Consider the following 90,791-nt stretch of genomic DNA (forward strand, 5'->3'; position numbering starts at 1 on the left):
CGGACAGGCCTAATACATAGATGCAACGGGGCGGCAGTTTTTTTAAAAGCGGGTAGACAGTGGGGGCGAGTCCATACATAGCAGCTGGCGAAGCCTGCGTTCGGTTCGGGCCGCGTTCGGACGTAGCAGTCGTGAAGTAAGGCTTTAAACCGCGTTGCGGCCTTCGCGAGCAAGCCCGCTCCCACACTGGATTTGCGGGCACCACAGATCCAGTGTGGGAGCGGGCTTGCTCGCGCAGGCGCCAGACCAAACATCATCAATCCCACTGCCCCCCCGATTCATGACTTGCGGTAAACATTGCTTTGCCGATCCAGCGGTTTTTCTCATGGGTGCGGACGCGGATACTCGTGCCCATTCCCACTGCAACCCTGGAGTCATTGATGTCTATTCCCGCATTCGGCCTTGGTACTTTTCGCTTGCAAGGCCAGGTGGTCATCGATTCGGTGAGCACTGGCCTGGAACTGGGCTATCGAGTCATCGATACCGCGCAAATCTACGAGAACGAAGCCGAGGTCGGCGAGGCCATTGCCGCCAGCGGCATCGCCCGTGACGAGTTGTTCATCACCAGCAAGATCTGGGTCGCCAACTTCGCCAGGGATCGCCTGATCGACAGCCTCAAGGAAAGCCTGCAAAAGCTGCAAACCGACTACCTGGACCTGACCCTGATCCATTGGCCGTCCCCGGAAGATCAGGTGCCGGTCGAGGAATTCATGGGCGCCCTGCTCGAAGCCAAACAACTGGGCCTGACCCGGCAGATCGGTGTGTCCAACTTCACCGTCGACCTGATGAAACAGGCGATCGCCGCGGTCGGCGCCGAACACATCGCGACCAACCAGATCGAATTGCATCCCTACCTGCAAAACCGCAAGGTCGTCGAATTCGCGCAGAGCCAGGGCATCCAGATCACCTCGTACATGACCCTCGCTTACGGCGAAGTGCTGAAAGACCCGGTGATCCAGCAGATCGCCGATCGCCTACAGGCGACGCCGGCACACGTCACGTTGGCCTGGGCCATGCAACTGGGTTACGCCGTGATCCCCTCGTCAACCAAACGCGCCAACCTCGCCAGCAACCTGAAAGCTTGCGCCATGACCTTGAGCGACGCCGACATGGCGCTGATCGCGGGTCTGGATCGTGGCCATCGACTGACCAGCCCCAAAGGCATCGCGCCCCAGTGGGATTAAGCGTCAGTCTCGCTTGAGGTTCTGATCCAGGCGTGCCATGGCGTGCTGCAATTGATCGACGGCCTCGTCGATCAACGCCGCGTGCCCCTCGGCGCAGGCACGTTCCAGATGTTCGCAGCACTCGATCAAACGTTTTGCACGAACCATTCGCGCACCACCCTTGATTCGGTGCGCCAGGTCTTGCAGCCGGTGACGATTGCCACTGACGTGCGCTGCAAGCAGATCATCGCGATCGTAGAGGTTGGTTACGGCCAGTTCGCGCAACAACTGATTGATCAGCGTCCGGTCTTCACCGACGTAGAGCTCCAGGCCGGTCAAGTCGATCTCGGACGTTGATTTTTCTGCAACCGGCGCTGGCGGCTCATTCACAAATCGGGACGCCAGCCAGGCACTCAAATCGGCCAGCCGGATCGGTTTGAACAGGCAGTCGTCCATGCCCGCTTCAAGGCACCGGATCTTTTCCTCCGGCTGCGCATTGGCGCTAAATCCAAGAATCAGCGTGGGTGGCAAGCCATGAGCGCGCTCTTCATCGCGTATCGCACCCGCCAATTCATAACCATTGACCACCGGCATGTTGCAATCAGTGATGACCAAATCGAGCTCATGCTCGCGCCACTGCGCAAGACCACGCTCGCCATCCTCAACCTCCAGCACCTGATGCCCCAGGTAACTCAGCTGCCGTGAGAGCAACAATCGATTGGCCGGGTAATCGTCGACCACCAGAATCCTCAGCAGCCGAGTGGCCACCTGCAATCCGCTATCGGCCCGCTCGCTGCAGGCCAACGGTTGCAACGCAATCAGATCAAGGCTGATGTCGACCTGCGTACCCAGTCCGAGGACGCTGTCGAGCTGCAATCGGCCGCCCATCATTTCGCACAGAGTACGGCTGATCACCAGTCCCAGGCCGGAGCCATTGTGGCCTGACTGCTGGCTGTTACCGGCCTGCACGAACGGGCTGAACAGTCGTTGCTGATCGACCACATTGACACCGATGCCGCTGTCCTCAATACGCACACTGACGGCCAGATGCCCCGACATACCGGGCTCTACTCGCAATGTCAGACTCACCTCACCTTCACGGGTGAACTTGATCGCGTTGCTCAGCAGATTGGACAGCACCTGCTTGAAGCGCGTGGGGTCGACTAACACGTCACGATCGCTGTGTTCGGCCAATTCGACCCGCCACTGCAAGTTCTTCTGCCGTGCCAGGCCTTCGAAAACCCGGCACACCGACTCCACCAGCGTGCGTAGATTGGCCCGCTCAGGGGTCAGCGACAAATGCCCGGATTCGATGCGGGCGATGTCCAGGATGTCACCGATCAACGCCAGCAATTGCTGCGCGGCATTGGATGCCACTTCGATGGCGGAGCGATCAGTGAAGCCCTCTTCCGCTCGCTTCAGCGCCAGTTCGAGCATGCCGATCAGGGCATTCATCGGTGTGCGGATTTCATGACTCATGGTCGCCAGAAAGGTGGTTTTGGCGCGGTTGGCATCGTCGGCGGCGTTCTTGGCATCCTGCAATTGCCCGAGCAGTTGTTGGCGTTGAGCTATCTGCCGACGCTGCCAGGCAATCCAGGCCAGTGCGAGCAACAGCAAAGCGCCCGCAGCGGCAAACGCCTGGAGAATGCCTTGGCGATGACGCAGCCAGTAGCTGTCATCGACCACCACATCATTGCTCCAGCGGGCTAACAGCTCATCCATCTCCCGGGGCGAAATGCTCAGCAGTGCCTTGTTCAGAATCGAGTGCAACTCCAGCGCACCACGGCTGGTGGCCAGAGCGATACGCGCCGGTTCATCACCCACGGTGCTGCTGATCCGCAGACGCTCGCGGTATTGCCGGGTGATCAGATACCGAGCCACGATCAATGAGCTGACGGCCCCGTCGGCCTGGCCCTTGATCACCCATTCCAGACCCTGCGCCGGACTCTGCACTTCGACCAGACGTACGTTGGGCGCCCGAGCGCGGATGAACCCGAGCAACGGATGACCGCGATAAATCGCCAGGCGTTTACCGGCCATGTCATCCAGGGTCCTGGGGCTTCCCGGGGTGGTCGCACTGACCAGTACAAACGGATTGTTCAAGTAGGCCCGAGTGAAACGCAGTTCGACTTCGCGATCGATACTGGGCGTGACCACCGGTAACAGGTCGATCTTGCCGTCCTTGAGTTGCTGGATCTGCTGATCGAGGGAGTTACCCCGCTGCACGTTGAAGGTCAAGCCGCTGCGCTGGCTGATCAGCGTCAGCAATTGCGCAGTCAACCCCCTGAGTTGTCCCTGGGCATCGTAGAAAGTCAGCGGGGCAAAGTTCTCGATGGCACCGACTTCCACCGTCGGATGTTGATCCAGCCAACGTTGTTCACTGGCGCTCAAACGTACTCGCTCTTGACCCGCCATGTTGGCTCTTCCGGCACTCCAGCGCTGCTCGATGGCCGTGCGCTCATCCATGGGAATCGTCGCAAGGGCTTTATCGACAATGCGCTTCAGACGAGGGTTGCCCCGGCTGAAGGCAAAGCCGAACGGATTGGCGTCCAGACCGGAAGGCCCCACCAGGCGTACGTTGCTGAGGTAGTTGTTATTGATGAGGTAATTGGCGCTGATGAAGTCCCCGAGGTACACATCATCCAGCCCGAACGCCACCGCCCCGATCGCGTCGAGTGCCGAGGGGTAGCGTTGCAAGCTCGCATCGGGATAGAAGGCTTCGACAGTCTGCGCCTGCAGATAGTCATCGACCATGGCGATGCGTTTGCCCGCGAGGTCGACAGGCATCCAGTCGTCCAGGCGGGTGACCAGCATCGGCTGATCTTCGGCATAGGCACTGGATCGGGTCAGCTCGGGGTCAGCCGTCTCGAAGTTGTTGGACGTGCCGAGCAGGTCCAGTTCATCGCGTTTGAGCGCATCCATGGCCGCCTCGCGCGTGCGATAACGAAGCACGTCGATTTTTACGTGCAGCAGTTGCCCCAACAGTGCGGCATAGTCTGCGGTGATGCCTTCCAGCTCATCAACGTTTCGCGTGATCTCGAACGGCGGGTAGTCCGCCCCTGACACCCCGAGGCGCAAGACTCGTTTGCCACGCAACCACTGCCAGTCCTTTTCATCCAGCTGGGCCTGATAACCCTCCACCGCTGAACGCCCCAGCACATGCAAAAGCTTTGGCTCATCGGCGGCCGTCACCGATGCTCCCAGTCCACAGAACAGCAACAGAGCCCACAAACAATCGCGCATGATCGGGCTCACTCAGATCAGATGATTACGCTTGGCAAAATCCCTCAGGTACACCGCCGATTCCACGTTGAGTTTTCCAACCAGACGGGTCTTGTAAGTGCTGACGGTCTTGTGACTCAAGTGCATGATTTCAGCGATCGCCTTGTTACTGATGCCCCGGGCCAGATGCTGAAAGATCGTCAGTTCCCGGTCGGAGAGTTTATCGATCAACTGTTTTTCACTCAGTTGCATCGAGTTCAGTGACACCGACGCCGAGGGTAGCTGGGCGAAATAGGTGTAACCGGCCATCACGGCTTGCACGGCCTTGTGCAAATGCTGCAAATCATTGGTCTTGGCGACATAAGCCGCGGCACCGGCGTGCATGCAACGATCCTGGTAAAACATGGGCTCCTGAGACGTAAAGACCAGTACTCGACAGGGCACCCCACTGGTCTTGATCCGCGCCAGCACATCCAACCCGTCGAGCGAGGGCATCACCAGATCCAGTACCACCAGATCAGGCTTGTGTTCGCGGATCTTCGGCAAGACCTCATTACCACTCGCCGCTTCGTAAATCTGCTGGAAACCCTCCTGCACCAGTATGATTTTGACTGCGGCGCGAACCACCGGATGATCGTCCACAATCAGCACTGACTTCATGGCAACTTCCTGTGCAAAAAAATATGACGATTGAGCAATCAATGCCCATGAGCCCGGCCCGGTTGAACGCACCGGCTGCGCAAAGACTTTTGCATGGAAAACCGGGCGCAACTACCTGACAGAAATGACAGTGCCGACGAACGGTAGACGAGGGTCGATGATCGCCATCAGCCGCGCAATGGACGCCAGATCAGGCAGCATTGCGTGGCTCACCTCAACCGTCTGTTGAACGCAGGCAGGAATGGGCGGTAGTTGCGCCAGCTGACCGTCATAGATCAAGGCGTGATGAACCTGTTGGTTATCAAGGAAAAAATCGAACAGGTTCAACGCCCCGCCCGCCAGCGAGGCATTGATGACCACCAGATCAAATGGCTCGCAACCGTATTCGACCAGGGTCAACAGCTCTTCAAGGCTGTGCACCGGTGCTATCCGGTAGTAGTCGAGTTGATTGAACAGTCGCTCGACCTTCATGCAGTGAAAATGCAACTCGTCGGCGATCAGGATACGTAAGGCTTTGTTCGACAACGTGGGCCCCCAGGAGAGTGTCAGATTCGTGAGGGCGCAAGGCTACGGAAGACCCGCCGAGCTTTCTGTAGGACTTTTCCTAAATGTGCACGCTTTATTGCCAGCCAAACCGGCGAATATAAAACCCTTTCACCGCCTGCGTCAGGCCCATGTACGCCAGCAGAATCACCGGCAGGAACACGAAGTACAGCGACGGCAGCGCCTGCAATTTGAAGTAGTGCGCCAGCGGTCCCATCGGCAGGAAGATGCCGACGGCCATGATGATTCCAGTCATCACCATCAGTGGCATCGCCGCGCGGCTTTGCAGGAACGGGATTTTCGGTGTGCGGATCATGTGCACGATCAGGGTCTGGGTCAGCAGCCCGACCACGAACCACCCGGACTGGAACAGGGTTTGATGGTCCGGGGTATTGGCGTCGAAGACGTACCACATCAAGGCAAACGTGGTGATGTCGAAGATCGAGCTGATCGGCCCGAAAAACAGCATGAAACGCCCGACGTCCGCCGGCTGCCAGCGTTGTGGTGTTTTCAGCATTTCTTCATCGACGTTATCGAACGGGATGGCGATCTGCGAAATGTCATAGAGCAGGTTCTGCACCAGCAGGTGCATCGGCAGCATCGGCAGGAACGGGATAAACGCACTGGCCACCAGCACCGAGAACACGTTGCCGAAGTTCGAACTGGCGGTCATTTTGATGTACTTGAGCATATTGGCGAAGGTCCGGCGCCCTTCCAGCACGCCCTCCTCCAGCACCATCAGGCTTTTCTCCAGCAGGATGATGTCCGCCGCTTCCTTGGCTATGTCCACGGCGCTGTCCACCGAAATGCCGATGTCGGCGGTGCGCAGCGCTGGCGCGTCGTTGATGCCGTCACCCATGAAACCGACCACATGGCCGTTGCCCTTGAGCAAACGCACGATGCGTTCCTTGTGCGACGGGGTGAGTTTGGCGAAAACGTTGGTGGTCTCCACCGCTACCGCCAGTTCGGCGTCGCTCATGCGCTCGATGTCGTTGCCCATCAGCAGGCCTTGCTGGTCCAGGCCGACTTCGCGGCAAATCTTCGCGGTCACCAGTTCGTTGTCGCCGGTCAGCACTTTCACGGCCACGCCGTGAGCGGCCAATGCTTTGAGGGCCGGCGCGGTGCTTTCCTTGGGTGGATCGAGAAAAGCCACGTAACCGATCAACGTCAGTTCCTGCTCATCCGCCAGGCTGTAGGTGTCGCGGCCCTCAATCATTGGCCGTGCGGCGACGGCGACGACACGAAGTCCTTCGGCGTTGAACGATGCGGTGACCTGACGAATCCGCGCCAGCAATTCATCGCTCAGTGCTTCATCGACCTCGCCGTGACGCACCCGCGTGCACACCGCCAGCACTTCTTCCACCGCGCCTTTGCAGATCAGCAGGTGCGAATGATCGCGCTCGGCGACCACCACCGACATCCGCCGGCGCGTGAAGTCGAACGGGATCTCGTCGACCTTGCGAAACGCGGTGCCGACTTTTAATTCACGGTGGATTTCCACGTGTTCCAGCACCGCCACGTCCAGCAGGTTTTTCAGGCCGGTCTGGTAGTAGCTGTTGAGGTAGGCCATTTCCAACACGTCATCGGAATCGTTGCCCCAGACATCGACATTGCGCGCCAGGAAGATTTTGTCCTGAGTCAGGGTGCCGGTCTTGTCGGTGCACAGCACGTCCATGGCGCCGAAGTTCTGGATCGCGTCGAGGCGTTTGACGATGACTTTTTTACGCGACAGGAACACCGCGCCCTTGGCCAGGGTCGAGGTGACGATCATCGGCAGCATTTCCGGGGTCAGGCCCACGGCAATCGACAGCGCGAACAGCAGCGCCTGGGTCCAGTCGCCCTTGGTGAAGCCGTTGATGAACAGCACCAGCGGCGCCATGACGAACATGAAGCGGATCAGCAACCAGCTGACTTTGTTGACCCCGGTCTGGAATGAGGTGGGTGCGCGATCGGTGGCGCCGACCCGCTGCGCCAGTGCACCGAAATAGGTGTTGTTGCCGGTGGTGAGAATCACCGCCATGGCCGTACCGGACACCACGTTGGTGCCCATGAACAGGATGTTGTCGAGGTCCAGCGGGTTGCGGGTGTCACTGTCCTGCTGACGGCGGAATTTTTCCACCGGCATCGATTCGCCGGTCATCGCGGCCTGGCTGACGAACAAATCCTTGGCGCCGAGCACCCGGCAATCGGCGGGAATCATGTCGCCGGCCGAGAGCACGATCAGGTCGCCTGGCACCAGTTGCTTGATCGGCAACTCGGTGCGCGCAGCATCCCGACGCAACACCGTGGCGGTGTTGCTCACCATCGCCTTGAGCGCGTCGGCGGCCTGGTTGGATTTGGTTTCCTGCCAGAAGCGCAGCAAGGTCGAGAGCACCACCATGGAGAAAATCACGATGGCGGCTTTCATGTCTTCGGTCAGCCAGGAGATGACCGCGAGCAAGGTCAGCAGCAGGTTGAACGGGTTTTTGTAGCAGTGCCACAAGTGGGTCCACCACGGCAGAGGCTGTTCGTGCTCGACTTCGTTGAGGCCGAATTGCACGCGCAGTGCATCGGCTTCGAGTTCGCTCAGGCCATCGGTGTGGCTGCCGAGGTTGTCCAGCAGTCGGCCGGTGTCGCTGTTGGCGGCGCTCACCAGGGTTTGCGCCAGGGTGGGAGGCACCTCGCGGCTGACCGTGGTGTCGGTGAAGTTTTCCAGCAGCGCCAGGCGACGGAAGTGTCGGGCGATGTGGCGGGTGCGCAGGAATCCGGCGAAGAATTCTTTGAGCAGGGTCAGGTTCATGGCAGTTCCCCCAGGGTCAGCCGGGAAACCGTCGAGCAGGCGTGTCGATACGCCGCGATGACGACACACAGTCGAACATCACGCACGGTTCAGCGTCGATGAGAGGGACGTCGGGACACGGACCAGGACTGGCCGCGATCGGGATGCCGCTGCTCGCTTTTCGGCGAGACAACGGCACAAAAAAGTTGCGCGTTATCTTGCCGGGAAGGTGCCGGTTATCGAAACCGGCCGACTACTGTCACTCGAACAAGTACCCACTGTGGGTCTCCGCTATTGATTGAAAACGCGCGAAGCTTACGCCCCGATTTCTGGAGAGTAAACGAAGGAAAGGCGTGTGGAGGGGGAATTGCGGGGTTCTTCAGGAAGGGTTCAGGATTCGGGATTTTTGCTGTACTTCAGGGCCTCTTCGCGAGCAAGTCGAATCGTCGCACCGCCGCTCCCACACTCGATCTGCGAACACAGGTCAAATGTGGGAGCGGCGGTGCGACGATTCGACTTGCTCGCGAAGACTGACTATCAGGCGCAAAGAATCTTAGCTGGCAGTCGCCAATAGCAGGTCCATCACCGACCGGCCATGCCCACGGTTCTTGCCATGGTCATACAACGAACCGGCAATCTCATCGGCGCGGATCGGCAGGATCGACAGCAAGGTGTCGCTCAAACCATGGCTTGCCTGGCAGAAGCCCTGCATATAAATGCCAGCCTTGCAGCGCTCGTCAGTGATCAGTTTGTAATTGCGATCAACCTCGAAATCCCCCAGGTATTGCTCCAGCGGCGCCAGCAGCTTGCGGTGCATCTGGCGCTCGTAACCGGTGGCCAATACCACGGCATCGTAATGACGGACCGTGACTTCACCCGTGGCGTTGTTGCGCACGGCCAACTCGATGCCGCGCTCGGTGGCGGTGGCTTTTTCGACGGTGGTCAGGGCGCGGAACGCATGGCGCGCGATGCCCGAGACTTTCTGGCGATAGAAGATGCCGTAGATGCGTTCGATCAGGTCGATGTCCACCACCGAATAGTTGGTGTTGTGGTACTCGTTGACCAGACGCTCGCGCTCGCTGCTCGCCTGCTGGAACACCAGATCAGTGAACTCCGGCGAGAACACTTCGTTGACGAAGGGGCTGTCGTCCGCCGGCTTCAGGGCCGAGCCACGCAGGATCATGTCCACCTGCACCGACGGGAAGCTGTCGTTCAAATCGATGAACGCTTCCGCCGCGCTTTGCCCGCCACCGATGATCGCAATGCTCATCGGCTGGTTGTTCACGCATGGCTGCTTGGCCATCTGCGCCAGATACTGGGAGTGGTGGAACACCCGGCTGTCACCCTTGAGCGCCTTGAACGCTTCGGGAATGCGCGGAGTACCGCCGGCACTGACCACCACCGAACGGGCGGTGCGAACGTGCTGCTGACCTTGAGTATCGCGCGAGATCACCCGCAGCGCTTCGACCTGCTGGTTGTGCAGCACCGGCTCGATGGTCAGCACTTCTTCACCGTAGCGGCTCTGCGCTTCAAATTGCCCGGCGACCCAGCGCAGGTAATCGTTGTACTCCATGCGGCACGGATAAAAGGTGCCCAGGTTGATGAAGTCCACCAGACGACCGTGGTGCTTGAGGTAATTGACGAAGGAGTACGGGCTGGTCGGGTTGCGCAGGGTCACCAGGTCCTTGAGGAAGGAGATCTGCAACTCACTCTGGGTCACCAGGGTGTTGCCGTGCCAGCGGTAGTCGGCCTGCTTGTCGAGAAACAGAACATCCAGTTCGCCCTGACTCGGCCCGCGCTCTTGCAGAGCGATGGCCAGCGCCAGGTTCGAAGGGCCGAAACCGACGCCGATCAGGTCGTGAACGATGGGCGATGCAATTGCCTGTGTCATTTCCAGTGTCCTCTGGATGAACCCCTCAACAAGGGGAATAAGCCTAAGTGACCTGATGCAGGACAGCAGGTCGTCTGTTGAGTAGGAACGAGGACAATGAAAAAAAATTTAACCGCTAATGATCAATGGGCGTCCCATTGCAGCATCCGCACACGGCAATGTTTCATTGCATTGACGATGTGCTTCTCCACCAGCGCGCGAGAAATACCGAGGTGTTCGGCGATCTCCGGATGCGACAGACCTTCGATCTTGCGCAGCAGGAAACTCTCGCGGCACAGCCGGGGTAATTCCGCCAATGCACGCTGGAGCATCTCCAGGCGTTGACCGTGATCGAGGCTGTGATGAGGGGATGGGGTGAAGTAGCGCTCTTCGTTGTCGAGCACTTCCAGCGATTCGACCTGACGCAGGGCATTGCGCCGATGGTCGTCGATCACCAGGTTGAGCGCGGTGCGATACAGGAACGCCCGAGGCTGCTCGATCGGCGTGTCGCTGGACCGCTCCAATACCCGCAGATAAGCGTCATGCACCACATCTTCGGCCACCTGACGGTTGCCCAGCTTGGCGTTCAAAAAACACACCAGCTCGCGATAGTAGTTTTCCAACATGACTCCCGGCCGCAGGGGTGCGGTTTCTGTCCTTGAGCCAGACCGGCGATCGCCGAAATAGGCAGTGGCACGATAGTGGCAGTTTGAGGCGCGTAATTTATAGTAATTCTCATATAGATTTAAAGTATTGCTTCACCTTGCCTCACAAATAGTCTGCACACAGCTTCACACTGCTTCACCTGTAGGAGCTGTCGAGTGAAACGAGGCTGCGATCTTTTGATCTTATTCTTAAAAAATCAAAGTCAAAAGATCGCAGCCTCGTTTCACTCGACAGCTCCTACACAGCTCCTACGGGTGTTACGCCGTATGTCCGAAGCTAAATTCCCCGCTACGTTCATCGTTTACAGGACAGCTCCCCGTCTCTGTCGCACGTTTTTGTGCACAGCCTGAACGACGGGCCGATATTCATTGGCCGGAACCCTGCATGAAACGTCCCCGACAGACCCGACGCGCCCTGCTTGTAGCACTTTGTCTGATCCCCGTTATCGCCGTCGCCGCCTGGCAGATCATCCCGCCCGGTCGAGACCAGTTCGCCACCGTGCAGGTCACCCGCGCCGACATCGAAAGCAGCGTCACGGCCTTGGGCACTCTGCAACCTCGACGTTATGTCGACGTCGGTGCCCAGGCGTCCGGGCAGATCCACAAGCTCCACGTGGAAGTCGGCGATGTGGTCAAGGAAGGCCAGTTGCTGGTGGAGATCGATCCGTCCACGCAACAGGCCAAACTCGACGCCGGGCGTTTCTCCATCGAAAACCTCAAGGCGCAGCTGCAGGAGCAACGGGCGCAGCACGACCTCGCCCGGCAGAAATTCCAGCGCCAGCAAAACCTCAAGGCCGGTGGCGCCACCCGCGAAGAAGACGTGCAGACCGCCGAAGCCGAACTGCGCGCCACCCAGGCCCGCATCGACATGTTCCAGGCGCAGATCCGTCAGGCCCAGGCCAGCCTGCGCAGCGACCAGGCGGAACTGGGTTACACCCGCATCTATGCGCCCATGAGCGGAACCGTCGTCGCACTCGACGCCCGTGAAGGCCAGACCCTCAACGCCCAGCAACAAACGCCACTGATTCTGCGCATCGCCAAGTTGTCGCCGATGACCGTCTGGGCCGAGGTGTCGGAAGCCGATATCGGTCACGTCAAACCCGGGATGACGGCCTGGTTCACCACCCTCAGCGGCGGCAACCGTCGCTGGAACAGCACCGTGCGGCAAATTTTGCCGGTGCCGCCCAAGCCGCTGGACCAGACCAGCCAGGGCGGCGGCAGCCCCGCCAGTTCGAGCAAAAGCGGCAGAGCTCGCGTGGTGCTGTACACCGTATTGCTGGACGTCGATAACGCCGACAACGCGTTGATGGCGGAAATGACCACCCAGGTCTTCTTCGTTTCGAATCAGGCGAAAAACACCCTGACTGCGCCTGTCGCGGCGTTGCAGGCCGGCATTGAAGCGAATATGCAAATTGCCCAGGTCGTGGCCAAAAATGGCCGCATTGAGCAGCGCGACGTGCGCACCGGCATCAGCGATCGCCTGCGGGTGCAGATCCTCGATGGCTTGCAGGAAGGCGATCACCTGTTGATCGGCCCGGCCGACAGGAGTGGCGGCTGAATGCTGACGCCCCTGATCGACCTGCAGGACATCCGCAAAGCCTACGGCGGCGGCGATTCACCGGAAGTTCACGTATTGCGCGGCATCGACCTGTCGATCCATGCCGGGGAATTCGTGGCGATCGTCGGTGCCTCCGGCTCCGGCAAGTCGACGCTGATGAACATCCTCGGTTGCCTCGACCGCCCGACCTCAGGCGAATACCGCTTCGCCGGGGAAAACGTCGCCACACTCGACAGCGACGAACTGGCTTGGCTGCGCCGCGAAGCATTCGGTTTTGTGTTCCAGGGTTATCACCTGATCCCATCCGGTTCGGCCCAGGAAAACGTCGAGATGCCGGCCATCTACGCAGGCTTGCCGGCCGCCGAACGCCACGCCCGCGCCGCCGCCCTGCTCGACCGCCTCGGCCTGGCCTCGCGCACCGGCAACCGTCCGCACCAGCTCTCCGGCGGCCAGCAACAACGGGTGTCCATCGCCCGCGCCTTGATGAACGGCGGCCATATCATCCTCGCCGATGAACCCACCGGCGCCCTCGACAGCTACAGCGGTGCCGAGGTCATGACCCTGCTCGACGAACTGGCGGGCCAGGGCCACGTGGTGATCCTCATCACCCACGACCGCGAAGTCGCGGCCCGGGCCAAACGCATCATCGAAATTCGCGACGGGCTGATCATCAGCGACAGCGCCCGCGACAATCCCGAAGCACAAACCTCGGCCAACCCTGGCGCGCTGCAAGCGGTGGATCTGCGCAAACGCCTGACCGAAGGCGCCGAAGCAACCGGCGCCTGGAAAGGCGAACTGGTCGATGCGGTGCAAGCCGCGTGGCGGGTGATGTGGATCAACCGTTTTCGTACCGCACTGACGCTGCTCGGGATCATCATCGGCGTCGCGTCGGTGGTGGTCATGCTGGCAGTGGGTGAAGGCAGCAAGCGTCAGGTGATGGCGCAAATGGGCGCGTTCGGCTCCAACATCATTTACCTCAGCGGCTCGTCGCCAAACCCGCGAACACCGCTGGGCATCGTCACCCTGGATGATGTCGCGGCGGTGGGAAGCCTGCCGCAAGTGACACGGATCATGCCGGTCAACGGCCAGGAGGCCGGGGTGCGCTTCGGCAACCTCGACCACTTGAGTTATGTCGGCGGCAACGACACCAACTTCCCGGCGATCTTCAACTGGCCGGTGGTAGAAGGCAGCTACTTCACCCAGGACGATGAACGCAACGCAGCAGCCGTCGCAGTCATCGGCCACAAGGTGCGGACCAAGTTGCTCAAGGACGTCGCTAACCCGATCGGCCAATACATCCTCATCGAGAACGTGCCATTCCAGGTGGTCGGCGTGCTCGCGGAAAAAGGCGCCGGTTCCGGCGACTCCGACAGCGACGACCGCATCGCCATCCCTTACTCCGCTGCGAGTGTGCGGTTGTTCGGCACCCACAATCCCGAATACGTAGCCATCGCCGCTGCCGATGCACGCAAGGTGAAAGAGACCGAAGTAGCCATCGAGCAATTGATGCTGCGTCTGCACAACGGCAAGAAGGATTTCGAGCTGACCAACAACGCCGCAATGATCCAGGCCGAAGCGCGCACACAAAATACGCTGTCGCTCATGCTCGGTTCGATTGCCGCGATCTCTCTGCTAGTTGGCGGGATCGGTGTGATGAACATCATGCTGATGACCGTGCGCGAACGCACTCGTGAGATCGGTATCCGCATGGCCACCGGCGCCCGACAGCGGGACATCCTGCGCCAGTTTCTCACCGAAGCGGTGATGCTTTCGGTGGTCGGCGGGCTTGCCGGGATCGCCCTGGCGCTGATCGTCGGCGGCGTGCTGATCCTCAGCGAAGTCGCCGTGGCGTTCTCCTTGATAGCGGTGCTCGGCGCCTTCGGCTGCGCCCTGGTCACCGGTGTTGTCTTCGGCTTCATGCCGGCCCGCAAAGCAGCCCGACTCGACCCGGTCACGGCCCTTACCAGTGAATGATCTCTCCATGAAGCCGCAACTCAGCCTGCTGACCCTCTGCCTGTTGCTCGGCGCCTGCGGCAGTCCCGCCCAGCGTCCGGACAGCGGCCTCCAGCCGCCCGCCGCCTGGCAATCGCCACACACTCAAAGCGCTACCCGCAGCCACCTGCAATGGTGGACGCAGTTCGGCAGCCCGGAGCTTGATCGCCTGATCGAACAGGCCCGGGTCGGCAGTTACGACCTGGCCGCTGCCATCGCTCGGGTGCGTCAAGCGCAAGCCGACACTGTGATTGCCGGCGGCTCGCTGCTGCCGGAGGTCAAGGCCGGCCTGAACGCCAATCGGCAGAAACTATTGCGCGGCAACAGCTACAGCCAGCTCGATGCCGACAGCGATAACAAGGCCGTCGATTACTTTAACGCCAACCTCAGCGCCACTTACGAAGTCGACTTCTGGGGCGGCCAACGCGCTTCCCGCGACAGTGTGCAATTCGGCTTGCAGGCCAGCGAATTCGATCAGGCGACGGTGGAGTTGACGCTGCTCAGCGGCGTCGCCAACAGCTACGCGCAAAGCGTGTCGTTGCGTGAGCAAAGTCGCATCGCCGAGCTGAATCTGGCGAACGCGCAGAATGTTTTGAAACTGGTGCAGACGCGTTTTGACGCAGGCTCGGCAACTGCCCTTGAACTGGCGCAGCAGAAGAGTCTGGTCGCCGCGCAACAACGACAATTGCCGCTGGTGCAGCAACAGGCTCAGGACGCACAGATCAGCCTCGCCGCCCTGCTCGGCCGGCCGGTGCAGGCATTGTCTTTGGGTCAGGAACGCTTTGATCAATTGTCATGGCCGACCATTGGCGCTGGGCTGCCCAGCGAACTGATCAGCCGACGCCCGGACATCGCCCGCGCCGAAGCGCAATTGGCCGCCGCACAAGCCGACGTCACCGTCGCCCGCGCGGCGATGCTACCGAAGGTCACGTTGAGCGCGGAACTCGGATCGGGCGCGGATCGCGCGGCGGACATGCTGCGCAATCCTTTCTACAACCTCACCGCCGGACTGCTTGCACCGGTCTTCAACAATGGTCGCCTGAGCGCCGAGCGCGACAAGGCCACGGCCCGCCAGGAGGAACTGCTGGAGACGTATCGTGGGGCGATCATCAATGGGTTCGCCGATGTGGAAAAAGCGTTGAACAGCATTCGCGGTCTGGACAAGCAGCGGCAGTGGCAAGGTGAAGAACTGAACCAGGCGCAGACGGCGTTCAACATTGCGCAAAGCCGTTATCAGGCCGGTGCCGAGGATTTGCTGACGGTGCTGGAGACACAGCGCACGCTGTATGCGGCGCAGGATCTGAATGTGCAACTGCGGTTGTCGCGGTTGCAGGCGAGTATTGCGTTGTACAAAGCGCTTGGCGGCGGGTGGCAGGTGTTGTAATGCGGCGTCTGTCAGGCCGCCTTCGCGAGCAAGCCCGCTCCCACATTGGACCGAGGTGCACACAGATCAAATGTGGGAGCGGCGGTGCGACGATTCGACTTGCTCGCGAAGAACGATAACTCGGTCTTCCGGCTTAACTGGTAATCGGTTTGGCCTTCAAATGCCGCGCATACCAAGGCCGCTGCGGCACCTTGCGGAACAGATCCGCCAGTTTCTTCTCGTCGTCACCAAAGGTAATCCGCAACGCCAGCTTCATGGTTTCCGGGTCCATCTCCACCGACTTGCCGGCCTGTAATCCCGGCGTGGTGGCGCAACCATGGGTGCTCGGGCCGAGCCACGGATCATCGATCTCGACCCAACGCCCAGGCGCAAACCAAGGCACGCCATTCACTTCCAGCCGACTGACCGCCCCCGGATGAAAACGCTCGTGCGCACGGAACCAGTCTTCCAGACGATCATCGATCCAGCCATGGAAATGCCAGAAAACCGGGTTCACGTGGGACGAAAACGGATCGCCGAGGAAGTCGTTTTCCGGCGCATACCAGCGTGCGGAAAAGTCCGCCGGATCCCGGGCAAACGGCACGGGTTGACCGTTGGACGGATCACGCGGCACCGAGGCCCAACGCATGTGCAGCCAGTCGTGTAGCCCCAATTCGACCTCTGAACCGAACTGACCCAGGGTCAATTTCGACAGGTAACGAGGGTCACGGTACTGCGATTCCCAGACCTGGAAATTGCTGTGGTAGGTCTCGGCGGTCTTGATGTCGCTGACCCATTGCGAGTACTCGGCATCGTCGTCGGCCAGCCAGGTCGGCGGCAGCGCGGTGCCATCGTGGTTGTCGAAATAACGGGCGAACCCGACCCGATCACGCGCCAGTTCCGGCTGTGGCAAGGGGAAGTGCGACCAGGACGGCAAGTCTTGCAGGGAGCGCGCCTTGCCGAGCATGTGCCGGTGCATGAAGAAGAAATCCACACCCGAGCCGTTACGATCCTTGCGCGCGCCACGGGCATCACGCTCCTTGTCTCGCGGGCCAGGCTGCCAGCCAATGCCGCGCAAAGCGCCGCGTTTGTCTTCGGACAGGGTGTGCCATTTGTCTCGGGAGGCATGCCAGAGCTGGTGAAACAGCCGATGTTCCGGAGACACCAGCCAAGCCAGCAGCGTCGGGTTGAGACCGCTGCGCTCGCGGGCTTCGGGGAACACCCGTTTGACGGCAATGAAGCGATTGTCCTGGGCCGTCAACATCAGCGGACGGTCCAGATTCAACACCCGACCACTGAGGGTGCCGCTGCCAGCATTGCCGAAACCGGCCCAGACTTCGTCCAGCAACAGGCTGAATTCGTAATCCGCTGTGCCGCTGGCGCTGAGCAGCCGCCAGCTCAATTGCGCCGGTTTAGCGACGGCCAGATCGCCGAGCACCCGGTAACGCGGCGCTTCGCTCGAACGCAAACGCTCGGCGGTGTCGAGGAACCCGCTCAAGCCGCGACCTTTGTGACCGATGTCGAGAAACACCTCCAGCCCGTCCCGTGGCAGGCCTTCAATGCCGGCATCATGACCTTCGAAACGAATCTGCCAGACACCGCGCAAGGTGTTCGCCAAGTGCTGGCCAGCGACATCCGCGACATCGAATGATGCTTCGCCGGGGGTGATCGTCGGATCCGGTTTCGTCCATTCACGATGCCCATAAAAAGCCGCAGGCACGGCGGCGCCGGTCAGCGCCAGGCCTGCCATGAACCATCGTCGAGAAATCGTCATTGCCCTACCTGTGTCAGCCATGAAGCAGGCTTTATCCAAGCTAGAACGTTTGTTGCCTCCAAAAATTTAAAAGCTTCGCGAGCAAGCCCGCTCCCACATTTGATCTATGTACACCTCGGTCCAATGTGGGAGCGGGCTTGCTCGCGAAGAGGCCATCAGCTCCACCCTAAATTTCCAACGGGATCACTCGTCCATCCCAGATAGCAAAGCCCTCCACACCGGGGCAACGAACCTGACTGAGATGAACATGACAAAACCACGTTCGAAAAAGGCTCTTTACATCGGCCTGCCGCTGGCCCTGGCAATCAGCGCCGGTGCAGGCTTTGCGGCCTGGGATTACTGGTTCAAGGACAATCCCGGTTACCCGGTCAAGGTGATGAAACAGGCCGATGAGCTGCACGAGCGAATCCTCTCCTTCGACAGCCACGTCACCGTCCCGCTGGACTTCGGCACCGCCGGCAATGAAGCCGACAAGGACGGCACCGGGCAGTTCGACCTGGTCAAGACCGGGCGTGGACGCCTGTCCGGTGCGGCCCTGACGATTTTCGGCTGGCCGGAAATCTGGAACGGCGCCAACGCCCCGCACCGCCCCACCGCTGGTTTCGTCGACGAAGCACGGTTCGAGCAGGAAACCCGCTACAAAATCATCAGCACACTGGTTCGCGACTTCCCTAATCAGGTTGCCATCGCCTACACCCCCGACGACTTCCGACGCCTGCATGGCGAAGGCAAGTTCGCGATCTTCATGAGCATGCTCAACGCCTATCCGCTGGGCAATGACCTGAACGCTCTGGACAAGTGGGCGGCGCGCGGCATGCGCATGTTCGGCTTCAGCTATGTGGGCAACAACGCCTGGGCTGATTCGTCCCGGCCGCTGCCGTTTTTCAACGATTCCCGCGACGCCCTCGGCGGCCTCTCGGAGATCGGCAAGCAGGCCGTGCACCGCCTCAACGACCTCGGCGTGATCATCGACGTCTCGCAGATGTCGACCAAGGCGCTGGAGCAAGTTGCCCAACTGAGCCGTGCACCGATGGTCGCGTCCCACTCGGCACCCCGAGGGTTGGTAGACATCCCGCGTAACCTCAGCGACCAGGAAATGCAGCTGATCAAGAACAGCGGCGGCGTGGTGCAGATTGTCGGTTTCCCGACCTACATCCGCCCGCTCAGCCAGACCACCCAGGACAAACTCAACGCCCTGCGCGCACGCTTCGACCTGCAACCGTTGCAAGGCCTGGAGATGGCACTGATGCCGGGGGACCCGGTGATCACCGTCTGGTCCGAACAACGTTTCGGCGAGTACGCCAGTCAGCTCTACGCCATCGTCGACGAGGAGCCCAAGGCCACGCTCAAGGACTACGGCGACGCGATCGACTACGCGGTGAAGAAAATCGGCATCGACCATGTCGGCATCAGTTCCGACTTCAACGACGGTGGCGGCCTGGACGGTTGGAAGGATGTCAGCGAGGCCCGCAACGTGACAGCCGAGCTGATCAGTCGCGGCTACGGCGAAGCCGATATCGCCAAGCTCTGGGGCGGCAACTTCCTGCGGGTCTGGGACCAGGTGCAGAAGTCCTCCAAGCCTGTGGCGAAAAACTGATTCTCTCTTTTGCAGAAGCGAACCGAGCTCATGACCAACCGTCGTTCATTCCTCAAACAGGCCGGCATTCTCGCGGCTGGCCTGCCCTTGGGCGCTGCCGTGAACCTGCCGGCGCTGGCTGCCAATCCGGCGCCGCTGCCGAAGGATAAATGGGCGCAACTGCGACAGATGTTCAATCAGGACCCGGACTACCTGCACTTCGCCAACTTTCTGGTGACCTCACACCCAAGGCCGGTGCGTGAAGCGATCGACATGCACCGCGCCAACCTCGACCGCAACCCCGGCCGGGCCATGGACTGGGACTTGGGAGAAACCGAAAAGCGCGAGCAGGAAGTGCGCGTCTGGGCCGGTCGCTACCTCAAGGCCAAGCCCGAGCAGATCGCCCTCACCGGCAGCACCACCGAAGGCCTTTCCCTGATCTACGGCGGCATCCATGTGCGCCCCGACCAGGAAATCCTCACCAGCGAACACGAACATTACGCAACGAACTATGCGCTGGGGTATCGCCAGCAAAAGGACGGGGTCAAGGTTCGCAAGCTCAAGCTGTTCGAGAACAGCCACAGCATTTCCGTGGATGAAGTGCTGGGCTCGATTGCCAAAGGCATTCGCCCCGAAACCCGAGTGCTCGGCATGACGTGGGTGCAATCGGGCAGTGGCGTGAAACTGCCGATCGGCGAGATTGGCAAACTGGTGGACGAACAGAATCGCAACCGCGAGGAAAAGGACCGCATCCTGTATGTGGTCGACGGCGTCCATGGCTTCGGCGTCGAGGACCTCGACTTCCCCGACATGCACTGCGATTTCTTCATTGCCGGCACGCACAAATGGATGTTCGGCCCGCGCGGTACCGGGATCATCTGCGCCCGTTCGACCGAGCTCAAGGACGTGACGCCGACCATTCCAACGTTCTCCGAAGCCACCACCTTCTCGACCCTCATGACCCCCGGTGGCTATCACAGCTTCGAACATCGCTGGGCCCTGAACGAAGCCTTCAAGCTGCACCTGGACCTGGGCAAGGCCGAGGTGCAGGCGCGCATCCACGCGCTCAATACCTATGCGAAAAACCGCTTGCTGGAGCACCCGCAGATCGAATTGGTGACGCCAATGAGCCCGGACCTGTCGGCCGGTTTTACCTTCTTCCGGGTCAAGGATCGCGACTGCGAAAAAGTCGCCGTCCAGCTGATGGAAAACCGCGTGGTCTGCGACTCGGTGGACCGCGACGTCGGCCCGGTGATCCGCATCGCCCCCGGCTTGCTCAACACCGAAAACGATATCGACCGTTTCATGGCCGCGTTGAGCATGAGCCTGTGATTTCCTTTAATCGAGATGATTCATGAACCGTGATCTGCTGACCCCGCCGCTCAAGGCACTCACACTGACAGCCCTCATGGCCGGCCTGCTGCCTGCTACCGCGCAAGCCGCGGCAACGGCGCAACCGGGCAAAGTGTTCAAGGACTGCCGGGACTGCCCGGAAATGGTCGTGCTGCCCGTCGGCACCTTCACCATGGGCACCCCCGATGACGAAGTCGGGCGCGAACCCGATGAAGGTCCGATGCACGAGGTGACCTTTGCCAAACCGTTCGCCATGAGCCGCTTCCAGGTCACCGCCGGTGAATGGGACAGCTACGTGCGCGAGAGTGGCGTGACCATTGCCAATGGCGACACCCGGCCGGGTCGCGAGTGCGTCGCCAGCAAGCCGCGTTATCCGCAAAGTCCGCGTCAGCCGGCGGTGTGCATGAACTTCGATGACGTGAAAAACTACGTCGCCTGGCTGTCGAAAAAAACCGGGCAGACGTACCGCATGGTCAGCGAGGCCCAACGCGAATATGCCGCGCGCGGTGGCAGCAAAGGGCCGTTCCCCTTCCCGTTCGATGAGGGCAAGGAATACAGCATCAGCAAACACGCCAACACCTATGGCCCTGCGGACGGTTACAGCTTCAGCTCGCCAGTGGGCAGCTACCCGCCGAATGCCTTCGGCCTGTACGACATGCACGGCAATGTTTACGAATGGGTCGAAGACTGCGAACACCCGGACTACGTCGGTGCGCCCACCGATGGCAGCGCCTGGGTCGAGCCCAAATGCGAAGCCGTGCGGATTCGCGGCAACGACTGGGGTGAAGCGCCGGTGTTCTCCCGCTCAGGCAACCGCAACAGCCAGTACCCGCAAGAGCGCGGCGACTGGATGGGATTTCGCATCGTGCGCGACCTATAAACCAGTTGGTGTCAGACGAACCGTGTAATCGTTCTTCGCGAGCAAGCCCGCTCCCACATTTGATTTCAGGCGTTCACCAATTTTGTGTTCGCTGGAGATCTAATGTGGGAGCGGGCTTGCTCGCGAAGGCGGACTTTCAGTCAACATCGCCATCCACTGACATGACGGCAATCATCAGATCACCGCCAGTCGGCGCCCTTCTAAATTAAGCCTTTCACCAGACGTTCTACTGGGTATCTGCCTTCACGACCCAAGGAACTGTCTTCCATGACCCAGCCTACCCGTGGCGCCATCGGCGAATTGTTCGCCCTGTTGAAACCCTTTCGGCTCATCGTCGCCGCGTCCATTTTCCTGGGCATGGTCGGCGGCCTGAGCGTCACGGTATTGCTGGCGACCATCAACAACGCCCTGCATTCGGACACCGGCCTGACCCAAGGCGTGGTCGCTCTGTTCGCCGGCCTGTGCCTGCTGGCGCTGGCCAGTTCGATCTGCTCGGACATCGGCACCAACTATGTCGGCCAGCACATCATCGCCAAGCTGCGTAAACAGTTGGGGGAAAAGGTCCTGTCGGCACCGATCGAACAGATCGAGCGCTATCGCAGCCACCGCCTGATCCCGGTGCTGACCCACGACGTCGACACCATCAGCGACTTCGCCTTCGCCTTCGCGCCGCTGGCCATTTCCGTCACCGTGACCCTGGGTTGCATGGGCTACCTGGCCATTCTGTCGTGGCCGATGTTCCTGATCATGGTCGCCGCCATCCTGATCGGCACGGCGATTCAGGCCTACGCCCAGAGCAAAGGGGTGCAGGGTTTCATGGCCGCCCGTGAGGCCGAAGATGAACTGCAAAAGCACTACAACGCGATTGCCGAAGGTGCCAAGGAACTGCGCATTCATCGCCCACGCCGCCAGCGCATGTTCGTCTCGGGCATCAAGGCTACGGCCGAGTTCATCTGCAACACCCAAGTGCGTTCCATCAACACTTTCGTGATCGCCAAGACCTTCGGCTCGATGCTGTTCTTCGTGGTCATCGGCCTGGCCCTCGCGCTGCAAACCTTTTGGCCGAGTGCCGATGAAACCGTGATGAGCGGCTTCGTGCTGGTGCTGCTTTATATGAAAGGCCCGCTGGAGCATTTGATCAGCACCTTGCCGATTGTCAGTCGCGCGCAGATCGCCTTCCGCCGCATCGCCGAACTGTCGGAGCAGTTTTCCACCCCGGAACCTCATCTGCTGCTCAGCGATAAAGGCAACGTCAAGCGAGCGGTGCACGAACTGAAACTGGCCGATGTGCGTTTCAGCTTCCCGGCGGTCGAAGGCGCTGCGCCCTTCCAGCTCGGGCCGGTGAACCTGACGATCAAGCAAGGCGACATCACCTTTATTGTCGGCGAGAACGGTTGCGGCAAGACCACGCTGATCAAGCTACTGCTGGGTCTGTACACACCTCAACAGGGAGAAATCCGCGTCAATGGCGAGGCGATCGACGCGCAGAACCGCGATGACTATCGCCAGCTGTTCACCACGATTTTTGCCGACTATTACCTGTTCGATGATGTGGTCCAGGGCGATACGCACATCCCCGAAGACGCCAACAAATACCTGCAACGGCTGGAGATCGCGCACAAGGTCAGCGTCAAGGACGGCAACTTCACCACCACCGACCTCTCCACCGGCCAGCGCAAACGCCTGGCCCTGGTCAATGCCTGGCTGGAGGAACGTCCGGTGCTGGTGTTCGATGAATGGGCGGCTGACCAGGACCCGACCTTCCGCCGGATCTTCTATACCGAGCTGCTGCCGGACCTTAAACGCCTGGGCAAGACCATCATCGTGATCTCCCACGATGACCGTTATTTCGACGTGGCGGACCAACTGGTGCGCATGGAAAGCGGACGGGTCGTCACCGAGCCCGCCCCCGCCTGAAACAGAAAACCGCGGTCTGTGTAGCAGCTGGCGAAGCCTGCGTTCGGCTGCGCAGCAGTCGCCATTTCGGCTCGCGTGGTCTTCCTGATGCACCGCGGATTCTGGTTTTACGACTGCTTCGCAGCCGAACGCAGGCTTCGCCAGCTGCTACATAGATCGCGTTGCGGCGGCCTTCAAGAGTTTTATTTCTCCGGTTTCTTTCCGGTTTTACGTTCGTGCTGCGTCTAATAATCATTCCTATTAACAAAAACTCTGCACAACACTTTTTCAGGAGCTCAGGTAAGTAATGCGACCTCAAACACCCCGCACACCTCTCGCGCTAGCCGTACAGCGCCCGACTTTGCATCGCACCCTGTTCACTAGCGTACTGCTGACCGCCACCTTGCTGGGGAGCTCGATGGCCAATGCGGCACCTGTAAAAGTGAACATTGCAGGTCAATCGCTTTCCAACGCGCTGACCGAACTGGGCATGCAGACCAATCTGCAAATCCTCTACAGCCCGGATCAGGTTGCCGGGATCAAGTCTCGCGCGGTGTCCGGTTCACTGGAACCGTCCGATGCCCTGAAGGCCCTGCTGCAAGGCACCGGCATCTCGTTCCAGATCAACGGCAACAGCGTCACCCTGGTGTCTGGCGGCGGCTCGAGCCTGCAACTGGGCGCGACCACCATTTCCGGCCAGGCCCTGGGCCTGACCACTGAAGACACCGGTTCCTACACCACCGGCGCCACCACCACCGCGACCAAACTGCCGCTGACCCTTCGCGAAACACCGCAATCGGTGACCGTGGTGACGCGTCAGCAAATGGACGATCGCGGCGCCAAGAGCGTCGGCGACGTATTGCGCAACACCCCTGGCGTCACGGCGCAGAAGTACGACAGTGACCGTACCGAGTTTTCCGCCCGTGGCTTCGCCATCACCAACTTTCAGTACGATGGCATCAACCTCCCGTACGACGGCGTTTACGGTGAGAACCCCAACAACAGCGACGACGCTGCCAGCCTCGATCGCGTCGAAGTGATCAAAGGCGCCACCGGCCTGATGACCGGCGCGGGCGACCCGTCCGCCACCGTCAACCTGGTGCGCAAGAAACCGACCAAGGAATTCAAGGCTTCGGTCAGTGCCACCGCCGGTTACTGGGACAACTACCGCACCGAAGGCGACATCTCCGGTTCGCTGAACGAGTCCGGCAGCGTGCGCGGCCGCTTCGTCGGCGCCCTCCAGGATAAAGGCTCGTACATCGACCACTACAGCCAGAAGAAAGACCTGTTCTACGGCATCCTCGAAGCCGACCTGACGGACGACACCCTGCTGACCCTCGGCGTCGACAAGTCCAGTGCCACCCCGCGCGGCAGCTCCTGGACCGGTAACGCGCCGTACTTCACCGACGGCGGCCGTACCGACTTCTCTCGCAGTTTCAACCCCGGCGCCGACTGGAGCCGTCGTGATTTCGACAGCGTCACCTACTTCTCGTCGCTGGAACAGGCACTGGCCAATGACTGGAAGTTCAAGGCCAGCTTCGACCAGAAAACCACCGATCACGATACCCAACTGGCCTCGGCCAGCGGGGGTTCTGCGGACCGCGCCACGGGCGAAGGCAATTTCCTTTACTGGGGTCGCTGGGAAGGTCATCGCGTGCAGAACACGGCTGACGTGAACGTCTCCGGACCGTTCACCCTGGGCGGTCGCGAGCACGAACTGGTGGCCGGCTTCATGGCGTCCCACTCGCGCCAGACCGGCGCAACGTACGACACCAGCGCCTTCGAACTGGTGCCGGGCAGCATCTATGACTGGAACGGTAGCCTGCCGAAACAGGAGTTCCCGAAAAACGGCAAGTACGACCGCACCCAGAGCCAGAACGGTCTTTACCTGGCCACGCGCCTGCGTCCGACCGACGACCTGTCGTTCATCCTCGGCAGCCGTCTGAGCACCTTCAAGTACAACGAGGATTACTCGTACTATCCGGGCGGCACCCTCACCGACACCCACGCCAGCTACAAGGAACACGGCGTTGTCACGCCTTACGCCGGTGTGGTCTATGACCTGAACGATACCTACTCGGTCTACGCCAGCTACACCAAGATCTACCAACCTCAGATCAACAAGGACATCAACGGTTCGACCCTGGCACCGGTCGAAGGCGACAGCTACGAAACCGGCCTGAAAGCGGCTTACTTCGAAGGCAAACTGAACGCCAGCCTGGCCTTCTTCCGCATTGAGCAGGACAACGTCGCTCAATCGATCGGCACCGATTTGAATACCGGCGACGGCATTTTCAAGGCCACCGACGGCGCCACCACTAATGGTGTGGAACTGGAACTGGCCGGCGAACTGGCTCAGGACTGGAACGTGTCTGCCGGCTACACCTACGCCCGCACCCGTGACAAGGACGAACAGCGCATCTTCGGTTTCCCGCTGGCCACCAGCAAACCGGAACACGTGATTCGTACGTTCACCACTTACCGTCTGCCCGGCGCGCTGGACCAGTTCACCGTCGGTGGCGGCATCAGCTGGCAGAGCGCTTTTTACGGCCAGAGCTACAGCCCCAACGTGGGCGGTGGCGAGGGCGGCAGCACCTCTCTCAAACAAGGCGGCTACACCCTCGTGGACCTGATGACCCGTTATCAGTACGACGAACACCTGAGCTTCACCGCCAATGCCAACAACGTCTTCGACAAGAGGTACCTGACCGGCCTGGGCAACTTCGGCACCACGTTCTACGGCGAGCCGCGTAACCTGCAGATCACTGCGAAATATGATTTCTGAGTGGCTGAGCTGAAATGAAAAATGCCCGTATCGCGAGATACGGGCATTTTTTTGGCTGTGAGATTTGTGTCGTCTGTGATGCCCTCATCGCGAGCAAGCTCGCTCCCACAGTGGATCTTGGTTAGATACAAAGCCTGCGTACGACCGAGATCAAATGTGGGAGCGAGCTTGCTCGCGATGGCGGCAGTCGCCCCATCAGAGATCCCACTGATCAAACACAAAAAACCCGGCAGTGATTACTCAAGTGGGTCGAGCTGATCCAGTGCCCGGTTCAAACACGCCGGCTCAAGCCATGTTTAAACGCGGTCATTCAAAGCCGCGAACGCACCCACCCCGCCACTTCCGAGTGAATCCCTTCCACTTCCCCCAACAACCCCGCCATGCGCAAAAAGTCATGGGTCATCCCAGGCTGTTCCAGCAACGTCACCTCATTCCCCGCCGCTCGCAGCCGATCCGCATACGCCAACCCTTCGTCATGCAACGGATCATGCCCGGCCAAATACACCAGAGCCGGCGCCACGCCTGACAAATCCTCCGCCAGCAACGGCGAGCAGCACCAATCTGCCAGATCCTCTGGCGTACGTCCGTAATGCGCATAGAACCAATCCAGCGTCGGCGTCTCCAGCAAATAACCCTCGGCGAAATCCCGATGCGACGCGCGCTTGGTGGTGGCATCCGCCACCGGGTACACCAACAATTGCGCCTTGGGTTTCAACGCCAGTTCCTCAGGTTCACGCACCGCCATGATCGACAACACCGTCGCCAGCGTCGCGCCCACGCTGTCACCGGCCACGGCCACCCGCGTTGCGTCCAGGCCATGTGCCGCGCCTTCACGCAACAGCCAGTTACCCGCATCGCAGGCATCCTGCACCGGCGTCGGGAACCGCCATTCCGGCGCCAGGCGATAATCCACCGTCAACAAGGCAAAACCACCTTGGGAAGCCAGCCGCCGACACAACGCATCATGGGAATCGAGACTGCCGACTACATAGCCGCCACCATGGAAATACAACACCACCGGTTGCAGCCCATCGACCGATTGCCCGTCGCGATACACCCTTGCCGACAGGCTGTGGCCATCTCGCGCAGCGATGGTGAAGTCCTCGCAGGCAACGCTGTCCAGCGGCACATCGAGAAACCCCGACGACGCTTCGAAATCGATCCGCGCCTGTTGCGGCGACTGTTCATGCATCGCGCGACTTTTGCCGGTCATCCGGCCGAACTCGGCGAGTTCTAGAAATGCTTCAAGTTCTGGCAAAACAGCCATGGGAAAATCCTTCACACAAATAGGTAAATAACCGGGCAATACACAATCTTGAAGCCAGCGAGAACCCTGTGGGAGCGGCGGTGCGGCGATCCGACTTGCTCGCGAAGAGGCCATCTCAGGTGACATTGATGTTGCCTGACACACCGCTTTCGCGAGCAAGCCCGCTCCCACAGGAGTTACGCGATAGCCGGCCTGCGTTCCAACAGGTCTTCAAGCTCATCGAGCAGCTCATCACCGCGCAGCAACTCGTAGTGCCCGCCCGCCAACAAGCGATCAACGCCGTGGCTACCGACCTGGGCCTCAAACACCCGACGTTCGTCGTCGCGCTCGGCCACCCACCAGCGATGCGCCTTAATCTGAATCGCCGGCAGTTGCTGATGCGCCAGCGCCAGTTGCTTGAGGCGTGAGCCAGTGGCGAAGATCTGCGTGAGTTCCCCCGCGCCCAACGCAGCTTGCTCATTGGAGCCGTGCATGGCCGCCTCGATCACCGCCGTGGAACCCTCTCGCTCATTCAAATCAGCGGCTTTTAGCGCAATCAGCGCCTGAGCCTCATCGGCCGGCAGACCGAGCACAAACTTCAGGAAGTCGCCCAGGTCCTCACGCCAGTCCCCCGCTTCTGCGGTGCCCGCTACGTAACTGTCGACCAGCCCGGCAAACGCGACCGTTTCACCCTGGGTTTCCAGTTCGTGAGCGACCAGTTGCGTCAACGCGCCACCCAGCGACCAGCCCAGCAAGTAATAAGGTCCCTTGGCCTGCTGACTGCGAATCCGTTGCGCATAGGCTTGAGCCATCGCCAGCAGCGACTCGTCCTGCCAGTGCGGATCAAGCAGCATCCGGCATTGCAGGCCGTACACCGTGCGCCGGCCTTCCAGTCGACGGGCCAGCGGTTCGTAGTCGAACACCGTGCCGAAACCGGCGTGCAGGCAGAACAGCGCCGGCACGTTCGGGATCCGCGCATTCAGCGCCAGCAACGGGTCCGGCGCTGCTGCAACTGGCTCGGCAGCCTGATAGCCACTGAGTTCGGCGATGCAGGGTTTCTGCATCAAATCCCGCAGCTTCAATTCAAAGCCCAATTGCGGCTGACTGCGCACCCGCGAGATGACTTTGAGCACCTGCAACGAGTCGCCGCCGAGTTCGAAAAAGTTGTCGTCGATGCCCACTTGCGGCGCGCCCAGTACCTCTTGCCAGATCGCGGTCAGCGCCGTTTCCAGTGCGTTGCGCGGTGCGCGATAACCGCCGAGCGCCCATTCCGGCGTAGGCAGTGCGCGGCGGTCGAGCTTGCCGTTGGCCGACAGCGGGAAACGCTCCAGCACCATGATTCGCGCCGGCACCATGTAATCCGGCAGTTGCGCTTGCAGTTCAGTCTTCAAGCGACGATCCAGCCCGACAGCACCGACCGCCACCACATAACCCACTAACTGCTTGCCGGTCGGCGTGTCGTGCACCACCACGGCGGCATCCTGCACCCCGGCGCAATCACGCAGACGGGCTTCGATTTCGCCCAGTTCGATGCGGAAACCACGGATCTTCACTTGATGGTCGAGACGCCCCAGGTAGTCGATCAACCCGCACTCGCGCTGGCGCACCAGGTCGCCGGTGCGGTACATGCGGCCACCGGCCTCGAACGGGTCCGGAATGAAACGCTCGGCACTCATGCCGGGACGCTGGTGATAACCGCGCGCCAGGCATTCGCCGCCCAGGTACAACTCGCCACTGACACCGACCGGCAACGGATTGAGGTCCGCATCCAGCACATACAAGCCACGCCCGGCCACACCACGACCAATCGGCGCATACGCCGCGTCGCAGGTTTCGCTGACCTCGGCACGCCACAACAGCGGCGTGACCACGGTTTCGGTCGGGCCGTAACCGTTGACCAGATGCTGCGGACGCAGGGCCCGTTTGACCTGTTCGAAACTCGCCTCCGGCACCGCATCACCGCCAAAGCAATACACCTCGACCGCCGGTGGATTGCCCAAACGTTCAGCCACCTCGGCCATCTGTTGCAGGTACGCCGGCGGGAAGCAGGCAACCGTGACGCCATGACGATGCAACACTTCCAGGGTTTGCTCCGGGGTCCACAAACTGTCATCACGAATCACCAGACTGCCGCCGGCCAACAGCACACTCAGCCAACGCTCCTGCGCACCGTCGAAGGCGAACGACATGAAGTGCAGCTCGCGGCTGCGCGGTGCCAGTTCGTAGAGTTCGATGATGCCGCGGCAATGCCGGGCAATCGGACCGCGCGCCACGGCCACGCCTTTCGGTTGGCCGGTGGAACCGGAGGTGTAAATCAGGTACGCGAGGTGCCCCGGCAGCGGTCGGGAAACCGGGCACGCGGCGTTGTCAGCAACGCTTAACTGATCGAGCAACAGCCTTGGCGGGCTATCAGCCAAGGTCAGTCGTTCGCCCAGATCACTGTCGCAAAGCAACAGGCTGGCCGCCGAATCGCTCAACATATAAGCCAGTCGCTCGGCCGGGTACGCCAGGTCCAAAGGCAAATAAGCCGCCCCTGCTTTCAACACCGCAAGGAACGCAACGATGGTGCGTTCGGAACGCGGCAACGCCACCGCCACCAGACTTTCCGGCCCGATGCCGCGATCGATCAGTTGCTGCGCCAGCCCATTGGCCTGCACCTCAAGCTGTGCATAACTGACTTCCCGATCCTCGCAGATCAAGGCGACTTTCTGCGGTTGCGTGCGCACGTACTGATTGAACGCGTGCAACAAATCGGCGTTATCGTCGGACACCTGCGGCAGACTCAAACGCGCTTCAGGCAAACCAATGTTGCCAAGCAGACGCATGGCATCCTCCGGCAACGCACGCAGCAACCCTTCAAGCCGCGCACGAATCCGCTCAACTTCCACTTCACTGAAGCGATCACGCAGGAACAGATACTCAACTTCCAGGCCTTCTTCATTGGCGCTGACCATCAAGTCCATCGGGAAGTTGGTCACCCCGCCACTGCCGACTTCGGCAAAGCGCAACTCACCTTCCTCGCCCCCTTTCAAGGCACGGTCCACCGGATGGTTTTCGAACACGATGATGCTGTCGAACAAGCCCTGACCACCCTGCCCGGCCCAGCGCTGAATGTCCGACAACGGCGTGTGCTCGTAGTCGCGCACCATCAGGTTGTAATCCTGCAAGTCGCGCAGCCACTCACCCAATGGCTGTTGCGGATCGAGGGTCTGGATCACCGGCAAGGTGTTGATGAACAGGCCGAGCATGTCCTGCGCGCCGGCCAACCCGGTCGGACGCCCCGCCACCGTGGCGCCGAACGCGACACTGCGTTGGCCGCTGTGACGTTGCAACAACAGCAGCCATGCGCCTTGCACCAGTGTGTTGAGGGTCACGCGCTGACGCTTGGCGAACGTGTGCAATTTGCGCGTCGCCTCGGCGTCGAGGTTGCTGTACATCACGCCATGGCCGGAGCCTGTCGCACCGGAAGCCTTGGCCAGAATGGTCGGTTCTTCGAGCAACGCCAGGCGCTCACGCCAGAAGCCTTCCGCCTGCGCACCGTCCTGTCGTTGCAGCCAGGCGATGTAGTCAGCGTAACGACCGGTCAGGGTCGGCAGGCTGTCATTGTGGTACAGGCGCAACATGTCGCCCAACAGGCGCGAAGCACTCCAGCCGTCCAGCAACAGGTGATGGTAGATCCAGATCATCTGGTAACGGTCATCACCCAGGCGCACCAAGATGAAACGCATCAGCGGCGGGCAGCTCAGGTCGAAGCCTTTGGCCTGTTCCGCAGCCGCCAGCTCGCCCAGCGCCTGTTCGGTGTCGGTGCGGTCACGCCAATCGAGTTCTTCGATCGGCAACTCGACATCAGCGAACACCGCTTGCAGCGGATCGGCCAAGCCATCGCGCCAGCGGAACGCCGCGCGCAGCACTTCATGACGCTCGACCAAGGTTTGCCAGGCCGCACGGAAACGCGGCACCTGCAAGCCGTCGACCGCCACGCTCAACTGGTTGACGTAGGGGTTCAGCTCCGGTGAATCGAGGCAATGGAACAGCATGCCTTGCTGCATCGGCGACAGCGGATACAAGTCTTGCAGCCCTTCATGGGCAGCGATATCGATGTGCGGCACCAGCGCAAACGCAGGGACTTTCGGTGCTTCAACCAACGCCGCTTCACGGCTGGTCGCCACCGCAGCGAGTGCCCGTATGGTCTGCTGCTCGAACAGTTGCTTCGGACTGAACACCAGCCCGCGCTGCCCGGCGCGACTCACCGCTTGCAGCGAGATGATCGAGTCACCGCCCAGCTCGAAGAAGTTCTCGGTGACGCCCACCGACTCCAACCCCAGCAGTTCCTGCCAGATCTCCACCAGCAACGCTTCGGCCAGCGACGCAGCGGCGACTTGATCGTGGTTCTGACGCGACGCTTCAGGCGCCGGCAGGCCTTGGCGATCAAGCTTGCCGTTCGGCGTCAGCGGCAACGCGGCCAGGCACATCAAATGCGCCGGCAGCATGTGCGCCGGCAGACGGCTGCGCAGGTGCAGGGTCAGCGCTTCACGCAAATCGTGCTCGTCGGCGAGCGGATCGCGGGGCACCACGTAGCCAACCAACTGGCGGCTCACCGGACCTTCGCGATCGATCACGAATGCTTCACGCACGCCTTCGTGTTCCAGCAGGCAGGCTTCGATTTCGCCGAGCTCGATACGGAAACCGCGAATCTTCACTTGCTGGTCGATACGGCCGAGGTACTCGACGACACCGTCAGCGCGGAACCGCGCGAGGTCGCCACTGCGATACAAACGCGCGCCCGGCACGAACGGATCCGGCACAAAGCGTTCAGCCGTCAGGTCCGGACGTTGATGGTAACCACGGGCGACGCCCTCGCCGCCCAGGTACAACTCGCCCGCCACGCCAACCGGCAACGGCTGCAAGCCGCCGTCCAGAATATAGGCGCTGCGGTTGCCGACTGGCCGGCCAATCGGCATGAACGCCGAGTCGAATTCGGTATCCGGATACGCCAGCCAGATCAACGGCGTGATCACCGTTTCGGTCGGGCCGTAGCCGTTGATCAGGCGCTTCGGTTGCAGCACCTGCTGGACTTCATCGAACGCGTGCTTGGCCATGCCTTCACCGCATGGGGTGTAGGAGCGGATCGGCAAATCGCGCCCCGCTTCGCCCATGAATTCGGCGATCTGCCCCAGATAGGTCGGGGTGAAGCAGGCGATGGTGATGCCGTGCTTTTCGATCTCGGCGCAGGTGCGCTCCACGCTCCACAACTCGTCGTCGCGGGGCATTACGGCCGAACCGAACACCAGTGGCGTCAACCAGCGCTCATGGGCGCCGTCGAAGCTGATCGAGGCAAATTGCAGCTCGCGATCGTCTGGGGTCATGCCGTACAACTCGCCGATCGACAGGCAATGCATGGCCAACGGACCGTGGGCCACGCTGACGCCTTTCGGCCGGCCGGTGGAGCCTGATGTGTAAATCAGGTACGCGAGGTTTTCGCCGCAGGTCAGGTTGACCGGGTTGGTTTCCGACATGTGCTCCAGCGGCTCGCGGTCGATTTCCAAGACTGATAGGCCTTCCGGCAAGGGCAGTTTTCCCCGCAGCCACGATTGGCTGATCAGCAGCGAAATGCCGCTGTCTTCCATCAGGTAGCGCAGGCGTTCGGCCGGGTACGCCGGGTCAAGCGGCACGTAGGCACCGCCGGCCTTGAGGATCGCCAGCAGGCCAACGATCATTTCCGGCGAACGCTGCATCGCCAGGCCGACCCGCACTTCCGGGCCGATGCCCAGTGCGCGCAAGCGATGGGCCAATTGGTTGGCGCGGCGGTTGAGTTGGTCGAAGCTCAATTCCAGGTCGTTGAAAATCAGCGCCGTGGCGTCCGGGCGAACAACGGCCTGGGCCTCGATCAATTGATGCACGCAGAGCGGGTTTTCCGACGCAGTGAATGCGGGGTTCCACTCCACTAACTGTTGCGCACGTTCCGGCGCGGTCAGCAGGTCCAGTTCACTCAATGCAGCCTGTGGTGCGGCGACCATCGCTGCCAGCAGCGCGGCCAAATGCTCGCTCATGCGGGCAATCGCCTCGCCGCTGAAGTGGGCGCACTGGTAGCTCCAGTTCAGGCTGAGTTGGCTTTCGGCAGTAGCCGCCAGCGTCAGCGGGAAGTTGGTGCGTTCGTGGTTCTGCGGGATCGAGAAGCTCAAACCGGCCGGCGCACCTTGTTGCAGCGCTTCGGCCACCGGGAAGTTTTCGAACACCAGCAGGCTGTCGAACAGCGGTTCACCGGCACGCCCGGCCCAACGCTGAATGTCGCCGAGGGCGGTGAATTCATGCTCACGCAGTTCCAGGTTCTGCGCCTGCAAACGGGTCAGCCACTGGCCGACGCTTTCAACCGCGTCCGGGCTGCTGATCACCGGCAAGGTGTTGATGAACAGGCCGAGTTGGCTTTCAGCACCCGGCAAGTCCACCGGCCGCCCGGCAACGGTCGCGCCAAACGCGACGCTGCGTTGACCGCTGTAACGTTGCAGCAGCAGTGCCCAGGCACCTTGGACCAAAGTGTTGAGGGTGACCTTTTGCTGACGGGCAAACTCACTGAAGCGTTTGCTGGTGGCGACATCGAAGGTCTGGCGGTGGTCGGCAAATTCCGCCGTCGACGGGTTTTTACTGTCGCCATGGGCCAGGCTCTGCGCCAGCAAGGTGGGGTTGTCCAAGGTCGCCAGTTGCTCGCGCCAGAACAGTTCGTCAGCCTGCGCATCCTGACGTTGCAGCCAGCCAATGTAATCGGCAAAACGCCCAATCGGCGCCTGCACGTCTTGCCCGGCATAACGCTGCAGGACTTCGCTCAACAGCAGCGAATTACTCCAGCCATCGAGCAACAAGTGATGGTGGGTGTAGATCAGTTGCTGACGCTCATCGTCGAGTCGCACCAGGGTCAAGCGCATCAACGGCGCGCGAGTCGAATCGAGTTGCAGGCGCTCGCTGTCGATCAGTTGAACCAACGCTTCGGCCTGATCGCTGCGGTTGCGCCAGTCGAGGCAGGTCATCGGCAATTGCAGGTGTCTATGCACCAACTGCACCGGCGCTTCGAAGCCCTCGGGGAAGTGGAAACTGCTGCGCAGGATCGGATGGGTGTCGAGCACCGCTTGCCAAGCGCGTCCCAGCCGTTCGGCATCGAGCCCGCGGGCTTCGACGCTGAGCTGGTTCACATAGGCGCCTGAATCGGATTCGTACAAGCTGTGGAACAACAAACCGGCCTGCATCGGCGACAACGGATACAGGTCCTCGATTTGCGCCGGTGGCACTGGCAGACCATCGAGTTGCGCCTGGGTCAGACGCGCCAGCGGGAAGTCCGCCGGGGTCACGCCGCCCGCGCCGTCGCTCAGGCAATGGGCGATCAGCGCCAGCAACTCGCTGCGGAAATCCGCCGCCAGCGCTTCGATCTCGCGCAGATCGAAGCATTCACGACTGAAGGTCCAGTCCAGCTTCAGTTCGCCGCCATAGACCTGACCGTCCACCGACAACCAGTTCGGTAACGGTGCATCGGTGGATTGTGCGGCACCGCTGGATTCGCGAGCCGGGGTGAACAGCGCGTCCTCGGCAAAACTCTGGTCGAACTGACCGAGGTAGTTGAACGTCACCCGCGCTTGCGGCAATGCGGCCAACGCCGCTTGGGTCGCGGCATCGCCCATATAGCGCAACAGGCCGTAGCCCATGCCTTTGCCGGGGATTTCGCGCAGTTGCTGCTTGATCGCCTTGATCGAACCCGAAAGGTCGGCGGTCGGCGTCAGGCGCACTGGGAACAGGCTGGAGAACCAGCCGACGGTGCGGGTCAGGTCGATGTCGTCGAACAGCTCTTCGCGGCCATGGCCTTCGAGCTGAATCAGCGCCGACTCGTGGCCGGTCCAGCGGCTGAGGGTGCGGGCCAGTGCGGTCAGCAGCAGGTCGTTGACTTGAGTGCGGTAGATCGCTGGCGCCTGTTGCAGCAACTGGCGGGTCTGTTCGCGGTCAAGACCGATGCTGACGCCCTGACGCAGATGCCCGGCCTGACTGGCTTGGGCGTTGGCGGCGGGCAACGAATCATTGGCGACGCTCAGTTGCGCCTGCCACCAATTCAGTTCGCCGGCAGCGGTTTCGGAACGTGCATAGGCGTCAAGCTTGTCGGCCCAGGCCTGGAAGGCGCTGGTCTTCGGTGGCAGCTCTTGCCCTTGATAGGCGGCCTGCAAATCTTCCAGCAACACCCGCCAGGACACACCGTCCACCGCCAAGTGGTGGATCACCAACAGCAACCGCTGCGAGCCATCCGCCTGGGCGATCAACGCCACGCGCAGCAGCGGACCGTCTTGCAGACTGAGGCTGCGCTGGGCTTCATCGCACACCGATTCCAGCGAGGCATCGCTGGCCACGCGAGCGGTCCAGAGCATGTCGATCACATCGGCGCTGTCGGCCCCGACATACCGCGCCGACCATTGGCCGTCGACCTGACTGAAGCGCAAACGCAGCGCATCGTGCTGCTTGAGCAGGCGTTGCAGCGCGGCTTGCAGGCGCGGCAATTCGAGGGTTTCACGCGGCGTCAGCAACACGGCTTGGTTCCAGTGCGCGCGCTGCGGAATCGGCTCGTCGAAGAACCAACGCTGGATCGGCGTGAGTGTTTGCACACCGTCCACCGGCCCTTGTTGCGCCAGCGGTGCCGCCTGCTCTTTGACCACGGCGGCCAGCGCTTGCAACGTCTGCTGCTGGAACAGGTCGCGCGGTTGCAGGCTCAGGCCGGCACGACGGGCACGGCTGACCACTTGAATCGAAATGATCGAGTCGCCGCCCAGTTCAAAGAAGTTGTCCTGACGCCCGACCTGCTCCACGCCCAACACGTCCTGCCAGATCTGCGCCAGCACCTGTTCATGTTCGCTGCGTGGCGCTTCATAAGCGCGTTGGCTGATTTGTGCGGTCGGCGCCGGCAGGCGTTTACGGTCGAGTTTGCCGTTGGGGCTCAGCGGCATTTGCTCGATCAGCACGGTCTGCGCCGGCACCATGTAATCCGGCAGGCTCGCCAGCAGATGGCTTTTCAGGGTTTCGCGCCACACGCCTTGCTGCTCGGCATCGGCGCTGACCAAGGCTCGATCTTGCGGCACGATGTACGCAACCAGTTGCTTGCCGCTCGGGCCATCGAGGGCCAGCACCACGGCTTCCTGCACGTCTGCATGTTCTTGCAGACGCGCTTCGATTTCGCCCAGTTCTATGCGCAAACCGCGAATCTTCACTTGATGGTCAATACGCCCGCAGTAGTCGATGGCACCGTCAGCGCGATAACGCGCCAGGTCACCGGTGCGGTACAGACGCTCGCCGCTGCCAAACGGGTCGACCACAAAACGCTCGGCCGTCAGCGCGCCACGGCGGTGATAACCGCGCGCCAGGCCGACACCGCCCAGGTACAACTCGCCCACCGCGCCCAGCGGCAACGGTTGCAGTTCGCTGTCGAGGATGTAGGTGCGCAGGTTGGCGATTGGCCGACCGATCGGAACGCTGTCACGGCCCTCTTCCACGCAGGTCCAGTGGGTCACGTCGATGGCCGCTTCGGTCGGGCCATAGAGGTTGTAGAGATTGGCTTGCGGCAGGCTGCGCAGCGTCTGGCGTTGCAGCTCCATCGGCAGCGCTTCACCGCTGCAAATGATCCGTTGCAGCGAGGTGCAGGCCAGCGCCTCGTCGGCACCGATGAATGCGGAGAGCATCGACGGCACAAAGTGCAGCGTGGTGATCGCCTGTTCGACGATCAACGCGGCGAGGCGTTGTGGATCCCGATGTTCACCCGGCGCGGCGATCACCAGGGTGGCGCCCTTCATCAGCGGCCAGAAAAACTCCCACACCGACACGTCGAAACTGAACGGCGTTTTTTGCAGCACACGGTCGCTCGGCAGCAGGTTGTAGGCTTGCTGCATCCACTCCAGACGGTTGTGCAGCGCCACATGGCGGTTACCCGCGCCCTTGGGTTTGCCGGTGGAACCGGAGGTGTAAATCACGTAAGCAAGGTTTTCTGCGACAGCGAGGTTTGGTAGATCGGTGCCCGGCAGATCGCTTAGCCAATCGGCTTCGCTGTACAGGCACAAGGTGCGCACGTCGTCCGGGGTCGGCAGTTGCGCCAGCAGATGCTTCTGAGTCAGCAACAGCGATATGCCGCTGTCCTCAATCATGTAGCTCAGGCGATCAATCGGGTATTCCGGGTCCAGCGGCACATAAGCGCCGCCAGCCTTGAGAATGGCCAATAGGCCGACGACCATTTCAAACGAGCGGTCGCAGGCAATCCCCACCAACACTTCCGGGCCGACACCCTGGGCGCGCAAGTGGTGGGCCAGACGGTTGGCACGCAAATTCAGCTCGGCGTAACTCAGGCGCTGCCCCTGGAACACCAGCGCTGTCGCCTCACCGTTTTCTGCCGCGCGCGCTTCGAAATGGCGTTGCACGCAGACTTCGCCCGGATAGGCCTGAGCGGTGTCGTTGAGGTCATCCAGAATGCGCAGGCGCTCGTCGGCATCCAGCAGCGGCAACTCGGCGAGCGGGCATTGCGGGTTCGCCAGCACACCGGCCAACAAATTGCGCCAGTGACGCGCTAAATGCTCGATGCGCTCAGCGTCGAACAAATCGGTGGCATACGTCAGGCTGGCGAACAGCTTGTCGCCCTCCTCCTGCGTGTCCAGTTGCAGATCGAATTGCGTGGTGTGCGCCGTGGCGTTCAGCGCTTCGACGCGCAGACCGGCGAGCAAACCGCTGACCGCCGCCGGTTTGGCTTGCTGGTGGTTGAACATCACCTGGAACAATGGGCTGTGGCTGAGGCTGCGTTCACCTTGCAGCGCCTGCACCAGACGCTCGAACGGCAAGTCCTGATAATCCTGGGCATCCAGCGACGCGGCGCGGGTCTGGTCGAGCAACTGGCTGAACGGCAGGCGCCCGTCCAGTTCGGCACGCATCACCTGGGTGTTGACGAAGAAGCCGATCAGCCCACGGATTTCCGCGCGATTGCGGTTGGCAATCGGCACGCCAACGCGCAGGTCGGACTGACCGCTGTAGCGATAGAGCAAGGCCTGGAAGCTCGCCAGCAACAGCATGAACGGCGTGACACCGCGCTGTTTGGCCAGGCTCATCAGGCCGCTGGCCAACGTTACATCGAGGGCGAAATCCAGACGCGCACCGCGCTGGCTCGGCTGCGCCGGACGTGGACGGTCGGTCGGCAATTCCAGCAGCGGTTGTTCGCTGCCCAGTGTTTCACGCCACCAGTTGAGTTGACGCTCCAGCTCCCCCGCTTCCATCCTGCGGCGCTGCCACATTGCGTAGTCGGAATACTGGATCGGCAACGCTTCCAGCGCCGCGTTTTGCCCTTGGCAATGGGCGGCGTAGAGCCGGGAAAACTCTTCCACCAACACACCCATCGACCAGCCATCGGTGACGATGTGGTGCAGGGTCAGCAACAGCACATGGTCTTCGCCGTCGAGCTGCAACAGGCTGACCCGCAACAGCGGACCGTGCTGCAGATCGAACGGCCGGGCGATATCCTGCTCGACCGCTTTCATGGCCAGATCGAAACGCTGTTCCTGAGGTTCATTGCGCAGGTCGATCTGTTCGATCGGCAGCGAAGTGAACCCGGCCAGCGTCTGCACCACCTGACCATCGTCTTCGACGAAACGGCTGCGCAAACTCTGATGCCGCTCCAGCAGCACATCGAAACTCTGCTGCAACGCCGCGATATTCAGGGACCCGTGCAAACGCAACGCGGCGGGAATGTTGTAAGCGGAACTCTGCGGATCTAGCTGCCAGAGGAACCACTGGCGCTGCTGCGCGTACGACAGTTCGAAGGTCGTTTGCGGCTTGGCAGCGGGCGGAATCGGCAGTTGGCCAAAACTCACGCCCTGCTCTTGCATGCGTTGCAGAAACTCGCGGCGCTTGTCAGCCGGCAGGCCGGCGAAGCGGGTGGCGATACGCTGGGCAGTGGTGTGTTCCATCAGTTGATCTCCATCTCGTCGAGAAGCGACTCAAGCGCATCAAGACGTGCATCGTTGTCAGCCGGGGCGTGCTGCCCGGCCATGGCGGCATAAGCCTGAAGGTCGGTGGATTCGAACAGCGCACGCAGCGGCAGCTCGATGCCCAGTTCCAGTTCCACACGGGCACTGGCCTGGGCGGCGAGCAGCGAGTGCCCGCCCAGTTCAAAGAAGTTGTCGCGCCGGCCGATCTGCGCCACGCCCAGCACGCTGGCCCAGATGTCTGCCAGTTGCCGTTCGAGGTCGCCCTCGGGGGCTTCGAACGGGCGTTGCCATTCCTGAGCGTCAGGCACCGGCAAGGCCTTGCGGTCGAGCTTGCCGTTGCCGGTCAGCGGCAAGGCGTCGAGCAGCAACCAGTGGCTCGGCACCATGTAATCCGGTAGATCCACCTTGAGCGCTGCGCGCAGGTTGTCGCGCCAGACGATCGGGTCGTGCGGGGTTTGCTCGGCCACCACGTAGGCACACAACTGCGGGCAGCCGTCGCCGGTATGCACGCTCAGCACCGCTTGGCGCACGCCCGGTTGGGCCAGCAGCACGGCTTCGATTTCACCCAGTTCGATGCGGAAGCCACGGATCTTCACTTGCTGGTCGATCCGACCGAGGTAATCGATGCTGCCGTCGGCACGCTGACGCGCCAGGTCGCCGCTGCGATAGAGGCGCTGCGATGCGTCGAATGGGCTCGGTACGAAACGCTCGGCGGTGAGGCCGAAACGCCCGTGATAACCACGCGCCAGACCAGCGCCGGCAATGTACAACTCACCCGCCACACCCACCGGCACCGGTTGCAACTGGCTGTCGAGCAGGTACCAGCGCAGGTCGCGAATCGGCAGGCCAATCGGGCTTTGGGCCTTGCCGTCGAGGTCGGCCAGGCGGATCGCACGGTAGGTCACGTGCACCGTGGTTTCGGTGATGCCGTACATGTTGACCAGGGTTGGCTGTTGATCGCCGAAGCGTTCGAACCAGGGACGCAGGCTCGCGACTTCCAACGCTTCGCCGCCGAAAATTACCTGACGCAACGCCAGGTTTCGCTCGCTGGCACAGGCAATCGGCAACAACTGGCGGAACGCGGTCGGGGTCTGGTTCAACACCGTCACGCCTTCATCACAGAGCAAGCGATGGAACTCTTGCGGCTCGCGGCTGATGTAATACGGCACGATCACCAGACGCCCGCCGGTGCACAGCGAACCGAACAGCTCCCACACCGAGAAATCGAAGGCGTAGGAGTGGAACAGCGTCCAGACATCGTTCGGACCGAAGTTGAACTCGGCAGCGGTGGCCGTGAGCAGACGCCCGACGTTGCCGTGGCTGAGCAATGCACCTTTTGGCCGACCGGTGGAACCGGAGGTGTAGATCACGTAAGCGAGGTTGTCCGGGGTCGCCAGCGCTGGCAGGTTGTCGTCGCTGAAGGCCTCCAGTTGCAACGACTCCAGGCTCAGCACCTGCACGCCGTCGCGGGCCGGTAAACCGTCGATCAAGTGTTGTTGGGTCAGCAGCAACGTGATGTCGCTGTCTTCGATCATGTAGCTCAGGCGCTCGGCCGGGTATTGCGGATCGAGCGGCACATAGGCGCCGCCGGCCTTGAGAATCGCCAGCAACCCGACCACCAGCGGCATAGCCCGCTCGGTGGCGATGCCGACGCGCACCTCGGGGCCGACACCCTGTTCACGCAGTTTGCGCGCCAGTCGGTTGGCCTGAGCGTTGAGCGCGGCGTAGGTCAGTTGCTCGCCTTCGTAGACCAGGGCGATTGCGTTCGGCCGCTCGGCAGCCTGGGCTTCGAACAAGTGGTGCAGGGTTGGCGACGGCGGTTGCGCCTGGAACATCGGGTTCCAGTGCTGGATCAACGCATCGCGTTGCGGTGCTTGCAGCAACGGCAGTTCGGCGACGCGCTGCTGCGGATCGACGACCACCGCTCGCAGCAGGTTCAGCCACTGCTCGGCGAGGCGGTTCATCGACGCCTCGTCGTACAAATCAGTGGCGTAAGTCAGGCTGGCATCCAGCGCTTCGCCCTGCTCTTGAGTGTCGAGCACCAGATCGAATTGCGTGGTGTGTTGCTGCCAGTGCAGACGCTCGACCTGCAAGTCGGCGACGCTGCGCTCGACGCTCGCGCCCAACTGCTGTTGATGGTTGTAGAGCACCTGGAACAATGGGCTGTGATTGAGGCTGCGGTCCGGCTGCAAGGCGTCGACCAACTGCTCGAACGGCAAGTCCTGATTGGCCTGAGCGCCCAATGCCACACGCTTGACCTGTTGCAGCAAGGTGCTGAAAGTCTGCTGCCCATCGATCTCGGCACGCAGCACTTGGGTGTTGATGAAGAAGCCGATCAGGCCTTCGGTTTCCAGGCGCGAACGACCGGCGCTCGGCACGCCGACGCTGATGCTCGACTGTCCGCTCTGGCGATGCAGCAAGGTCTGGAAACTCGCCAGCAACAGCATGAACAACGTCACCTGGTGTTCCTGGGCACGGTGACGCAAACCGGCGAGCAATTCGCGATCAACGTTCAACACCAGGCTGGCGCCGCGCTCGCTGCGACGAGCCGGACGGGTCAGTTCGCTCGGTAACTCCAGCGGCGTTTGGCTGCCGGCCAGTTGCTCACTCCACCAAGTCAGTTGGCGTGCGCCCTCCCCGGCCTCCAGCCAGTCACGTTGCCAACGGGCGTAGTCGCTGTAGTTCACCGGCAGGCTCGACAGGTTCGCAGCCTTGCCTTCGACGGCCGCCTGATACAGCGCGCTGAACTCATCGACCATGACCTGCATCGACCAACCATCGGCAGCGATGTGGTGCACGGTGAGCACCAGCACGTGTTCGTCGCTGTTCACTTGCAGCAGCAACACGCGCCACAGCGGACTGTTGCGCAGATCAAACGGACGAGCGATTTCTTCGGCGACGGCATTGTCGATCGACGACTGATCGAGTGTGCGTTCATCCAGTTGCAGTGCCAGATTGTCGTGCAGCACAGGACGCGCCTGCTGGCCGTCCTGCTCAAAGGTTGTGCGCAGGGTTTGGTGACGGGCCTGCAGTTGAGTGAAGGCTTCGCGCAGGGCTTCGCGATTCAGCGAGCCCTTGAGGCGCAGCGCGGCGGGAATGTTGTAGGCCGAACTTTGTGGGTCCAGTTGCCAGAGAATCCATTGGCGTTGTTGGGCGTACGACAGAATGTGTGGCTGATCGACCGCTGCACGTTGCAGGGACGGTTGGCCGCTGACGCTCGCCAGTGCTGCACGCTCGGCGAATTCCGCCAGATTCGCGGCGGAGAACAGACTGCTCACCGACAGTTCAAGCTGCAACTGCTGACGCACGCGGGAGATCACCTGAAGCACCAGCAGCGAGTGTCCGCCCAGCTCGAAGAAGTTGTCGTCACGGCCCACGCGCTCGACCTGCAATACCTCCTGCCAGATCAGCGCGAGTTGCGTTTCCAGCCCTTCGGCCGGGGCCACGAAGTCACGTTGTGCATCGCCGGCTTCAACGCGCGGCAAGGCTCTGCGGTCGAGTTTGCCGTTGTTGTTGAGCGGCAGTTTGGCCAGCAGGATCAGGTGATTTGGCACCATGTATTCAGGCAACGACTGGCGCAGAACGGCTTTGAGGCCTTCCAGATATTCCGTCTGAGAGGCTACCGCGCCGTTGGCCACGATGTACGCCACCAGTTGCGTACCGTCCTGAGCGATAACCGCCGCTTCGCGCACCTCCTCCCGAGCTTGCAGGCAGGCTTCGATCTCGCCCATTTCGATGCGGAAACCGCGAATCTTCACTTGATGGTCGATGCGGCCGACGTATTCCAGATTCCCTTCAGCGTTGTAGCGCGCGAGGTCGCCGCTGCGGTACAGCCGTGCGCCCGGTTCACGAGCGAATGGGTCCGGCAGGAAGCGTTCAGCGGTCAGCGCCGGGCGGTCGAAGTAGCTCTGAGCGAGGCTTGCCGGCGTGCCGATGCACAATTCGCCAACGCCACCGTTTGGCAGCAGTTGACCCGCCGCGTCCAGTACATACAGCGCGCGACCTGCGATGGCTCGACCGATCGGGATGCCAAACGCGTCGCTGGCATCTTCGAGATGGCATTCATGAACACTGGACACCACGGTCGCCTCTGTCGGGCCGTAGGTGTTGAGCAAGCGCACATGGCTCAAACCAGCCTGATGCCACAAACGCAGACCTTCGACCGCCATCGCTTCGCCGCCGACGTGAACCTGACGCAAATCACCGAGATTGCGCACCACGCCGCTCGCGCATTCGCGGGCCAGCAAGTACCAGTAAGCCGCCGGCAAATCCGCCACCGTCACGCCTTGCTGGACGATTTCGGCGGCGAGGCGACCGGCGTCCCACACCTCATCGCCGCGCATGATCAACGCCGCACCGACGCACAGTGCCGGGAAGCACTGCTCGACGAAGCCATCGAAACTGAAGGTCGCGAACTGCAACACGCGGTCCGACGCCGACAGCACTGAATAGTCGGCGGCGGTCTGGCAGAACTCGCGCAACGCGGCATGGGCGATGGCCACGCCTTTGGGTTGGCCGGTGGATCCGGAGGTGTAGATGATGTAGGCAAGGTCTTCAGTGAGCGCGTGGTTTTGCGGATTGCTGCTGGAGTAGTCGGCGTTGTCTTCGAGGCTGAGACGTCGCACGCCGGGCACACTTTCCAGCAGACCGGACTCGCACAGCAGCACGTCGAGGCGGCTGTCGTCGATCATGTAGGCCAGGCGCTCAGCCGGGTATTTCGGGTCCAGCGGCACATAGGCAGCGCCGCTTTTTAGCACGGCCAGCAGGCTGACGATCAGTTGCGGACCACGGTTCAGCGCCAGGCCGACGCGCTTGCCGGGGCCGGCACCGTTTTCGATCAAGCGATGGGCCAGTCGGTTGGCCTGCGCGTTCAATTGGCCGTAGCTCAGGGATTGACCGTCGACCTGCAATGCCATCGCGTCTGGGGTGGCGGCGGCCTGAGCGGCGAATTGTTCGTGTGCCAAAAGCGTTGTGGATAACTGAACCGCGGCCGGTTGGCTGACTGCGAGCACAGCGGCTTTGCCATCGACATCGAGCAGTTCCAGCGAGCCCAATGGCGCGTCCGGCTGCGCCACCAGTTGCGTCAGCAGATGCTGCAGATTGGCCGACAACTCAGCGACCTGCACCGCACTGAACCGCGTCGCGTCGTAGCTGAAGTCCAGGCTCAGGCCTTCGCCCAGTTCGATACCCAGGGTCAGCGGATAGTGCGTGCGTTCGTGGTTGTGCAGGTTGCCGAACGACAACCCGGCCGGTGCGCCTTGTTTCAGCGCCTCGGCCACCGGGAAGTTTTCGAACACCAGCAGGCTGTCGAACAGCGCCGAACCCTGCTGCCCCGCCCAGCCCTGAATATCGTAAAGCGGCACATGCTCGAACTCGCGCATGGCCAGGTTCAGCCCTTGCAACTCGCCCAGCCATTGGCTGACGGTTTGATCCGGCTTCATCGCGCATACCAGCGGCAGCGTGTTGATGAACAGGCCGAGCTGCTCTTCGATGCCTGGCAGCGGCGCGGAACGCCCAGAGACCGTGGCACCGAAAACGACGCAATCCTGACCGGTGTAGCGCTGTAGCAAAAGACTCCAGGCCGCTTGCAGCAAGGTGTTGAGGGTGACTTTCTGCTGACGGGCGAACTCGGCCAGACGCTGGGTCGCGCGGCTGTCGAGGGCGACGCGGTATTCCTCGCTGCCCTCGGCACCCACCGGCGGCCGCAAGGCTTCGGCCAGTAACGTAGGGGCTTCCAGCGGTGCCAATGCCGCTTTCCAGAACTGCTCGCCAGCGACGGCCGATTGCTGCTGCAACCAGCCCAGATAATCGCGGTATTGCCCGGTCGGTGCCGGCAGCGATTGCCCGGCGGCGTAGTGCCGGATGACTTCGGCCAGCAGCTGCGCGTTGCTCCAGCCGTCCATCAAAATGTGGTGGCTGGTGTAGATCAGGTGCCAGTCATTGACGCCCGTGCGGACAAGCTTCAAGCGGAAAAGCGGCGCGCTGCCCAGTTCGAAACCCTGGGCGCGTTCGGCGTCGGCCAGCGCATCGGTGTCGGTCGCTTCAAGCAGTTCAAGCGGCAGCGCCACTTGGCGGACAATCGCCTGATGCGCGGTGTCGAGACCCTGCCAGTGGAAACTGCTGCGCAGAATGTCGTGACGCTCCAGCGCGGTTTGCCAGGCCTGAGCGAATCGCTGAGGGTCGAGGCCCTGAATGTCCAGGCGCAACTGACTGATGTAGGCGCCGACTTCGGGTTCGTACAACGTGTGGAACAGCATGCCCTGCTGCATCGGCGACAGTGGATAGAGGTCTTCAAGCGTCGCGACCGCCACTGGCAATCCATCGAGCTGCGCCTGACTGATGCGCGCCAAAGGGAAGTCCGACGGTGTGGCTTGCGGCGCTTCAAGGGCACAGCAGTGGTCGATCAACGCGTTGAGTTCCAGCGTGTAATCGTCTGCCAGAAGCTGGATGGTCGCGGTGTCGAACATCTCATGGCTGAAGCCCCAGCTCAGCGACAACTCACCGCCGTAGACCTGGCCTTCGACCGTCAGCCAGTTACCCAGCGGTGCCGATGGATCTTGCGCGATACCGTTGCCTTCGGTGGACGGCACAAACATCGCCGCATCATCGAACTGACGGTCGAACTGCCCCAGATAGTTGAAGGTGATACGCGGTTGCGGCAACGCCGCCAATTCGGCGCGAATCGCCGATGTGCCGAGGTAGCGCAGCGCGCCGTAGCCCAGGCCTTTGTCCGGCACGGCACGCAGTTGTTCTTTGATGGATTTGATCGACGCGCCGAGATCGCTGGACGGCATCAGATTGACCGGGAACAGGCTGGTGAACCAGCCGACGGTGCGGGTCAGGTCGATGTCGTCGAACAGGTCTTCACGGCCATGGCCTTCAAGCTGAATCAGCGTGCTGCCCTGCCCGCTCCAGCGGCAAACCGCCCGCGCCAACGCGGTCAGCAGCAGGTCGTTGACCTGGGTGCGATACGCCGCTGGGGCCTGTTGCAGCAGTTTGCGGGTTTGCTCAGCGTCGAGTTTGAGTTCGAGTTTTTGTTCGAAGCGGTTTTCGAGTGCGCCGGTTGGGCGGTCGCACGGCAGATCGCTCGGCGCGTTTTTCAGTTGAGTCTGCCAGTGTCCGAGGCTGTTTTCAAAGACTGGAAGATGATCCTGCAAGCGAGCGACCCAGCGTTGATAGCTGCTGGTTTTCGCCAGCGACACATTACCGCCGCTGTAGAACTGCTGAAGGTCTTCGAGCAACACGCGCCAGGAAACACCGTCCACCGCCAGGTGATGAATGACCAGCAGCAGGCGTTGAGTGCCGTCGCTTATTGCCACCAGCAGCGCACGCATCAGCGGACCATTTTGCAGATTGAGACTGCGCTGGGCTTCGTCGCACAGAGCGTTGAGTTCTTCTAGCGATTGCGCCTGACGCTGCCACAACACTGATTCAGTGGTCGGCGCGGCATAGGTTTGTTGCCAACCGTCGGCGGTCTGTTGGTAGCGCAGACGCAAGCTGTCGTGATGGGTCAGCAATTGCTCAAACGCGCGATCCAGCGTCTCGACGTTCAACGCTTCACGCGGCACCAGCAGCAGCGACTGGTTCCAGTGCTGACGCTCGGGGATGGCTTGTTCGAAAAACCACTGTTGCACCGGCGCCAACGCCACCGCGCCAACCGCCGGACCTTGATCGTTCAACGATTGCTCGCCGCTGCGGGCGGCCTGGGCCAGGCTGCGGATGGTCTGGTGCTGGAACAGGTCTTTGGGGCTCAACACGATCCCGGCCTGACGCGCGCGGCTGACCACCTGCATGGAAACGATGGAGTCGCCGCCCAGTTCGAAGAAGTTGTCTTCAAGACCCACATTTTCGATGGCCAACACGTCCTGCCAAATTGCGGCCAGGGATTTTTCCATCGCCGTGCGCGGCGCGACGTGTTCGCGTTGTTGCTGCGAGCCGTCAATCGCTGGCAAGGCCTTGCGGTCGAGTTTGCCGTTGGGGGTCAGTGGCAGGTGTTCGAGGAACAGCAGAAACGCCGGGACCATGTAGTCCGGCAGGTGCTGACGCAGTGCAGCTTTCAGGATTTCACGCTGGGTCGCTTGAGCGTCGATGTCGTCCAGTAATGCTGGATCGGCGAGCACGATGTAGGCGACCAGTTGTTGGCCGTTGACGCCGTCCTGCGCCAGTACCGCCAGCTCGCGTACCGCGTCCTGCTGCAACAGCCGCGCTTCGATTTCACCCAGTTCGATTCGGAAACCACGCACCTTGACCTGATGGTCGATACGACCGACGTATTGCAACGTGCCGTCGGCCTGATAACGGGTCAGATCGCCAGTGCGGTACAGGCGTTCGCCGGTGTTGGCGAACGGGTTCGGCACGTATTTTTCGGCAGTCATGCCCGGACGTGCCAGGTAACCACGGGTGATGCCGGCGCCAGCCAGGTACAGCTCGGCGGACACGCCTTGCGGCACCGGTTGCAGGTCCGCATCGAGCAAGTAGCTGGCGGTGTGTTTCAGGGGGCGGCCGATGTTTGCGCGGCCAGCGGCCTCACGACGGGTCCAGGTCGAATAGGTGGTGTCTTCGGACGGACCGTACAAATCGTAGACATGCTCGACGGTCGACTGCTGATACAGTGCCTCCACCAGGCTCTGTTTCAACGGCTCGCCGGCGAGGTTGATGATGCGAACTCTCGGCGGGATCTGCCCGTCGCGCTGCAACGCATTGATCGCCGACGGCACGGTGTTGATCAGTCGCACCTGATCCCGGGCCGGCAGCTGCGGCAATTCCAGGGCATTGCGGGCGATGATCACCGAACCACCGTTGGCCAGCGTGACAAACAGCTCCCACACCGACAGGTCGAAGCACACCGACGTTGAGGCCAACACGCCTTGGATGTCTTCGCGGCTGTAGACCGATTTCGACCAGTCGATCAGCGCCAGCACGTTGCGATGGGCGATGGCCACGCCTTTGGGCCTGCCGGTGGAGCCGGAGGTGTAGATCACGTAGGCGAGGTTGTCCGGCGTGACGAGAGTCATCGGCGCACTACTTGGATAAGCGGCCCACTCCGTATCGTCCATCAGCAACACTTGCGTATCCGCCGGCACGTTCAATGTTGCGGCGACAGCTTGCTCAGTCAGCAGCACCAAAGCGCGGCTGTCTTCGAGCATGTAGGCAACGCGTTCGGCCGGGTAATCCGGGTCCAACGGCACATAAGCGCCGCCCGCCTTGAGTACCGCCAGCAGCGCCACCAACAGGTTGTCGGAACGTTGCATCGCCACGCCAACCCGGACCTCCGGGCCCACGCCCAGTTCGATCAACCGATGTGCCAGACGATTGGCCTGATGGTCGAGCTCGGCGTAAGTCAGCTGCTTCGTGGCAAAGGTCACCGCCAATGCATTCGGGTTCGCGACGACTTGCTGGCTGATCAGCTCATGAATGCACAGGTCCTGCGGGAAGCTTTCGTCAGCGCGGTTCCAGTCATGCACGATGCGCTGGTATTCCGCGCTCTCCAGCAATGGCAAATCACTGATGCGCTGCTGCGAATCACTGACCATGCCCTGCAACAAATGCGTCCAGTGCTGCGCCATGCGCACGATGGTCGCCGCGTCGAACAGGTCGTTGGCGTAGGTCAGCGCGGCGTGCAGCTTGCCGCCCTTTTCGTAGGTATCCAGGGTCAGATCGAACTGGGTGGTGCGCCCTTCCCACTCGATCACGCCCAGCGCCAGACCGGACGCGGTGCTGACCGTGGAAATGTCCGCGACCTGCGGCTGGTGGTTGTACATCACCTGGAACAGCGGCGTATGGCTGAGGCTGCGTTCCAGTTTCAGCGCCTCGACCAGGCGCTCGAACGGCAAGTCCTGATGGGCCTGGGCACCGAGGGCGGTTTCCTTGATGGCACGCAGCAAATCGTCGACGCAGGTCTGGCCGTCGAGCTGGGTGCGCAGCACCTGGGTGTTGACGAAGAAGCCGATCAGGCCTTCGATCTCGGCGCGGTTGCGGTTGGCGATCGGCACGCCGACGCGGATGTCGGTCTGCCCGGTGTAGCGATGCAGCAGCGCGTTGAAGGCGCCGAGCAACAGCATGAACAGGGTGATGTTGTGCTTCTGCGCCGTGGCCCGCAGCTGCTCGGCCAACTGACCGTCGACGGCGAACTCGTAACGGGTGCCGCGATAGCTCGGCATCGCCGGGCGCGGATGATCGGTGGGCAGTTCCAGCACCGGGTGCTCGTCGCCCAGTTGCGCCTGCCAGTAGTCGAGTTGACGCGCCTGTTCACCCGCCTCCAGCCAGCGACGTTGCCACAACGCATAGTCGCTGTACTGGATCGGCAATGGCGCGAGTTGCGGTTCTGCACCCGCCTCAAAGGCGTCGTAGCAGCGGATGAATTCGTCGATCAGCACGTTCATCGACCAGCCATCGGAAACGATGTGGTGCAGGGTCAATAGGAGGACGTGTTCCTGCTCGGCGAGTTTGAGCAAGGTGACGCGCAGCAATGGGCCGGTTGCCAGATCAAACGGCAGTACGGATTGCTGCTCGGCCGATTGGGCAACGGACCTTTCGCGCTCCGTGGCCGGTAATGCGCTGAAATCCACCTGATCGATGACCAGCGGCGCGCTGGCCGGCACTTGCAGCAAGGTGTCGTCGGCCTGGCGCTGGAACACCGTGCGCAGGGTTTCGTGACGTTCAACGAGGCTGGCGAAGGCTTGTTCCAGCGCGGACAGGTTCAACTGCCCGGTCAGACGCACCGCGCCCGGCAGGTTGTAGGCGCCGCTTTGCGGGTCCAGCTGCCAGAGAAACCACATGCGCTGTTGGGCGTACGACAACGCCTGGCGATCTTCGGCTTCGACGCCGGCAGGAATCGGAAACCGGGCGAAATCAACGCCTTCCTTTTGCAAGGCCGCAAGGAACATCTGGCGCTTTTCCAGGGGCAACCCGATAAACCGGCGAGCAAGTTTCAAGGAGTCTTCAGCATTCATTTCTTAGCATCCGGATCAGTGGCGGGAAGCACAAAGGCACGTCGTCCCTATAAAACGAATGCAGACCGGAAAAATTAGCGAATGAGAACAAGTATCAGAAAGGAGGTAGAACGCGGAGTGTCAGGGTGATGAAGATCATTGTGGGAGCGGGCTTGCTCGCGAAGGCGGTGTGTCAGTCAACGTTGATGTTGTTTGATACACCGCCTTCGCGAGCAAGCCCGCTCCCACAGAGGTATTGGGTCAGGCGCTGACGGCCATGGCGTGCCGCCGATGGTGAACGTCCAGCTGATCCTTGATCACCCGCAACACCTTGGCCTCGTGCTCGTGGATAAAGAAGTGACCGCCAGCGAGCATGTCCACCGAAAAGCTACCGTGGGTTTCCTTGCTCCAGCCGATCAGCTGCTCAGTGGTGGCACGATCAGCCTTGCCGCCAAGCACATGAACCGGGCACTTGAGCAAGGGGCGTTGCTGCGGCTCGAAACGTCCGCACAGTAGAAAGTCCGCACGCAGGACCGGCAGCGTCAGGCTCATCAATTCATCGTTGGCCAGCACCTCCTCACGGGTGCCGTTGAGGGTGCGCAATTGCTCGATCAATTCGGCATCGGTTTTGGGCTCGGCGAAACCCCGGTCGTAATCGGCACGCAGGGTCGGTGCGGCGGTGCCCGAAGCGAACAGCGCCACCGGTTCCGGACAGCCCAGCGAGCGAAACGCATGAGCCATCTCACAGGCGAGCAACGCGCCAAGGCTATGACCGAACAGCGCGTACGGCGTCTTGAGCGTGGCTTTTTGCTCCTGCGCGAGTTGCAGCGCCAGGCGCCGCATGTCGGTGTGCAACGGCTCGCCAAACCGGGCGCCACGTCCTGGGAGTTCCACGGGTTGCAGCTTGAGCCACTCCGGCAGTTTGCGCCGCCAGCGGCTGTAGACCATGGCACTCGCGCCCGAATAAGGCAGGCAGAGCAATGTCAGCTGGGTCACCGGGCTTACCTCAAAAGTTGTCTGTTAAGAGAACGGATGAGGCGGAGTCTGAATTAGTCGAAGATCAAATGTGGGAGCGGGCTTGCTCGCGAAGGCTATGTAACATTCAACATTTATGCTGACTGTTATGCCGCTTTCGCGAGCAAGCCCGCTCCCACATTTAGTCATCATTTCAAGTGGCGGAAGCTTTGCACTGCGGAACCGAAGACCACGGCGCCAGCGGCGACGGCGACCCAGAATCCGCTCCGGGCTCCAAATGTATCGATAAGCCAACCCGAACTGGCCGCACCGATCGCCACGCCAATGCTCAACCCGGTCACCAACCAGGTCAGGCCTTCTGTGAGTTTGGCCGGCGGCACGATGCGTTCCACCAACGCCATCGCCACAATCAGGGTCGGCGCAAAGAACAACCCTGCGACAAACACCGCCAGCGACAGTCCGAGAATGTTCGTCGCCAGCAGCAACGGCAGCGTGGTCACCGCCGTCGCCACTCCGCCGTACAGGAACAGTTGCGGCAACGGCAGTTTCGAGCGCAATGCCCCGAACGCCAAACCGGCCAGGCACGAGCCGATGGCATACACCGACAACACAATGCTCGCCGCCGCCGGCTGGCCCTGCTGCTGGGCGAACGCCACGCTGACCACGTCCACCACGCCGACGATGGTGCCCATGGCGACCATCAACAGCATCAGCAACTGAATCTCGCTGGAACGAATGATCGAGGCCTGATGATGGTCTTCATGGGGATGAATCGCCGGCTCGGTGTCACGTTGCAGCACAAACGCCGTCACCCCGATCGCCAGCATCAGCAACGCCGCCAATGGCCCGGCTTCGGGGAACGCCACCACGCACAACCCCACCGACAGTGGCGGCCCGACAATAAAACAGACCTCGTCCAGCACCGACTCCAGCGCATAGGCGGTTTGCAGTTCAGGTTGGCCGCGATACACCTCGGTCCAGCGCGCCCGGACCATCGCCGACATACTCGGCATGCAGCCGGCCAGCGCGGCGAATACAAACAACGTCCACTGCGGCGCCTGCAAACGAGTGCAAAGCAACACCAGCAACAACGCCCCGCCACCGATCAGTGCCGAGACTGGCAAGATCCGACGCTGCCCGAAACGGTCCACCAGCCGCGAGACTTGCGGCGCGCAAAACGCCGTGGCCAAGGCAAACGTGGCGGCCACTGCGCCAGCCAATCCGTAGCCACCCTGCAGCTGCGAGAGCATGGTGATCAGGCCGATGCCGGTCATGGAAATCGGCATGCGCGCGATCATCCCGGCCAGCACAAAAGCGCTGCTGCCTGGGGCTTTGAACAGCTCGCGGTAGGGGTTTGCCATGGGTGCGGGTCTCAACAAGGGCCTGCAAGTTGCCATAAGCTTGATTGAGGGGAAAGCAGGCAATTGTTGGATGAGTGTTAAGGCGCTGCCCCCGTGACCTGATCGTTCCCACGCTCTGCGTGGGAATGCAGCTAGGGACGCTCTGCGTCCCAGTTGGACGCAGAGCGTCCAGAGAGGCATTCCCACGCGGAGCGTGGGAACGATCAGGCAGTCAGGTGACGAAACTTTCACGGTTCTGCGTGAACTCTCATCACCGCCCGCCAGTCAGCTAGTTAAGCCCTCGACACAAGGCTCCCGGAGTTTCGCGGCAATGGCTGATCATCATCCCGAACGACAAAGCGCCATCGACGCCCACGGCATCATCGGCGACATGCGCAGCGCGGCACTGGTCAACGACAAGGGCAGTGTGGACTTTTTCTGCTGGCCGGAATTCGACAGCCCGTCGATCTTCTGTTCGCTGCTGGACACGCCCGAGGCCGGGATTTTCCAATTGTCCCCGAATTTACCCGACGCTCGCCGCGAACAGATATACCTGCCCGACACCAATGTGCTGCAAACCCGATGGCTGAGCGACCGCGCAGTCGTCGAAGTCACCGACCTGCTGCCCATCGGCGACAGCGAAGATGACACGCCGGTGCTGATGCGCCGGGTTCGTGTGGTCAGCGGCCAGGCAACGTTTCATATGCGCTGCGCCGTGCGTCATGACTACGCTCGCGCCAAGACCCGCGCACGCATGGATGAAGAGGACGTGACCTTCGAAGCCGCCAATCAGCCGTCTCTACGCCTGTCTTCGGACCAATCCTTAAGCATCGAAGGCCATGCGGCAGTCGCCGAGTTCACCCTCGAACAGGACCAGAGCGCCGAATTCCTGCTGGGCGGTATCGACGACCCGCGGTTCAAGGAAGGCGCCGCCGCGATCTGCCTGGAACGGACCCTGAAGTTCTGGCGCGACTGGATTGGTCAATCCAACTACCGCGGCCGCTGGCGGGAAATGGTCAATCGCTCGGCCCTGGCGTTGAAGCTGCTGACCTCGCGCAAACATGGCGCAATCCTCGCCGCCGCGACCTTCGGCCTGCCGGAAACACCCGGCGGCGAGCGCAACTGGGACTACCGCTACACGTGGATCCGCGACGCCTCGTTCACCGTCTATGCGTTCATGCGCCTGGGCTTCGTTCAGGAAGCCAATGACTATATGCGCTGGCTGCGCGGGCGGGTCAGCGATTGCCACGGCAAATCGATGAAACTCAACATCCTCTATGCCATCAATGGCCGCCAGGAGCTGCCGGAAACCGAACTCTCGCACCTGTCCGGTCATGGCGGTGCGATACCGGTACGGATCGGCAATCAGGCTTACGACCAGGTCCAGCTCGACATCTTCGGCGAGCTGATGGATGCGGTGTACCTGGTCAACAAATATGGCGACGCCATCTCCCATGAAGGCTGGAAACACACCCTGGAAGTGGTCGACCAGGTCTGCGAAACCTGGGAGCAAAAGGACGTCGGCATCTGGGAAATGCGCGGCGAACAACATCACTTTCTACACTCGCGGCTGATGTGCTGGGTCGCACTGGACCGAGCCATTCGCCTCGCCTCAAAACGCTCACTGCCCGCCCCGTTCGCCCGCTGGGACCAGACCCGACAGGCGATCTACGCGGACATCTGGGAAAACTTCTGGAACGAAGAACGCGGGCACTTCGTCCAGCACATCGGCGGCACCGCGCTTGATGGCTCGATGCTACTGATGCCGCTGGTGCGCTTCGTCAGCGCCAAAGACCCGCGCTGGCTCGCGACCCTCGACGCCATCGAAAAGAATCTGGTGCGCGATGGCATGGTTTACCGCTATCGCAATGACGACACCCGGATCGACGGCCTCGATGGCACCGAAGGCGCATTCGCCGCGTGCTCGTTCTGGTACGTCGAATGCCTGGCCCGCGCCGGACGGGTGGAAAAAGCGCATCTGGAATTTGAACAGTTGCTGAGATACGCCAACCCGTTGGGGTTGTACGCCGAAGAGTTCGACAGCCATGCGCGGCATCTGGGCAATACGCCGCAAGCGCTGACGCATTTGGCACTGATCAGTGCGGCGTGTTTTCTGGATCGGAAATTGAGTGGAGAGAAGAGTTTCTGGCAGCCTTGAGACCGTGTTGCCTCCTTCGCGAGCAAGCTCGCTCCCACATTTGATCTTTAGTGGCCACGAAATTTGTGTTCAACCGAGATTAAATGTGGGAGCGAGCCGGCTCCGGGCGGCGTTCCGACGAAGGGGCCATCAACCACAACATAAGACCGACTGAATACCGGCGAAAGAAACTTTGGCCGGTTTAGGCCAAGCTCCTACAACTACTAAACAGACCTGTTCAATCGCACGAAGCACCTCATTTCTATAGCCTGAAAACGTTTGTTGCCACCCGTTACATCCACCCCTACCATCGACCATCAACGGGTACAGCGGAGCTGTCCAACAAAACCCGAATTCAAGGAACCAGAATGACCCAGCGCATCCACCGCAGCATTGACACCCCTCTCAGGTCCGGACTGAACCGCGACGAATTGTGGGAAGCCCAAGACAAAGGCCTGATCAAATGCTGGGAAATCGGCCGCCAACGCGCCGCCCGTTTCCCCGAACTCGCCCAACGCTGCCTTGCCGGCGAACTGCCGGTGCTGGGCTGGAAAGGTGGCGTCAGCCGCAGCCTGAAAAAACTCGAAAAATACGGATCCCTCAAATACCTCGCTCAGTGGCAAGGGTTGCGTGGGGAAGATCTGGATGTTGATTTGGGTGAAGAACGGGCATTGACCTGTTCGCGGACCAACATGGTGGTGACGTTTACGCCGGATCGGTCGAAGTACTTCAATCAAGTGGCGGAAATCGAAGCCTAGGAAACAGGCTAAAAACAACCCTTTCTGGAGTGTCGGATGAACAATGAAGCGCTGATCCACTTCACCCAAACGCCAAGTCTGTCGCTCGCCTACGAAGAACACGGCCCCACCACCGGCGAGGCCGTCATCCTCCTCCACGGCTTCCCCTACTCCCCGCGCGCCTACGACGAAATCGCCCCAGCCCTCGCCGCCAAGGGCTACCGCGTCATCGTCCCGTACCTGCGCGGTTACGGCCCGAGCCGGTTCAACCACCCCGACACCCTGCGCTCCGGACAACAAGCCGCACTCGCCCGGGACCTGCTGGACCTGATGGATGCGTTGGCCATTAAACAAGCCGCCCTTTGCGGCTACGACTGGGGCGGTCGGGCGGCGTGTATTGTGGCGGCGTTATGGCCCGAACGGGTTCGTTGCCTGGTGACCGGCGACGGTTACAACCTTCAGAACATTCCCCATTCCACCGAACCGTTGGACCCGGAAACCGAGCACCGCCTCTGGTATCAGTACTACTTCCACACGCCACGCGGCGTCGAAGGCCTGACGAAAAATCGTCGAGCCTTGTGTGAATTGCTCTGGACGTTGTGGTCACCGACCTGGAAAAAAGGTCCTGAGTTGTACCCGTTAAGCGCACCGGCCTTCGATAATCCGGATTTCGTCGAGGTGGTGATTCACTCCTACCGCCACCGGTTCATGTACGTGCCCGGCGACCCAGCGCTGGAGTGGATCGAAGAAGCGCTGACCCGACAGCCGCCGATCAGCGTACCGACGATTTCCCTGTGCGGGGCGGACGATGGCGTCGGACCGGCACCGGAGATAGACGAAGACATCGCCCATTTCACCGGGCGTTATGAGCGGCGAGTGCTGGCAGGTGTCGGGCATAACATTCCCGAAGAAGCGCCCGAGGCAACGCTCAGAGCGTTACTGGATCTGCTGGAGGACTGACGCTGAAACGCTCGCGATAGGCCTGCGGGGTCACGCCCATGGCCCGCAGAAAACTGCGTCGAAGCGTCTCTTCGCTGCCGAAACCGCATTGCACCGCCACCCGTTTGATCGGCACGCCGGTATCGCTGAGCAAACGTCGGGCGGTCTCGACCCGAATCAGTTCGATGGCCCGCGCTGGCGTCTGGCCGGTGTCGGCGCGGTAGTGGCGGACGAAGCTGCGTTCGCTCATGCCGGCCTGCAAGGCCAGGGTCGGGACGCCGAGATCCTTGGTGAGGTTTTCGCTGATCCAGGCATGAAGTTCGTCGAAGCGGTTGCCTTCCTTTTGCAAAGAGAGGGTCACGCTGAACTGCGACTGGCCGCCGGGACGCTTCAGGAACACCACCAGTTGCCGGGCGACTTCCAGGGCCATCGTGCGGCCGAGATCTTCTTCGACCATGGCCAGCGCCAGATCGATACCGGCAGTGACCCCGGCCGAGGTCCAGACCGGACCGTCATTGATGAAAATCGGATTGGGCTCAACCTGCAGCCGCGGATGCTGCTGCGCCAACTGCTCGCAACGGGTCCAGTGAGTGACCACCCGCCGGCCATCGAGCCAGCCGCTGGCCGCCAGCAAAAATGCCCCGGTGCACACCGACGCTACCCGCCGACACCCCATCGCGTGTTCACGTACCCAGGCCACCAGCGGTTCGTCTTGCGCCACGTCGTAAACGCCCCAGCCACCGGCAATGATCAACGTGTCACTGCCCTCTTCGGGCAACGGCTCGGCCAACAGCGCCAGCCCCGCCGACGACATCACCGCCCCGCCGCCGCGGGCAATCACCGACGGCGCGTAAGGTGGCGGAAAACCTTGCTGGCGGGAAATATCGTTGGCCGAGGCGAACACCTGCAACGGCCCGGTGACGTCGAGCAATTGCACATTGGCAAAGGCGAGCACGTGAATGGTTTTCGGCATGATTGGCGTAATTCGTGGGGTTATTGGCGTATACGCCAAATCCTACGAGCCTAAAGTGAAGTCGTCCACCCACTTCATGAGAAAAATGCCATGACGTTGCAGATCGGTTTTCTGTTGTTTCCACAGGTTCAGCAACTGGACCTCACCGGCCCTTACGACGTACTGGCCTCGCTGCCGGACGTGAAGGTGCATTTGATCTGGAAGGATCTGGTGCCGGTCACCGCGAGCACGGGCCTGGTGCTGAAACCGACCACCACGTTCGACGATTGCCCGAAGCTGGATGTGATCTGCATTCCCGGCGGCAGCGGCGTCGGGCCGTTGATGGAAGATGAACAGACGCTGGCCTTCATCAAGGCGCAGGCCGCCACCGCGCGTTACGTCACGTCGGTGTGTACCGGCGCGCTGGTGCTCGGTGCGGCGGGTCTGCTGAAGGGCAAACGCGCTACCACTCACTGGGCTTATCACGAGTTGCTGGCGCCTTTGGGGGCGATCCCGGTAAAGGATCGGGTGGTGCGCGACGGCAATCTGTTGACGGGTGGCGGGATCACGGCGGGCATCGATTTTGCCCTGACCCTGGCCGCGGAGCTGTTCGATAAGGACACGGCAGAGCTGGTGCAGTTGCAGCTCGAATACGCACCGGCACCGCCGTTTGCGTCGGGCAGTCCTGAGACGGCTCCGGTCAGTGTGCTGGAGGAGGCCCGCAAACGTGCTGCCGGGTCATTGAAATTGCGCTCGGAAATCACTGAGCGTGCAGCGGCGAAACTCGATCAGATGTCAGCTCGCTGATCCATCCCGACCGGCAGCCAGTGCCTGGCTGCCGTTTCCCCGGCCAAAATGAGGTGCCGAGGATTTTCCATCGCCCATAAAAAAACCCGCCTAAGCGGGTTTCTCAAGACCATTTCGACATCCTGTCGGCAGCCATCCTGGCCAATGGTCGATCATCCGTGATCCTGAGCGCTTCCTGCGACTCAGTTGATGGATCCAGATTAAACACATCGGTGAAGCGTAAACAGAGGACATACCAGCGCTCAGGTGTAAGCCATTGACCATTCCAGCCTTGAAGCCCCTTCCTGTGGCAGCTGCCAAGTACTTTTCGACAGACCAAAAAAAACCCGCCGAAGCGGGTTTTTCCCAAGACCATTACGACTCCCTGTCGGCAGCGATTCCTTGCTTATGGTCGATCATCCATGATCCCGAGCACTTCCTGTGCTTCGGTTGATGAAGCTAGATTACGCTTCGGATCCAATGTGCAATAGACGACATAGCTACCATCGAGTGTAGGACATTCGCTATAGCCGCCCTTCCGAAAACCCTTAGACAGGTAAGGTTTCAAGCATTGAAGCCGCGAGTTTCGCGGCCTGCAGCTGACCTTCGGCCGCCAGGGTGTCGTCCTCGAGAAACGCCCAGCGTTTCAGCCAAGGTTCGAACATGCAGCCATCACTCTTCCTGACGCTCGCGCGCCTTGGCACTGACTTTGAGAAATTCTTCGATGTTGTTCATCTGTTCATCCCAACCGCGGCTGTCCATGCGGAACGCCTTGAGTCGGCGCGTCTGAGGGATGTGATCGAAACCGGACTCGGTGACCTTGAGTAACGTGCCTTCATCCATGTCTTCGAGCTCGAACTTCACCAGCGTGGTGGGTTCCTGGGAGTAATCGATATCGGGCTCAATCGCGTACGGATGCCAGCGAAACGAAAACACCCGTTCCGGCTCGACCCGCTCCACCAGTACATTCCACAGCAAGTGCTCATAACCCGGGTACGTAATCTGCCCCTGGGTCCATTCACCGGCGACAAAACGCTTGCCCTCCAGCGCCACGCCAAACCACTGTCCGAAGGCTTCGGCATTGGCCAGCACGCGCCAGACCTGCGAGCGCGGCGTTTTGAGCAGGATCTTCCTTTCGATGCGATCTGATGCTGGATTCATAAGTCACCTCCTGTACTGAACAGTAGGCCTGTAAGACCACAAGACCAACCCTAAAGTTGTATCAATCGGGTATCGCAATCAACCCTCTACGAAACATTCAGCTGCATTTCCAAGTGTAACTGCTGGTTTGAAAGCAAAACGAGTGGACCGAAACTGCTAACGTAAAAAACGAAATTGACTCAGGCAAGGACGATTCATGCAGCTTTCACTTACGGAGCGTTATCGCGGAGCCCTGCAGGGCCTGGCCTGCGGTGATGCCGTCGGCACCAGCGTCGAGTTCCAGCCACGCGGCTCGTTCAAGCCCCTGACTGACATGGTGGGTGGTGGCCCTTTCAATCTGAAAGCCGGGCAATGGACCGATGACACCTCGATGGCGCTGTGCCTGGCCAAAAGCCTGCTGAGCAAAAACGGCTTCGAGGCGGCCGATCAGATGGGTCGTTACTTGAATTGGTGGCAATGGGGTTATCTGAGTTCAACGGGTGAATGCTTCGACATTGGCATGACGGTACGCGACGCCCTTTCGCGATTTCAGAAAACCGGGGAACCGTTCGCCGGCTCCACCGATCCCCGCACGGCAGGCAACGGCTCGCTGATGCGCCTGGTGCCGGTGGTGCTGTATTACTTTCCCCATCGCGACCGGATCCTGGCGTTTTCCGCCAACAGCTCACGAACCACCCACGCCGCACCGGAAGCGGTTGAATGCTGTCAGTTGTTCGCTGAGCTGATCCACCGAGCGTTGCAAGGCGCGTCCAAGGCAGAAGTGCTCGGCTTGTCAGAAACGACATACCTGGAACCCAAAGTGGCCGCCATCGCGCGAGGCGATTATTTCGGTAAACCTGAACGCGATATCCATGGCAGCGGCTACTGCGTTGCTTCACTGGAAGCGGCCCTGTGGTGCTTTCATCAGACTGACAGCTTTGAAGCCGCCATCCTGAAAGCCGCCAACCTGGGCGACGACGCCGATACCACCGCCGCCATTGTTGGCCAGTTGGCCGGGGCTCATTACGGTGTGCAGGCCATTCCCGACCGTTGGCTGAAGAAGTTACATTGGCGCGAAGACATCGAAGCCACGGCTGACGCCTTGCTGCGGGCAGCCACCCTAACGCAATCAGGAGCACGCGATGAATAGCCTGCACGGCAGCTGCTTGTGTAAAGCCGTCGAGTACCAAGTCGATAGCCTCGACATGCCCATCAGTCATTGCCACTGCCAAACCTGTCGCAAGGCACACGCGGCGGCATTCGCCTCGACAGCCGGGGTCATGCGCGAACATTTTCGCTGGACCAAAGGCCAGGACCGCCTGAGCAGCTACGAATCGTCACCGGGCAAGCTTCGGCATTTCTGTTCGGTCTGCGGTTCACATTTGATGGCTGAACGCTTGGCCCAACCTCACGTTATTGTTCGTGTGGCGACACTGGACGATGACCCGAAAATGACGCCTCAGGCGCATATCTGGACGACACATGACGTGCCGTGGCTTGCCTATGAGTCGATTAAAAAATGCCCTGAATGGGAAACATAGACGGTCGAATATGGCACTAAACTGCATCCCGACTTTCCTGTCACAGCGAGAATCCCCATGCACCCACGCTTTCTTCTGGCACTGACGCCTCTGCTGTTCACCACCGCTGCTTATGCTGTGGACTGCGACAACGCCACCAATCAGGCGACGATGAATGAGTGCGCGGCGCAGCAGCACAAGACGGCGGACAAGGAGTTGAATGCGCTTTACCAGCAGATCAACGAGCGTTTGAAGAGCAACCCCGAAAGCAAAAAGCTGCTGCTCGGGGCGCAGCGTTCGTGGATTGCGTTCCGGGATGCCGAGTGCAAGTTCTCGAGCGCCGGGGTGGAAGGTGGGAGTGTGTATCCGCTGATCTACAGCAACTGTGTTACTGAATTGACCAAGGCACGGGTTGAGACTTTCAAGAATTATTTGAAGTGTCAGGAGGGGGATTTGAGTTGTCCGGTGCCTGGGGCTTGATACTTGGGTGCCTGTGAGGGCCTCTTCGCGAGCAAGCCCGCTCCCACATTAGATTTTCGGTGAACACATATTTTGTGTACGCCCGAGAACAAATGTGGGAGCGGGCTTGCTCCGGGCGGCGATCCGACGAAGGCGTCAGTTAAGGCGCCGCAAATTACCGAACAAATATCTGCGCCGTGGTGATCGCCATATCCCCACCCGGCAACTTGATGCTGCCAATCTGCTTCATGCTTTCTGGATCAAAGATCGCCACGTCATTAAACGTCCCAGCCAGATAAATCTTGCTGCCGTCCTTGTTGAACGAAATGCAGTAGTAGGAATGATCCAGCGTCGCCGCCTGGAGCATTTTCTTTTCCTTGATGTCGTACTTCGCCAAACGGTTGAGCACACCGAACATCAGGTTCGGATCCTTCGGCGAGCGCATGCCGCTGAAGTAGATTTCCGTCAGAGGGCCGAAGTCGGTGGTTTCGGTCTTGCCGGTTTTCAGGTCGATGCTGAACAGCCCGTAAAGGTACTCAGCCGTCAACGGGTCCTGCTTCTTGTCCTTGAATTTCGCCGCGGTGTAGAGCAGCGAGAAGTCATGGCGATAAGTCTGCTGGTTCCACACGTAGAGCACGTCCGGCGCGCTGTAGCCAGGACGTTTCCAGTGGCGGCTGGGGATCAGCACGTCGAACTTGCCGGTTTTCACATCGACCTTGTAGACGTCCGCCCCCGCCACATACAGCGCGCCGTCGTCACCGCTCTGCATGATGGTCAACTGCCGTGGCGCCGGGAAACTGCGCACGGGTTTGGCGTCCATGCCGGCGTCGGTGGCGTACACATCGAGCCGAGGTTGCTGCACTTCGTAGCGGTCGTTAAGCATCAACGTCGGGTTGGCAATGGTGAACAGCTCCTTGCCGTCATGACTGAGGGTGAAGGCGAACATCGACCTCGCTTTCTCCCCCGGTTTCTGGGTGATGCTGGCGTGGAAAACCTGCTTGCAGCTGTCGAGTTCGACGCCGTAGACATCCGCGTAGTGATTGTTCAACACGTAGGCGGTTTTACGATCCGGCGACAACTGAACGGTGCCGGGACCGAAGGCATCCGGCATTTTGCAGGTCTTGAACAGGGTGTCGGTGGCCAGGTCGATGACGTGCAGGTTGTTCGGGTAATTGGTGGTCAACATGTACTCGTGACCATCTTGTAGTGCGGTGTTTTCATCGGCCAGAACAGTGAGCGAACAGGCGCTCAGGACGGCGAATGCGGCCAGGCCGCAGGCTTTGATGCTGTGCATGCTGGAATCCTTTTTCTGTTCCACTTTTTTCTACGAGCTACTTGTCTTTTGGAAAGACAGTCCCGAGGTTGCGCCAGTTTTCATTGGACGCCTGGGCATCCTTGTTCCAGTCCGGGTAGGTGCTCATCATGTCGGGCACCTGGGCCGGCCACCAGCAAGGGTCGGAACAGCCGTAAAGGTCGGCTTCCATCGGCTGGCACAGCGACGACACACCGCCAAAGGCGTCGATTTCCCAACCTGGGTCGGTGGTCGAGGCGCAGCCGGCGACGGAACTCATCGCCACCACTTCTTCGATGCGGTTTTCGGCCGCGGCCTCATCCAGTTTCAGCGCTTTATTATTGATTGCCTTGAGATGTTTCATATCAGTGAGCCTTGCGCGGAGTGATGTAGCTGCTGATAAACGCAGGGTTGTGGGCCATGATCCGGGTGTAGACCTCGATGCCGAAGTCGACCCAGTCACGCATCAGTTCGCAGTAGTGATAGGTCGGGTGGGTCGGGTCGCCGTAACGGGCGTAGCTCTCGTGGTAGCAGCCGCCGGAGCAGAGATTGCGGATCTGGCAGTCCTCGCAACCCGTGTTAGTGCGGTCGAGGCGCTGGGACAGGAAGTCGTTCAACTCCACCTGTTTCACCCCGCTGTGAACGTTGCCAAAGGTTGGCAGGCTAGAACCGGTAAAGCGGTGGCACAGGTTCAGCTCACCCTTGTGATCCACCGCCAGCATCTTCAGGCCCGCGCCACAGGGCAGGGCTTTTTTGTGGCCTTCGTGGATGTCGGTGATCAGCTGGTGCAGGTTGGAGAAACCGATGTTGCGGTGCTCCAGCGCCGCTTCCAGATAACGCCGGCCGAGCTTCTTCATGTTGGCGAAGACTTCGATCAACTCGTCGCTGGACAGGTTGAAGGTGCTGATGTCGCCGGAGGTCACCGGGGCAAATCCGACTTCGGCAAAACCCAGTTCGTTGAACAGGTGATCCCAGATGGTTTCGACGTCGGTAACGCCGGTGGTCAGGGTCACGCGGGCACCGACCGGACGACTGTTGTAGCGCGACAGCAACATTTCAGCCTTGCGCCGCACCACGTCGTACGTGCCCTGCCCGCCCACGGTGATGCGGTTGCGGTCGTGCACGGTTTTCGGTCCGTCGATACTGACTGACAGGCCAAAACGGTGGGCGTTGAGGTAGTCCACGGTCTCTTCTGTGAGCAGCGTCGCGTTGGTGGTCATGACGAACTCGACGAACTTGCCCGCCTCGCGGAAACGCTTCTCGCAATAGTCGACCATGTACTCGATCAGCTTGCGATTGCTCAGTGGCTCACCGCCGAAAAACACCACGGTAAAACGCTCTTCGTCCGGCGATTCACGCAGCAGCATTTCCACCGAGGCGACCGCGGTTTCGACGTCCATTTTCTTGCCGGCCGACGGCTTGTCCAGGTCTTCCTTGTAGCAGTAGGTGCAGCTCAGATTGCAGCCGGTGTTGACGTTGAGCACCACGGTGTTGATCGCCGTACGCTCGACCCGTTTGGTGCCGATGTCCGGGGTCAACGGCGAACCGTCGCTGACCAACTCCAGGGACATCAACTCACGCAAGGTCTCGGTGATTTCTTCGCCGTTGAAACGTGACGACAAACGCTGGATCAGATCGTCCGACGAACAGCCAGGACCGCGCAAGGTATCGATGATGGTGCCCGTCAGTTCATCGCTGGCGAACAGCGAACTGCTGGGGATGTGAAACAGCATGCGGTCAGCATCGACATGCACTTCGTGCAGATTCCGCTCAACCAGATTCAAAATAGCGCCCATTGCAACCTCCTGTGCAAACCCCGTTCTACGGGGCTCACGGTCATTCCAAAAAAATGTCTGAAGCCGTTGAAGTCAGCCAGCTCACGTTTTCAAAATCATGGAATGGGTGGATTGTTCCAGCGTTGCACGGTGACAATCATGTGGCCTTCGCCGGTCAGGGATTTCCCTGCGTCGTCGACGGCGGCAATCACCTTGAGGTTGCCGGCATTGTTGGTGGACATTTTGCGCTGCGGGTTTGGCCCGGCATCGCCCGGTGTGAACACGCCGCTGTCAGCCTGCATGGTGCCGGCGAACTTGACGTCCTCGTCTTCCTTGGCGCGGTCGTCGAAGGCTTCGACCGACCACTGCGCCGGGAACACGCCGATGCGATACGGCTTGCCGTCGGCGCCCTTGCCCCAGGCTTCGGCATCAAAACGGCCCTGGACTTTCGGTGTCGAACCACCGCCCTCGCCGATCCGCGCTACCGAGAACTCGGGCACGACTTTGACTTCAGCGATTTTGCTGTAGACCGACAGGGTCGGGCCTTTCAGCGTGCCGACGGTGACGTTGCGCAGACCCGGTTGGGCATTCGCAGCGGCCTTGAGCTTGACGCGCAGGCGCTCTGGCGTCTGCTCCAGCACCTCGACCACTTCCACGCCTTTGCCAAAGTTCGGTTTGCCGGTGAGGCCGCTGCCGACAAGGGTCACTTCCGTTTCAGTGCCAGCCTTCAGGTAACCCGGCTGCACCGCCAGCAAACGACTGCTGCCCTGCTTGGCGGCGACGAAGTCCAGACCTCGCTCGTCGTGCTCGGCCTCGAACATCCGGCCTTGCATGGCATTGCCTTGGGCGGCGAACACCTGGCGCATGGTCACGCCGTCGATGGTCACGTTGCCGCGCCATTCGTAACCGGTGTAGAGAATCGCGCTGCCATCGCCATTGAACGGGCTGCCGTCGGCGTATTGGCCTTTGACGCTGACCTTGAACGTGTCGCGGCCATCAGCCGTGACGCTCATCACGCCGGCCAATTCACCCTTGCCCGGCAAGTGGCCGCTGAAGCTCCAGTCACCGACCAGCGCTTGCGCTTTCGGCGCAGTGCTCAACCATTTTTTCCAGGCCGGGTTGTCCAGCGGATAACGCTTGGCTAACAGCGGCACCATGTCTTTTCGGGCCAGGTCGAACCAATCACGGTCACGAGCCAGAGCCTGGTATTCCAGGGACGGCCATTGGCCGAGGTGGAAGTTCACCAGACGCTCCCATTCCTGGGCCGGACGCCGTTGCAGCGCGACCCGCGCACCGGAGTGGCAGCGGCCGCACATCTGGCTGGTCTGGTCGTCGAATTTCTCGACAGTATTGAGTCGACGCTCCAGCGCATAACGCACGCCGTCGGTCTCGCTTGGGGCCAGGCCTTGGGTGTCGGCCAGGTATTTGACCAGGGTTCGGCGGTCGTCATCGCTGATCTGCAAACCGTGCATGGTTTGCATGCGGGCGATGCTCATCAGCCAGCCTTCAGGGGTTTTGCGCTGGTGGCTGATGCGGCTCAGGGCGTTATCGGCTTCGGGGGTATGACAGCCCTGACAGGTTTCCTTGAGGATGGTCTGAGCGTCGCGGGCTGCCAGGCTGTAAGGCGAATGCAGCGCCACACAAGCGGCCACGGCCAGCAGACTGGCACTCAGGCCTGATCGGAGTTTTCTCTTCATCAACGTCGAACCTCGCACGGTGCTTTCTTATTTTTGTGGCTTATCGTTTTTATGGTTTCTGCCGTCGGCGGCGCACCGCTGACGGAGGCAAGAGAAACGTCTGCAATGAGCAATACACGGAGCGTGCCAGCTTGCCGATTACCTTTTAAATCAAGTCGTTGCGCGAAGATGACTGCTTTGCACCATCGCTGAACGAGATCGCCTGCGTCTAATATCGCGACAGTTGTTGCAGTCTGAGACAGCATAGATGGCCTGACCGAAACAGCTCATCGGCCGGCGATTGACGCCGATCCCCTGCAAGCGCGAAATGGTTGTTCACCGATTGCCACCAGGGGATAAAAAAATGGCAAGCATCACTGTCCTGGCGGGGGACTTTCTGCAGGGTGATGGAGAGTACAGAGACGGCGTTTTCACCCTCAGAACGTCGCTTCATCCATGGCCTGGCATTACCCTCCCGCTCTCATCGTTCAAGTGCGTGGAAGTGGCCAACGAGGATTCGATCAACAACATCAAGGATGCCATCGGCTTTGGCGTGGCCGGGGCCATGCTGTTGGGGCCCATCGGCGCAATTGCCGGGTTCATGCTGGCCGGCAAGGAAACCGAAGTGACCTTTCTGGCGACGCTCAAGGACGACAGAAAGTTGTTGGCTGCCGTGGATGGCAACACGTTCGAAGAAATTTCCCGGAAGTTTGCAGACTGAACAATCGGCGCGGGCCGCACCGTTGTCCCACGGTGCGGCGTGACGCCGGTTCAGATGTCATAGGTGGGGGAAACGCTTTTGTGTACGTCGATCTCGTGCTGCATGTCCGCCACCAGCGACGCGATCGCATGGGGACTGTCCAGTGTCCACAGGGGAACGTGGGTGGCCACAATATCCACTTTGCCGGTCATGCAGTCGCAGACCCGAATCGTCAGGGACTGGTCCGCCGCCATGGTGCAGGTGCACACGGACGGCAGAAAACTGTGTTCAATGATGTTTTGAATTTCCAGGGTTGAAAGGAACATCGTTACCTCCCTCACGCCAGATGTATTGCCGGATGAACGGTCCGTCATTTCACCCACCGATCCTGAAAATTCTAGTCCTCAATAATAGGTACCTCAAGGTCACAACCCGGTTGCTCGTCGTCTCATAGCTGTCGCAATTTGCAACAATCTCACCGCACCCGCAGTTCCCTTGAGGGCCCAAAAACCCCGCCGGCCAAGGGCGGTTCTGCCTTTTCGGGCACTTGGCACAGCCATTGCCAACCGTTAAGAAAGCCATGTTTCACGAACAACAAGAGGTCTCGACAAATGCCCCTCCCTTATTTGCTTCCCGCCACCTCGGCGTTCATCCAGCGCGCCCCGCGCATGCTCATCGGCGGCGACTGGGTCGAGGCCGCCGACAGCCAGACCATGCCCCTGCACAACCCGGCCACCGGCGAAGTGCTGTGCGTCGTGCCGCGGGCGACGCCTGAGGATGTCGACCGCGCCGTGCTCGCTGCGCGTCAGGCCTTCGATGATTCGGCCTGGACCCGCACCCGACCTCGGGAACGACAGAACCTGCTGTGGAAACTCGCTGATCTGATGGAGCGCGACGCCGAACTGCTGGCGCAACTGGAATGCCTGAACAACGGCAAAAGTGCGGCGGTGGCCCAGGTGATGGACGTGCAACTGTCCATCGACTTCCTGCGTTACATGGCCGGTTGGGCGACCAAGATCGAGGGTTCCAGCGTTGAAGTGTCGTTACCGTTGATGCCCAACGATCAATTCCACAGTTTCATCCGCCGCGAAGCGGTGGGCGTGGTCGGCGCCATCGTTGCCTGGAACTTCCCGCTGCTGCTGGCCTGCTGGAAACTCGGCCCGGCCCTGGCCACCGGTTGCACCGTGGTGCTCAAACCCGCCGACGAAACCCCGCTGACCGCACTGAAACTGGCCGAACTGGTGCTGGAAGCCGGTTACCCCGAAGGCGTGTTCAACGTGGTCACCGGCACCGGCATCACTGCTGGTTCCGCCCTGACCCACAACCCGTTGGTGGACAAGCTGACCTTCACCGGCTCCACCGCCGTGGGCAAGCAGATCGGCAAGATCGCCATGGAGTCCATGACCCGGGTGACCCTGGAATTGGGCGGAAAATCACCGACCATCGTCATGGTCGACGCCGACCTGAAGTCCGCCGCAGCCGGCGCCGCCAGCGCGATTTTCTTCAATCAGGGACAGGTGTGCTGCGCAGGTTCGCGGCTGTATGTGCAGCGCAAGCATTTCGACAATGTGGTGGCGGACATCGCCGACATCGCCAACGCCATGAAACTCGGTAACGGACTGGACCCTAGCGTCGAGATGGGGCCGCTGATCTCGGCGCGTCAGCAGGAACGGGTTTACGGGTACATCGAAAAGGGTCGGGAAAGCGGCGCGACCATCGCTTGCGGTGGTGAGCAGTTCGGGCCGGGGTTCTTCGTTAAACCGACAGTGATTGTGGATGTCGATCAGAAGCACTCGCTGGTGCAGGAGGAGATCTTCGGGCCGGTGCTGGTGGCGATTCCGTTCGATGATGAAGCCGATGCGTTGCGCATGGCCAACGACAGTCCGTATGGGCTGGGGGCGAGTATCTGGTCGAACGACCTGGCGGCGGTGCACCGGATGATTCCGCGGATCAGGTCGGGTTCGGTGTGGGTGAATTGCCACAGCGCGCTGGACCCGGCGTTGCCGTTTGGGGGGTACAAGATGTCGGGGGTTGGACGTGAGATGGGGTATGCGGCGATTGAGCACTACACCGAGTTGAAGTCGGTGTTGATCAAGTTGTGATTGTCGGCGCTTGTTAGGCCGCCTTCGCGAGCAAGCCCGCTCCCACATTTGATTTGTGATCAACACAGAACCAATGTGGGAGCGGGCTTGCTCGCGAAGGGGCCAGCCCCGTCGCCCCAAATCTCAGGGTTTGAAGCCTTGCGACAGTAACCAACTCCTGACCATCCGCCCCTGCTCCACCGTCAACCCGGCCAACGCCTGCTCGGCCGGTTCGGTCCGCAACCGCCGCACCAACGGCGCCAACTCAACCCCTTGCACATGCCAGATCCCCAGCGGCTGATCCGTCGTGATCACCACCTCAGCCTCATCCACAAACCCCTCTTTCAACACCGGCGCGCGCTCAATCCTCAGCGAGGAAAAATCCGCCTCGGCATGCGCCACCTCAGCATCCGGCCACTGCCGCCGCGTCTGCCAAAAAGGTTGATCCAACCAACGCTGCTCATCGGCATAAAAATCCCGCCCGATCCGCGCAAAACGCAAAAACAACTGCTCCACCCGTTGCTGATGAAAGCGCTGAGCCAGCGCCGCTCGCTCGGGTTTATGCAACAACGTGTTGATCACCGTCGGCGCCTGTAACGCCGAGGACAATGACTGAAAGATCCCGTTGCCCGACAGCGGATCCACCGCCATCGCCGCATCCCCGACCCGAATCCAGTTTTCGCCACACACCTGCGGGCAAAGAATCGCCGTGCTGCTGCGCGCATGCAGTTGCAGGTCAATTTCCGGCTCGACACCGAAAAACCCCCGCGCCAATGCCGAACCCTGACGTCGCTCACGACAGTAGTCGAGCAACATCGCCTTGCCCGGCAATTCAGCACTGGCCACGTCCACCGTCCATTGCCAGTAACACTGACCGTCGGCTCGCCGGGCCATCCAGGCCCAGCCGTCCTCAAGGCTTTCCACAGCACTAGCGGTGCTGCCCGGCGCGCCTTGCCAGCGATTGAGCAGGCTGACCGTCTCCGGTCCGCGCAGGCCTTTGCCGAGTGCAGGTGCCTGACGCCCACGCGCCTCAACCAGAAAATCCGCCAGCAGCGCCTCGCGCCCTTCGACCTCGATCCGATGGCCCGAAACCGATGACTGCACCGTCAGCACGCGGCCTTCGATCAGCTCAACGCCAGCCAGGCGCAGATCCTCGCGCAAGCCTCGATCAAAGCTTGGGCGATCCAGTAAAAATTCGATGTTCTGCGCGTGCTGCTGGCCGTTCCATGACACCTGTCGTTGGGACGGCAGCGCCGCATCCGCCAGCGCCTGATGAAGCCCCGCGCCACGCAAGGCCTCCAGCACCCGAATGGAAACGCCCTCCAGCGCCGCAAATCGCCGCCATTCGCTGACCAGCGTCACAGGATAACCGAGCCGACGCAAACCCAAGGCAACTGCGGCGCCCGCTGGCCCTGCGCCAAGAATCAAAATCATGCTCCGAAGCGCCGTTCAGGGCCGCGATAACGGGCATTCTCCCGCAGCCACTCAATGACCTGTTCGTTGCTCGCCTCGGGATGTTCCACCAGAAAACCCGCAATGTGCCCGCTCAACGCTGCACAGCCGAGACTGGCGCCGGACTGCCCCGGATAGGTGCCATGCACACACGCCGCGAAATCCGCCTGAGCGCTGTTGAGCCACGACCATTCCTGTTCGGCACAACGCGCATCGCCGGTGACTCGCAGCACCTGTGGATAATTCGCCGGAAACACGCCCTCGCCCTGCGCCGGGCTCGACGCACAGAGCAAAACACCTCGCGCTACCGCCAACCCACAGGCTTCACGCAACAGGCTGCGATCCTGACGCAGCCCGAGGCTCAAATTGATCAGCCGAACGTCCTGCGCCACCAGCCAGTCAATCGCTGTAGCGATCTGCAACGCGCTGGTGACCCCACGCTGGTCGAACACCTGAGCCACGCAAAATACCGCCGACGGCGCCCGCCGACCGATGGCCTCGATCACCGCGCTGCCGTGGCCCAGCGGATCGTCGCGCAAGTCGCTTTCGGCCAATCCATCCGCCAGCAATGAAAAGCGCCGCCCGGCGACCACTTGCACCCGCTGCGCCGCCGAGTGACCGCTGTCCACCACGCCAATCCGCAGCTCAGGCTTCATGCAGCACCGTTTTTGAAGTGAGTACGCCGTCGAGCAATTCAAAGCGCAAATCGGCATCCGCCAAGGTTGAAGGACGGTGACTGATGAGGATCCGCGTACGCCCGGCAAACAGTCGATCGATGGCTTCGATGACTTCGCGTTCGGTGGCTTCATCCACCGCCGAGGTCGCTTCGTCCAGCACCAGAATCAACGGATCCTGCAACAGCGCCCGGGCGATGGCGATGCGTTGTTTCTGCCCGCCGGACAACTGCTGACCACGTTCGCCCAACGGACTGTCGAGGCCTTCGGGCAACGACTCGATCAGGCTGTCGAGTTGCGCCAGCCGCGCCACTTCGGCAATCGCTTCACGGCTGGCGTCCGGCACCGCGTAGGCGAGGTTGTCGGCGAGGCTGCCGCGAAACAGCACGATGTCCTGACTGACCACGGCAATCCGCCGACGCAGCTGGAACAGGTCCAGTTCGCGCAGATCGACCTCCCCCAGCAACACCCGACCGGACTGCGGGTCGTGGTGCCGTTGCAGCAGGTCGATCAGGGTCGTTTTGCCGACGCCAGAGCCGCCGCTCAGGGCGACTTTCAAACCATAAGGAATTCGCGCTTCGATGCCCCGCAGAGTTGTCGGGCGACCGGGATGGCTGAAGTGCACGTCGTCGAAACGCAGCTCGCCAGAGGTCGGCATCGGCTGCGGCGTGACCGGCGTGAGAACGGTCGGCTCTTCGCCGCGCAATTCCATCACGCGCCCGAGGCTGACGGTCATTCGCTGAATCGCGACATAGAGACCCAGCAGGCTCTGCACCGGTCCGACGGCCATGCCCAAGTAGGTGGAAAACGCGATCAGCGCACCCAATTGCCAGGTCCCCTGCACCACCCAATAACCACCAATCAAAAACGCACAGGCACGGGACAAGGACGTCAGTGTACCCGGCACCGCCTGAGTGAAAAACTCGGTGACTTGCAGGCGCAGCAACTGGCTCATGTAGCCTTGACCCAATGTCTCCAGGCGCCGCGATTCACGCTGCTGCTGGCCGGCAGACTGAATGAATTTCATCACCGGCAAGGTCTCGACCATGAACGAGGACATGTCCGCCGAGCGCTCACGCAATTGCCGCACATCGCGCTCAACCTTGCGCCGCATCCAGCGTAACCAGAGCACGTCGAGGGGAATCAGCACCAGCGCCAGCAACGAGAGTTTCCACGACAGGGTCAGCAGCATCGCCACGGCACAGACCAGACCGATCACGCTCGACACCGCCGAGAACAAGGAGTCCACGGCAAAGCGCTGGATCTCTGCGACGTCGCCATCGAGGCGCGACATCAGGTCACCGATGCGGCGCTGTCCGTAGAAACTCGGCGAAAGCGTTTGCAAATGTCGATAGAGATCATCGCGCAGGGCAAACAGAATCCGCCCGGACAGGCGCGTGTGCAGGTAACGGTTGATCCCCGACAACCCAGTTCCGAGCAGCCCGGCCACGATCATCAACCCGGCGATCAGCACCAGCATCGGAAAGTTGCGTGCGAGCAAACCATCGTCGATCAGCAGTTTGGTCAGCCAAGGCTGGACCAACACCAGCAACGAGGCGCAGACCGATAACCCGAGCAACCCGGCAATCGCCAGACGATGCGGCCGCACGAAGCTGTAGAGCCAGCGCAATGCGGCTTGCAGGGCTTCGGGGTTCTGGCTGTCGATCAGCCGAACGATCAAGCGCTGCATCACGAGCGCAACTGTTTGAGCTTGCGATACAGGGTCGCGCGGCTGATGCCCAAGGCGTCGGCGGCGGCCGAGACGTTGCCCTGATGAGTGTCCAGGGATTGGCGAATCAGCTCCAGTTCGTTTTCGCGAATGCTGCCGGCCTGAGGACGTTCGCTGGCGCTCAACTCGTCGAGCATGCTGTCGGGCAAGTGGTCGAGGGTGAGTACGGTGTCCCCCGGCTCGCGCATGGCCAGCGCTGTGCGCAAAACCATTTCCAGTTGGCGGATGTTGCCCGGCCAGTGATAGCCGCCGAGCAAGCGGTTCAAGTCGTCATGCAGGACCATCGTCGGCGCATCCAGTTTGGCCAGCAGACGAGCGACCAGACCGCTGAAATCCTCGCGCTCGCGCAGAGCCGGGAGCATCACGCTGATGCCGTTGACGCGGTAGAACAGGTCCTCGCGGAAGTGTTTTTCTTCGACCAGTCGCTTGAGGTCGCGGTGCGTGGCGCAGATCAGTGCGACGTCGATGTCTTGCTCTTCACCGGCGCCCAACGGTGCCACTTTACGGTCCTGCAACACCCGCAACAGACGGGCCTGCAAGGCCAGCGGCATGTCGCCGATTTCATCGAGGAACAAGGTGCCGCCATGGGCCTGTTGCAGACGACCGATCATGCCGCCGCGACGGGAGCCGGTGAACGCGCCTTCGCGGTAGCCGAACAGTTCCGACTCGATCAGGCCTTCGGGGATCGCCGCGCAGTTCACCGCGACGAAGGGTTTGTCGCAGCGGGTGCCGGCCATGTGCAGGGCGCGGGCGATGACTTCCTTACCGGTGCCGGTTTCGCCCAGCAGCAACACCGGCAGCTCATTGGCCAGGCCTTGACGGGCCATGCGCAACGCTCGGGCATACCGGACATTGCTGCCGGCCAGGGATTCGAGATCCGGTTGTGCTTTGGCGGTTTTCGCTGTGCTGCGCGGCGGCGTACTGAGGTTGATCGAACGCTGCGGCGCACGCAGGGTTTTGTAGAAGAACTCGCCTTTGGCCGTTTGCAGACTGCCGACACCGCCCTGATGCAGACGCGACAGAAGTTGCAGGCCATCGACGCCCAGAAACTCTTCACAGCGTCGACCGACCAGCGCCGAGCGCTCGGCGTGGAGCAACTGACAGGCCTGGGCGCTGACCGCGAGAATCTGCCCGCCGAGGCTCACCGCCAACAAGCCTTGCCAAGGGGATTCGAGGTACTGCCGACGGCTGTGGAAGGCCAGGACGATTTCGTCCGGATAACTGGCGTTGAACACCCGGCTTTCGATCTGGCTGACGGCCATGGCCAGCAACGCGGTGCTGTCATGGACGCGGCCCAGCGGGCCTTCGCGGGTCAGGTCGAGTACGCCGAGGATGTCGCCTTGGGGGCAATGGATCGGCACCGAGGTGCAGGAGAAATCGGTCAGGCGATCGAGGTAATGTTCGCCGCAATCGATCATCGTTGGCCGGGCTTCCACCAATGCGGTGCCCAGCGCGTTGGTGCCGCGAGCGGCTTCGCTCCAGCAGGCGCCGAGGGTGATGTCTTGCAGGCCGCTGCCCTTGAGGCGATCGGCGCGGCCTTCGACGGCGAGGATGGTGGCGTCGGAATTGGCGAGGATGATCAGCCCTTCCTTGCCCTGGCGCTCGGCCAGGTAATCGATGGCCGGCAATGCCGCATCGATCAGCAGCCGATTGCTCGCCAACAGCACGTCGAGGCTCGCGCTCGATTCCAGCGCCAGCTCGTGCTTGGCATTGAAATGCACGCCATGGCTCAGGCTACGCCGCCACGACGCATCGATTTCCGCCCGCAACACGCCATCCGGGACTTCGCCCTCGAGATGGAGTTTCTCCCGGGCCAGCCGGGCTTCGTGGTGCAGCTTGGGAGGAGTTGTTTTTATTAGCGTCATCAAGCGCTCCGGATCGGTCCGCCCTGCGCTTTTTTAAGATCAGCGCCCTGCCGCAATCTTTACGTTAACGTCAGGGCGATGGCAAGTGCCTTACGGCGCTTGTGTTCCGTCAAGTGGACCGCGTTATCGTTCTTCGCGAGCAAGCCCGCTCCCACATTTGGCCGGTGTTGATCACAAGTCTGTGGTTCAACTCGGTCAACTGTGGGAGCGGGCTTGCTCGCGAAGGCGGCCTCCCATGCACCATCGAACTCAGAGGTTCCACACCTCGGGGCTCACAAAAAACGCCCGCGCATTATCCTCAAGACTCTCCAGGTGATACCCGCCCTCCTGCACAATCAGACACGGCAACCCAAGGCTGCGAATCCGCTCGCCCAGCCGCGCAAACCCTTCACGGGTCACCGCCACTTTGCTCTGCGGATCCAGCACGAAAATATCGAACCCCAAGGACAACACCAACACCTCGGCGCCGAAGTCTTTCACCGCCGCCAATGCCACGTCCAACTGACCCAGGAAGTCCGCCTCACTGGCGCCATGCGCCATCGGCAAGTTGAGGTTGAAGCCCTTGCCCTTCCCGTCTCCCCGCTCATCAGCGAACCCGGCAACCCCCGGATAGAAATTGGTCGGATCGCCATGCACCGAGACATAGAGCACGTCATCGCGGTCGTAGAAAATCTCCTGAATCCCCTGACCGTGGTGCATGTCAGTGTCGAGCACCGCGACGCGCGCAAACCCGGCACGCAGAACCTGAGCAGCCACCGCAGCGTTGTTCACATAACAGAAACCGCCCGCCGCTTCGGCCCGGGCATGGTGCCCCGGTGGACGGCACAAGGCGTAAGCCGCCGGCTCGCCATCGAGCAACGCCTGAGCGCCGGCAATGGCGCTTTGCGCCGACCAATAGGCCGAACGCCAGGTCTGCTCGCCCACCGGGCAACTGCCATCCGCCAGATACCTCGCAGCTTGGGCGAGAATCCCGCGCAGGGCATTGGGCTCGCGGACGAAGATGTTCGACATCACCTCGTCGCCCCAATCCTCGGGGATTTCCTTCCAGCGCTGATGCGCTTCCTGCAAGAACGTCAGGTACGGCGCGCCGTGGACCGCCAGCAGCGGATCGAGCCCGGCATCGACCGGTTGCTCGACATTAAAGCCCAGTGAATGCGATGCCTGCACCAACCGCTGAGCCCGCTCAGGCACTTCCTGCGGTGTGCGCATCTGCCCACGGGAGTAGTAGCTGCGTGGATGGTGAAGCAATTGTACTGGGTGGAAAAAACTGCGCATGGGATGAATACCTGTCAGTTAACCTAGATCTTGAATCCGTTCGCGTTCAACTGTGGGAGCGAGCTTGCTCGCGATGAGGTCAGCACATTCAACATTGATGGCGACTGATCCACCGCTATCGCGAGCAAGCTCGCTCCCACAGGGATTGTATTTATTCAATTCTGCCTGCGCGGGCCAGCACAGCATTGAGCAAGACATCAGTGCCCTGACGCACATCTTCAGGCAGCACGTCTTCGGCTTCGTTATGGCTCAAGCCGCCAACGCATGGAATGAACACCATCGCCGTCGGGCAAAACCGCGCCAGATGAATCGCATCATGCCCGGCGCCGCTGACAATCGATTGCTGAGCGTAGCCCAGCGCGTCCACCGCCTGCTGCACGGCCGCCACGCAATCGGCATCGAACGGTGTTGCCGGGCTGATCCAGTGACGCGTAATCGTCAGGTTCAAGCCTCGGCTATCGGCAATCGCCTGAAGCCGCTCGCGGACTTGCTGCTCCATGGCCTCAATGGCTTCGTCGCGGTGATGACGCAGGTCGACGGTGAAATTCACCAAGCCCGGAATGGTATTGCGCGAGGACTTGTTGATGCTCAACTCGCCGACGGTGGTCAGTCCTTCGGGGGTGAAATCGCTGGCCAGGCCTTCGATTGCCTGGATCATTTGTGCGACGCCGTACAAGGCGTCTTTGCGCAGCGGCATCGGCGTGGTGCCGGCGTGGGCGGCCATGCCTTCGACCCGCACGTCGAGCCAGCGAATCGCCTGGCCACCGCTGACCACGCCGATGCTTTTGGCGTTGTCTTCTAGGATCGGCCCTTGTTCGATGTGCGCTTCAAAGTACGCATCCACCGCGCCGCCAAATGGGCGCTCGCCAGCGTAACCGGTGCGTTGCAACGCCTCGGCAACGCTGATGCCGTTGATGTCACGCACCGCCAGCGCTGCGTCCAGTGGCATGATCCCGGTGAACACCGCCGAACCGAACATTGCCGGGGTGAAGCGTGCGCCTTCTTCGTTGGTCCACACCGCCACTTCCAGCGGCTTGCGGGTCTGGATGCCGAGGTCATTCAGGCAACGCACCACTTCCAGGCCGGCGAGTACGCCGTAGACGCCATCGAAACGCCCACCTTCAGGCTGAGTGTCGAGGTGACTGCCCATCATCACTGGCGCGGCATCAGGGTCGGTGCCGGCGCGGCGGGCGAACAGGTTGCCGATAGCGTCCACGCTCAGGGTCATACCGGCTTCGTGGCACCAGTGGGAAAACAGTTCGCGACCGGCCTTGTCTTCATCGCTCAGGGCCAGGCGGCAGCTGCCGCCACGGGCGGTGGCGCCGATTTCGGCCATGTCCATCAGACTCGCCCAGAGGCGTTCACCATTAATTTTCAACATGAGTTACTCCTGGGAATACGTTAATTAAGCGTTGGCCATTTCGAGGCGTTCAGCGCTGGCATGGCGACGGGCAAGGGACAGGACACAGATCAGCGAAGTCGCGGCAATCAGGCTGTAGAACACCGCCATCGGCCACCATTGGCCGGCGAACTTGTGTGCCAGCAAGGTGCCGATCAGCGGCGTCAGGCCACCGGCCACGGCGCCGCAAATCTGATAGGCCAACGAAATCGCGGTGTAGCGCACGCGGGTTTCGAACATGCCGCTGACGTAACCGGCGATCACCGCGTAGAACGACGCCATGCACACCACCGCCAGGGCGATGCCGAGGATGATCAGCGGCGCCTGGGCCGAGCTGACCAGCACAAACATCGGGTACGGCGAGGCGATGGCCAACAACGACACCAGGCACAGGAATCGCGTGGCGCCCATTTTCTCGGCGACCCACGCCGCCAGTGGTTGAATGCAGAACTGAATGATCGCCACCACAAACAGGCACTCAAGAATCAGTGAGCGCGGCAATTCGAGCTGCTGGGTGGTGTAGGCGATCATGAAGGTGTTGGTGAAATACACCCCGGCGATCCCGAGGGTGTTGGCGCCGATGCACAGCAGCAGCGGACGCCACGCGGTACGCAGGACCTCCATGACCGGCGCCTGCTCCTTGCGTGTGCTTTTGCGGGCCAGTTCGCGGCTGGCGAGGAACTCTGGCGACTCATTCACGCCCAGACGAATCGCCAGGCCCACCAGCAGCAACAACGAACTGGCGAGGAACGGCAGGCGCCAGCCCCAGTTCATCAGGTCCTCTTCCGGCAAACGGGTGACTGCGCTGAAGGCCAGCAACGACAGGATCAAACCGGCCGGGCTGCCGAGTTGCGCAAAGGAGGCGAAGAAGTTGCGTCGACCTTTCGGCGCGTGCTCGCCGGCCATCAACACCGCCCCGCCCCACTCACCACCGACGGCAATGCCCTGGACGATGCGCAGCAGGATCAGCAACACCGGCGCCGCTGCGCCGATTTGTGCGTAGGTCGGCAGCAAACCGATGCAGACCGTGACCACGCCCATCATCAGCAACGTAATGATCAACGACTTTTTACGGCCGATGCGGTCGCCGATATGGCCGAAGATAATCCCGCCCAACGGCCGCGCAAAAAAGCCCACGGCGAAGGTGCCGAAGGCGGCCATGGTGCTGAACAGTTTGTCGTCGGAGGGGAAGAACAGCGCGCCAAATACCAGCGCAGCAGCGGTGGCATAGATGTAAAAGTCGTACCACTCGATCATGGTGCCGATAAAGGCTGCGGCTGCCGCACGGCGCGGCTGAGGAGAAGCGTGGGGCTTCATGGGTCGGTCTCCTTTGGTTATTTTTTTGGCAGGAGTGAAACTGCAAAATCAAGGCGCTCTGACGGCGCCTGTCTGGAGATGATTTATCGTCTCGGGGCTATGATTAGTCAATTTTCTATTTATTATGCGGACTATTACGACAGCTTATAATCGAGAGCCGCCATGGCCGAACGCGATGTACAACGCCTGCTCAATGACCGTCTGGACTGGAACCTGCTGCGCACCTTTCGGGTGATCGGTCAGGAGCTCAGCATCAGCCGCGCCGCCGCCCGCCTGCACCTGACACAACCGGCGGTGAGCCAGGCGTTGAAGCGTCTGGAGGAGCAACTGGGCCGACAACTGATCGCCCGTCGCGGGCCACGGTTTGCCCTGACCGAAGTCGGCGAGCAGATCTTCGAACTGGCCGGGGAAATCTACGGGCAGATGTCCCAGGTCAGCAGCGTGCTGGAGCAACCCGCCGACGAAGTGATCGGCAGGGTTCGATTGCTGATCATCAGCCGGATCTTTTCGGAGCGCTTCGATGACTTCCTCGCGGACTTTCATCGGCAGCACCCGCGAGTGGATCTGGAAGTCGACGTGATGCGCAGTTCCGACATCGTCAGCGCCCTCCAGGAAAAAACCGCCACCCTCGGCCTGAGCCTCAATCGCCGCCCACAACCGCGCCTGGAACAACGGCTGTTCCTGCGTCAGCGCTATGCGTTTTTCTGCGGTAAGCACCATGCGCTGTTCGGCCAACAGAACGTTGCCGAAGGGGATTTGCAGCGGGAGAACTTCGTCAGTTTCACCAGCGACCAGATCGGCGGCATGCTCTCGCCGCTGACGATTTTTCGTGATCAGCAAGGTTTCAGCGGACGGATCGTCGCCTCGTCACCGAGCCTGGAAGAAGTCCGGCGACTGGTGATCGCCGGGTACGGGATCGGCTGTTTACCCGAGCACGTGGTGGCGGCGGACGTCGACGCCGGATTGCTCTGGCGCCTGCCGCCCCACGAAGGGATTGCCGATGTGGACATTCATTTGCTGTGGAACCGCGAGCAGCGCATGAGCCGGGCCGAGACGATCTTTCTCGAGAGCCTGCAACAGTGCTTGCTGGACTGAGTTACCCGATCAGAACAACGGCAGACTGTAGCTGACCACCAGGCGGTTCTGGTCCGCATCGCGCGACGCTTCACTGCGCGACATACCGTTGCGCCAACCCAGTGCGACGTTTTTCAACGGCCCGCTCTGGATCACGTAGTCGAGGCTCAGGTCCCGCTCCCATTCCTCTTGCTCAGGTCCGGCCACCGTTTTAATGCCGCTGCCTGAGAGGTACATCGCCGAAGCCTTGAGCCCCGGCACGCCGAGAGCCGCGAAATCGTAGCTGTACTGGGCAAAACCGGTACGTTCACCGGCGCGGGTGAAGTTCTGGATGTAGCGGTCGGTCAGCAGGTAGACGCTGGCGCCTCCAGCGCCTTTGTCCGGTAAACCACCCTGGTTGAGCTGCACGAATCCGCTGTCACTGGACACCTGCTGATAACCGGCCATCAGCGCATGAGCGCCGATGCTCCAGGTGAACGCCAGGCTCCAGGTATTGTTGTCGATCTTGCCGTCGCCGTTCTGCGTATAACCGCTGGTACGGTAGCCGCTGGCCCGACCGCTGGCCGAGTCATTGGCACCGTCGGCGGAGGTCTTGAAGTAGCGCAGATCGGTTTTCAGCGCGCCGAAATCCCCCAGTGTCAGGTTGTGAACCAGACCGGCGAAATGCTGTTGGTAATAGTCTTCGAGAGTGGCGTAGTAGTACTGCGCCAGAAGCGCATCGGTGACTTTGTAATCGGCACCGGCAAAATTGAACGCGTTGCTTTCCCGGGTGCCGCCGGCCACGGCCAGTCCGGTGCTGTCGCTGGAACCGCGGCCCGTGGCGTGTTCGAGATGACCACCGGTCAGGGTCAGGTGCTCGAAGTCATTGGAGACGATCTGCCCACCCTCGAACGTCTGCGGCAGCAGCCGCCCGTCATTGGCCTGCAGAATCGGCAACTTCGGCGTCAGGGTGCCGTAACGCATTTCAGTCTGGGCAAAGCGCATCTTCGCCGTCGCACCGAAACGCGACCATTGCTCGGCTGCGCCGTTGCCATCGTTGGGGATCATCGAACTGCCGACATGGCGACCGTCACCGCTGTCCAGGCGAATACCCAGCAGGCCTAACGCATCAACACCAAAGCCGACGGTGCCTTCGGTGAATCCGGACTGATAGTTGAGCATGAAACCCTGCGCCCACTCTTCGGTTTTTGAAGGGCTCGCGGCGCCATCGCGATTATCGTTATTGAAGTAATAGTTACGCATCCCGAGGGTCGCTTTACTGTCTTTAATAAAGTCCGCCATGCTTAACGGACTGAATAGCGCACTGCCGATCGCAATAAGTGCCAACGGTTGTTTGTTCATTGATTTTGAAGTTCCTGAGCAGCCAGCTTTTGCGCTGGCTGCCGGTCATTAAGAAAGTTTGATACTCAAGACACTGGACACCGGTTCGCCTTCCATTAACCGGGTCAGCAGTTGCGGTTCTGCCCGGTCCGATGCCAGCGCGCGCTCGATGACGTTTTGCGCGGTGACCGGATCGAGAAACAGCACGCCGTTGTCGTCCGCCAGCACGAAATCCCCGGGATGCACCGTGACGCCGGCACAGTGGATCGGCTGATTGATCTGACTGTCGCCACGGCCATGCAACTTGGTGGTCAGCAGGCTGGTGCCGCGGGCGAAGACCGGTAGGCCGGTCTCGCGTAGTTCGAGCAAGTCGGTCACCGCGCCGTCCACCACGATCCCCACCGCACCGGCGCAGCGCGCCGCGCAACTGGTGACGGCGCCCACCGGCGCGTGTTGCCAGTCGCCATCGGTGTCGATCACCAGCACATCGCCGGGCTGGATGAGCGCCAGGGCCTGGTTGACCGCGATGGCATCGGCGCCCACCAGTTTCAGGGTCAGCGCGCGGCCGACCAGTTTCACATTGGGCACCATGGCCCGCAGTTGCGAGTCGGCAAAGCCCTCCTCGAGAAAATGCCCGAGGGTCGGAAAACTCACCGCGTTGAGCTGCTCGATCAGCTGCGATTCATCCATGTTGCGCCTCCTTGGCAATCAACTCGGCAACACAGTCGATTTCCAGCGACACACCCCACAACGCCACGCACACCGTGGTGCGTGCCGGCGGCGCATGGCCGAGAAACTCGCGATACACCGCGTTGAACGGCTCCAGCTGCGCGGGATCGGTGAGGTACGCATTAACCTTGATCACGTGACTGAAATCGGACCCGGCTTCAATCAGAATCGCTTCCAGATTGCGCAAGGTTTGTCGCACTTGTTCGGTGAAGTGGGCGGGCTGGTCATCGAGCCCGCTCTGGGCCGGAATCTGCCCGGCGGTGAACACCAGGTGGCCGCTGACCACCGCTTGGGAGTAAGGGCCGACCGGGCCGATGAAGCCCGGGGCTGACTGAATTCTGCGCATGTTGTTGAACTCCATTGATCAGGCGGCGGCCGATTTGACAGGTTTGCCGAGGGCTGGCTCGTTGGCCGGCACTGCCGCTGGGACTTCACTGATGTCTCGCTTGAAGGTCTCGGTCAGCAACAACAGCGCCACCAGCGAAATCAACGCTGCACCGATCATGTACCAGGCCACCGAAGAGCCTTTGCCGGTCGCGGCCAGCAATGCGGTGGTGACGATCGGCGTCGCGGCACTGCCGAGCAGACCGGACAACATGTAGCTGATCGACAACCCGGAATAGCGCACCCGAGTGCCGAACAGTTCGGCGAGGAAGGTGGCGATCGGCCCGTAATTGGCCGCGAAGGCCGTCATCAACAGCAGGTAGCCGAAGATCACACAGGGTAACTCTTTGGTGTCCATCAACCAGAACAGCGGGAACGCCACCAACGCTTCGGCGACGATGCCGGCAACGATGATCGGCTTGCGTCCGTAACGGTCCGACAGCGCGCCGAACACCGGCAGCATAACGATGCACCAGGCGCAGGACAGCAACACCACGCCAAGCATCACGCTGCGGCTGAACCCCAGATTCTGCGTGCCGTAGGTCAGGCCGAAGGCAACGATGATGTTGAACGACGCCCCGGTCGACATGGTGGCGATCCCGCCCAGCACGACTTGTTTCCAGTACTTGCGAAACACTTCCGCCAGCGGCATTTTCACTTGCACCTCGGCTTCCTTGACCTTGTTGAAGGCCGGGGTTTCAGAGATGTTCAAACGGATGTACAAGCCCACGGCGATCAGCAGCACGCTGCCCAGGAACGGGATACGCCAGCCCCAGGCCAACAGGTCTTCAGGGGATAGCCACGCGGCAATCAGCAGGAAGGCCAGGTTGGCAATCATGGTCCCGGCCGGAACGCCGATCTGTACCCATGAGCCGTACAAACCGCGTTTGTTGGCCGGCGCATGTTCCACCGCCATCAGCACCGCACCGCCCCACTCGCCACCCAACGCCAGGCCTTGAATCACCCTCAGCAGCAACAACAGGATCGGCGCCCAGATACCAATGGCCGCGTAATTGGGTAGTAACCCGATGGCGAACGTAGCGGCACCCATGGTCAACAGTGAAACCAACAACATCGACTTGCGTCCCAAACGGTCACCGAAATGCCCGAACAGTGCCGCGCCGACAATCCGGGCCAGGTAGGCCGAAGCAAACGTACCGAATGCCAGTAATGTACCGATCAACGGATCGAAATCCGGAAAGAACACTTTGTTGAACACCAGCGCCGAAGCCGTGGCGAACACAAACAGGTCGTACCATTCCACGGTGGTGCCAATCACACTGGCCACGGCAACTTTTTTCATGCTGACTGCAACTTCCGGAGGTGCGCCGGACTTTTCTACAGGCGATAGATCGCTCATTACTGTCTCCAGGAGTTCATCAGGAACTCGTATTTAATTGTTTTAACTGGCAGTAAAACGTTCGAGGTGAGGGACTGTTGTTATAGATCGCCCAATTAAATGGGCGAATTCGCAAGGCGCTTTTTAATTAATAACCGAGTGTCCGGTCCGCACAATTCAATAACGGTTCTCCGCTATTTAAACGGCGAAAGTTCTCTGCTACTTGTTCGGCGATACAGTCGTGAGAGGCCGCGGACGCCATGTGCGGGGTGATGGTGACGCCGGGCATAGTCCAGAGACGGTGATCGACCGGCAGCGGTTCTTGTTCGAAAACATCCAGCAACGCACCGCGCAGTTTTCCTCGGGCCAGGGCTTGTTCGAGGTCGTCGATATTCAGATGACCGCCGCGCCCACAATTGACCAGCGCGGCGCCATTGGCGAGTCGCTCGAACGTTGCGCTGCCGAGGATGCCGCGGGTTTCGCTGGTCAGCGGCAACAGGTTGATCAGCAACTCCAATCCATCGAGAAACGGGTTCAGCTTTTCCGCACCGGCGAACGTCTGTACGCCCGGCAAGTCCTTGCTGCGGCGCGCCCAGCCACGGACGTCGTAGCCGGCGGCGGCCAGGTCCTGGGCAATCGCGCTGCCCAACGACCCAAGCCCCATCACCCCGACCTTGAACTGCCCCGCCGCCCGTTGCAGCGGCCGCTCCCAACGCTGGTCCTGTTGCTGCAACAGCACCTGATCGAAGCCGCGGTGATAGTGAATCGCCGCCCAGCGCACGTACTCGGTCATGCCTTGGCGGTGGCCGGGATCGACCACTCGGCAGATCGGCAGATCCGGGCACGACGGGTCGTGATCGAGGTGATCGATGCCGGCGGCTACCGAGTGAATGACTTGCAGGTTCGGCAATGCGGCGAGGCTGCCCGGCAAGGGAAACCAGCACGCGGCAATCTGCGCATTCCTGGCCAACGGATCATCGGCCAGGACTGCCTTGAGTTGCGGCGCACTGCGGGCAAAGGCAGCCTGCAATTGCTTGAGCAGCAAGGTGTCGCGGGACAGCAAAACCACGGTGTTGGTGACGGCTTTCACGATAAGTAGGACTCGCGCTGGGATTCAATCAGGGTCAGGGCGGCCTCCCAGGCCAGGTCGATGATGTTGTCCTGCTCATCGCGGTCAAACTGCTCGGCGGTGTGTGCGCAGACTTCCGGGGACGGATAATGCAGCGCCGAACCACCGGACAACGCCGCCACCTGCGCCTGACAGGCACGTTCCAGAAAGTGAATCTCCTGGAACGCCTGGGCCACGCCAGAACCACCGACCAACAGTCCATGATTGCGCAGGATCATCGCCCGGTGCGGGCCCAGATCGGCAATCAAACGCTCGCGCTCATCCAGTGACAGCGCGATGCCTTCATAGGTGTGATACGCCAATTTTCCGTAGAACTTCAGCGCGTGCTGACTGATCGGCAGCAAACCGTGCTTCTGGGCGGCGACCGCCATGCCGGCGGCCGTGTGGGTGTGGATTACGCAGTTGAGATCCGGGCGGGCCATGTGGATCGCCGAGTGAATGACGAAGCCGGCGGCGTTGACCCGATGACCTTCATACTCCGGATCGACGACTCGCCCGTCCTGATCGATACGCACCAGGTCCGAAGCGCGCATGCGGTCGAAAATCACCCCGTAGCGGTTGATCAGGAAGTGGTGCTCCGGCCCTGGAATTCGCAGGGTGATGTGGGTGTCGATCAGGTCGGTCATGCGAAAGTGCGCGACCAGGCGATACAGCGCGGCCAGTTCGCAACGGGCTTGCCATTCAACCGGGCCGATGTGTTCAGGTTTACTCACGAATACACCTCTTTAGCAGCGTGGGTGACGACCGGGTTGGCGCGCAGGCGGGCCAGGCCGCAAACACCGATCAAGGACAGGGCCGAGAGCAAGGTGAAGAACACCGCCAGCGGCAACCATTGTCCGGAAAACTTGCTCGCCAGCAGCGTGCCGATCAGCGGCGTGGTGCCGCCGGCCAGCGCGCAGCTGAGTTGGTAGGCGATAGAAATGCCCGAGTAGCGCAGGTGCACCGGGAACGCCTGGGTCATGTAACCGGCGATCACCGCGTACAGCGCCGAGAGAATCACCACCGCCAGAGCAATGCCGACGGTCATCAGCACAATGTTCTGTGTGCCCACCAACATGAACATCGGGTACGGCGTGACCATGCACAGCAGCGCGACGAGTTTGAGGAAGCGGCCTTCGCCGATGCGCTCGGCCAGCAACGCGGAGAGCGGTTGCGAGAGCAGCTGAATGACGGTCACCAGGAACAGGCAATCGAGAATCGTCGAGCGCGCGATGCCTTGATACTGGGTGACGTAGGTGATCATGAAGGTATTGGTAAAGAAGAACCCGGCCGAACCGATGGTCACGGCGGCGGCAGCAAACAGGATCTGCCGCCAGCAGGTGCGGATCACGTCCTTCACCGGGTACTTGGAAGTCTCGTTGTTGTCCCGGGCCTTGGCGAACTCCGGCGACTCGTGGACACCGGAACGGATCATCAGGCCGACCATCATCAACACACCGCTGGCGAGAAACGGCAGACGCCAGCCCCAGGCGAGGAAGTCCTCTGGCTCAAGGGATGTCACCAGGCGAAAGGCGATCAACGCCAGCAGCAAACCGGCCGGGCTGCCGAGTTGGGCGAACGAGGCGTAGAAAGTCTTGCGCTTGGCCGGGGCGTGCTCGCTGGCCATCAACACCGCCCCGCCCCACTCGCCACCAACTGAAATGCCCTGAATCAACCGCAGCACGATCAGGCCGATCGGGGCCCAGATACCGGCGCTGGCGTAGCTGGGCAACAGACCGATGCCGGCGGTCGCCAACCCCATCAGGGCCATGGTCACCAGCAGCATTTTCTTGCGACCCAGGCGATCACCGAGATGACCGAACACCATGCCGGCCATTGGGCGAGCGATGAAGCCGACGGCGAAACTGCCGAACGCTGCCAGGGTACTCATCACCGGGTCGTGGCTGGGAAAAAACACTTGCCCGAGCACCAGCGCGGCCGCCGTGGCATAGATGTAGAAGTCGTAGAACTCGATGGTCGTGCCAATGAAGGCTGCCGCCGCCGCTCGACGCGGTTGAGGGGTAGTGTGCATGCAAGGACCCTGTGTATTTATAGTTTTGGGCAGGTACTGAAGGCTGTTTACGGGTTGCACTCTGTGGCGCTTGTTAGCTTTATCGCTTCCGTGCCAGGATTAGTCAATTTTCAAATTCTTATCTTTACTATTAGCCTTGCTACTACCAGGAGTTTTATGCCCTCCACTTCTAACCCTTGGGTCGGTCGCCGCTTTCTGAATGACCGCCTCGACTGGAACCTCCTACGCACCTATTTGGTGATCGGCCAGGAAGGCAGCATGAGCCGGGCCGCCGCGCGATTGCACATCACGCAGTCAGCCGTCAGCCAGGCACTGAAACGGCTGGAAGAACAGTTGGAATGTGTGTTGATTGCCCGCAGCGGGCGACGGTTTGACCTGACGGAAACCGGGGAGGAAGTCCTGCGTATTGCGGCGGATATTTACGGCGATATTTCGCGTCTGGGCACGGTGGTAGAAAGTCGTAACGACGACGTGGTCGGCAAGATTCGCATCCTTACCGTCAGCGGCGTGCAAGCACGACATTACGACGAGTTCCTCGCCGATTTCCACGAAACTCATCCAAAAATCGAGTTTGAAGTCGAGGTGATGGGCAGCTCGAACATCATCAGTTCACTGCTGCAAAAGACAGCGACCATTGGCGTCGGCCTGTGCCGTTTACCGCAGCCGCGGCTGGAGCAGCGAGTACTGTTTCGTGAGACTTATGCGTACTTTTGTGGGCAGCGTCATCGACTGTTCGGGCAAGAGAATCTGCCCCTGGAACAGCTCGCGGCGGAGAACTTTGTCAGCTTCACCAGCGATCAACTGGGGGGCAATCTTTCGCCCCTGACATTGTTCCGCGACCAACAGGGCTTTACCGGCAAGATCGTCGCTTCATCGACGAGTTTCGAAGAGATTTATCGCTTGATCTGTTCAGGGTTCGGCATTGGCTGCCTGCCGACGCACCTGGTACGAAGGGATGTCGAGCAAGGTTTGCTCTGGCGTTTGCCGCCGGAAGATGGGGTGGTGGATTTCGATATCCAGCTGCTGTGGAATCGTGAGCAGAAGATGAGTCAGGCCGAAACCGTATTCCTCGAAAGCTTCCAGCACATGCTCAGTATTCGTGAGCCGGTGCTGTGAAGCCTTGATCGCTTAGACGTGAGGATCACCCGGTGCTTTGCTAGGTGTAGCGTATTGCGGCTTCAAGTGGCCGTCCTGATCGAGTAGCCAGGCGTCCATGATCTGCCGCACCACAGGACCTGCGACGCGACCACCGGCCTCGCCGTTTTCGATCATCACCGAGATGACAATCTTCGGATGTTCGGCCGGGGCGAAACCGACGAACAAGGCGTTGTCTCGGTTACGCTCCAGGGTTTTCGCCCGGTTGTAACGTTCGCCCTGCTTGATCGCCACCACTTGCGCGGTACCACTCTTGCCGGCGATACGGTACTGAGCGCCCAGCGCTGCCGCTCGGGCAATCCCGCGAGCGTCGTGCATTACCATTTGCATGCCATGGTTGACCTGCTCCCAGTCTCGCGGGTCTTTCAACAGGATGTTTGGTATTGGGTGCTCATCCACTGGCGCCACACCGTCCACGGTTTTGGCCAGGTGCGGCCGGTTCCAGACACCTTTGTTGGCGATCAATGCCGTGGCCTGTGCCAGCTGCAACGGCGTGACCTGCATGTAGCCCTGGCCGATGCCGAGGATCACGGTCTCACCCGGGAACCATGCCTGACGGCGCGTGGCACGCTTCCAGGCTTGCGATGGCATTAAACCGGCAGACTCTTCGAACATGTCCAGCGAGACTTTCTCGCCGAGGCCGAACATGGCCATGTAGTCATGCAGGCGATCGATGCCCAGTTTGTGGGCCAGGTCGTAGAAGTAGGTGTCGTTGGAGCGCATGATCGCCGCGTCCATGTCCACCCAGCCATCGCCGCTGTGGTTCCAGTTACGGTATTTGTGATCGAAGTCCGGCAGTTGGTAATAACCGGGGTCGAAGACGCGGGTCTGTGGGGTAACGACGCCGGCGTCCAGGCCGGCAATGGCCACTTCCGGCTTGATGGTCGAACCCGGTGCATAGAGGCCGCGCAGTACGCGGTTAAACAGCGGCCGGTCGATGGAATCGTGGAGCGCTGCGTATTCCTTGAAGCTGATACCGGTGACGAACAGGTTCGGGTCGAAACTCGGCTTACTGACCATCGCGAGTACTTCGCCGGTCGACGGATCGAGAGCGACCACCGAACCGCGACGATCACCCAAGGCTTCCTCGGCGGCTTCCTGAAGTTTGACGTCGAGGCTCAGTACGATGTTTTTGCCTGGAATTGGATCGGTGTGCTTGAGCACTCGCAGGACCCGGCCCTGAGCGTTGGTTTCGACTTCTTCGTAACCAACCTGGCCGTGCAACTGCGACTCGTAGAATTTTTCGATGCCGGTCTTGCCGATGGATTGAGTGCCACGGTATTCCACCGTGTCCAAGGCTTTGGACTCTTTCTCGTTGATGCGACCGACGTAGCCGATCGAATGCGCAAAGTGCGCCCCCATCGGGTAGTGGCGAACGAATTGTGGCTCTACGTCGATCCCCGGCAGACGGAATTCGTTGACCGCCAACACGGCGATTTGTTCTTCGCTGAGCTCGTAGAACAAGGTGACCGGCACGAATGGATGTCGAGCTTGCTTCATTGCCTTGTCGAACAGCGCGCGGTCTTCGGTCGGCAAGTGCAGGAGGTTGACCACCTCATCCAGTTCCTCTTTGACATCGGAGGCGCGTTCGCGGGTGATGGTCAGGTTGAAGCTGGGACGGTTGTCCGCCAGAACTACACCGTTGCGGTCGTAAATCAATCCGCGGGTAGGGGTGATCGGCAGGACATGGACGCGATTGTTTTCCGAGATCGTCGAGTGATAGTCAAATTCGACCACCTGCAGGACATACATGCGCACGACCAGCGCACAGGTTATGGCGACAACGAACAGGGCGCAGGCCATCAGTCTTTTGTTGACCAGGCGCGTCTCTTTTTCGTGGTCCTTGATCGGTATCGGTTGGGGCATTTCTGCAGCAGCTCTTTGACTGTAAAAGGGGCGCCAATCCGTAGGCTTGAAATCAGTCCGTTAAAAAACGAGCTGCACCATACCAAAAACCGGATGGTCACTTTAGTGCGATTTCCTCTAACGGTTGTCCTTGAAGGCCAAAACGACGGTCGGTTTTTTTATAACTCGTGCGTTTTGCTCAAGATTGATATTCCCATTCATGCATTTTTCTTGAAGGACGGCCTGTAGATACTGGGTGCATGTCATTCCGTTTCGTTTTTCTGGAGTCTTTTCATGCATCCACGATTTCAACGTTTACTGGGCTCCAATGGATTTTCCATTGGGCTTGAACTGCCGCTAGATAATGATTGGTCCAGCGATGGGCAGCGGCTGCGGATTGCCGAGGAGCGGCCGTTTGGTGTTCCGGACCTGAAGCAGCACGCCGCTATGGCTCGCCTCGCAGACAAGGCTGGTTTCGGCGCTCTGTGGGTACGCGATGTACCGGTTTATGATCCCGATTTTGGTGATGCGGCACAGGTGTTCGAAACCTTTTCCTACCTTGGCTACCTGGCAGGGATCACCGACAACATTATGCTGGGTACGGCGGCGGTTGTATTACCGCTACGTCAACCTTGGTTAACGCTCAAGGCAGCCAACAGTGTTGATGAACTGAGTGATGGACGTCTGCTACTGGGTGTGGCCAGTGGTGACCGACCTATGGAGTATCCGTTATTTGGTGTGGACTACGATCAGCGGGGAGAGATCTTTCGCGATACGGTCGAGTTGTTGCGCAGCCAAGGTGAAGGCCGCTTGCCGGAAGGTGCTCGCCTGTTACCGGAGCGAGATCAGCCAGTGCCATTGCTGGTTGCAGGCCTTGGCCAGCAATCTCCAGCGTGGATTGGCCAACACATGGACGGCTGGCTCGCCTACCCCGGTACTCCGGATGAGCATCGGCGCAGAGTGGGACTGTGGCGGGAGGTCGGTGGCGATAAACCCTACATCAGCTTCGTTCACCTGGATCTGGCGGCCAATCCTCATGCACCGATGCGACGCGTGCGTTTTGGCGGCAGTTGCGGGAGGCTGGCACTGATCGATGAGCTCCAGGCTTTGCGTGAAGCCGGTGTGCAGCACGTTGGCTTGCATCTGCGTCGTAGCGAGCGGCCGGTTGCCGAGGTTATGGAAGAGATCGCTGAATACGTTCTGCCGAAGTTTCACTAATGATGCTGCTGGAATCTGGGATAGCCGATGGACTGTCCCTTTTTCGCCACGGCACTTTCCTGCGGACAAAACAAAACCCCTACCTGCATACGCAGATAGGGGTTTCGGAATTTAATCTTGACGATGACCTACTCTCACATGGGGAAACC

Annotated in this window: 55 protein-coding genes; 21 read left to right on the top strand and 34 right to left on the bottom strand. The window is 60.9% G+C overall.

From position 1 onward, the window contains the following. Positions 1 to 380: 380 nt before the first annotated feature. Positions 381 to 1,184 (top strand): 2,5-didehydrogluconate reductase DkgB, encoded by an 804-nt coding sequence (gene dkgB, locus ASC74_RS14180; RefSeq protein ID WP_056741944.1) that lies wholly within the window; start codon positions 381 to 383, stop codon positions 1,182 to 1,184. A gap of 3 nt (positions 1,185 to 1,187) precedes the next feature. Here the strand turns inward: dkgB and ASC74_RS14185 are convergent, their stop codons facing one another. The 6 genes from ASC74_RS14185 to ASC74_RS14210 all read right to left on the bottom strand — a co-directional run bounded on the left by ASC74_RS14185 (position 1,188) and on the right by ASC74_RS14210 (position 10,842). Continuing rightward, positions 1,188 to 4,406 carry a transporter substrate-binding domain-containing protein gene (locus ASC74_RS14185; protein WP_056741945.1) on the bottom strand — a complete coding sequence of 1,073 codons (3,219 nt, stop codon included), beginning with the start codon at positions 4,404 to 4,406 and terminating at the stop codon, positions 1,188 to 1,190. A gap of 12 nt (positions 4,407 to 4,418) precedes the next feature. Further along, a complete protein-coding gene (locus ASC74_RS14190; protein ID WP_056741946.1) occupies positions 4,419 to 5,045 on the bottom strand; it encodes a response regulator transcription factor in 627 nt (208 codons plus the stop codon). A 111-nt stretch (positions 5,046 to 5,156) separates the two neighbouring features. Continuing rightward, the gene (locus tag ASC74_RS14195) at positions 5,157 to 5,570 is read right to left on the bottom strand and encodes a hypothetical protein (RefSeq protein ID WP_056741947.1); all 414 of its coding nucleotides are present in this window, start codon (positions 5,568 to 5,570) and stop codon (positions 5,157 to 5,159) included. Between the two features lie 94 nt (positions 5,571 to 5,664). Then, the gene (mgtA, locus tag ASC74_RS14200; RefSeq protein WP_056741948.1) at positions 5,665 to 8,367 is read right to left on the bottom strand and encodes a magnesium-translocating P-type ATPase; all 2,703 of its coding nucleotides are present in this window, start codon (positions 8,365 to 8,367) and stop codon (positions 5,665 to 5,667) included. Positions 8,368 to 8,899: 532 nt separating this feature from the next. Beyond that, positions 8,900 to 10,237, bottom strand: a complete 1,338-nt coding sequence (locus ASC74_RS14205) for a lysine N(6)-hydroxylase/L-ornithine N(5)-oxygenase family protein (protein WP_056741949.1) — start codon at positions 10,235 to 10,237, stop codon at positions 8,900 to 8,902. Positions 10,238 to 10,359: 122 nt separating this feature from the next. Continuing rightward, entirely contained in the window at positions 10,360 to 10,842 is a 483-nt protein-coding gene (locus ASC74_RS14210) for a sigma-70 family RNA polymerase sigma factor (RefSeq protein ID WP_056741950.1), read from the bottom strand. Between the two features lie 424 nt (positions 10,843 to 11,266). On the opposite strand from ASC74_RS14210, the gene ASC74_RS14215 reads away from it, so the two are divergent. Genes ASC74_RS14215 through ASC74_RS14225 form a run of 3 tightly spaced genes read left to right on the top strand, consistent with a single transcriptional unit; the run spans position 11,267 to position 15,815 of the window. Then, positions 11,267 to 12,439: an efflux RND transporter periplasmic adaptor subunit gene (locus ASC74_RS14215; RefSeq protein ID WP_056741951.1), complete on the top strand. Its 1,173-nt coding sequence runs from the start codon at positions 11,267 to 11,269 to the stop codon at positions 12,437 to 12,439. After that, on the top strand, positions 12,440 to 14,413 hold the full coding sequence (locus tag ASC74_RS14220; protein WP_056741952.1) for a MacB family efflux pump subunit: 1,974 nt from the start codon (positions 12,440 to 12,442) through the stop codon (positions 14,411 to 14,413). A gap of 7 nt (positions 14,414 to 14,420) precedes the next feature. Continuing rightward, entirely contained in the window at positions 14,421 to 15,815 is a 1,395-nt protein-coding gene (locus ASC74_RS14225; protein ID WP_056741953.1) for an efflux transporter outer membrane subunit, read from the top strand. A gap of 133 nt (positions 15,816 to 15,948) precedes the next feature. Here the strand turns inward: ASC74_RS14225 and pvdP are convergent, their stop codons facing one another. After that, positions 15,949 to 17,568 carry a pyoverdine maturation tyrosinase PvdP gene (pvdP, locus tag ASC74_RS14230; protein WP_056741954.1) on the bottom strand — a complete coding sequence of 540 codons (1,620 nt, stop codon included), beginning with the start codon at positions 17,566 to 17,568 and terminating at the stop codon, positions 15,949 to 15,951. A gap of 247 nt (positions 17,569 to 17,815) precedes the next feature. On the opposite strand from pvdP, the gene pvdM reads away from it, so the two are divergent. From pvdM to ASC74_RS14255, 5 genes are all read left to right on the top strand, one after another. Next, positions 17,816 to 19,165, top strand: coding sequence for a pyoverdine-tailoring dipeptidase-like protein PvdM (gene pvdM, locus ASC74_RS14235; RefSeq protein WP_056741993.1), 1,350 nt, complete (start codon positions 17,816 to 17,818; stop codon positions 19,163 to 19,165). A gap of 30 nt (positions 19,166 to 19,195) precedes the next feature. Next, positions 19,196 to 20,476, top strand: a complete 1,281-nt coding sequence (gene pvdN, locus ASC74_RS14240; protein ID WP_056741955.1) for a pyoverdine-tailoring periplasmic protein PvdN — start codon at positions 19,196 to 19,198, stop codon at positions 20,474 to 20,476. Between the two features lie 22 nt (positions 20,477 to 20,498). Beyond that, positions 20,499 to 21,377 carry a dihydropyoverdine dehydrogenase gene (pvdO, locus tag ASC74_RS14245; protein ID WP_056741956.1) on the top strand — a complete coding sequence of 293 codons (879 nt, stop codon included), beginning with the start codon at positions 20,499 to 20,501 and terminating at the stop codon, positions 21,375 to 21,377. Between the two features lie 267 nt (positions 21,378 to 21,644). Then, on the top strand, positions 21,645 to 23,294 hold the full coding sequence (locus ASC74_RS14250; RefSeq protein ID WP_056741957.1) for a cyclic peptide export ABC transporter: 1,650 nt from the start codon (positions 21,645 to 21,647) through the stop codon (positions 23,292 to 23,294). Positions 23,295 to 23,580: 286 nt separating this feature from the next. Continuing rightward, positions 23,581 to 26,058 carry a TonB-dependent siderophore receptor gene (locus ASC74_RS14255; protein ID WP_056741958.1) on the top strand — a complete coding sequence of 826 codons (2,478 nt, stop codon included), beginning with the start codon at positions 23,581 to 23,583 and terminating at the stop codon, positions 26,056 to 26,058. 310 nt (positions 26,059 to 26,368) lie between these two features. On the opposite strand, the gene ASC74_RS14260 is transcribed toward ASC74_RS14255, so the two are convergent. From ASC74_RS14260 to ASC74_RS14280, 5 genes are all read right to left on the bottom strand, one after another. Then, entirely contained in the window at positions 26,369 to 27,325 is a 957-nt protein-coding gene (locus ASC74_RS14260) for an alpha/beta hydrolase (protein WP_056741959.1), read from the bottom strand. A gap of 176 nt (positions 27,326 to 27,501) precedes the next feature. Further along, on the bottom strand, positions 27,502 to 39,267 hold the full coding sequence (locus ASC74_RS14265; RefSeq protein WP_056741960.1) for a non-ribosomal peptide synthetase: 11,766 nt from the start codon (positions 39,265 to 39,267) through the stop codon (positions 27,502 to 27,504). Further along, complete coding sequence (locus ASC74_RS14270) at positions 39,267 to 50,240, bottom strand: non-ribosomal peptide synthase/polyketide synthase (protein WP_056741961.1); 10,974 nt, start codon at positions 50,238 to 50,240, stop codon at positions 39,267 to 39,269. The genes ASC74_RS14265 and ASC74_RS14270 overlap by 1 nt, the downstream gene beginning before the upstream one ends. Positions 50,241 to 50,480: 240 nt before the next feature. Further along, complete coding sequence (locus ASC74_RS14275) at positions 50,481 to 51,215, bottom strand: thioesterase II family protein (RefSeq protein ID WP_056741962.1); 735 nt, start codon at positions 51,213 to 51,215, stop codon at positions 50,481 to 50,483. A 167-nt stretch (positions 51,216 to 51,382) separates the two neighbouring features. Next, positions 51,383 to 52,555 carry an MFS transporter gene (locus tag ASC74_RS14280; protein WP_056741963.1) on the bottom strand — a complete coding sequence of 391 codons (1,173 nt, stop codon included), beginning with the start codon at positions 52,553 to 52,555 and terminating at the stop codon, positions 51,383 to 51,385. Positions 52,556 to 52,865: 310 nt separating this feature from the next. On the opposite strand from ASC74_RS14280, the gene ASC74_RS14285 reads away from it, so the two are divergent. The 3 genes from ASC74_RS14285 to ASC74_RS14295 all read left to right on the top strand — a co-directional run bounded on the left by ASC74_RS14285 (position 52,866) and on the right by ASC74_RS14295 (position 56,368). Further along, positions 52,866 to 54,692: a glycoside hydrolase family 15 protein gene (locus ASC74_RS14285; protein ID WP_056741964.1), complete on the top strand. Its 1,827-nt coding sequence runs from the start codon at positions 52,866 to 52,868 to the stop codon at positions 54,690 to 54,692. A 347-nt stretch (positions 54,693 to 55,039) separates the two neighbouring features. After that, a complete protein-coding gene (locus ASC74_RS14290) occupies positions 55,040 to 55,429 on the top strand; it encodes a hypothetical protein (RefSeq protein ID WP_056741965.1) in 390 nt (129 codons plus the stop codon). A 36-nt stretch (positions 55,430 to 55,465) separates the two neighbouring features. Further along, entirely contained in the window at positions 55,466 to 56,368 is a 903-nt protein-coding gene (locus ASC74_RS14295) for an alpha/beta fold hydrolase (RefSeq protein ID WP_056741966.1), read from the top strand. On the opposite strand, the gene ASC74_RS14300 is transcribed toward ASC74_RS14295, so the two are convergent. Further along, entirely contained in the window at positions 56,337 to 57,320 is a 984-nt protein-coding gene (locus tag ASC74_RS14300) for a GlxA family transcriptional regulator (protein ID WP_056741967.1), read from the bottom strand. The genes ASC74_RS14295 and ASC74_RS14300 overlap by 32 nt on opposite strands. A gap of 90 nt (positions 57,321 to 57,410) precedes the next feature. Here ASC74_RS14300 and inhA point away from each other — a divergent pair, with 90 nt between their 5' ends. Next, positions 57,411 to 58,106: an isonitrile hydratase gene (gene inhA, locus ASC74_RS14305; protein ID WP_056741968.1), complete on the top strand. Its 696-nt coding sequence runs from the start codon at positions 57,411 to 57,413 to the stop codon at positions 58,104 to 58,106. A gap of 651 nt (positions 58,107 to 58,757) precedes the next feature. Here the strand turns inward: inhA and ASC74_RS14310 are convergent. Then, positions 58,758 to 59,246 carry an SRPBCC family protein gene (locus ASC74_RS14310; protein ID WP_056741969.1) on the bottom strand — a complete coding sequence of 163 codons (489 nt, stop codon included), beginning with the start codon at positions 59,244 to 59,246 and terminating at the stop codon, positions 58,758 to 58,760. A gap of 196 nt (positions 59,247 to 59,442) precedes the next feature. Between ASC74_RS14310 and ASC74_RS14315 the strand changes: the two genes are divergently transcribed. Genes ASC74_RS14315 through ASC74_RS14325 form a run of 3 tightly spaced genes read left to right on the top strand, consistent with a single transcriptional unit; the run spans position 59,443 to position 61,225 of the window. Next, positions 59,443 to 60,375, top strand: a complete 933-nt coding sequence (locus tag ASC74_RS14315; protein ID WP_056741970.1) for an ADP-ribosylglycohydrolase family protein — start codon at positions 59,443 to 59,445, stop codon at positions 60,373 to 60,375. After that, entirely contained in the window at positions 60,368 to 60,766 is a 399-nt protein-coding gene (locus ASC74_RS14320) for a GFA family protein (protein WP_056741971.1), read from the top strand. The genes ASC74_RS14315 and ASC74_RS14320 overlap by 8 nt, the downstream gene beginning before the upstream one ends. A 57-nt stretch (positions 60,767 to 60,823) precedes the next feature. Then, entirely contained in the window at positions 60,824 to 61,225 is a 402-nt protein-coding gene (locus ASC74_RS14325) for a lysozyme inhibitor LprI family protein (RefSeq protein ID WP_056741972.1), read from the top strand. A gap of 154 nt (positions 61,226 to 61,379) precedes the next feature. On the opposite strand, the gene peaD is transcribed toward ASC74_RS14325, so the two are convergent. The 4 genes from peaD to peaA form a co-directional block, all read right to left on the bottom strand. Beyond that, positions 61,380 to 62,498 carry a quinohemoprotein amine dehydrogenase subunit beta gene (peaD, locus tag ASC74_RS14330; protein ID WP_056741973.1) on the bottom strand — a complete coding sequence of 373 codons (1,119 nt, stop codon included), beginning with the start codon at positions 62,496 to 62,498 and terminating at the stop codon, positions 61,380 to 61,382. A 37-nt stretch (positions 62,499 to 62,535) separates the two neighbouring features. Then, entirely contained in the window at positions 62,536 to 62,859 is a 324-nt protein-coding gene (gene qhpC, locus ASC74_RS14335) for a quinohemoprotein amine dehydrogenase subunit gamma (RefSeq protein WP_008145336.1), read from the bottom strand. A 1-nt stretch (position 62,860) separates the two neighbouring features. Further along, positions 62,861 to 64,291, bottom strand: coding sequence for a quinohemoprotein amine dehydrogenase maturation protein (gene peaB, locus ASC74_RS14340; RefSeq protein ID WP_046048405.1), 1,431 nt, complete (start codon positions 64,289 to 64,291; stop codon positions 62,861 to 62,863). Positions 64,292 to 64,386: 95 nt separating this feature from the next. Further along, positions 64,387 to 65,967 (bottom strand): quinohemoprotein amine dehydrogenase subunit alpha, encoded by a 1,581-nt coding sequence (gene peaA, locus ASC74_RS14345; RefSeq protein ID WP_056741974.1) that lies wholly within the window; start codon positions 65,965 to 65,967, stop codon positions 64,387 to 64,389. A 343-nt stretch (positions 65,968 to 66,310) separates the two neighbouring features. Between peaA and ASC74_RS14350 the strand changes: the two genes are divergently transcribed. Continuing rightward, complete coding sequence (locus tag ASC74_RS14350; protein WP_056741975.1) at positions 66,311 to 66,667, top strand: hypothetical protein; 357 nt, start codon at positions 66,311 to 66,313, stop codon at positions 66,665 to 66,667. A gap of 50 nt (positions 66,668 to 66,717) precedes the next feature. On the opposite strand, the gene ASC74_RS14355 is transcribed toward ASC74_RS14350, so the two are convergent. Further along, positions 66,718 to 66,972, bottom strand: coding sequence for a DUF1652 domain-containing protein (locus ASC74_RS14355; RefSeq protein WP_008145342.1), 255 nt, complete (start codon positions 66,970 to 66,972; stop codon positions 66,718 to 66,720). Positions 66,973 to 67,257: 285 nt separating this feature from the next. On the opposite strand from ASC74_RS14355, the gene ASC74_RS14360 reads away from it, so the two are divergent. Beyond that, positions 67,258 to 68,748 carry an aldehyde dehydrogenase family protein gene (locus ASC74_RS14360; RefSeq protein WP_056741976.1) on the top strand — a complete coding sequence of 497 codons (1,491 nt, stop codon included), beginning with the start codon at positions 67,258 to 67,260 and terminating at the stop codon, positions 68,746 to 68,748. A 123-nt stretch (positions 68,749 to 68,871) separates the two neighbouring features. On the opposite strand, the gene qhpG is transcribed toward ASC74_RS14360, so the two are convergent. The 7 genes from qhpG to ASC74_RS14395 form a co-directional block, all read right to left on the bottom strand. Then, complete coding sequence (gene qhpG, locus ASC74_RS14365) at positions 68,872 to 70,161, bottom strand: flavin-dependent monooxygenase QhpG (RefSeq protein ID WP_056741977.1); 1,290 nt, start codon at positions 70,159 to 70,161, stop codon at positions 68,872 to 68,874. Beyond that, the gene (gene qhpE, locus ASC74_RS14370) at positions 70,158 to 70,835 is read right to left on the bottom strand and encodes a subtilisin-like serine protease QhpE (RefSeq protein WP_056741978.1); all 678 of its coding nucleotides are present in this window, start codon (positions 70,833 to 70,835) and stop codon (positions 70,158 to 70,160) included. Before qhpE ends, qhpG begins: the two co-directional genes overlap by 4 nt. Further along, entirely contained in the window at positions 70,825 to 72,543 is a 1,719-nt protein-coding gene (locus tag ASC74_RS14375) for an ABC transporter ATP-binding protein (RefSeq protein WP_056741979.1), read from the bottom strand. Before ASC74_RS14375 ends, qhpE begins: the two co-directional genes overlap by 11 nt. Beyond that, positions 72,543 to 74,447 carry a sigma-54-dependent Fis family transcriptional regulator gene (locus tag ASC74_RS14380; protein WP_056741980.1) on the bottom strand — a complete coding sequence of 635 codons (1,905 nt, stop codon included), beginning with the start codon at positions 74,445 to 74,447 and terminating at the stop codon, positions 72,543 to 72,545. Before ASC74_RS14380 ends, ASC74_RS14375 begins: the two co-directional genes overlap by 1 nt. A gap of 249 nt (positions 74,448 to 74,696) precedes the next feature. Continuing rightward, positions 74,697 to 75,722 carry a histone deacetylase family protein gene (locus ASC74_RS14385; RefSeq protein WP_056741981.1) on the bottom strand — a complete coding sequence of 342 codons (1,026 nt, stop codon included), beginning with the start codon at positions 75,720 to 75,722 and terminating at the stop codon, positions 74,697 to 74,699. 151 nt (positions 75,723 to 75,873) lie between these two features. Next, the gene (locus ASC74_RS14390; protein ID WP_056741982.1) at positions 75,874 to 77,103 is read right to left on the bottom strand and encodes a Zn-dependent hydrolase; all 1,230 of its coding nucleotides are present in this window, start codon (positions 77,101 to 77,103) and stop codon (positions 75,874 to 75,876) included. Positions 77,104 to 77,127: 24 nt separating this feature from the next. Further along, positions 77,128 to 78,438 (bottom strand): MFS transporter, encoded by a 1,311-nt coding sequence (locus ASC74_RS14395; RefSeq protein ID WP_056741983.1) that lies wholly within the window; start codon positions 78,436 to 78,438, stop codon positions 77,128 to 77,130. A gap of 162 nt (positions 78,439 to 78,600) precedes the next feature. Between ASC74_RS14395 and ASC74_RS14400 the strand changes: the two genes are divergently transcribed. Beyond that, positions 78,601 to 79,533, top strand: coding sequence for a LysR family transcriptional regulator (locus ASC74_RS14400; RefSeq protein ID WP_056741984.1), 933 nt, complete (start codon positions 78,601 to 78,603; stop codon positions 79,531 to 79,533). Positions 79,534 to 79,542: 9 nt separating this feature from the next. On the opposite strand, the gene ASC74_RS14405 is transcribed toward ASC74_RS14400, so the two are convergent. The 7 genes from ASC74_RS14405 to ASC74_RS14435 all read right to left on the bottom strand — a co-directional run bounded on the left by ASC74_RS14405 (position 79,543) and on the right by ASC74_RS14435 (position 86,424). Beyond that, complete coding sequence (locus ASC74_RS14405; protein WP_056741985.1) at positions 79,543 to 80,853, bottom strand: OprD family porin; 1,311 nt, start codon at positions 80,851 to 80,853, stop codon at positions 79,543 to 79,545. 48 nt (positions 80,854 to 80,901) lie between these two features. Beyond that, the gene (locus ASC74_RS14410; protein WP_056741986.1) at positions 80,902 to 81,522 is read right to left on the bottom strand and encodes an RraA family protein; all 621 of its coding nucleotides are present in this window, start codon (positions 81,520 to 81,522) and stop codon (positions 80,902 to 80,904) included. Further along, positions 81,515 to 81,907: a RidA family protein gene (locus tag ASC74_RS14415; protein WP_033061193.1), complete on the bottom strand. Its 393-nt coding sequence runs from the start codon at positions 81,905 to 81,907 to the stop codon at positions 81,515 to 81,517. The genes ASC74_RS14410 and ASC74_RS14415 overlap by 8 nt, the downstream gene beginning before the upstream one ends. 18 nt (positions 81,908 to 81,925) lie before the next feature. Further along, entirely contained in the window at positions 81,926 to 83,305 is a 1,380-nt protein-coding gene (locus tag ASC74_RS14420; RefSeq protein ID WP_056741987.1) for an MFS transporter, read from the bottom strand. A gap of 127 nt (positions 83,306 to 83,432) precedes the next feature. After that, entirely contained in the window at positions 83,433 to 84,374 is a 942-nt protein-coding gene (locus tag ASC74_RS14425) for a 2-hydroxyacid dehydrogenase (RefSeq protein ID WP_056741988.1), read from the bottom strand. Further along, a complete protein-coding gene (locus tag ASC74_RS14430; RefSeq protein ID WP_056741989.1) occupies positions 84,371 to 85,126 on the bottom strand; it encodes a class II aldolase/adducin family protein in 756 nt (251 codons plus the stop codon). The genes ASC74_RS14425 and ASC74_RS14430 overlap by 4 nt, the downstream gene beginning before the upstream one ends. Continuing rightward, a complete protein-coding gene (locus tag ASC74_RS14435; RefSeq protein ID WP_056741990.1) occupies positions 85,123 to 86,424 on the bottom strand; it encodes an MFS transporter in 1,302 nt (433 codons plus the stop codon). Before ASC74_RS14435 ends, ASC74_RS14430 begins: the two co-directional genes overlap by 4 nt. Positions 86,425 to 86,580: 156 nt before the next feature. Here ASC74_RS14435 and ASC74_RS14440 point away from each other — a divergent pair, with 156 nt between their 5' ends. After that, a complete protein-coding gene (locus tag ASC74_RS14440) occupies positions 86,581 to 87,540 on the top strand; it encodes a LysR family transcriptional regulator (protein ID WP_056741991.1) in 960 nt (319 codons plus the stop codon). A 12-nt stretch (positions 87,541 to 87,552) separates the two neighbouring features. On the opposite strand, the gene mrdA is transcribed toward ASC74_RS14440, so the two are convergent. Continuing rightward, positions 87,553 to 89,445 carry a penicillin-binding protein 2 gene (mrdA, locus tag ASC74_RS14445; protein WP_046048387.1) on the bottom strand — a complete coding sequence of 631 codons (1,893 nt, stop codon included), beginning with the start codon at positions 89,443 to 89,445 and terminating at the stop codon, positions 87,553 to 87,555. Positions 89,446 to 89,718: 273 nt separating this feature from the next. On the opposite strand from mrdA, the gene ASC74_RS14450 reads away from it, so the two are divergent. Then, the gene (locus ASC74_RS14450) at positions 89,719 to 90,642 is read left to right on the top strand and encodes a TIGR03571 family LLM class oxidoreductase (protein WP_056741992.1); all 924 of its coding nucleotides are present in this window, start codon (positions 89,719 to 89,721) and stop codon (positions 90,640 to 90,642) included. Positions 90,643 to 90,791: the final 149 nt, after the last annotated feature.

The sequence above is a fragment of the Pseudomonas sp. Root329 genome, assembly GCF_001424925.1.
GTDB classification, from domain to species: Bacteria; Pseudomonadota; Gammaproteobacteria; order Pseudomonadales; family Pseudomonadaceae; genus Aquipseudomonas; species Aquipseudomonas arabinosi.

Excerpts from the sequence above, each read along its gene's own strand:
- pvdO (WP_056741956.1), top strand. The coding sequence starts at position 20,499 with ATGAACCGTGATCTGCTGACCCCGCCGCTCAAGGCACTCACACTGACA.
- pvdP (WP_056741954.1), bottom strand. The coding sequence starts at position 17,568 with ATGACGATTTCTCGACGATGGTTCATGGCAGGCCTGGCGCTGACCGGC.
- qhpC (WP_008145336.1), bottom strand. The coding sequence starts at position 62,859 with ATGAAACATCTCAAGGCAATCAATAATAAAGCGCTGAAACTGGATGAG.
- ASC74_RS14300 (WP_056741967.1), bottom strand. The coding sequence starts at position 57,320 with ATGCCGAAAACCATTCACGTGCTCGCCTTTGCCAATGTGCAATTGCTC.
- ASC74_RS14390 (WP_056741982.1), bottom strand. The coding sequence starts at position 77,103 with ATGTTGAAAATTAATGGTGAACGCCTCTGGGCGAGTCTGATGGACATG.
- ASC74_RS14185 (WP_056741945.1), bottom strand. The coding sequence starts at position 4,406 with ATGCGCGATTGTTTGTGGGCTCTGTTGCTGTTCTGTGGACTGGGAGCA.
- dkgB (WP_056741944.1), top strand. The coding sequence starts at position 381 with ATGTCTATTCCCGCATTCGGCCTTGGTACTTTTCGCTTGCAAGGCCAG.
- ASC74_RS14270 (WP_056741961.1), bottom strand. The coding sequence starts at position 50,240 with ATGAATGCTGAAGACTCCTTGAAACTTGCTCGCCGGTTTATCGGGTTG.
- inhA (WP_056741968.1), top strand. The coding sequence starts at position 57,411 with ATGACGTTGCAGATCGGTTTTCTGTTGTTTCCACAGGTTCAGCAACTG.
- ASC74_RS14435 (WP_056741990.1), bottom strand. The coding sequence starts at position 86,424 with ATGCACACTACCCCTCAACCGCGTCGAGCGGCGGCGGCAGCCTTCATT.
- ASC74_RS14380 (WP_056741980.1), bottom strand. The coding sequence starts at position 74,447 with ATGACGCTAATAAAAACAACTCCTCCCAAGCTGCACCACGAAGCCCGG.
- ASC74_RS14420 (WP_056741987.1), bottom strand. The coding sequence starts at position 83,305 with ATGAGCGATCTATCGCCTGTAGAAAAGTCCGGCGCACCTCCGGAAGTT.
- peaA (WP_056741974.1), bottom strand. The coding sequence starts at position 65,967 with ATGAAGAGAAAACTCCGATCAGGCCTGAGTGCCAGTCTGCTGGCCGTG.
- ASC74_RS14395 (WP_056741983.1), bottom strand. The coding sequence starts at position 78,438 with ATGAAGCCCCACGCTTCTCCTCAGCCGCGCCGTGCGGCAGCCGCAGCC.
- ASC74_RS14285 (WP_056741964.1), top strand. The coding sequence starts at position 52,866 with ATGGCTGATCATCATCCCGAACGACAAAGCGCCATCGACGCCCACGGC.
- ASC74_RS14210 (WP_056741950.1), bottom strand. The coding sequence starts at position 10,842 with ATGTTGGAAAACTACTATCGCGAGCTGGTGTGTTTTTTGAACGCCAAG.
- ASC74_RS14290 (WP_056741965.1), top strand. The coding sequence starts at position 55,040 with ATGACCCAGCGCATCCACCGCAGCATTGACACCCCTCTCAGGTCCGGA.
- ASC74_RS14385 (WP_056741981.1), bottom strand. The coding sequence starts at position 75,722 with ATGCGCAGTTTTTTCCACCCAGTACAATTGCTTCACCATCCACGCAGC.
- mrdA (WP_046048387.1), bottom strand. The coding sequence starts at position 89,445 with ATGCCCCAACCGATACCGATCAAGGACCACGAAAAAGAGACGCGCCTG.
- ASC74_RS14320 (WP_056741971.1), top strand. The coding sequence starts at position 60,368 with ATGAATAGCCTGCACGGCAGCTGCTTGTGTAAAGCCGTCGAGTACCAA.
- ASC74_RS14315 (WP_056741970.1), top strand. The coding sequence starts at position 59,443 with ATGCAGCTTTCACTTACGGAGCGTTATCGCGGAGCCCTGCAGGGCCTG.
- ASC74_RS14265 (WP_056741960.1), bottom strand. The coding sequence starts at position 39,267 with ATGGAACACACCACTGCCCAGCGTATCGCCACCCGCTTCGCCGGCCTG.
- ASC74_RS14405 (WP_056741985.1), bottom strand. The coding sequence starts at position 80,853 with ATGAACAAACAACCGTTGGCACTTATTGCGATCGGCAGTGCGCTATTC.
- ASC74_RS14205 (WP_056741949.1), bottom strand. The coding sequence starts at position 10,237 with ATGACACAGGCAATTGCATCGCCCATCGTTCACGACCTGATCGGCGTC.
- ASC74_RS14375 (WP_056741979.1), bottom strand. The coding sequence starts at position 72,543 with ATGCAGCGCTTGATCGTTCGGCTGATCGACAGCCAGAACCCCGAAGCC.
- ASC74_RS14310 (WP_056741969.1), bottom strand. The coding sequence starts at position 59,246 with ATGAATCCAGCATCAGATCGCATCGAAAGGAAGATCCTGCTCAAAACG.
- ASC74_RS14410 (WP_056741986.1), bottom strand. The coding sequence starts at position 81,522 with ATGGATGAATCGCAGCTGATCGAGCAGCTCAACGCGGTGAGTTTTCCG.
- ASC74_RS14190 (WP_056741946.1), bottom strand. The coding sequence starts at position 5,045 with ATGAAGTCAGTGCTGATTGTGGACGATCATCCGGTGGTTCGCGCCGCA.
- ASC74_RS14295 (WP_056741966.1), top strand. The coding sequence starts at position 55,466 with ATGAACAATGAAGCGCTGATCCACTTCACCCAAACGCCAAGTCTGTCG.
- ASC74_RS14280 (WP_056741963.1), bottom strand. The coding sequence starts at position 52,555 with ATGGCAAACCCCTACCGCGAGCTGTTCAAAGCCCCAGGCAGCAGCGCT.
- ASC74_RS14350 (WP_056741975.1), top strand. The coding sequence starts at position 66,311 with ATGGCAAGCATCACTGTCCTGGCGGGGGACTTTCTGCAGGGTGATGGA.
- ASC74_RS14215 (WP_056741951.1), top strand. The coding sequence starts at position 11,267 with ATGAAACGTCCCCGACAGACCCGACGCGCCCTGCTTGTAGCACTTTGT.
- qhpE (WP_056741978.1), bottom strand. The coding sequence starts at position 70,835 with ATGAAGCCTGAGCTGCGGATTGGCGTGGTGGACAGCGGTCACTCGGCG.
- ASC74_RS14220 (WP_056741952.1), top strand. The coding sequence starts at position 12,440 with ATGCTGACGCCCCTGATCGACCTGCAGGACATCCGCAAAGCCTACGGC.
- ASC74_RS14400 (WP_056741984.1), top strand. The coding sequence starts at position 78,601 with ATGGCCGAACGCGATGTACAACGCCTGCTCAATGACCGTCTGGACTGG.
- mgtA (WP_056741948.1), bottom strand. The coding sequence starts at position 8,367 with ATGAACCTGACCCTGCTCAAAGAATTCTTCGCCGGATTCCTGCGCACC.
- qhpG (WP_056741977.1), bottom strand. The coding sequence starts at position 70,161 with ATGATTTTGATTCTTGGCGCAGGGCCAGCGGGCGCCGCAGTTGCCTTG.
- ASC74_RS14450 (WP_056741992.1), top strand. The coding sequence starts at position 89,719 with ATGCATCCACGATTTCAACGTTTACTGGGCTCCAATGGATTTTCCATT.
- ASC74_RS14250 (WP_056741957.1), top strand. The coding sequence starts at position 21,645 with ATGACCCAGCCTACCCGTGGCGCCATCGGCGAATTGTTCGCCCTGTTG.
- pvdN (WP_056741955.1), top strand. The coding sequence starts at position 19,196 with ATGACCAACCGTCGTTCATTCCTCAAACAGGCCGGCATTCTCGCGGCT.
- peaD (WP_056741973.1), bottom strand. The coding sequence starts at position 62,498 with ATGCACAGCATCAAAGCCTGCGGCCTGGCCGCATTCGCCGTCCTGAGC.
- ASC74_RS14260 (WP_056741959.1), bottom strand. The coding sequence starts at position 27,325 with ATGGCTGTTTTGCCAGAACTTGAAGCATTTCTAGAACTCGCCGAGTTC.
- pvdM (WP_056741993.1), top strand. The coding sequence starts at position 17,816 with ATGACAAAACCACGTTCGAAAAAGGCTCTTTACATCGGCCTGCCGCTG.
- peaB (WP_046048405.1), bottom strand. The coding sequence starts at position 64,291 with ATGGGCGCTATTTTGAATCTGGTTGAGCGGAATCTGCACGAAGTGCAT.
- ASC74_RS14225 (WP_056741953.1), top strand. The coding sequence starts at position 14,421 with ATGAAGCCGCAACTCAGCCTGCTGACCCTCTGCCTGTTGCTCGGCGCC.
- ASC74_RS14360 (WP_056741976.1), top strand. The coding sequence starts at position 67,258 with ATGCCCCTCCCTTATTTGCTTCCCGCCACCTCGGCGTTCATCCAGCGC.
- ASC74_RS14415 (WP_033061193.1), bottom strand. The coding sequence starts at position 81,907 with ATGCGCAGAATTCAGTCAGCCCCGGGCTTCATCGGCCCGGTCGGCCCT.
- ASC74_RS14440 (WP_056741991.1), top strand. The coding sequence starts at position 86,581 with ATGCCCTCCACTTCTAACCCTTGGGTCGGTCGCCGCTTTCTGAATGAC.
- ASC74_RS14355 (WP_008145342.1), bottom strand. The coding sequence starts at position 66,972 with ATGTTCCTTTCAACCCTGGAAATTCAAAACATCATTGAACACAGTTTT.
- ASC74_RS14325 (WP_056741972.1), top strand. The coding sequence starts at position 60,824 with ATGCACCCACGCTTTCTTCTGGCACTGACGCCTCTGCTGTTCACCACC.
- ASC74_RS14255 (WP_056741958.1), top strand. The coding sequence starts at position 23,581 with ATGCGACCTCAAACACCCCGCACACCTCTCGCGCTAGCCGTACAGCGC.